Annotated in this window: 91 protein-coding genes and 2 tRNA genes (2 of these 93 only partly in view); 52 read left to right on the top strand and 41 right to left on the bottom strand. The window is 44.2% G+C overall.

Features of this window, described 5'->3' with window-relative positions; all coding sequences use genetic code 11:
* The 4 genes from ACYX4N_RS15105 to ACYX4N_RS15120 all read right to left on the bottom strand — a co-directional run.
* A protein-coding gene (locus ACYX4N_RS15105; protein ID WP_476054600.1) for an EAL domain-containing protein crosses the window boundary here: on the bottom strand, positions 1-206 show its start. The gene continues 1,864 nt to the left of window position 1, outside the view; only the first 206 of its 2,070 coding nucleotides appear in the window; its start codon is at positions 204-206; the stop codon falls past the left edge of the window.
* A gap of 163 nt (positions 207-369) precedes the next feature.
* Positions 370-813, bottom strand: a complete 444-nt coding sequence (locus ACYX4N_RS15110) for a tellurite resistance TerB family protein (RefSeq protein ID WP_476054601.1) — start codon at positions 811-813, stop codon at positions 370-372.
* 176 nt (positions 814-989) lie between these two features.
* Positions 990-2,666, bottom strand: coding sequence for a SpoIIE family protein phosphatase (locus ACYX4N_RS15115; protein ID WP_476054602.1), 1,677 nt, complete (start codon positions 2,664-2,666; stop codon positions 990-992).
* A gap of 20 nt (positions 2,667-2,686) precedes the next feature.
* Positions 2,687-2,992, bottom strand: coding sequence for an STAS domain-containing protein (locus ACYX4N_RS15120; RefSeq protein WP_179982820.1), 306 nt, complete (start codon positions 2,990-2,992; stop codon positions 2,687-2,689).
* Between the two features lie 170 nt (positions 2,993-3,162).
* On the opposite strand from ACYX4N_RS15120, the gene yciH reads away from it, so the two are divergent.
* The 3 genes from yciH (at position 3,163) to pheA (ending at position 5,845) form a co-directional block, all read left to right on the top strand.
* Positions 3,163-3,495: a stress response translation initiation inhibitor YciH gene (gene yciH, locus ACYX4N_RS15125; RefSeq protein WP_476054603.1), complete on the top strand. Its 333-nt coding sequence runs from the start codon at positions 3,163-3,165 to the stop codon at positions 3,493-3,495.
* A 60-nt stretch (positions 3,496-3,555) separates the two neighbouring features.
* Entirely contained in the window at positions 3,556-4,356 is an 801-nt protein-coding gene (locus ACYX4N_RS15130) for a response regulator (RefSeq protein ID WP_118489812.1), read from the top strand.
* Positions 4,357-4,663: 307 nt separating this feature from the next.
* The gene (gene pheA, locus ACYX4N_RS15135) at positions 4,664-5,845 is read left to right on the top strand and encodes a prephenate dehydratase (protein WP_476054604.1); all 1,182 of its coding nucleotides are present in this window, start codon (positions 4,664-4,666) and stop codon (positions 5,843-5,845) included.
* A 48-nt stretch (positions 5,846-5,893) separates the two neighbouring features.
* Here the strand turns inward: pheA and tyrA are convergent, their stop codons facing one another.
* The 3 genes from tyrA to ACYX4N_RS15150 all read right to left on the bottom strand — a co-directional run bounded on the left by tyrA (position 5,894) and on the right by ACYX4N_RS15150 (position 8,617).
* The gene (gene tyrA, locus ACYX4N_RS15140) at positions 5,894-7,048 is read right to left on the bottom strand and encodes a bifunctional chorismate mutase/prephenate dehydrogenase (protein WP_474854319.1); all 1,155 of its coding nucleotides are present in this window, start codon (positions 7,046-7,048) and stop codon (positions 5,894-5,896) included.
* 75 nt (positions 7,049-7,123) lie between these two features.
* Positions 7,124-8,212, bottom strand: a complete 1,089-nt coding sequence (locus ACYX4N_RS15145) for a 3-deoxy-7-phosphoheptulonate synthase (RefSeq protein ID WP_474807907.1) — start codon at positions 8,210-8,212, stop codon at positions 7,124-7,126.
* A 258-nt stretch (positions 8,213-8,470) separates the two neighbouring features.
* Entirely contained in the window at positions 8,471-8,617 is a 147-nt protein-coding gene (locus ACYX4N_RS15150) for a hypothetical protein (RefSeq protein WP_476054605.1), read from the bottom strand.
* 244 nt (positions 8,618-8,861) lie between these two features.
* Between ACYX4N_RS15150 and ACYX4N_RS15155 the strand changes: the two genes are divergently transcribed.
* Positions 8,862-9,578, top strand: a complete 717-nt coding sequence (locus ACYX4N_RS15155; RefSeq protein ID WP_476054606.1) for an enoyl-CoA hydratase/isomerase family protein — start codon at positions 8,862-8,864, stop codon at positions 9,576-9,578.
* 88 nt (positions 9,579-9,666) lie between these two features.
* Here the strand turns inward: ACYX4N_RS15155 and ACYX4N_RS15160 are convergent, their stop codons facing one another.
* The 6 genes from ACYX4N_RS15160 to ACYX4N_RS15185 all read right to left on the bottom strand — a co-directional run bounded on the left by ACYX4N_RS15160 (position 9,667) and on the right by ACYX4N_RS15185 (position 13,272).
* Positions 9,667-10,317, bottom strand: coding sequence for a trimeric intracellular cation channel family protein (locus ACYX4N_RS15160; protein ID WP_474807912.1), 651 nt, complete (start codon positions 10,315-10,317; stop codon positions 9,667-9,669).
* A gap of 129 nt (positions 10,318-10,446) precedes the next feature.
* Positions 10,447-10,806 (bottom strand): 50S ribosomal protein L19, encoded by a 360-nt coding sequence (gene rplS, locus ACYX4N_RS15165; RefSeq protein ID WP_024015986.1) that lies wholly within the window; start codon positions 10,804-10,806, stop codon positions 10,447-10,449.
* 18 nt (positions 10,807-10,824) lie between these two features.
* Positions 10,825-11,586: a tRNA (guanosine(37)-N1)-methyltransferase TrmD gene (trmD, locus tag ACYX4N_RS15170; RefSeq protein WP_334057805.1), complete on the bottom strand. Its 762-nt coding sequence runs from the start codon at positions 11,584-11,586 to the stop codon at positions 10,825-10,827.
* Positions 11,587-12,108, bottom strand: a complete 522-nt coding sequence (rimM, locus tag ACYX4N_RS15175) for a ribosome maturation factor RimM (RefSeq protein ID WP_179982811.1) — start codon at positions 12,106-12,108, stop codon at positions 11,587-11,589. It lies immediately after the preceding gene.
* A 23-nt stretch (positions 12,109-12,131) separates the two neighbouring features.
* Positions 12,132-12,383 carry a 30S ribosomal protein S16 gene (gene rpsP / locus ACYX4N_RS15180; RefSeq protein ID WP_105931878.1) on the bottom strand — a complete coding sequence of 84 codons (252 nt, stop codon included), beginning with the start codon at positions 12,381-12,383 and terminating at the stop codon, positions 12,132-12,134.
* 214 nt (positions 12,384-12,597) lie between these two features.
* Complete coding sequence (locus ACYX4N_RS15185; protein ID WP_476056457.1) at positions 12,598-13,272, bottom strand: DsbA family protein; 675 nt, start codon at positions 13,270-13,272, stop codon at positions 12,598-12,600.
* A 260-nt stretch (positions 13,273-13,532) separates the two neighbouring features.
* On the opposite strand from ACYX4N_RS15185, the gene ACYX4N_RS15190 reads away from it, so the two are divergent.
* From ACYX4N_RS15190 to ACYX4N_RS15200, 3 genes are all read left to right on the top strand, one after another.
* On the top strand, positions 13,533-15,347 hold the full coding sequence (locus ACYX4N_RS15190; protein ID WP_476054607.1) for an ABC transporter transmembrane domain-containing protein: 1,815 nt from the start codon (positions 13,533-13,535) through the stop codon (positions 15,345-15,347).
* A gap of 142 nt (positions 15,348-15,489) precedes the next feature.
* Positions 15,490-16,548 carry an efflux RND transporter periplasmic adaptor subunit gene (locus tag ACYX4N_RS15195; protein ID WP_476054608.1) on the top strand — a complete coding sequence of 353 codons (1,059 nt, stop codon included), beginning with the start codon at positions 15,490-15,492 and terminating at the stop codon, positions 16,546-16,548.
* Positions 16,541-19,657, top strand: a complete 3,117-nt coding sequence (locus tag ACYX4N_RS15200; protein ID WP_476054609.1) for an efflux RND transporter permease subunit — start codon at positions 16,541-16,543, stop codon at positions 19,655-19,657. Before ACYX4N_RS15195 ends, ACYX4N_RS15200 begins: the two co-directional genes overlap by 8 nt.
* Before the next feature lie 511 nt (positions 19,658-20,168).
* Here the strand turns inward: ACYX4N_RS15200 and ACYX4N_RS15205 are convergent.
* The 5 genes from ACYX4N_RS15205 to ACYX4N_RS15225 form a co-directional block, all read right to left on the bottom strand.
* Positions 20,169-21,260, bottom strand: a complete 1,092-nt coding sequence (locus ACYX4N_RS15205) for an alpha/beta hydrolase (protein WP_476054610.1) — start codon at positions 21,258-21,260, stop codon at positions 20,169-20,171.
* Between the two features lie 34 nt (positions 21,261-21,294).
* A complete protein-coding gene (locus tag ACYX4N_RS15210) occupies positions 21,295-21,687 on the bottom strand; it encodes a TerB family tellurite resistance protein (protein WP_025254566.1) in 393 nt (130 codons plus the stop codon).
* A 462-nt stretch (positions 21,688-22,149) separates the two neighbouring features.
* On the bottom strand, positions 22,150-23,367 hold the full coding sequence (locus ACYX4N_RS15215; RefSeq protein ID WP_474807924.1) for a phosphoenolpyruvate carboxylase: 1,218 nt from the start codon (positions 23,365-23,367) through the stop codon (positions 22,150-22,152).
* Complete coding sequence (locus ACYX4N_RS15220; RefSeq protein ID WP_014978725.1) at positions 23,364-23,999, bottom strand: condensin complex protein MksE; 636 nt, start codon at positions 23,997-23,999, stop codon at positions 23,364-23,366. Before ACYX4N_RS15220 ends, ACYX4N_RS15215 begins: the two co-directional genes overlap by 4 nt.
* Complete coding sequence (locus ACYX4N_RS15225) at positions 23,996-27,718, bottom strand: ATP-binding protein (RefSeq protein ID WP_476054611.1); 3,723 nt, start codon at positions 27,716-27,718, stop codon at positions 23,996-23,998. The genes ACYX4N_RS15220 and ACYX4N_RS15225 overlap by 4 nt, the downstream gene beginning before the upstream one ends.
* Before the next feature lie 350 nt (positions 27,719-28,068).
* On the opposite strand from ACYX4N_RS15225, the gene ACYX4N_RS15230 reads away from it, so the two are divergent.
* Positions 28,069-29,082 carry a heparin lyase I family protein gene (locus ACYX4N_RS15230; RefSeq protein WP_476054612.1) on the top strand — a complete coding sequence of 338 codons (1,014 nt, stop codon included), beginning with the start codon at positions 28,069-28,071 and terminating at the stop codon, positions 29,080-29,082.
* A gap of 199 nt (positions 29,083-29,281) precedes the next feature.
* On the opposite strand, the gene ACYX4N_RS15235 is transcribed toward ACYX4N_RS15230, so the two are convergent.
* Together ACYX4N_RS15235 and ffh are read right to left on the bottom strand one after the other, a co-directional pair.
* Entirely contained in the window at positions 29,282-31,339 is a 2,058-nt protein-coding gene (locus tag ACYX4N_RS15235) for a hypothetical protein (protein WP_476054613.1), read from the bottom strand.
* A 184-nt stretch (positions 31,340-31,523) separates the two neighbouring features.
* Complete coding sequence (gene ffh, locus ACYX4N_RS15240) at positions 31,524-32,963, bottom strand: signal recognition particle protein (protein ID WP_269916103.1); 1,440 nt, start codon at positions 32,961-32,963, stop codon at positions 31,524-31,526.
* Positions 32,964-33,260: 297 nt separating this feature from the next.
* Here ffh and ACYX4N_RS15245 point away from each other — a divergent pair, with 297 nt between their 5' ends.
* Entirely contained in the window at positions 33,261-34,052 is a 792-nt protein-coding gene (locus ACYX4N_RS15245; protein ID WP_476054614.1) for a cytochrome C assembly family protein, read from the top strand.
* A gap of 163 nt (positions 34,053-34,215) precedes the next feature.
* Complete coding sequence (locus ACYX4N_RS15250; RefSeq protein ID WP_118489833.1) at positions 34,216-35,511, top strand: HlyC/CorC family transporter; 1,296 nt, start codon at positions 34,216-34,218, stop codon at positions 35,509-35,511.
* Positions 35,512-35,547: 36 nt separating this feature from the next.
* On the opposite strand, the gene ACYX4N_RS15255 is transcribed toward ACYX4N_RS15250, so the two are convergent.
* Together ACYX4N_RS15255 and sixA are read right to left on the bottom strand one after the other, a co-directional pair.
* A complete protein-coding gene (locus tag ACYX4N_RS15255; protein WP_118489834.1) occupies positions 35,548-35,742 on the bottom strand; it encodes a hypothetical protein in 195 nt (64 codons plus the stop codon).
* Between the two features lie 121 nt (positions 35,743-35,863).
* On the bottom strand, positions 35,864-36,379 hold the full coding sequence (gene sixA, locus ACYX4N_RS15260) for a phosphohistidine phosphatase SixA (RefSeq protein WP_476054615.1): 516 nt from the start codon (positions 36,377-36,379) through the stop codon (positions 35,864-35,866).
* Between the two features lie 171 nt (positions 36,380-36,550).
* Between sixA and ACYX4N_RS15265 the strand changes: the two genes are divergently transcribed.
* From ACYX4N_RS15265 to ACYX4N_RS15275, 3 genes are all read left to right on the top strand, one after another.
* Complete coding sequence (locus ACYX4N_RS15265) at positions 36,551-39,298, top strand: insulinase family protein (RefSeq protein ID WP_476054616.1); 2,748 nt, start codon at positions 36,551-36,553, stop codon at positions 39,296-39,298.
* A 397-nt stretch (positions 39,299-39,695) separates the two neighbouring features.
* The gene (locus ACYX4N_RS15270; protein WP_476054617.1) at positions 39,696-44,252 is read left to right on the top strand and encodes an EAL domain-containing protein; all 4,557 of its coding nucleotides are present in this window, start codon (positions 39,696-39,698) and stop codon (positions 44,250-44,252) included.
* Between the two features lie 299 nt (positions 44,253-44,551).
* Entirely contained in the window at positions 44,552-44,716 is a 165-nt protein-coding gene (locus ACYX4N_RS15275; RefSeq protein WP_476054618.1) for a hypothetical protein, read from the top strand.
* A 100-nt stretch (positions 44,717-44,816) separates the two neighbouring features.
* Here ACYX4N_RS15275 and ACYX4N_RS15280 read toward each other — a convergent pair whose 3' ends face one another.
* From ACYX4N_RS15280 to fadI, 3 genes are all read right to left on the bottom strand, one after another.
* On the bottom strand, positions 44,817-45,014 hold the full coding sequence (locus ACYX4N_RS15280) for a hypothetical protein (protein ID WP_474854286.1): 198 nt from the start codon (positions 45,012-45,014) through the stop codon (positions 44,817-44,819).
* Positions 45,015-45,221: 207 nt separating this feature from the next.
* The gene (gene fadJ / locus ACYX4N_RS15285) at positions 45,222-47,363 is read right to left on the bottom strand and encodes a fatty acid oxidation complex subunit alpha FadJ (protein ID WP_476054619.1); all 2,142 of its coding nucleotides are present in this window, start codon (positions 47,361-47,363) and stop codon (positions 45,222-45,224) included.
* 19 nt (positions 47,364-47,382) lie between these two features.
* A complete protein-coding gene (gene fadI, locus ACYX4N_RS15290) occupies positions 47,383-48,693 on the bottom strand; it encodes an acetyl-CoA C-acyltransferase FadI (RefSeq protein ID WP_476054620.1) in 1,311 nt (436 codons plus the stop codon).
* 472 nt (positions 48,694-49,165) lie between these two features.
* Here fadI and ACYX4N_RS15295 point away from each other — a divergent pair, with 472 nt between their 5' ends.
* From ACYX4N_RS15295 to ACYX4N_RS15375, 17 genes are all read left to right on the top strand, one after another.
* A complete protein-coding gene (locus tag ACYX4N_RS15295; RefSeq protein ID WP_474807947.1) occupies positions 49,166-50,122 on the top strand; it encodes an AAA family ATPase in 957 nt (318 codons plus the stop codon).
* Positions 50,123-50,125: 3 nt separating this feature from the next.
* On the top strand, positions 50,126-51,100 hold the full coding sequence (locus ACYX4N_RS15300; protein ID WP_476054621.1) for a DUF58 domain-containing protein: 975 nt from the start codon (positions 50,126-50,128) through the stop codon (positions 51,098-51,100).
* Positions 51,100-51,720, top strand: coding sequence for a DUF4381 domain-containing protein (locus tag ACYX4N_RS15305; RefSeq protein ID WP_476054622.1), 621 nt, complete (start codon positions 51,100-51,102; stop codon positions 51,718-51,720). The genes ACYX4N_RS15300 and ACYX4N_RS15305 overlap by 1 nt, the downstream gene beginning before the upstream one ends.
* Positions 51,713-52,789, top strand: a complete 1,077-nt coding sequence (locus tag ACYX4N_RS15310) for a vWA domain-containing protein (RefSeq protein WP_476054623.1) — start codon at positions 51,713-51,715, stop codon at positions 52,787-52,789. The genes ACYX4N_RS15305 and ACYX4N_RS15310 overlap by 8 nt, the downstream gene beginning before the upstream one ends.
* Positions 52,789-54,837, top strand: a complete 2,049-nt coding sequence (locus tag ACYX4N_RS15315; RefSeq protein WP_476054624.1) for a vWA domain-containing protein — start codon at positions 52,789-52,791, stop codon at positions 54,835-54,837. The genes ACYX4N_RS15310 and ACYX4N_RS15315 overlap by 1 nt, the downstream gene beginning before the upstream one ends.
* Positions 54,838-56,637 (top strand): BatD family protein, encoded by a 1,800-nt coding sequence (locus ACYX4N_RS15320; RefSeq protein ID WP_476054625.1) that lies wholly within the window; start codon positions 54,838-54,840, stop codon positions 56,635-56,637.
* A gap of 204 nt (positions 56,638-56,841) precedes the next feature.
* Complete coding sequence (locus ACYX4N_RS15325; protein ID WP_476054626.1) at positions 56,842-58,695, top strand: DUF885 domain-containing protein; 1,854 nt, start codon at positions 56,842-56,844, stop codon at positions 58,693-58,695.
* 116 nt (positions 58,696-58,811) lie between these two features.
* Positions 58,812-59,369 (top strand): sigma-70 family RNA polymerase sigma factor, encoded by a 558-nt coding sequence (locus ACYX4N_RS15330; RefSeq protein ID WP_118489846.1) that lies wholly within the window; start codon positions 58,812-58,814, stop codon positions 59,367-59,369.
* Positions 59,362-60,066, top strand: a complete 705-nt coding sequence (locus tag ACYX4N_RS15335; protein WP_476054627.1) for a DUF3379 family protein — start codon at positions 59,362-59,364, stop codon at positions 60,064-60,066. Before ACYX4N_RS15330 ends, ACYX4N_RS15335 begins: the two co-directional genes overlap by 8 nt.
* Positions 60,067-60,261: 195 nt before the next feature.
* Positions 60,262-62,223, top strand: coding sequence for a GGDEF domain-containing protein (locus ACYX4N_RS15340; protein WP_476054628.1), 1,962 nt, complete (start codon positions 60,262-60,264; stop codon positions 62,221-62,223).
* A 117-nt stretch (positions 62,224-62,340) separates the two neighbouring features.
* Positions 62,341-63,846: a sodium/proline symporter PutP gene (gene putP / locus ACYX4N_RS15345; RefSeq protein WP_476054629.1), complete on the top strand. Its 1,506-nt coding sequence runs from the start codon at positions 62,341-62,343 to the stop codon at positions 63,844-63,846.
* Positions 63,847-64,098: 252 nt separating this feature from the next.
* Positions 64,099-65,013, top strand: a complete 915-nt coding sequence (gene cysD / locus ACYX4N_RS15350; RefSeq protein ID WP_474854263.1) for a sulfate adenylyltransferase subunit CysD — start codon at positions 64,099-64,101, stop codon at positions 65,011-65,013.
* On the top strand, positions 65,013-65,609 hold the full coding sequence (gene cysC / locus ACYX4N_RS15355) for an adenylyl-sulfate kinase (protein WP_474807967.1): 597 nt from the start codon (positions 65,013-65,015) through the stop codon (positions 65,607-65,609). The genes cysD and cysC overlap by 1 nt, the downstream gene beginning before the upstream one ends.
* Positions 65,609-66,400: a 3'(2'),5'-bisphosphate nucleotidase CysQ gene (gene cysQ, locus ACYX4N_RS15360; RefSeq protein ID WP_476054630.1), complete on the top strand. Its 792-nt coding sequence runs from the start codon at positions 65,609-65,611 to the stop codon at positions 66,398-66,400. Before cysC ends, cysQ begins: the two co-directional genes overlap by 1 nt.
* A gap of 1 nt (position 66,401) precedes the next feature.
* Complete coding sequence (gene cysN / locus ACYX4N_RS15365) at positions 66,402-67,817, top strand: sulfate adenylyltransferase subunit CysN (protein WP_476054631.1); 1,416 nt, start codon at positions 66,402-66,404, stop codon at positions 67,815-67,817.
* A gap of 16 nt (positions 67,818-67,833) precedes the next feature.
* Complete coding sequence (locus ACYX4N_RS15370) at positions 67,834-69,558, top strand: SLC13 family permease (protein WP_476054632.1); 1,725 nt, start codon at positions 67,834-67,836, stop codon at positions 69,556-69,558.
* Between the two features lie 274 nt (positions 69,559-69,832).
* Positions 69,833-70,537, top strand: a complete 705-nt coding sequence (locus ACYX4N_RS15375) for a YIP1 family protein (protein ID WP_476054633.1) — start codon at positions 69,833-69,835, stop codon at positions 70,535-70,537.
* A 150-nt stretch (positions 70,538-70,687) separates the two neighbouring features.
* Here the strand turns inward: ACYX4N_RS15375 and ACYX4N_RS15380 are convergent, their stop codons facing one another.
* Positions 70,688-71,641 carry a DUF3025 domain-containing protein gene (locus tag ACYX4N_RS15380; protein WP_476054634.1) on the bottom strand — a complete coding sequence of 318 codons (954 nt, stop codon included), beginning with the start codon at positions 71,639-71,641 and terminating at the stop codon, positions 70,688-70,690.
* Positions 71,642-71,711: 70 nt separating this feature from the next.
* Between ACYX4N_RS15380 and ACYX4N_RS15385 the strand changes: the two genes are divergently transcribed.
* Together ACYX4N_RS15385 and asnB are read left to right on the top strand one after the other, a co-directional pair.
* Entirely contained in the window at positions 71,712-73,379 is a 1,668-nt protein-coding gene (locus ACYX4N_RS15385) for a M28 family metallopeptidase (RefSeq protein ID WP_476054635.1), read from the top strand.
* A 398-nt stretch (positions 73,380-73,777) separates the two neighbouring features.
* Positions 73,778-75,448, top strand: a complete 1,671-nt coding sequence (gene asnB / locus ACYX4N_RS15390; RefSeq protein WP_118489858.1) for an asparagine synthase B — start codon at positions 73,778-73,780, stop codon at positions 75,446-75,448.
* Between the two features lie 314 nt (positions 75,449-75,762).
* Here the strand turns inward: asnB and ACYX4N_RS15395 are convergent, their stop codons facing one another.
* Positions 75,763-76,671, bottom strand: a complete 909-nt coding sequence (locus ACYX4N_RS15395) for a type 2 periplasmic-binding domain-containing protein (RefSeq protein ID WP_476054636.1) — start codon at positions 76,669-76,671, stop codon at positions 75,763-75,765.
* A 100-nt stretch (positions 76,672-76,771) separates the two neighbouring features.
* Positions 76,772-77,446 carry a 7-carboxy-7-deazaguanine synthase QueE gene (gene queE, locus ACYX4N_RS15400; protein WP_476056458.1) on the bottom strand — a complete coding sequence of 225 codons (675 nt, stop codon included), beginning with the start codon at positions 77,444-77,446 and terminating at the stop codon, positions 76,772-76,774.
* A 94-nt stretch (positions 77,447-77,540) separates the two neighbouring features.
* Between queE and queC the strand changes: the two genes are divergently transcribed.
* A complete protein-coding gene (gene queC, locus ACYX4N_RS15405; RefSeq protein ID WP_334057735.1) occupies positions 77,541-78,197 on the top strand; it encodes a 7-cyano-7-deazaguanine synthase QueC in 657 nt (218 codons plus the stop codon).
* Between the two features lie 109 nt (positions 78,198-78,306).
* Here queC and ACYX4N_RS15410 read toward each other — a convergent pair whose 3' ends face one another.
* The 3 genes from ACYX4N_RS15410 to ACYX4N_RS15420 all read right to left on the bottom strand — a co-directional run bounded on the left by ACYX4N_RS15410 (position 78,307) and on the right by ACYX4N_RS15420 (position 83,064).
* Positions 78,307-79,233, bottom strand: coding sequence for a LysR family transcriptional regulator (locus tag ACYX4N_RS15410; RefSeq protein WP_118489862.1), 927 nt, complete (start codon positions 79,231-79,233; stop codon positions 78,307-78,309).
* A gap of 336 nt (positions 79,234-79,569) precedes the next feature.
* Positions 79,570-81,585: an excinuclease ABC subunit UvrB gene (gene uvrB, locus ACYX4N_RS15415; RefSeq protein ID WP_476054637.1), complete on the bottom strand. Its 2,016-nt coding sequence runs from the start codon at positions 81,583-81,585 to the stop codon at positions 79,570-79,572.
* Between the two features lie 96 nt (positions 81,586-81,681).
* Positions 81,682-83,064, bottom strand: coding sequence for an MATE family efflux transporter (locus tag ACYX4N_RS15420; protein WP_476054638.1), 1,383 nt, complete (start codon positions 83,062-83,064; stop codon positions 81,682-81,684).
* Positions 83,065-84,062: 998 nt separating this feature from the next.
* Between ACYX4N_RS15420 and ACYX4N_RS15425 the strand changes: the two genes are divergently transcribed.
* The 9 genes from ACYX4N_RS15425 (at position 84,063) to ACYX4N_RS15465 (ending at position 91,833) form a co-directional block, all read left to right on the top strand.
* Positions 84,063-84,139 (top strand) — tRNA-Asn (locus ACYX4N_RS15425).
* Between the two features lie 27 nt (positions 84,140-84,166).
* Positions 84,167-84,243, top strand: a tRNA-Asn gene (locus tag ACYX4N_RS15430).
* 193 nt (positions 84,244-84,436) lie between these two features.
* Positions 84,437-85,018, top strand: coding sequence for an electron transport complex subunit RsxA (rsxA, locus tag ACYX4N_RS15435; RefSeq protein ID WP_179982770.1), 582 nt, complete (start codon positions 84,437-84,439; stop codon positions 85,016-85,018).
* A complete protein-coding gene (gene rsxB, locus ACYX4N_RS15440; RefSeq protein WP_476054639.1) occupies positions 85,018-85,599 on the top strand; it encodes an electron transport complex subunit RsxB in 582 nt (193 codons plus the stop codon). The genes rsxA and rsxB overlap by 1 nt, the downstream gene beginning before the upstream one ends.
* Positions 85,600-85,604: 5 nt before the next feature.
* A complete protein-coding gene (gene rsxC, locus ACYX4N_RS15445; protein ID WP_476056459.1) occupies positions 85,605-88,358 on the top strand; it encodes an electron transport complex subunit RsxC in 2,754 nt (917 codons plus the stop codon).
* Positions 88,355-89,440, top strand: coding sequence for an electron transport complex subunit RsxD (rsxD, locus tag ACYX4N_RS15450; RefSeq protein WP_476054640.1), 1,086 nt, complete (start codon positions 88,355-88,357; stop codon positions 89,438-89,440). The genes rsxC and rsxD overlap by 4 nt, the downstream gene beginning before the upstream one ends.
* Positions 89,440-90,294 (top strand): RnfABCDGE type electron transport complex subunit G, encoded by an 855-nt coding sequence (locus ACYX4N_RS15455; protein ID WP_476054641.1) that lies wholly within the window; start codon positions 89,440-89,442, stop codon positions 90,292-90,294. The genes rsxD and ACYX4N_RS15455 overlap by 1 nt, the downstream gene beginning before the upstream one ends.
* Before the next feature lies 1 nt (position 90,295).
* Entirely contained in the window at positions 90,296-90,988 is a 693-nt protein-coding gene (locus ACYX4N_RS15460; RefSeq protein WP_474854240.1) for an electron transport complex subunit E, read from the top strand.
* 122 nt (positions 90,989-91,110) lie between these two features.
* Positions 91,111-91,833, top strand: coding sequence for an endonuclease III domain-containing protein (locus ACYX4N_RS15465; protein WP_476054642.1), 723 nt, complete (start codon positions 91,111-91,113; stop codon positions 91,831-91,833).
* Between the two features lie 68 nt (positions 91,834-91,901).
* On the opposite strand, the gene ACYX4N_RS15470 is transcribed toward ACYX4N_RS15465, so the two are convergent.
* Complete coding sequence (locus ACYX4N_RS15470; protein WP_476054643.1) at positions 91,902-92,708, bottom strand: putative periplasmic lipoprotein; 807 nt, start codon at positions 92,706-92,708, stop codon at positions 91,902-91,904.
* Positions 92,709-92,906: 198 nt separating this feature from the next.
* On the opposite strand from ACYX4N_RS15470, the gene ACYX4N_RS15475 reads away from it, so the two are divergent.
* Positions 92,907-94,325 carry a M20/M25/M40 family metallo-hydrolase gene (locus tag ACYX4N_RS15475; protein ID WP_476054644.1) on the top strand — a complete coding sequence of 473 codons (1,419 nt, stop codon included), beginning with the start codon at positions 92,907-92,909 and terminating at the stop codon, positions 94,323-94,325.
* 236 nt (positions 94,326-94,561) lie between these two features.
* On the opposite strand, the gene ACYX4N_RS15480 is transcribed toward ACYX4N_RS15475, so the two are convergent.
* Positions 94,562-94,741, bottom strand: a complete 180-nt coding sequence (locus ACYX4N_RS15480) for a hypothetical protein (protein ID WP_476054645.1) — start codon at positions 94,739-94,741, stop codon at positions 94,562-94,564.
* A 163-nt stretch (positions 94,742-94,904) separates the two neighbouring features.
* Entirely contained in the window at positions 94,905-95,117 is a 213-nt protein-coding gene (gene cspE, locus ACYX4N_RS15485; RefSeq protein WP_025254517.1) for a transcription antiterminator/RNA stability regulator CspE, read from the bottom strand.
* A gap of 328 nt (positions 95,118-95,445) precedes the next feature.
* Here cspE and ACYX4N_RS15490 point away from each other — a divergent pair, with 328 nt between their 5' ends.
* The 3 genes from ACYX4N_RS15490 to glpQ all read left to right on the top strand — a co-directional run bounded on the left by ACYX4N_RS15490 (position 95,446) and on the right by glpQ (position 98,054).
* On the top strand, positions 95,446-96,156 hold the full coding sequence (locus ACYX4N_RS15490; RefSeq protein WP_476054646.1) for an SDR family oxidoreductase: 711 nt from the start codon (positions 95,446-95,448) through the stop codon (positions 96,154-96,156).
* 200 nt (positions 96,157-96,356) lie between these two features.
* Positions 96,357-96,752 carry a lactoylglutathione lyase gene (gene gloA, locus ACYX4N_RS15495; protein ID WP_179982761.1) on the top strand — a complete coding sequence of 132 codons (396 nt, stop codon included), beginning with the start codon at positions 96,357-96,359 and terminating at the stop codon, positions 96,750-96,752.
* A gap of 105 nt (positions 96,753-96,857) precedes the next feature.
* Entirely contained in the window at positions 96,858-98,054 is a 1,197-nt protein-coding gene (gene glpQ / locus ACYX4N_RS15500; RefSeq protein ID WP_476054647.1) for a glycerophosphodiester phosphodiesterase, read from the top strand.
* Positions 98,055-98,091: 37 nt separating this feature from the next.
* Here glpQ and ACYX4N_RS15505 read toward each other — a convergent pair whose 3' ends face one another.
* On the bottom strand, positions 98,092-98,964 hold the full coding sequence (locus tag ACYX4N_RS15505) for a flagellar protein MotY (RefSeq protein WP_118489874.1): 873 nt from the start codon (positions 98,962-98,964) through the stop codon (positions 98,092-98,094).
* Positions 98,965-99,304: 340 nt separating this feature from the next.
* On the opposite strand from ACYX4N_RS15505, the gene rnt reads away from it, so the two are divergent.
* Positions 99,305-99,940, top strand: a complete 636-nt coding sequence (rnt, locus tag ACYX4N_RS15510) for a ribonuclease T (protein WP_474854231.1) — start codon at positions 99,305-99,307, stop codon at positions 99,938-99,940.
* Positions 99,941-100,012: 72 nt separating this feature from the next.
* Here the strand turns inward: rnt and ACYX4N_RS15515 are convergent, their stop codons facing one another.
* The gene (locus ACYX4N_RS15515) at positions 100,013-100,618 is read right to left on the bottom strand and encodes a peroxiredoxin (RefSeq protein WP_474808007.1); all 606 of its coding nucleotides are present in this window, start codon (positions 100,616-100,618) and stop codon (positions 100,013-100,015) included.
* 285 nt (positions 100,619-100,903) lie between these two features.
* On the opposite strand from ACYX4N_RS15515, the gene ACYX4N_RS15520 reads away from it, so the two are divergent.
* Complete coding sequence (locus ACYX4N_RS15520) at positions 100,904-101,098, top strand: bacterioferritin-associated ferredoxin (RefSeq protein ID WP_179982758.1); 195 nt, start codon at positions 100,904-100,906, stop codon at positions 101,096-101,098.
* Between the two features lie 150 nt (positions 101,099-101,248).
* On the opposite strand, the gene ACYX4N_RS15525 is transcribed toward ACYX4N_RS15520, so the two are convergent.
* The 5 genes from ACYX4N_RS15525 to ACYX4N_RS15545 all read right to left on the bottom strand — a co-directional run bounded on the left by ACYX4N_RS15525 (position 101,249) and on the right by ACYX4N_RS15545 (position 109,458).
* A complete protein-coding gene (locus ACYX4N_RS15525; protein WP_476054648.1) occupies positions 101,249-104,320 on the bottom strand; it encodes a TonB-dependent receptor domain-containing protein in 3,072 nt (1,023 codons plus the stop codon).
* Positions 104,321-104,420: 100 nt separating this feature from the next.
* The gene (locus ACYX4N_RS15530) at positions 104,421-105,476 is read right to left on the bottom strand and encodes a FecR family protein (protein WP_476054649.1); all 1,056 of its coding nucleotides are present in this window, start codon (positions 105,474-105,476) and stop codon (positions 104,421-104,423) included.
* Position 105,477: 1 nt separating this feature from the next.
* Positions 105,478-106,038, bottom strand: coding sequence for an RNA polymerase sigma factor (locus ACYX4N_RS15535; protein WP_474831674.1), 561 nt, complete (start codon positions 106,036-106,038; stop codon positions 105,478-105,480).
* Between the two features lie 165 nt (positions 106,039-106,203).
* On the bottom strand, positions 106,204-108,774 hold the full coding sequence (locus ACYX4N_RS15540; RefSeq protein WP_476054650.1) for a TonB-dependent receptor plug domain-containing protein: 2,571 nt from the start codon (positions 108,772-108,774) through the stop codon (positions 106,204-106,206).
* A 333-nt stretch (positions 108,775-109,107) separates the two neighbouring features.
* Positions 109,108-109,458, bottom strand: coding sequence for a Grx4 family monothiol glutaredoxin (locus tag ACYX4N_RS15545; RefSeq protein ID WP_136780857.1), 351 nt, complete (start codon positions 109,456-109,458; stop codon positions 109,108-109,110).
* 349 nt (positions 109,459-109,807) lie between these two features.
* Between ACYX4N_RS15545 and sodB the strand changes: the two genes are divergently transcribed.
* The 4 genes from sodB to ACYX4N_RS15565 form a co-directional block, all read left to right on the top strand.
* Positions 109,808-110,389 carry a superoxide dismutase [Fe] gene (gene sodB / locus ACYX4N_RS15550; RefSeq protein WP_025254504.1) on the top strand — a complete coding sequence of 194 codons (582 nt, stop codon included), beginning with the start codon at positions 109,808-109,810 and terminating at the stop codon, positions 110,387-110,389.
* Positions 110,390-110,631: 242 nt separating this feature from the next.
* Positions 110,632-112,554, top strand: a complete 1,923-nt coding sequence (locus ACYX4N_RS15555) for a PrkA family serine protein kinase (protein WP_476054651.1) — start codon at positions 110,632-110,634, stop codon at positions 112,552-112,554.
* Between the two features lie 102 nt (positions 112,555-112,656).
* On the top strand, positions 112,657-113,943 hold the full coding sequence (locus tag ACYX4N_RS15560; protein ID WP_476054652.1) for a YeaH/YhbH family protein: 1,287 nt from the start codon (positions 112,657-112,659) through the stop codon (positions 113,941-113,943).
* Position 113,944: 1 nt separating this feature from the next.
* On the top strand, positions 113,945-115,343 hold the 5' portion of the coding sequence (locus ACYX4N_RS15565) for a SpoVR family protein (RefSeq protein ID WP_476054653.1). Its footprint extends 149 nt past the window's final position; the window shows 1,399 of its 1,548 coding nt (coding positions 1-1,399); the start codon lies at positions 113,945-113,947; the stop codon falls past the right edge of the window.

Raw genomic sequence — 115,343 nt, forward strand, 5'->3', positions numbered from 1 at the left:
AGTAGAGCGTTGTTACCAGGATTTCTTTCCATCATCACTGATAGTTGTAGCGCAAGAGTATTACTTAAAGCGGCGGTGTTGTTTTTAACAACCTCAATTACAGTTTCGCTATTATCTGATTTATTAACCATAGCGATTGAGATGGACAAAACTGCCGAGGATAAGGCAACAGCAAACCCAATGGAGACTTTCAATGTTTTCAACACAAGTGTGTCCTTGCTTACTACTTTGATTAAAGCGGTACATGCAAGGATAACAATCCCCTTAACACAGCCACTTTTTTATTATTCTAGCTGCAATAGTATGTCACGGACTCAAGAATTAAAAATGGATTTTTAAAGGTATTGATTTCAATGCACTAGACATTAATTATTTTGTACCTTCAACGACTTCGAGCTTTGTTTTGATGAACTGGCTGTGAGGGACATACAATAAATCGGCGATTTGTCGTATTGTACTTTCTTCCAGCGGCGCTAGGGAATTATCGGCGTACGCGATAACCCAAAGGCTTTTAATTACACTAACTTTCTCCTCCGCGGAATAATGATTATTAAGAACCTGAGTAAAGTGAACAAGGTCCACTGCATCATCCGCTGTTTGGTGCCCTCGCTGCAGCAAAAGCTCCATTGCCTCATCATCGACATTTACCAGACGTTTAAGCTGTTTTTCATATGCTTCCTTTTCCGTATCGGTCACCTGATTATCTGCATTGACCAATTCGCTAAGTAAGGCAGCGGTGGCAAGTTCGATGGTATAGGCAGGTTCCGCTTTTTTGTGTGACTCTTCAAAGAGTTTAAGAAATGATTTCAGCATAAGCCCTCAGGTTTATAGTTATGGCAACACAGTTTTTACTAAATGAAACTGAGTATTTAGCTAATTCATACTAAGTGAAAGGAGATTTCGATTAGTTGCTGTATTCTTTAGATAACTCTAGGGGGAGGCTATATAAACCACGCTAACAATACTAAAAGCGTATAACTAGCCATAGGCTAATTTCGGGTACTTAGCAGACAGAGAACTTTGCTTCCGTTATTTTCAAACCATACTCTTTCGCAAAGGGCATTGATAAGGGGAATGCCTCGACCGTAACACTCGTCATTAGATGAACGTGTTCCTGCTAAATGATTTTTATCTTCCCATTGGAACCCTTGCCCACTGTCCTCAACCGAGATCAGCACTTCACCTTTCATGGGTAAGGACTCTACTCTGATGATAATGTGCCCATGTTCCAACACTTTTAATGACGCTTCGCGTTTTTCGTAATACTGTTGAAAGCCCCCGCTATCACGCTTCAGTTTTGAATTTAAGTTTAGGATACCGTGCTCAAGTGCATTATTGAATAATTCGGATAAAACCGTGTACACAATGGATCGAATACCTTGAATCCCCTCACATTGTCCGGTTAATTGCAGTACACGAGGCAGAACATCGGGTTCCTTAAGATGTTTTGCCTCAAGAACAACTTCATGTACTGAGGGAAAACTACTTTCGACTTGGCTTTGTACTGGCATCTTTATTGGTTTTGAAGTAAATACAACCAAGGTCACATCATCATGAAATGTAGATGTCGTAAAGTGTGCTTTGGCTCGGTCAAATAAAGACTTTGCCTTGATAGCGCCGTTCTCCGTCATTTGTTCTTTTATTATCTCGACTAACCCTTCTTCTAACAACATATCACCATTGCCGTTGGCAATTTCTATAAGCCCGTCGCTGCATACAACTAATTGCTCGTTATGCCCCAAGTTGATCGTGTCAGTATCCGTATTTAGTTCATGTTCTTCCAAAATACCCAAGGCCATATGGCGAGAAGAAAACTTACGCAACGCCATATTTGTTTTAGCGGGAATAATCACTGCAGGCATCCCGCCCTGCCATAAGTTTATACGATTCCCTTGAGCATTAATTTCACCAATCACTGCCGCCATAAACATGTCACTGGGTAAAAACCTGATGAGTATTTGATTTAGTTCACTCACTATTTCAGAAACAGATACGCCTTGCTGACTGAACTCTTGAAACGCACGTGTTACAGGCAGTGCGCCAATGGCCGAGGCAAGACCATGACCGGTAAAGTCTCCCACGATGAAATAAATACCACCGCTTGGGCTTGCCTCACACAGAAACAAGTCTCCGTTAAAGGTTTCAGCAGGTTTGAGGAAACAGTCGAAGTGAGCCTGCACTTCCGGGCGATTAACAATAGCATGACTGAATATGTGTTCTACGATGGAGTGTTCGCGCGCCACCCGTTGGTTGAAAAGTCGTAGCGTTTTGTTTTGTTCTTCAACGTATTCACTGAGCGCGCGTATTTTTAAATGCGCTCGAATTTTTGCTATTAAAATATGACGGTCGAAAGGTTTAGTTGCAAAATCATTGCCTCCTACTTCCAAACAGCGTACTAAACTGTCTTTATCTTCTAAAGCCGTGATAAAAAGAATGGGAAGATAAGGGCCTTTTGCGAGTTGTCGAATTTTAGGCGCAACATCGAAGCCTGACAGACCAGGCATAACCACATCAAGCAGCACGAGATCTGGCTGCTCCTCAATAAACTTTTCAATCGCCTCTACGCCATTAACGGCTTCTACGCATTTTTTATAGCCTGCGTTGTAAAGCATGTTAGTCAATAAAGTACGGTTGATTGCCTCATCATCAACAATAAGGATTTTCAAAAGAGGGTCCTTTCTACAGGCTATTTAATGTCGAACTTCTTATCGAACCGAGATATTTTGAGGATCTTAGCCACTTGGGGTCTGGCATTTTCAATACTGTACGTAAGCGTTCTTTCGGCTAGCGTTTTTTGCATATTCAACAACATGCCTAAGGCTGAGCTATCCATATACTCTGTACGAGACAGGTCAACAGTGATATGACTCACATCATTGTTAAGCTCACTGTAGGCGTTTCTAAAGTCTTCTACTTTGCTGAAGTCGAACTTTGTACCCACATCTATAACTAATACTTTCCCTTGATTCTGATAGCTTGACGTTATTTCCATATGCTTTCCTTAAAATGTCAGCAGAAATGCTTCAATACATGCTTTTATCTTTGCTATCCTTATTCTAGTTGAACTTTTATACATCGCCATCGAAGGCTAATTAAACTTTCGTATGATTACACTTTGTTTAGTGTATTAAAGATGGTTTTACAGGATTTATTGAGGTATTTATGCAAGATTGGCAAGACGCTCTTTTGGTTTACAGCACACAGAGCGGCAAAATAAAGCCTGAGCAAAAAGCTGAGCAACGGTCAGTGTCTACTGACGGCGTAGTTCGTATTCATCGAGAAACAAAAGGTCGCAAAGGGAAAGGCGTGTCATTAATTAAAGGGCTGGATCTTCCTTCTGAAGAATTAAAGAAATTAGGCTCAGAATTAAAAAAGAAATGCGGTTGCGGTGGAGCAGTGAAAGAAGGAGTCATTGAGGTTCAAACCGATGACAGAGAAAAACTGCGATCGCTACTTACCGATAAAGGGTACAAAGTTAAGCTTGCTGGTGGTTAGCGATAAAAACTACCGGTTCGCTCTCACTTTTTCATAAACATATAACAAAAAGAGTCTGAAATGGAAAAGCTGTCAATTTCTGATTTACATATTATTTTGGTTGAGCCTTCTGATACACAACGAAAAATTATTACTACGTTGCTGTTAAAGGAAAACGTTAAGGAAATTGACCCAGTCAGTACCCTTTCCGAAGCCCGTTCTGCGGTTAAAGCTCATGGCGCCGATTTAATTGTAAGTGCGATGTACTATGAAGATGGAACCGCACTAGAACTTCTTAAATTCATCAAAGAAGATGATGAATTTAAGAGTATTCCATTTATGCTGGTATCTAGTGAAAACCGATTGAGCAAGTTAGAAGAGTTTAAACAAGCAGGTGTTGCCGCTATCCTTCCCAAACCGTTTGAGCCACTTCACTTGTCTCGTGCGCTAAATGCTAGCCTTGACCTTATAAACCACGATGAATTAGAGCTCGATTTATTCGACGTACACGATGTTCGAGTGCTGCTAGTTGATGACAGCAAGCTTGCAAGGAATCACATTAGACGCGTGCTTGAAGGAATGGGGCTACAGCGAATTCAAGAGGCAGAAAATGGTGCCGCAGCACTTACTTTGATAAAAGACCAAGCTTTCGATCTCGTTGTGACTGACTACAACATGCCAGAAATGGATGGTCGAGAGTTGTCTGAGTTCATTCGTTTTAACCCAGAAACTACCCACATTCCTATTATTATGGTGACGTCTGAATCGGCAGATAGCGCACACATGGCAAACATCCAGCAAACTGGAGTCAATGCGTTATGCGACAAGCCGTTTGAGCCAAATGAAGTGCGCCAAATGCTCTCTGCACTTCTAGGTAACTAGCTTTCACTGAAGCTTATAAAAGCTATGGCCGCATGTCACAAAAGGTTAGCGATTTGCGGCAAACTTATTTTTAGCCCTTTTTCAAGTCCCTCATATCAAAAACAACTATACATTTCGTAAAAATGAGTTGACACAAATAGGGCTTCAACATACATTCATGGTTATGAAACAGAATATAAAGCACGTAGCATTTTTCTTTTTTGCGTTTACATCCTTTAATTAGGGAGGCGCAGCTACATGCATGAAAACCTCCCTTTAGGGAGGTTTTTTTTTAGCAACATTTTTACACGACTCACACGGGAACCCTATGTCAGACAATGCACTAGATACTGTTAGAGAGCGCATTACCGCTTTAGACAGTGAATTACTTACACTACTCTCGGAACGCAGAAAATTAACCAACGAAGTTGCTGAGACGAAAATAAAGCATCATATCCCTGTGAGAGATCAAAAGCGTGAAGAACAGCTATTAGTTCGCCTAATAAAAGAAGGGCAAGATATCGGCTTAGACCCTCATTATGTAACACAGATTTTTCATGTCATTATCGAAGACTCTGTTTTAAATCAACAAGCTATGCTTGCAGAGCGCGCTAACCCTGGCAGCACCCTGCCATTGAACCGCGTGGCGTTTTTAGGCGATAAGGGCTCTTATTCATACTTAGCTACGCAGAAGTATTTCTCGCGTAGACCTGGCGAATTGCTTGAAATTGGCTGTCAAAGCTTCGCTGAAATTGTTCACAAAGTTGAAAGCACAGAAGCCGATTACGCAGTTTTGCCTATAGAAAATACAACATCAGGCAGTATCAATGAAGTGTACGACCAGCTGCAGCATACTCAGCTAAGTATTATTGGCGAGCTTACTCATCCAATTCGCCATACCCTGTTGGTGGGAACTAACACCAGTATAGATAAGATTAAAACGCTTTATGCGCATCCTCAGGTATTCACTCAATGCAGCCACTTCTTAGCAGAACTCGGCAACGTTGAAGTAAAAACTATGGACAGCACAAGCTCGGCTATGTTGACAGTTAGCGAACTTCAGCGCGACGACGTAGCGGCTATTGGAAGTGAAGCAGGCGGAAATCTTTACGGCCTTATGGCAATTAAAAGTAATTTGGCCAACCAAAAAGAAAACCACAGTCGCTTTATCGTTGTGGCACGTAATCCGGTTGTGGTGCCTTTACAGGTACCGGCTAAAACTACGCTTGTTATGTCTACCGTTCAAAAGCCGGGAGCGCTGGTTGAAGCACTGCTCGTGCTTCGAGAAAACAGCATAAATATGACTAAGCTCGAGTCTCGCCCAATGCCTGGTAACCCGTGGGAAGAAATGTTTTACATTGATGTGGAAGGCAACGTAGAAGACGGCCCCGTACAAAATGCCCTGGATGCATTGCGAGGTATTACGCGCTACATCAAAGTGCTGGGATGTTACCCAAGTGAGGAAATTAGCCCAACTAAAGTGGCAGCGGCAAGCGTATTGACAAACTAATGCAAAAAAGGCGAGCTCATTGCTCGCCTTCTCATTCATTCTTTTAGTTTACTTATCTCTTAGAAGTTGACCATCATCAGCCTTCAATAACATTTGTTTGCTATCTACTAAGCACTTCTTCGCATAATCTCCAAACCATGCTCCAACTTTCATAAACTGCTCGACAAACCCTTTTTTGTCTCCGTTTTCAAGTAACGATAAGGCGATACCAAAGCGCTCGTAAAAACGACGTAGCAGTGCAAAGTTGTCAGGGTTGTTAAAGATGATATCAGCATAGAGCTGCGGGGACTGGGCAAACAGTCTTCCAACCATTGCTAGCTCTAACCGATAAATAGGTGAGCTAAACATGGTCAGGGATTCAAGGTTAGGATCTTCACCTTTCAAATGTTGCCCGTATACAAAGGTGTTGAAGTGGCGCATGACCTGAATATACGCCATAGCTTGATCGTGCTCTTGTGCGCTCGAGTCGTGAACTGTGGCACCCCAAATTCGCATTTGTTCAATCAGCCAACTGTACTTGTCGCTGTCACGACCATCACACACTACGACTACCTGCTTAATCATGCCTGGCGCATCTGGGCCAAACATAGGGTGTAACCCAACGACAGGGCCACTGTGTACGGCAAGCATCGCCTCTAAAGGCTTAGCTTTAATACTGGTTATATCTGCGAGCACACAATCTTTTGGTAGCATAGTTAGCTTGCTGATCACGGCTTCTGTTAAGTTTATAGGTACAGCTACGACGACCAATGAAGCATAACTTAACAAAGATGCTGCCCTACCACTTTCCCAGTCGTCTTTTTCCACAACTGAAACATTGTAGTTACTTCGTTCGAACAAGCTCACAAACACACGACCAAGCGCCCCTGCTCCACCTATGACAACAACGTTGTCGACATCAGGTTTCACACAGCGGTATTTGTTGTTCTGCGTATGGTAAGACTCTCGCATTACGCGGCGTAAAAGGTCTTCAGTAAGTTCGGGAGAAACCCCTAGCGCTTCAGCCTGAGCGCGGCGAGACGCGATCAAAGCTTTCTCGCGCTCTGGCACGTAAACAGGCATGCCTGCTTCAGCCTTGATCTGGCCTACTTGGGTTGTGATTTGATTGCGTTTAGCAAGTAATTCGACAAGCTGGGAATCCAGCTCGTCGATACCTTCACGCAGCGTATCTAACTGTTTTAAGTGCTGCGATAAATCGGCCATTCTGTCTTATCCTTGGAGCAAATGGCACGGGGCTTGTGGGCAATAATTATATTGCCCATTAGGCGTCACTTCTTATTAGGCCACCGTGCGCTTATTTTGGCGTAAGGGTAACACAGTTATTAATTTATCTCTGGTTTGAGAGATTAAGTTTTCTGTTGTTTCCCAATCGATACAACCGTCTGTAATTGAAACTCCGTAGTCTAGTTCTTCGGGTTTCTTACCTTCCGCTTTTTGGTTACCGGGCTTCAAATGACTTTCCAGCATAACGCCAATGATAGACTGATTACCTTCTAGAATTTGATTTACCACGTTCTGCGCAACTAACGGCTGGCGGCGGTAATCTTTAGAAGAATTTGCATGGCTGCAATCAACCACTAACCCCGCAGTCAATCCAGCATCCTGAAGCTCGATTTCGCATTCTGATACACATACCGAATCGTAATTCGGCTGCTTACCGCCGCGCAAAATGATATGCCCGTCAGGGTTACCACTGGTGCCGATAATGCTTACCTGCCCTTGCTTGTTAATTCCCATAAAACGGTGACCTGACGCCGCTGATTTCAGCGCGTTAATTGCAATATCAAGGCTACCATCTGTACCATTTTTAAAGCCCACTGGCATAGACAGACCACTGGCCATTTCGCGGTGAGTTTGTGATTCAGAAGTACGCGCACCAATAGCAGACCAACTAAATAGCTCAGCAAGGTATTGAGGGCTTATTGGATCTAGTGCTTCTGTAGCAACAGGCAATTCCAGCTCAGCTAACCAAATTAGAAGCTCTCTCGCTTTGCGAAGACCGGTTTCAATATCAAACGTACCATCAATATGAGGGTCATTAATTAAACCTTTCCAACCCGTTGTAGTGCGCGGCTTTTCAAAGTACACACGCATAACGATAAACAGCGTGTCTTTGCATGACTCATGAAGCTCTTTAAGCTTAAGTGCATACTCTTTGGCTGCTTCGATGTCGTGTATGGAGCATGGACCACACACTACGAGTAATCGGTGGTCGCGGCGATGAATAATATCTGAAACAATCTTTCTAGACTCAGAAATGGCCGCTAACGCTTTGTCTGATACAGGCAATTCAGCACTAAGCGCTTCTGGGGTAATAAGTACGTCTTCTGTACTTACGTGAACATTATTTACGGTGTCCTTGATCATGGGAGTTCTCTTACTCTCTTAACTACAAATAAAAACGGAAAATTAAACGCCAAAAGAGTGTGCAATCTGCATGTAAACTTTATTGTACAACCAGCTTTTTCTATATTTCTTTAACGTCATTGACTTTTTAACAACTTAAGATTAGTAACGCAAGCAATAACGAATAATACTTTAATCTAGGGTAGATTCGAAGCAAATGAGCATGACTAAATGGCAATGCACCACATTTAAAGCTCAAATTTTAATCGGCAGTGAGGTTTAATCCTTTTTACTTTGCTTTCCTAAATTGTAGGCGTCACTCATAAGTACTTCACCAGCCATCGCACTCGATAATACTGCTATTACAAATAACATCTCTCTGGCATTCTCAATACCACTTAAAAAGCTCCAAGCAGCAAACATCACACCGATAATCCCAATTGAGTGGCAATAAATTTAAAATATATTTTCTTCACTTTTGATCCCCGAAGAAGCTAAGCAAGCTTGTGTTACTGATGCACATCTCCGTGCACCTTAAATCTGTGTATCTTAAATTTATGTATTTTAAATTTATTTATCTCAGGTTATTAACGGGCATAAATAAGCTAAATTTCTCATTTATTGGCTAGGTTTTGTATGATTGCCACAAAGAAATAATAACGAGAATATAATGCAAAATATAACCATCACCTATACCGGCGACGTAGCTACATTAACCATGAAAAATGGTGAAAACCGCCATAACCCTGTATTTGCAAAAGAGATGCTTTCAGCTTTAGGTGCTATTAAAAGCAATGAAAGCTGTAAAGCACTGGTGATCACATCAAACGATGAGAAATGCTTTAGCTTAGGCATCGATACCGATTGGCTGATGCCGGCTATGAAAGCGGGTCGCACAGAAGAAATAAAGCAGTTCATGCATGAGATGGACGATGTCTTTAAAACCCTGCTCCTCTACCCGCTTCCTGTTATCGCTGCCATCAATGGTCACGCCTTTGGCAATGGAGCAATTTTGGCGTGTGCTTGCGACTTTAGATTCATGCGCTCAGACAAAGGCTTCTTCTGTTTCCCTGAAGTAGACTTGTCTATTCCTTTTTTACCGGGAATGATTGAGTTTGTTAAAAAGGCGATGCCTTATTATCGGTTTAACGAAATGAAGCTTTCTGGAAGACGGGTTTCTGGTAAAGAGTTAGAGAAAGATCATGTAATAGAGAAGGCATATGATACACAGGAAAGCTTGCTGGAAGGTGCATTGAACTACGCAAAAACCTTTGATAAAAAGCGAGGTATATTTGGTGAGCACAAAAAACGACTGCACAAACATATTATTCACACTATAGACAGCGAAAATAAGCCACTTATTGAGGCGCTTTCTCTTATGGCTTAATTGTCTTTGAGGACGGGTATTACATTTAACAGGGCTATGTAAGCCAAGAGGTTAACATAGCCTTACGCAGTAATTTTTTTATATAAACTCATTTATCGTTAGTGTTTTTTTCTGAAAGCTTCGACGTCCTTTTTCTGAACAAGTCTACATTCACTCCCCAATGAAGTGATGCTATCCGCAGTAAAACGGTTACGCCAACTGAGCCTAAAATACACCAAATATAGGGGATATCTACTGCAAATAGCGCAGCATACGTCAGCCCCCCCGCAAAACAGGCGCTCGCATAGACATCTCCACGCATAACATAAGGCACTTCTCTGCACACCACGTCCCTCATCAAGCCACCAAAGATGCCTGTGGTCATTCCCATGGTTAAAGCGACAATCATCCCTGTACCGCTAATTAAGGCTTTTTCGATACCTATTACGTTAAATATAGCGAGCCCTATGGTATCAATCAGAATGAAGTAGAAATTTGAAGGGGATGGAAAATATCGTATCAATATCACAGTTACGAAGATCGCACTGTAAGTTGCTAGAATGTATTCGGAGGCTTCTACCCAGAATATCGGCTTTCCCAAAAGTAAGTCTCTTAGCGTACCTCCGCCAAGCGCCGTCATAACGCCCACTACCACTATTCCAAAACCGTTAATATTTTTCTCGTGTCCTAGCAGTGCACCTGATATGGCGAAGAAGGCAACACCCATAATGCCTAGCACAATAAAATATTCGGAAGTCATTCTACACTCTATTAAAAAACCTTAATGTATGTAATGGATAGAACAGGAAAAAGATCGAAATTCAGGCACAAAAAAGCCCGCTTGAAGCGGGCTTTTTCGAAGTTAACAATAACGCAAGGATTAGTAATCTTAGTTAAGCTTCTCTTTGATACGTGCAGATTTACCTGAACGCTCACGTAGATAGTAAAGCTTAGCACGACGAACCGCACCGCGACGTTTAACTTCAATTGAAGAAACTGCCGGGCTGTGTGTTTGGAACACACGCTCAACGCCTTCGCCGCTAGAAATTTTACGCACGGTAAAAGACGAGTGCAGACCACGGTTACGCTTAGCGATAACAACACCTTCATATGCCTGAAGACGCTCTTTGTCACCTTCGGTAACGCGAACTTTAACAACTACTGTGTCACCTGGACCAAACGCAGGAACATCAGTCTTTAGCTGTGCTTCTTCGATTTTTTTGATGATATCTTGACTGACTTTGCTCATCATATCCTCTCGTCCTAGTTAACTGTCATCTTGCTGCAGTTGCGCTTGGAATAATTCAAGCAAACGCTGCTGCTCCTCAGTCAGAGCTAGGTGATTTAACAATTCAGGGCGACGCTGCCAGGTTCTACCTAATGATTGCATCAATCGCCACTGCCTAATTTTTTCATGGTCCCCACTTAACAACACATCAGGTACCTTTTGACCATCGAGTATTTCGGGCCGCGTATAGTGCGGACAATCCAAAAGACCGTCAGTGAAAGAATCTTCAACTGCTGAAGCTTTATGCCCCAACACGCCAGGAACTAATCGAGCAACCGCGTCCATAAGGACCATTGCTGGCAGTTCACCGCCGCTTAGCACGTAATCACCAATAGAGACTTCTTCATCTACATGGCTTTCAATTACTCGCTCGTCGATGCCTTCATATCGGCCGCAAATTAAAATTGTGCGGTCAATGTTAGCAAGGCGCTGTACGCCTGCTTGGTCAAGGGGTTTCCCTTGTGGTGATAAGTAGATCACCTTACTTTTTTCGCCACCCACTTTCTTGGCGGCTTGTATCGCGTCAGTTAGCGGTTTTACCATCATCAGCATACCGGGGCCGCCTCCGTAGGGGCGATCGTCTACTGTACGATGGCGATCATGTGTAAAGTCACGGGGGTTGAAGGTGTCAACCGATACCGTTCCAGACTTAACAGCTCGTCCTATCACACCCTGTTGGGTAAAAGGGGCAAACATATCTGGAAACAGGCTAACAACGCCAAACCACTTTTCCGGTGTCACTTAAAACCCCGGGTCCCAGTCAACTTTAATGACCTTCGCTTCTTTATCCACCTCTTGTACGACTTCGTCGAACACAAAAGGTAATAGTCTTTCTTTTTGACCAAAAGCATCGCCTACATTCGCTTTAACGTGGATCACGTCGTTAGCACCTGTATTAAACACTTCTTTCACCACACCCAAGTCGTAACCTTGCGTTGTTACCACTTTCATGCCGGTGAGCTCACGCCAATAAACCCCTTCGTCGCCTAAATCAGGCAGCTGTGAAGCATTTATGTTGATATCCAAGTTTTTGATGCGCTCGGCATCATCTCGACTATCAACGCCCACAATTTTTGCAACGAGGCTTTTACCGTGCGGTCGCCACTGGTCAATTTGGTATTCTTTTTCTTCGCCAAGAAACCATGGCGTGTACTCGAAAATACCTTCTGGCGTTTCTGTATAGCTGTTGATTTTGACCCAACCTTTAACACCGTACGGTGCGCCAATTTTGCCAACAATCACTTTGTCAGACGCTAGACTCATCTATACCACCAGTTAATAACAGCTTACGCTGCAGATTTTTTCGCTTCTTTTACCAAGCTAGAAACGCGATCTGATAAGCTCGCGCCTACGCCAACCCAGTAATCTACACGCTCTAGATCTACGCGAAGACGTTCCGCTTGACCTTGTGCAGTTGGGTTGAAGAAACCGATGTTTTCAATGAAACGACCGTTTCTTGCACGACGGCTATCAGCCACCACTAGTTGATAAAATGGACGCTTTTTCGCGCCACCACGCTGTAAACGAATAGTAACCATAAATGCCTCAAACTCGTTGTAGCGTTACCGTTAACTTAAGCCTTCATTCAGCGACTAAAAATTAGACGCCAATTGGAAGGCCGCCGAATTATACGGATATCACCGTTCAATGCAAGTAAAAGTCTTGTTTAACTTATAATATTTTGTTGGTAATACGCGTTTAGAACAATGCAAAGAAGACACCGTTTAAACCTATCCCATTTTTAAACGACGGTTATAGATGGCGCAAGGTTACACTTGCGTCATTATAGTCGTAGGGAACGTTTTGCCACTGTGCGTTTTTAAGCTCTTGCAACTCTGTCTCTTTTGCCTCGGCAGGTTTGCCGGATTTGAGTATTAAACTGGGGAAACCTTGGGCGCCGATACTACGAGCCATACGCATTTCTTCGTTAAGTTTCTCAACAGTACTTTCACTATTAAGATCTAACTCAAAACGCTTAGCATCAAGCCCTATTTCTTCAGCAAATGCTATCAAGGTATCAAAATCCGAGGGGTTTCTTGCGTTCAAGTAGTACCCTTCTTGAATTGCCTTGATCATTGCTTTCTCTACTATTTTTGCTTCATCACTATCTTTAGCCTGCGCTTTAGCCGCAATAACTGCTCGACACGAAGGATAGGTCGAACGACGAGGCTGACACTTTGTCCAAAAATCATAGTTGAATTGTGTTCCAAGCACACGATCTTGAATAGTTTGCCAATAGCCTGCAATAGTAAGTTTCATTTGTTCCGGCATAGGTAAATCACTATCCGGTGCGAGCCCGCCAAGCAAGTAGACAACCTCAATGTCACTGGGCAAGTCACTTTGTATTTTTTCCCAAGTGGGAACAAACGCCCAGCACCAGCTGCACATGGGGTCGTGCACGTAATATAAAGTTCGCTTCTCTTCCATCATTGTCACCTTTGCTGGCCGCTGTCTAACGAAAACACTTAATTTTTCACGCAAGTTAACGCTACAAATATTTAGCTTTATTAATTTACTGCGTTAATTGTTTAATACTTCACTCAATTCTCATCCCAGCGTAAATACTGCCGCTGTAGTCGCATTGGTTACGTCCAATGTACACGCTTTACCGTATAATCCAATCATCAATGTCAAATGGCGCTCTAGAGACAGCGCTATAAAGAAGTAACGCACGCATCGAGGTAATTTTGACGACACCGCTACCAACCGTATCAACAAAGCAAGTCTTAAAGTGGATTGGCTCACATTTACTTCAATATAAAACAAGAGTTGTAGGCGCTGTCATCGCCCTTTTTACCGCAGCTATCGCATGGCTTTTACTTGGACAAGGCATTAAGTACGCGATAGATAGCGGCTTTATCGAAAACGCTGCCGACACCTTAAACAAAGCTACGGTTATGGTACTTGCCATAACTATCATCGCCTGTTTAGCAACTTATGCGCGCTTTTACTTAATGACTTGGCTTGGCGAACGGGTTAGCGCAGATATTCGAAACCAGGTATATGCGCATCTTCTCTCGCTTCCGCCGTCATTTTTCGCAGAACTTCGAACAGGAGAAGTAATATCTCGATTTACCAGCGATACGACAATCATCCAGACTGTGGTGGGAATGAGTTTGTCGATGACCCTTCGCTCGGTCGTGACTTTTGTTGGTGCACTGGCCCTTATGACCTTTTCCAGTCCCCTTCTTACCTTCTGTGTAATTGTTGCAGTACCCGCGGTGCTGGTTCCTATCAAAGTACTGGCGCCTCAAGTACGCCGTTATGCCAAAGAAAGCCAGGACAAAGTGGCAGATTTGGGTGCACGAATTGATGAAAGTTTACATGAAATTATGACCGTACAGGCCTATACCGCTGAAAATGCTGAGCGCCTGCACTTTTCTAGAAAAGTTGAGCTTGCCATGGATGTAGCCAAAAAGCGTATCCATTACCGTTCATTACTGATTGGCTGCATTATGTGTATCAGCATGACAGCTATTATTTTTATTGCCTGGGTAGGCGCAAGGCAAGTACTTGACGGAACTATGACAGTAGGCGAGCTTTCTGCCTTTCTTTTCTATGCCGTTATGGCCGGTGGCAGTGTGGCTACCATTAGTGAAGTCATAGGCGAAGTACAGCGTGGTGTGGGGGCGAGCGAGCGTTTATACGAACTGTTTACTACTGAGTCAGCTATTAAACCTGTATCAGATGAGGTAAACAAAATTACCGAGCCTAAGCACACAGTAGAATCTAACGTCAAAGAGGTTGAAAATAAGGTTTCAATTTCCAAGGCTGCCCCTCGAATTCAGTTGGACAAAGTTTCCTTTGCATATCCAGATAGTAAACCTTTGTTTGATAACTTGGACATTGATATAAAAGCTGGAGAACGCCTTGCTTTAGTTGGCGCGAGTGGCGCAGGTAAAACCACCCTCTTTCAATTGCTAATGCGTTTTTACGACCCAAGTAGCGGGCAAATTCTGTTTAACGGGATGCCTATTAATAAAATGCCCGTTAATGTACTGAGGCAGCATATTGCGATTGTCACTCAAGAGCCCGTAGTATTTGCAGATACCGTAATGGAGAACATTCGTTACGGCAGCCCTGAAGCCTCCGATGAAGCCGTTGTAAATGCGGCAAAGCAAGCCTTTGCTCACGAATTTATTGATAGCCTTGATGAACGTTATAGCACCCAGTTAGGCGAAAGGGGCGTGAAGCTTTCTGGTGGGCAAAAACAGCGTATTGCTATAGCGCGCGCTATTTTAGCCGACCGACCAATTTTACTGCTCGATGAAGCGACGAGCGCGCTTGATGCTATGAGTGAGCGTATGGTTCAGCAAGCGATAGATAGACTAATGGTAGGCAAAACGAGCATTGTCATTGCCCATCGTTTAGCCACGGTACAGCATGCAGACCGTATTCTGGTCATGGATAAAGGTCAGGTTGTAGGAAGTGGCAATCACGCTACTTTGATGAAAAGCGATACCCTGTACAGGGAATACGCTGAACTGCAATTGCTTAGCTGAACCGCCTGTGTTGCTATACGGTACAAACAATTAGGTTAACCAATCGGCTATTAAACATCCGTTTTGGTCATACAAAAATAAAGGGTTTACCGCTCTCTAGAGCGACGAGCAGAGTAAACTTAACTAACGCTACGGGTTTAAAATGAAATATTCAGTCTATGATGCATTTAAGACATGGACACGTCTTTGTGCTCTTTTTTTAGTGATGTTACCAACTGCGAACGCGCAGTTTATGGGAGATAGACAAGCGAAGCTTGTTGTGACCAAGCCCATTCAATTTATGAACGAAACACGAAAAGTAGAAGCTGTTGGCAGTGCTGAAGCCGTGCGCTCTATTGTGTTATATCCTGCCGTTTCTGATGAAGTAACAGAAATCAACTTCGTACCGGGCCAATCGGTGGAGAAAGGTAAGGTACTGGTTCGCCTTGACGATAGACGACAACAAACTGCATTAAAGCGCGCTAAGCTTACTCTAGAAGACGCCCAGCGCACGGTAGAGCGCTTAGCCTCAAGCTATAAGCAAGGTGCAGTGCCCGTTAGCGAACTAGACCTAGCACGCACTCAGCGTGATCTTGCTGAGGTCGCATTAGAAGAAGCGAAAGCAGATTTAGAAGACAGGCATATTGTCGCGCCTTTTGACGGCATTGTTGGAATTACTGACGTAGAGGTAGGCGATCGGATTAACGAACAAACGGTTATCACCACGCTCGATAATAGAAGCAAGCTTTTTATCAATTTCAAAGCCCCTGAAGCCGCCCTTCCTGTTTTGCTCAATGCGCCGAACGTCACACTTGAACCTTGGAGCGATAAAGAACAACTGGTGAAAGCCGAAATAGCGCAGGTCGATTCTCGTATTAATGAAGCTGACCGCACCCTTCGTGCTCGCGCACTTTTAGATAACTCATCTGATAAATTCCGTCCGGGTATGAGTTTTAGAGTTAACTTAAGCATTGAAGGTGATCGCTACGCTGCCGTGCCTGAAGCCGCGTTACTGTGGGGAGCAACCGGTGCGTATATTTGGCTTGCTGAAGACGGGAAAGCCAAACGTGTGGATGTAAGTGTCCATCAGCGTTTAAGAGGAACTATTCTAGTATCTGGCAATATTAAAGAAGGCGACGCATTAATTTCAGAAGGCGTACAGCGCTTACGTACAGGCCAAGAAATTACTACTGAATTGGCCGGAGGGCCTCAAGGTGAGTGATCCAAATCTATCGTCTACAGTTAGTGATCTTCCCTCACTCTCAATAAGACGCCCAGTTTTAATTGTTGTTCTCAATCTGCTTATTGCCATTGCAGGCCTTGCCGCTTTAAGCGGACTTGAGGTTCGAGAACTCCCCGATGTTGATACCCCTCGCGTTACGGTTACAGCGCAATTTCCCGGCGCTTCCCCTGAAACCGTGGATGCGGAAGTTACTGGCCGACTGGAAGGTGCAGTTGCCCGCGTTAGCGGTGTGAAAAACATATACGCGCAAAGCGAAGAAAACTCTGCCCGCGTACGTGTAGAGTTTCGCCCTGGCGTCAACTTAGAAGATGCCGCCAATGAAGTGCGTGAATCTGTAAGTCGCGTACAGCGTCAACTTCCTGAGGACGTAGAGCAAGTGGCAATCATTCGCGCAGACAGCGATGCTCAAGCGGTAGTTAGCCTTGCTATCTCCAGTGATACCCTGGATATGGAAACACTCACCGAGCGCGTCGATACAGACGTAGCGCCTTTGTTTCTCAGCATTCCCGGTGTTGCGGATGTTACCCTAAACGGCGATAGAGAACGTGTCTTGCGCGTATCCGTTGACCCGCTTCGCCTTACCAGCTTTAGTCTTTCCATGAGTGATATAGCCGACGCCCTATCGCTCGCGCCTTTTGATGTTCCCGCAGGCAGTATACAGTCGGCAGAACAGGCGCTTATTGTGCGAGCTGATGCAACGTCAGTCTCGGCAGAAGATGTTGGCAATATTGTTGTAAGTGGTGATATTCGCATTAATGATGTCGCCAGTGTTTACTTTGGCCCCGCCGATACCACCAGCGTGGTTCGCTTAGACGGCACACCTGTTATCGGTGTAGGTGTCATTCGACAAGCTAGCTCTAATACCATAGAAATTTCTGATGAAGTGCTCGCCATGGTCAAAGACCTAGACAAGCGCTTTACCGATATGAACATCACGGTAACGGCAGACGACGCGGAGTTTATTAGAGATTCTGTGAAAGAAGTTGTGATATCGCTTAGCCTTACCGTCGCTTTAGTGGTGGTGACGTTACTGGTATTTATTGGTTCATGGCGCGCGACAATTGTTCCGGCGCTTTCTATTCCTGTATCGCTAGCGGGTGCCTTGGCAATTATTTGGGGCATGGGGTTTTCAATTAATATCCTTACCCTGCTCGCCCTTGTTTTAGCCACGGGTATGATTGTGGACGATGCGATTGTTGTTTCTGAAAATATTCAGCGTCGCAGAAGTATGGGGTTAGGTGCTCGTGCTGCTGCCGTAATCGGCACACGTGAAGTATTTTTTGCCGTAGTGGCAACCACCGCAGTACTTGCCTCTGTATTTATTCCCATTGCATTCCTTCCTTCAACCGCTGGGCGTTTGTTTAGAGAGTTTGGAGGGGTATTAGCAGGCGCTGTTGTTATCTCCTCTTTTGTTGCACTTTCCTTGGTACCTGCGCTTACCGCACGCCTAAAAGTAAAAGAAACAAAAAGCGATGGCTTGTTTAGTAAAACCTTTGGACGCTTTGGTAATGCGTGCCTTGGTGTATATCAAGCTTCACTGCTAAAAGCCCTTAAGTATGGCTGGGTAGTGGGCATACTTAGCCTAGCCGCTGGCGGTGGCGCTTATATATTGTCACAAAATATCGATAATGAGCTTTTGCCAAGCGAAGACAGAGGCACAATTCGGATATTTGCCCGCGGCCCTGATGGCGCTGGGCTGAACTTTATGGATAGACAAGCAGAAAAAATGGAAGAGCTGCTGCTTCCTTATGTTGAAAACGGCACCATAGATTCGATTTACACGGTAGTTGGCTCATGGGATCCGAACATTGTATTTATTACCGCACCGCTTAAGCATTGGGATGAACGTGACAAATCACTTCAAGATGTCGTCAACGAAATTCGTCCTAAGCTTCAGCAGATACCTGGTGCACCTGGAAACGCTTTTGGAGGCAATAGCCTTAACTTGCGCGGTCAAGGTGGCGGTTTGGAGATTGCGCTTACCGGTGATACCTATGAAAACATATTTCTAGCAGCGCAAAACTTTTCCCGTCAGCTTGAAGAAAAGCTGCCTGAGCTTGGCAGACCCAGAATAAGCTACGACCCTACCCAACCACAAATGCGCGTTAATATAGACCGCCGTCGTGCAGAGGAGCTGGGCGTGCCGCTTACCGACATCGCCAGTACGCTGCGCGCTGCCGTTAATGGCGATGACATTGCCGATTTGAACGTCGGCGATCAGGCCATTCCTATTATGCTGCAAACTAATAATCGCAGTACGCTAGACCCGTCAGAGCTTACCAGCCTGTATGTAAAAAGCGTTGATGGAAATTTAGTACCGCTTTCTAGTGTGGCATTTATTAGCGAAGAAGGCGTTGCTGCTGAACTAGAACGTCAAGCCCAGCGACGAGCAATAAAAGTAGAAATGGAGTTACCAGAAGATGTGGCACTTAGTGAAGTAGTAGATCAAATACGCACGCTAGCACTTGATACTTTGCCCGATGGCATCGGATTGGTCTTTTTAGGTGAAGCACAAACCTTTGAAGAAACGTCCAAACAGGTCGCGCTTACCTATATTTTAGCGTTTGTCATCGTTTTGCTTGTGCTAGCGGCACAGTTTGAAAGTGTGAATAGCGCCGTTGTTGTTATGCTTACCGTGCCCTTTGGTATTGCAGCTGCGGTCTACGCGCTGTTTTTAACCGGCACTAGTATTAACATATACTCGCAAATCGGACTAGTTATGTTAATTGGCCTACTTGCCAAAAATGCCATTCTACTGATTGAGTTTGCCGACCAGCTTCGCGATAAAGGGTTTGATATCTATGACGCTATTGTTGAGGCTGGCAAGGTGCGTTTACGCCCCATTATGATGACCTTGGTATCTACAATTCTAGGTGGCCTGCCGTTGATACTATCAACAGGAGCAGGTGCTGAAGCACGCAATGCGATTGGTTGGGTGGTGTTTGGCGGACTAGGTATTGCAGTGGTATTTACTCTTTACCTTACGCCTGTACTTTACCTAGCACTAGCACGCTTTACCAAACCTCGTGCAGATGAAAGCGCTAAGCTTGAAAGAGAGATGGAAGAAGCGAACGCACAGCACTCTTAGAAGGTTCCCGCTTAGGTAGGCGCAGTGCCTATTTAAGCGGTGCGTAATGTTTGCACCATGTTTACGTACTTGAGTTGTATTTAAACCCTTTTCAAACCGATAATAAATAGTCGCTTTGCCAGTCAGGGAGCGTTAAGAAATAAAAGAGACACCTCAGCCACGGGCGTAGTAACAAACACAATTGTTATTACGCATTGGCTTAGGCGTTTTTAGTTGAAATACTGCAGAAATACGAAAGACAAATAAATCGCGTTATGAGGACTAAACTTCTTACTAGGTCTTACAAAAAGCTTTAACTTTAGTCTTGCCTGTAAAGGCCAGAAGCTGATCTACCATCCTCTCGAAGTAAGGGTTATACGTGAGCCTTGCATACACTCTTTCTTCTTTATCACTGCTAAGCCTGTTGTTTTCGACCTCTGGTTCAAATCCCCAAGGTCCATACCATACTTCTTCCCCTGCTTTGCAGCGCGCTTCAGCATCACTCCCTTGGCCGTTGTCACAAATGCGAAACCTACTTTTCCGTTCCATACAAGGAGTTATGCTCAGAAAAAAGTGTACTCATATGAGAAGCCGCACTAATTCGCTTCTCGGGTAAGTTCATGGTTTGCATGATGAGTGTATTATCAGGCACTTCAGGTTTCTTCTCTCCCTGCCACAATAGACACTTACGCGGATGAATGAAATTATCTCTAAATTGTTCAGCAATATTTTTGGTATCAACCACGCTGTCTTTTTCGGCCACCACCATTAGCACAGGAAGGTTCAAAGTTCGCTTTCCTTCTGATTGAGAAAACAACTCTTGAAGCACGTTTACGCTTTCCTGATAGGCAGCGAATCCGGGCATAGCGGTGGAATTATAACGGCTGGGGTTATCTTCCTCTTCTACATTAGGCCAAGGAAACAATGAATCAATATAAGGCGCCAAGCGCGACACAAAAAAGCGTGACTTAAAGGCTGGTGAAAAATGCATTAGCCCCCTAATATCAAACTCTTCAGCCATAGAAAAACTTGCAATAGTGGTTAAATTTGCCCCCGTTGAGAAGCCCCCAATGTAGAGGTTATCTACTTCTTCAGAGAACAGCTTTATGTGATGATTGGTTTCAGCCTGCCACTGTTCATAGTTAACGTTTAGCATGTCCCCTGGCTTTGAGCCATGCCCAGGTAGCAAGATGGTTCTTACATGTATGCCTTCATCACACAAGGCGTTTGCCACATCGCGAAAGAAATAAGGTGAATCGCCAAGGCCATGAACCAATAACACTCCGATGGCGCGGTATTGTGTGCCACATTCAAAAGGCATGTTCATGGCAATTTCTTGCGTTTTGTTGTCGGATATAAATGCCCTGTGCTTTAAAAGGTAGCCCTCAACGTCTTTTAAATAATCGTCGAAGGGTTGCACACCGACTGGGAACGCTTGGGTACTTGCCTTAAATTGAGACGCGCTGACTTGAGACGCACTTACTTGAGAGCTGGGGGATGAATAGCACCCGCTCAACACGAACAACGAGAAAGAAGCAGCACATAAATATGCTGCTTTCATTGAGTGTTCTTGTATTTCTGGACGCACTTTGGAGCGCGTTAGCTGGCGCAACTTTTTTCGCATTAGTTAGAAAGACACCTACGATGCTTTAAAGCAATTATTGCAATGTATCTTTGCCTGAAACTAATGCCTTGGCGAGTAATTTATGAGTAAGTAATGATAGAAGCTCGGTTTCTTCTTCACTTCGCTCACCATCTACACCGGTAATCGCCATAGCCACCTCTAACGTTTTGTCTGCGTCAAACGATAGGTCATTTTTGAGGCTTTTTAAAAAAGTGACAGTATCGCCGGTGTCGATGGCCTTTCGGGCTTGATAAATAGTGTCGTTTAGAAATGCTTCGCGACAGATTGGGCTTTGCCAATCTAACGATTCAACCATAGCATTCAGGTAGTCTTGTTCAGTCAATGTTACCATTCCATCGACTTGATAAAGTAAAACTGAAAGCTTGATAAGGGCTTGGTTAAAACTTTGTTGTTCTGATAATTGCATAACTCTCTTCCTCTTCGTACTGTACGCAGCAGTACCACAACATGCTCTGCATCCTAGCAGTAGCGAAAATTTTCTGTGCCTACATCGAGCTATTAAACATCGAAAGCATTAAAGCGCTTATTGACTGCTTTTAAGACCTGCCAACCTTTACTTTGGTTCCAAAGGCTACAGGACTAACAATGTAGACCGCTCGATTGACGGTAACATTACGCAGCGATGAAGCTTTTAGTTCACGATGTTAAATAAGTGTAAACACTTATTGCATTATAGGACTTTTTTGGCAGGTTCCAAGTGGTAGTCATCGCAAAATACGAAGGGCTTTTGTGGAGTATTGAATTGAACGAATATTGAAGTTGTCTTTGATTCTCTGCAAATCACAGCTAAACAAAAAGTCTGGCACGCTCTTGATTTGCGAAGGCCAGACTTAATTCGACGAGATTTAGGTGCGCACAAAATTCGGCATCAACGCAGGCCCAACGTGATGTCATTTATATAGAAGTTACCTGTATAGATTTTATCGTTATTACCATGAGATTCTAATGCAAAAAACTGCTTATCTTCATCGTTTAGGGCTTGATACCCACCAATTACCTGATAAATCCATACCTCAGGGTCAAAGTCTAAAGCGTGCTCTTCAAAATAATTCAGTGCCGTTTTAGGCTGGCCTGAATCAATCACCTCACAGAAATAGGCTTCAACTGCCTGCTGAAGGGGATCTTTTTCTAGCGACAGAGTGGATTGCTCGGTCACATCAATGTCAACAGGCTTAGTATCTTCGTGCTGAGACTGGCGTTTGTGTACATGAGTCAACGACGACACAATACTTTGATAATCAGCTTCATGCTCAACGTTATTCACATCAGGCGCTGCGTTGGCAATAATCGAATCTGATTGATTAAACAATACTGGCACATTGGTTAGATTAGCATAGTTACCCGGCGCGAAATCAGGCTGCTGCTCCATGTGTAGCAAAAACCCTTTAAGTAACCGTGTACGACCTTGAAACTCTCTAAACCGGCCTAATAGGTCTAATAAACGCGCTTGTACTACAGATAGCTCTTGTGCGGCTTTAGAAAAGCGCTGCTGGAGTGATACTACCAATAAATGGCGTAGCTCGCGGTTAGACCCAGCCAGTTCACTTAATTCATCGAAGCGGAAACACTCAAGCTGAGCGAGCAAATCCGTTACCTGCCCCTGCGCTAGCTCGTTTTCGCGAATTTTAGCTTCAACCGACGACACATAACCGAATTCATTGTTAATACGGCCGAACATCACACGTACACTGTTACTTAGTGATTCAGAAAGCTGATAGACGTGTTCTGTTAAATCCCCCATGTGGGCTGCTGCTTCATTATATTTATTGTAGTGAAGCGCTTCTTTATAATGCTCGGTTAACGTTTTAAGACTAGCCAGCGACGCACCGATATTCGCATTAATTGTACGGTTACGTTCGTCTTGCAAGCTTCCTTCTAGAAGCGTTCTTACCGCGCTCTTTAAGCGCAATTCACTTTGCGCTTCGGGACGCCATAAGACGCCCAATTGAACGAGCTGCTCCAATACCTTTGGGCTGTGGTCGCGCTCTTTCACTGAACCATTAACATACGCCTGCATAATAAGGTCGCTGTGACGCCCCAGTGCATTTAATAGTTTGGTCCCCGCTTGAATTAAAACCTGGCTCATATCAAGCTACCTTGCGAAATAGCGGCCTCCGCCTGCTCAGACAAACTCAGCGCTTCGGTTTCGTCGATAAAGCGCAGCATTTCGTAAAGGTGTTCTATCTTACCTGTGCCCAAATAGATTTGTTTATCCGGGTTAGGTTTAATCAGGTAACCCATTTCTGTTAAGCGTTTAAAAACCTGCTTTAGCTGTCCATCTAAGTTCACGCTGGTAGAGCCGAACATACGATAGCGCGAAATTTTCTCTAGTTGCTCTGCATAGGCCGGCGTGTCTTCAATAGTTGTTTGCAGCTCGTTCAAACGAATAGCGCTGCCCATGGTTATTGGCATGTCAGATTCATTTGCTTGTTGAACTAGTAATAACCACTCTACCAAAGGCACTAGATTAGACGCTGTATCTTGAAACTGCTGGGTTAGTACTTTACGTTCGTTTTCACCTATGGTGAGAAAGCTAGCAAAGAAAACATCACCTTCTGCGGTAGTTGAGAGTGTGCGGTTCAGCAATGCTAAGTGAGGCTCTAGCTGTGCAGCGTTATCTCTTGATTTAAGAAAACGCCACGCCTCTTCATCGGTCACCTGACAAATAAACGCGCCTTGTAAAAGTGCACTTAGTACACGGCCTTGTTCTGTCATCATGCTGAAGTCTCCTTGCCTGCTACTTCACTGTTCTTTTCAGCTTCTTTTTTTAGTTTTATGCGTGCGCCTATCGAACTTGCTTTCGGTTGAACTACCTGCAATTGGCGAGTTACTTTATCTATCAAGTAGCGGTTTTCGAATAGCGTCAATACTTCCGATTCTGGATTCGGGAATGCACCCACTACACTAATGTTATTGTTTTGACACGCTTCAAAGATTTTCTTCACGTTGTTTTGGTGAAGTGTACCTAATTCATCAATAGGCCAATGCACGGTGGCGTCGGCATCGCCGCGCAGCAGACGGGTAAAGGCAAGTAAAAATTTACACAGAATAAGGTAGGCCATACCGTGGCTTGACGATTCGTTAAGCTGGCGGTCGGTACGGATAACAAGGTCGCTGTTCCCTTCACGCAGGTGAAGCTCGATATCAAGTAGCTTGCTGATACCGCCGGTAAGCGCCGCACGACCAAGAATATCCAATACTCGACGCATACTTTGCCCGTATTCTTCTTCCGGTAGCTCGTTTGCTCCCTCTTCCATCCAGTGTTCGTAAAGCTTTCTAAATTGCTCAAGTTCTGGCCAAAATTCGAGTTCGCTAATACGTGAACGAATTTTAACGGCCGAGTCTGATACACCATCAAGGGAAAGATCGCCGTCTACCTCTTGGGTAATGCGGCGGCTTTGCGACACAATGCGTTTATCGATATCGGCAAGAACAAAATAGTATTGCGAAAGATCAGCACCGAATATACGGCCTTGTTCACGTAAGCCTTGCAGCTTTTGCGGAACAATCACGTTCAGAAGCTGTGCAAGGTGCGACACCATGCGGCGGTGATCAAAGCTCTTCACGCCGTGGGCGTTCAGCGTAGCGCACTCTTCACGGGCGCGCTCCCAGGTGTCGGATAAACCTGTACCTGCTTGCGCTGCTATAAGCTGATCAAACCTTTCTACATAAGCTCGTACATCGCTCAATAAGTTTTCACGTTCCTGAAGCTGGCTTTGTACTTCTGAGATACGTTGACCAATACTGACATCGTCATGCTTAATTTCAGCCGTTTCATCACCAGCCTGAAGCGTAAGCTTGGCAAGTGATTTACTTAAGGTTTTAACCTGTTCTAGGTGCTCACTGGCAGTTTTAAGCGTAGTTTCAAGCTGCCCATGCTGTTCTTGAAGCTGTTCGCGATTAGCTTTATAGGTAGCTTGTTTGCTGGCTAAATTACGCTCAGATTCGCCCAGTAACTTGCGCGACTTAGACAAACCTTCTTGCCATACCACTTTTTGCTTGGTAAACACGTTAGTGTACCAACGTTCATAGTCGGCTACTTTATGACGGTGGGTTTCAGTGCGCGTAATGTCTTCTTTAAGCTTATTGATTTGCTTTTTAAGCTGACCTATTTCATCAACATCCACACCGCGATTGCTCAATTCGCTTTCCAGCCAATCCTGCATATCTTTTCGGTCTTGAGCAGCACTGTCCTTCGCTTTTCGCATATCGCTATCAAGCTGAGAAATCCGCGCTTCACTATCAGCGATGAGCTGCTGCCAATGGAACTTGTGCTCAGTTTCGGCTTCACGCTGCTGATCTTTGATTTCGTCTCGGCTAAGCTCAAACTGAGCTTTTGCTTGCTTTTGAGACTGCTGATTCGCTTCAAGCTTAGTTTTGGCTTTTTGCTTACGTGCAGAAAGCGCCTGCTGATATTCGCTAAGTACCGTATCGCGGTCTTGCTGTGCACGTTTACGGCTGGCTTCGGCACTTTTAACGGCGTTGTCTTTTTGGGTAACCACAAGCTCGGCGTTGCGCACGTCTTCGTTGGCTTTCGCTAGGCGCTGCTCACATTCGTTTTGGGCGGCTAGAGCAGCGGCCTGACGAATTTCAGCTTCTTGCAATTGCTGCTTAAGGGCTTGCTCGGTAAAGGCATAGTCTGGGGTGTCAAGTTCAGTAAGTGCTAACTTAACGCCCATAAAGGTATCGCTGGCATCTTGTGCATCCTTTGCCATAGCAGGCGCTAAATCAGTGCGTTCTAGTAGCTCAGGGCGAACAACTTTACCTAAGGATAACTCCCAGTCATCGACGTTGGCGCGCAAGAACTCAAGTAGCGAGCCTTCGCCAGGGTAAAGAAGCGCATTAATTTTGTTAACCGCTTTTTCTTCTTGTTGAAAGGCGTTGCGTGCTTTATCTAACGCATTTGAACATTCTTTACGAAACTCAACTGATTTGCTGTGCGCCTGCTGCGCTTGTCGCAGTTCACCGCGCGCTGCATCTTCATTGATAGATGCTTCTTTAATGGCCGCATCAAGAATATCGAGTTGAGATTGTTCAAACTCGTTGTAGCCTGCATTACTCAATGAAGCTTTCAGTTCAGCTTCCGCGACTTTTAGCTCATTTAAACTATTTTGGTAGTCGTTCTGAAGCGCACTTAGCTGACTATTGTAGTCGCTCTGAATGCGGCTTAACGCCTCACGCTCGCTCTGCTGCTGCTCAGCTTTATTTTCTGCGGCTTCTTGGCGTGCGGCTGACATTTCTTCTAGAGTAATTGACAGCTTTTCACCTAGCTCAGCCAAGCGCTTGTTGTAGGCCGACTCAATATCTTGGTGTTTTTCAGTAAGCAGTACATAGCGACTATCGGCCATGGCTTTTTCATTTTGCCACTGCGACAAATTTGCGACGTCTTCTTTAAGCTGCTCAATATTTTCGTCTTGCCACTTATCGAATTCACGCTCTACCGTATCAAGTTCACTGGTGAACTTCTCAACATCAGCGCGAGCAGAAGAAATTACCTGGTTTAGGTGATCACGGGTATCACCCCACTCGCTGTCCGTTTGTTTGCGCTGGAAGCTATTCTCATCCAATTCATTTTTCGTTGTTTCAACGCGCGCAGCCAAGTAGGTCTTATCAAGCTCGAAGCTATGCTTAAGGTTAGCAAGCACTTGCTCAGTGCTCGTTAGCGCCATGTCCGCTTGCTCGAGTTTAGAAAACTCAGGACGAATTTTGTCGAATTGTTTAATTAAGTGACATTCTTTAATCCAGTCATCAACCCGATGGCGGCTAAGGCCTGAAGTAGGCGGCGTAACCCCATCCTCTTCTAAAATAGCGGCAATCATGGCTTTAATGGTTTCCATCTTGCCTTCTTTAGAGTGCACCGCTTTAGCCAGTTTCTCGATGTGGCGCATGTGTTTCGACGGTTCGCAAAGGCTGAAGATTTTGGCGTAGCCTAATAGCTCACGGGCATTGTTACTCTGGTTAAGCACACCGTGGTCGTTTTGAATGATGGCGCGGAAGTCTTTGGTATTAAGTAAGCTGGTTACCAATATGTTGTTGCGCTTCATGGCACGTGCAAGCTCGGCGCTGCTTACACTGGCGTGTTTGCCGTTCTTTTGCTCTATTAAATAATCACTGATTTCAAATGGCTTACCGATTAAACGATAATTGACGCCGGTTCCGTTTGAGCTTAATACAGCTTGGCATAGGTCGCCTTCAGCGCGTGTATATTCATAGATAATAAAGCTAGATAAACGCGGTAAGTACCAGCGTTCAAAGCTGTCACGGGTTGCTGGTACCACACGACTAGGGTATTCGCCGTAAAACACGGGTATAAGTCGCTGAAGCGTGGTTTTACCCGACGCATTGGTACCACAAATATTGGTGTGTCCATCAAGCTTTAGTTCGACTACGCCTGGTAAATGCGTGTCGATAAGAATAATACGTTTTAAGCCTGCCATAGTGTTCCTGTATCAATAACTCTGCTGTGTGAATCCTCACACAGCACAAAATTGTGCCTGCTTTGATATACAAAAAAGCGGTATATCGAATAGAAGCCGCGCACATGCGCACGATGTAGCCCGTCAGTGTATTATGAATTCACGAATTTGCACAGATGCGCAATGATTTGTTGGTTACAAAGCACGCTATGGCGCAAGAATCATTTGATGTTTCTCTTTATCGAGGTTTGCGCCGCTTCGAATTAAAAATAAAATTTCAATAATTTTTCTAACTAGATTAACTTTTGCACTTGCTGGTTAACCAATTTTAAAACATCTTATTAACCAATAATAAACATTTGGTAAAAACCGTGTCTACAAACAACGAAAACGCCCTACAAGAAACCCTAAAAGTACTTTTCTACTTCTTTTTAATTGCATTGGTGATAACAGCGGTATCGGCCTGTGGAAGTAGCTCTATGAGTGATACAACTTCTCAACCTGTGGCTGTACCTGATTCTCAAGGTGGTGGAGAAACGCCCACTGAAGAGCAAGCAGAGTTTACCCTAAAGTCTGAAATCATGTTGAGCGCCACGGGCGCTGCCAGCGCTAGCGAAACCTACGCATCAATAGAAAGCGTGTTTGGAGAAGGCAGCATAGAAGCCCCCGACTTATTCGCTGGTGACCATACTTCTACGCCGCATATTTTAGAGGAAACCGATAGCGTTGTAGGCCCCCACTTTGTGTTTTTAGCCCACCGAGATGAGGACTTCAACAAAGGTGTTCAGTCGGACCGTCAGCGCAACGAAATAAAAACCTATGACAAAAGCGATGTCGAAGTACTCGGGTTTGAAGGAGAAACCATGCAGTTTGAATGGTATTTCTATGTTGACAGCGATATGTCTTTAACGAGCAGGTTTAGCCACTTCTTTCAGCTTAAAGCGCGAAATGACAGTGAAGACAACAGTAACGGTAACGACGATCAGCCCGTCATTACCCTTTCTGCTGTTGAAAAAGACAGCTCAGGCAAAGAACTACAAGTAAGACACAGTGTAGGGTTTAACTCTGACGGTTCTCGCACCAGTGATGTTTATTTAGTTCGAGCAAACTGGAGCGATATCGCCGATGAGTGGGTTAAGGTATTTGTGCAAGCAACCTTTGCCGAAGAAGGCGACTTCATCTTGCAAATAACCCGCGTTCGTGACGACGCGACTATAGTCGACATTAACGAAACAGATATCGATATGTGGCGAGGTGTATCTGACGAGGACTTTATCCGCCCTAAGTGGGGTATCTACCGCTCTACCGCTGAAATAGATAAATTACGCCAGCAAGAAGAACGAGTGAAGTTTGCTGACTTCGTTATTAGAAAAGGTACGCTTTGATTTGCAATTGAAGCTACTCAATCGATGTTTTCACTTTAAGGGATACTGGGAGTAGTCGAAAGACGTTTTTAAAGGTTCTTTTAAAAAAGGCGATAAGCAATACTCAGGTTCACTTACCGCACTCATTTAGTTTTGACAGTGTGTTTTTAAACTATCACGTTGGAAAGCGCTATTATGCGCCTTCCAACCACTACCTTACCTATTTAACAGCTAGTACATTCACAGACTCTGGCGCGGGGTACATCATGCTGAAAGTCGGCGCAATGTCACCCGAGGCTGAATTTAAAATGTTGTCGAAGCGTAGGATCATACCGTTTGATTTTTCTGCTACGTAAACATGACCGTTGCTGAGCATCAGATCCACTGGGTTACCCAACATCGAACTCGGGCCCGCAATATTAACCGATACATCGGTTAAACCATCTGCGTTGCCAGCACCAGGAATAACGTAAATTTTGCCGTCTGTTGCATCTGCAGCGCTACCAACGTCAGAAATAACAAGGCTATCGCTTTGGCTATCGTAGTCTATACCATGGATGTTCGTTGGCGCCTCAAATGCAGCACCGTCGCTTGCGGGTACGATTAATCTATCTTCACCTGTAATTACGGTCTCACCACTTTGCAGTCTGCGCATTACTTCTTCAAAAACTGCCACAGAACCGTTGGTTAATGCTAAATACGCGCTGTCAGTCGATGGGTCGTAATCCACATCCCAAGGACGTCCACCATCAGTGGCTTCGAGCGTTAATAGAGGCGCGACATTACCCGATGCACATGGCGAAAATACTCTTACAGCAGGCGTGTTTTCATTAACATCAGCCACAAATACCACACCGGCTTCAGAAGCAATGTCTAACCCTTTCGGTGCAATCAATCCGGTTTCGCCACCCATAATCATGTGGTCGTAGCTATCGCTGTACGTCATCCCATTGCGCATAGTTTTCAAGCGATTGATTACCAGTAAGCCGCCTGTTGATGTATCCACATCATCAAAAGTGATAACACCGTCACCACTTGCCGTAAACGCGGCACTTTCAATGCTCATACCTGCGTTAAAAGCGCTCAGGTCACTGGTTAATGTAGCGCTGTATTGGGCAACCTCACCTATTGTAGCCCCTTCGGTTGAAGGATTACTTGATACCGAAAGCCCCATAATAGGCATAGTCGTTATCCCGTCGTCCGAAGCGTCTTTCATTTCATCTAATTCTTTGAATTCAGCTAAAGACTCCGGCTTCACCGATGGCGTTGATAACGTCGGTGCAATATCACCGCTCTCTCCGTTGAAAATATTTGAGAAAACCAGAATGGCGTCGTTTGATTTTTCCGCCACGCGAAGATCAGACCCGGTTAGGATAATGTCTACTGGGTTACCAAGCTGGGTCGATGCTCCGCCTATTACTCTGGTTGGTACGACAGCCCCGTCTGCTGAAGAAACATTTTCAATTACAAATATTTGACCGTCGTCGGCCACAGAAGCATCGCCCACATCTGATAGCACAATACGGTTAGATTTAGGCTCGTACACAATGCCGTGCAAATTAACCGAAATTTGATTTCCATCGGTGTCCGAAGGAACAACTGAACGCATCACAGTAGGCGCAAAATTTGAACTTGCCACATTGTCGTACACCGCTAGCGTGCCGTCGGTAAGTGCAACGAATAACCTATCGCTTTGCTCGTCGTAGGCTAAATCCCATGGTTTTGCAGATACCATTATCTCAGCAATAGGTGCAACGTCCCCTGCTGCTTGACTACCAAACACGCTTATTTTTTGACCGTTGAAGTCTGCCACCATCACTAGGCCAGCATTTTCAGCAAAAGCTATACCTTTAGGGTTGACTAAACCGGTAGCTGCACCCGTTATCTCGTGCCCTTTATTCATCATGTAATCAGTCTGTGTATCAAAATTACACTGCGCTCTTAAAAGCGGTAAGTCACTGTCGCCCGCTTGAATAAGAGAACCTTTATTGGTGAAGACAATGCCTTCATTAGCGCCAGTGGTTACCGTACTTAGCGCGCTAGCGTTTTGGTCGACAGCCGTTACCGTATTGCGATTATCATCGCCATTATTGGCAACAAGGAAAGTAGCTGCAGCAAAGCCGGGTGTACCGTCTTGGCCTGGTGCGCCATCGACGCCATCAGCACCATCCAAACCGTCGGTCCCGTCGTCACCATCACAGGCGCTTAAGGCAAAAACCATAGCCGTTGCTAATAATGATAATTTCATTTTTTGCTGCGAAGTTTTATTGAATTCCATCTTCATCTCCATACTTGTTGTTTTTGAAGAGACGCTGTCAACCGCGAATCTGTGCGATAGATACTGCTCACGTCCTGTTCAACAAGCCAAACGAGCCACATTTGATATTGGATGCAACAAAAATAAAAAAACCTCAACGCATTGCTGCTGTTGAGGTTTTTGGTAGTGTTAGAACTATAGCGAATTAGCGTGGTGGGAAGCCGCCGCCCCCGCCGAAGCCGCCACCGCCAAATCCACCTGGGCCGCCCGGACCGCCAGGGCCTCCAAAGCCGCCCCCCCCCGGGGGCATCATGCCTTTCATCTGGCGCATCATTTTCTTCATGCCGCCGCCAGACATCTTCTTCATCATTTTCTGCATTTGCGTAAACTGTTTAAGCAAACGGTTTACGTCTTGAATTTGGGTTCCAGAGCCTGCTGCGATACGACGTTTGCGTGAACCTTTGATCATATCAGGGCGCGCACGCTCAGCCGGTGTCATTGAATTGATGATGGCTTCCATTTGATTGAACTGCTTGTCGTTCGCCTGATCTTTAATTTTATCAGACATACCGCCCATGCCAGGCAGCTTATCAAGCATACCCATCATGCCGCCCATGTTTTTCATTTGCTCAAGCTGATCTTTAAAATCTTGCAGATCGAAGCCTTTACCTTTCTGTACCTTTTTGGCCAGCTTTTCGGCTTTTGACTTATCAACTTTACGCTCAACCTCTTCGATAAGGCTAAGTACGTCACCCATGCCCAAGATACGAGACGCAACACGCTCAGGGTGGAAAGGCTCAAGTGCATCAACCTTCTCACCCATACCGATAAACTTGATTGGCTTACCGGTAATGTGACGAACCGACAGCGCAGCACCACCTCTTGCGTCACCGTCCGCTTTGGTAAGGATTACACCGGTAAGCGGAAGCGCATCGTTAAAGGCTTTTGCCGTATTCGCAGCATCTTGCCCCGTCATGGCGTCAACCACAAACAGGGTCTCGATAGGCTTAACGGCAGCGTGAAGCTCTTTAATTTCGTCCATCATGTCGTTGTCGACGTGCAAACGACCTGCGGTATCCACTAGTAGTACATCAAAGAAGTTCTTCTTAGCTTCGACAATGGCATCGTTAACGATATCAATCGGCTTTTGTAAAATCGTTGACGGATGGAAAGCAACATTCACTTCACCAGCAAGGGTTTCAAGCTGCTTGATAGCGGCGGGACGGTATACGTCGGCACTCACTACCATAACTTTCTTTTTCTCGCGCTCTGTTAAGTATTTGGCAAGTTTACCTACAGAGGTGGTTTTACCCGCACCTTGTAGACCAGCCATTAGCACAACAGCAGGAGGCTGAGTTGCTAGGTTCAGCTTTTCGTTCGCCTCACCCATTACAGACTCTAGTTCAGACTGAACGATTTTAATGAATACTTGGCCAGGTTTAAGACTCTTGGTCACTTCTGTGCCAACAGCACGCTCTTTTACCTGTGCAACAAACGACTTTACCACTGGAAGCGCTACGTCGGCTTCAAGGAGTGCCATTCGCACTTCGCGTAGCGTTTCTTTAATATTGTCTTCAGTAAGACGCCCTTTACCGCTGACATTTCGTAATGTCTGGCCTAAGCGTTCTGATAAATTCTCAAACATAGTATGAAACTTCTTTTTATTTCAGACGTAATGCCCGCATTGTAACGTAAAAGCGAACGGTAACGTACCCACAATTGCGGTTAAATTTTTAAACTTTTTCGCTAAGGGCTGTCGAACTTTGATGTATAAATTTCGAATTGAACATAAGTAAAAATTAACTATTCATGACCCTATACCCACACTAAAAGTGGGTGTGAAACAAACAAAATCAAGGAGATGGTTGAATTTACTTGCAAGTTGCAGTATCAATACCGACTCAGTCGGTGAAGACATCACCTACCTATTACAGGACGCATCATGAACACCCTTTTCGCCATTTCTGCTGCTTTACTCTACGCGTTGGCTGCGGCAGTGCTAATTGGCAAATTCGTACATCAAGATGGCCCAAACAAACGTTTAGGTCTATCTATCGCTAGTGTAGGGGCAATCGCACATATCGCGTTTCTTACCAGCGCCATTATGGTAGCGCCAGGTCAGGATATGAGTGTAACCAATGTACTTTCATTAGTGTCATGGATAATCACTATCTCCATGCTCATTTTCGCCCGCTCTATTCCAAATTTGATATTACTTCCCGTCGTATTCGGCTTTGCTAGCCTCACGGTGCTTGCTTCACAGTTTATCCCCGTGTCGTACATCATGCATATTGAACTGCAGCCCGGCTTAGTGATTCATATTAGCCTATCCTTGTTTGCATACTGTACTTTGGTCATTGCGTTTTTGTATGCACTTCAAATGTCTTACATCACCTATAGGCTAAAACAGAAAGGTGCCGCGCTGCTCCATTCATCGCTGCCCCCTCTAATGCTGGTAGAGAACATCTTGTTTAAGCTATTACTTGCGGGCACTTGTTTATTGACTGTTTCGCTTATTAGCGGATTTGTTTTTTTAGAGGATATGTTTAATAAGACCTATGCGCACAAAACGGTGCTTTCCGCTGCTGCGCTTGTAATTTTTCTTATTCTTCTGATAGGCCAAAAATTAAGAGGTTGGCGAGGACGCCAAGTCATTGTGATGACGGTATTGGGTGTCACGTTGTTATCTCTTGCTTATTTTGGTAGCAAGTTAGTACGCGAGTTCCTTCTTTAAATAAATATGTTTATAGCCGCCGAATCTATCAACCACATTGCTAGGCGGCTCACTCTTTACGCTAAACTTTCTAAGTATTTAGGTTGATATCAACAATTTCCCCTTGAAACTCCCCCCTCAAATCAATACATTTGAAGCCTTAGTTTGTATAGGAAAACCTTAATTGGACGACATATCAACGAGTACGCTGTTTATCGCGCTCGGCGTACTCATATTACTATCTGCGTATTTCTCTAGTTCAGAAACAGGCATGATGTCGATAAACCGCTATCGACTTAAGCACTTGCAGGGAGAAGGCAACCGCTCAGCTATGCGTGTTGCTAAGCTTCTAGAACGACCAGACCGCCTAATCGGCCTCATCCTAATCGGTAACAACCTTGTTAACATTGCGGCTTCTTCACTTGCCACCATACTCTGTATTCGCCTATTTGGTGACTATTGGGGGCTGTTCGCCGCTACCTTTGGCCTAACGTTAGTTCTACTTATTTTTGCAGAAGTCACCCCTAAGACCTTGGCAGCACTTTATCCTGAAAAGATAGCCTTCCCTAGTTCTATTATTCTGCTTCCATTACTCACCCTACTTTACCCTTTTGTCGCAGCTATCAACGGTATAACTAACGGCATTCTTGCACTGCTAAAAATTAGCCCGGCAAATGGCAATGATGACTCATTGAGTAGAGAAGAATTGAGAACCGTAGTGTTTGAAGCTGGCGCTATGATCCCTAAACGTCACCAAGACATGTTGGTTAGCATTCTGGATTTAGAAAGCGTCACTGCCGAAGATATCATGGTGCCTCGCGCTGAAATTTTTGCCATAGATATCAATGACGACTGGAAGAAAATTCAAAAAGCCTTGACCCATGCTCAGCACACCCGAGTGTTGTTATATCGCGATAGTGTCGATGACGCGGTAGGTTTTGTACACGTACGCGATGCTCTGCGGCTTTTATCAAAAGATCAGTTTACCAAATCGAGCCTGCTTCGCGCAGTACGGGAAATTTACTACACCCCTGAATCTACGCCACTGCATACGCTAATGTATAAGTTTCAAGCAGAGAAAGAGCGCATCGCCTTAGTGGTAGACGAATATGGCGATATCATGGGCCTAGTAACCCTGGAAGATATTTTAGAAGAAATTATCGGTGACTTTACCACCAGTATGGTTCCCGACCACAGTAAAGAAGCCCACGTACAGCAAGATGGCTCGGTACTGGTCGACGGTAGTGCTAACGTGCGTGAATTAAACCGCGAAATGGACTGGAAATTACCAACCGAAGGACCGAAAACCCTTAACGGGCTATTGCTCGAGTATCTTGAAGATATTCCGGAAAACAAAGTCAGTGTACGTTTGGCAGGTTACCCACTTGAAATTGTGGATATTTCAGAAAGCATGATAAAAACCGTCAGAATTATGCCGGAATATTATGTTGCACCGAACGAGTCAAACAATGACCACTAAGCAACGGGGTGGTTATTGCTACTTTGACCTTATCTGCTAGCCTTTTGTTTCGTCAGCGAGACGCTGTGCACGATTCGCCAGCGCTCTTGCTTTCGCAGCAGCGACTTTATCTGATAGTTCAGATAACCTGGCAATAATATCCTGCGTCTCCTCATCTTCACGTAAATCAGCCTCCGCCATATGCGACTGCAATGAACGCTTAAGGAGCTCAGGAATAGATTTGCTGTCCATTTCCCAACCCTTCAATAGAATAAACTTTGACACTCTCAAAAAGGCTATCGACCGGATAGGGATATACTTAACAATTATTTGTTCAATTTTTATTAATTAACATGAGAATGAATGGACAGGGTTAGAGATCTTGATAGTGCGTAACTAAGGTGCCCTTGTGCTCATTCAAAGAGTACTTGATTACCGCAATTGACGCTGTAGAAAACAAGCTGGTGGTGTAGGACTGGCAAAGTTCATCAACCAAATAGCTAACTAGTGGCATATGACTAACGACAAGCACCTTGTTAATAGACTTTTTAGAGTTGACTGCTGCGTGAAGCAAGCCGTCGATATAATCACTTACCAATCGTGGCGAGCCTTCTGGCACAATATCTTCATTACTTTCTACTTTACCCGCCACCACATCTAACGACACCATATCAAAAGTTTGTTTTGCTCTGCGGTAAGGGCTAACAAGTGCTAAATCAACAACGCCTTCGGTGCAGTACTGATCTTTTAGCCATAGTGCAGCGGTCTTGGCTTGTTCTCGGCCAACTGGCGTGAGCTGTCTACTTTTGTCATCGAGTCGAGGTGCTTCTGCTTCACCGTGACGCATAATGAAAAGATAAATGTCGTCGTTGCTACTTTGACCTGACATAACATTGCGCATAGTATTAATGAAAGTACGCTAACGATATCAGAGAGCTGAATCTACGCCTAGCGCAAAACCGTGAATAATGGCAATTTTCGACTATTATTTAATGTTTTGTGAAGATTATCTTAATAGATGCTCCAGCAGTAAGGTGCTTTTGACCATATATGAGAAAATGTGAATAACACGATCAACTTAGAAAACGCGCACCACATAACTTTGCCTAACGGCCTACGTGTTATGCTGTGTCATACGCCCGAGGCAAATGAGTCTTTTGTTTCTATGGCAGTGCGAGCAGGACACTTTTACGACCCCCACGATTGTCAGGGGTTAGCCCACCTTTTAGAACACATGCTTTTCATGGGGAGCCGGCACTTACCTAAACCTAATGCGATAAATGGCTTTATTGAACAGCATGGGGGCACCATAAACGCTTGGACTGGCACCGAATACGCAAACTATCATTTTAATTGTAGTGGGGACGCAATTGCGCAAACCTTACCTGCTTTTGCCGACATGCTTAGGCAACCTTTGTTCGAGGAAGAATCGCTTACCAACGAAATAAAGAACATTCATGCGGAATTTGAGTTTAAGAAAAAAGACGACCTTCGTCGCCTTTACCAAATTCACAAAGAAACCTGTAATCCAGAGCACCCTTTCGCTAAGTTCTCAGTGGGTAACAGCGATACCTTTTCTCAACATGAATGCGTTGCGCTGAAACAACAACTCAAAACACTTCACCATACTTATTACTGCGCCAAAAACATGTGCCTGTGTATTGCCAGCACCATGCCTTTACCTCAACTTGAAGCATTAGTGCATCAATGTTTTGCCAGTATGCCGTCAGGACAGTTAGCGTCAGATGACTGGCCAGCCCTTTACACCAAAAATGAATTGGGTATACAAATAAACATACATCCGCTTCAGTCGGCAAAGCGGATGATAGTGACATTCGCCCTACCCGCTTTACAAAATGATTATGTAACAAAGCCGCTGAATTACATTAGCCATTTAATTGGCGATGAGGGCGAAGGTAGTTTGCTTGCCTATCTTAAAGAAAAGGACTGGGCGCTTAACCTTATTGCAGGTTCGGGTATTGAGGGAGACAAATTTAAAGACTTCAACGTGAGTTTCCAGCTTACCCAAAACGGGTTGGAAAACAAAAACCGTGTACTGGAAGCACTATTTAGTTACATCTCAATAATTCGAGAAGCATCCCATGAAGATTGGCGCTTCCACGAAAAGTCAAAGTTAAATACTTTAGCCCTAGAGTACGAAGAAAGTATTAAGCCTCTTAGTCTGGTAACCGAATACGCACAGCACCAGTTTATTTTTGGGCCAGACGAAATAGGTAAACTGCGCTCTACCATAGGCAGCTATGATAAAGGCGTTATTGAACATGCTTTATCCTTTTTCACCCCAGATAACATCCGCCTGAAAGTTATTTCTGAAGACGTGAAAACCACACAAGTTTGTGCGTTCTACGAAGCCGAATACAGTGTAGAGAACATTGATCCTAAGTTACTGCAGGAACTTGGGTCACCAAAGGCGATTAGTGAATTGCAGCTTCCTCCACCCAACCCTTATTTAGCAAGCGAATACAGCCTTATATTACCTGAGACTGGCTTTAATATTCCTAATAAATTGTTGGACAATGGTGGTTATCGCTTTTGGTTTGCCCAAGACCAGCAGTTCCATAGCCCTAAAGGCGATATTTATATCTCTTTTGACGCCGCAAAATTTTCTGACTCTTTACTGGCGGTTGCTGCGAAACGCATTTGGCTGGGCGCATTAAATGATTACCTGCAGGCGAAATATTACAGAGCCGAAATAGCAGGCCTGCATTATCGTATATACGGACATCAGGCTGGGTTTACGCTTCACACTCGAGGCTTCACTAATCAACAAACTTTATTAGCCAACCAGCTTCTTGCGGCCGTACTTGATTTCATACCTGATGAGAAAGCCTTTGAACACCACAAAGCACTGCAAATTCAGAGTCTTCACAATTCGCTATTAAATAAGCCCACCAACCGATTATTTTCAAGATTGAGCGTGCTTATCCAGCGCAACACCCAAGCCCCAGTAGAGCTGTTAGATGTAATAGATAGTATCACCTATGAGCAAATGCTTAACTTCAGAAAACGTGCTTTTGAACATTATTTCATTGAAGCATTTATGCACGGGAACTGGTCTAGCGAAGAGGCAAAAGTATTTTCAAAGGCGCTTCAAGAACAGTGTCCTAATGCTGGTGGCGGCCCACTTTCACGAGCGGTGTCTAAACTGCCTGTGGGGGGAACGCTTTACCATGAGGTACTTTGTAACCACGATGACTCGGCGGTAGTACTCTATCTTCAAGCTCCCTCCCCGGGCTTTACCGATACGGCACTTTGCATGATTTTAGAGCAAATGCTGGCCGCGCCATTTTTCAATGCATTAAGAACAGAACAGCAATTAGGCTATATCGTAGGCACCGGCTATGTTCCGCACAACCAGCATCCCGGCATGGCGTTCTATATTCAAAGCCCGCAATGTAGCCCAAAACATTTGCTAGATGCTATGACAGAATTCTTGTTTCAGCAGCTAAATGAAATTGAGTTTTATCGCTTCTACTGGCCAACTATTCAGCAAAATCTAATAAAACAGCTAGAGGAACGAGACCTAACACTTTCTATGAAATCTCAGCGACTATGGGTGAGCTTGGGTACCCAAGACTTAGGGTTTAATAGAAACGTAAAACTAGCAGAGCGAGTTAAAGCACTGAGCTTTGAAGAAATTCAAGATTTTGCGCATCAACTTGCCAAGCGTGAACGCTGTGGAGAACTTGTGCTGTTTTCCAAAGGAAAGTTCGAAGCTATTCCAACCCAAGAGAAGCGTACAATAAACAGTATTTCCCACTTCAAACAAGAAATACCGTACTATTAAGCACGGTTTTCAATTATCACACTGTTAAACACTTTCAACTACTCTGCTTTTTGTTTAAGGACCATCTTATGCATTAGTTTAGCGCTAACTTCATTGCTTTTTCTTAAATAACGCGGTTAACCTCTCCACAATATCCCCTTTATTGTCAACACCTTATAGAAAACACATACTCACCAGCGATTTAAAAAAGATATAAACGTCAAGTTTTTGACCGAGGTGTCGATAAATAGACGCTGAATTTATCTGAGGTTGCTCAATAAGTAACCCATCATCCCTGCAAACCTTAAAAAGTGCTTGTGGAGACTCAGTTAATTCGGCATATTTATTATTCTGGTCGTTAGGGATGCTGCCAGTAAAAATAAAAAAATAATAAATGGCGTATGCCAAAGGTGTATAGGTGCGCTCAACCCTAATTTATTCAATGCTGCTTCTTTTGTTGGCTTTGTCAGGAATTTACTCTAATCCTGCAAAGGCGATAGAAGTTTCTGATCTTCATTTCACAGAGTTAAATAAGCAACACGGCCTATCAGACACCGCGGTTTTAGATATTGTGGAAGATGACATGGGCTTTATTTGGCTGGCAACGTCAAATGGCCTTAATCGCTATTCAGGTTATGACGTAAAGCAATACCACCCATCAGATGTCGATCCCAATTCCTTACCCTCTGGTTACATTCAAACACTATTTGTCGATTCTGAAGGGCAACTGTGGGTTGGAACGCATTCAGGATTAGCGCTTTATCAGCCAGAGACAGACAACTTTAAAGTCTTCAATAAAGACAACTCTGTAATAAAGACAGACTTAATCACGGCAATTTCAGAAGCGAAAAATGGTGACATCCTCTTTGCAGACCGTAAATTTCTTTACCGCTATTCAAAACCAAACTCACAAATAAGCGTTTTCACTCAAGTCTTTAAAGAAGAAAGCTTTATAAAAGTGATTTTCGAAGAGGCTAATCGTATATGGGTTGGTTCTAACCAATTTGGAGCTGCCATAATAGACTCTGAAACGTTGGAAGTTCACAACGCAAGCAAAGTCAATCCTTGGGGGATTTCTTTAGATATACGCGCGCTTCACGATATTGCCGTGATTAACGGTAATTATTGGTTAGCGACAAATGGGGGCCTTATCGTTTTAGCTTCTAACGGCCGTATTTTAAAGCGCATTAAAAGCGATGACTTGGGAGTCACCGAAGAAGTTAATTCTTTTTCAATCTCTGTTGTTGGCAAAGATATTTGGGTGGGTACTTATATTGGACTGTTTTTATTGTCAGATGCTGCTGAAAGCTCTATATCGGCTGATTATCGACCTGATTATTTGCATTTAAATTCAGATATCTATAGTTCTACTGGCATTCCATCGGCAATCGTGTTTCGAGTAATTGAGGACCGTACGGGCGTGGTCTGGGCCGCAACTTTTCACCGCGGCGCTTTCAAGTATCACCCAGAATATGCCAGCGTACATTTTCAACCAGTTTACAACTCCGAGCGCCACAGCGACGATAATTATTCTACCATTTGGGCTTTTGCAGAAAACAGCAACAAAGCACTTTACCTTGTTTCACAGCAAAAAGGGTTAGGAAAAATATCTCGCGAAACGGGGAGTGTCTCGTTTTTCGACTTTTTTGAAGAGATGGACCCTGCCGTACACTACTGGGATATCGAAATTGATAGTCAGGATAATATTTGGATCGCGTCATCTGTTGGCTTGCTCGTGTTTAAAGACACAGTGGATGGCCTAACGTTAGTGCATGAGTATTTCAAAGGCTCATTTATCGACCATATTTTTAAAAGCAACTCAGCAATTTGGCTTCAGGTATTAGATGGACGTGTTTTATCTATAAACACTAACTCCAGTTCAGAGCAGGTACAAAACAACAAAGTAATAAAAGGGGTTGTTACTGACCAAACCAAGAATATTTTAGCGATCTATGAGGATAACGATAATAACATTTGGTTTAGAGCCGGTGAAAGGTTAGTTATCTATTCAGTTAAAGAAGATAAAGTCATTAGAGTTCTGGACTCATCCAACGGCATAAACTCTTTGGTGTATGGCGTACATGAAACTCCTTCGGGTCTATGGTTAACCACGCGCTCAGATGGTGTTATCCAGCTAGATAAAAAAAGTTTCGCCCTACTGAATAAGCAAAAGAGGGATAACCAAAGCGGGTTTATAACCTCAACGACTGCGATAGAAAATAGCATCTGGTATTCAGATGCTAAAGGTGTCCATAAAGTTCACTTACCCACGCTAAGAGAGGCTGATAGCATTCCCAACGCTCAGTTAGAATTCAACTCACTTGGCGAAGGTGCTGTTATAGCGACTTCTGATAAAACGATTTATTTTGGGGGTAATAAAGGCTTTGTTAAAATTTCTAAGCAGGCAATTGGTGAGAATGACCATGTTGAGCGAACACTTCCTCCACAATTGTATCAAATAAGTGTATTTGGCTCGTTGGCAAAAGCTAGGCAACAACAGAATGAAAATGAAAAAGCCTCCAGCTACCTATCTTTAAAAGAAAATGTTACCTATGAAAAGCAACTTGCTTTAAAGCACGACGAAACCCGCTTTAGTATTTCGTTTGGGCTTGTTAATCCGGTTTATCCAGACCAAGTAACCTATCGTTATAAGCTTACCGGTTTTGAAAGCGACTGGATTTACGTGGACAAAGAACGTACTGCTCAGTTCAACAATATTTCTTTTGGTAACTATACATTTTCCGTACAAGCTAAAGAGCCGGGTAAAGCGTGGTCTGAGAGCAGAAATTTAAAAATAACCATAGAGCGACCTCCTTGGCTTCACACCGTAGCCCTTGTTTTCTATGGTTTAGTAGCATTGGCTATTTTTGCCTTCATTTTACGACAATACCAAATAAGAAAAGCAAACCAGCTTGCCATAAAAGAGTCGGAAGAGCGTTTAAAGCTAACCCTATGGAGTTCAGGCGATGAGTTATGGGACTGGGATGTGTATCGAGGTCAGGTATATCGTGCAAACACATGGGGTACGTTAGATTTTCCTCAAGATGATATTCGTACTACTGGCGCCTACGATGCCAATATTCACCCCAACGATATTACTCGGGTTAAATCTGCGCTCAGAGCACATTTAGAAGGCAACAGTGACTTTTACGAACTGGCCTATCGCGCTAAGACATTTAAAAACCAGTGGATTTGGATACTGGATCGCGGAAAAGTAGTAGAGCGCGACCACAACGAGCAGCCGGTGCGAATGACTGGCACGCTCAAAAACATTCACCACTTAAAAGAAGCTGAAGAGCAACTCAACCTGTTTAAGCGCTCGATTGAGAACATATCAGAAGGGGTATTTATTACCAATACCCAATTCAAGTTTATTAGTGTTAATAATGCATATTGCAGCTATACCGGTGAAACGCGTGACCAGGCCCTTGCCAGCTTTATGCATTTTCATTTATACCCAGATGCCTTTACCGAGGAAATTAAGAAAACCCTCAAGTCTAAAGGCAACTGGTCTGGTGAAGTAGAGAGCGTACGAGTAAACGGCGAGCGCTACGAAATGGAGCTAAATATTGATGCCGTACATGATGAAGACGGCAAAATCAGTCACTTTGTCGGGGTGTTCAGCGACATTACGTCTCGTAAGAGTACTGAAAAAGAGCTTTTAAAACTTGCCAATGTTGATCCGTTGACCGAGCTCCCTAACCGTTCGTTCTTCCAAGCAAGTCATCAGAACTTAGTCCGTAAATCCAGCGCCCACTCCTTGCTTTGCTTGGATATGGATAACTTTAAAAAGATTAACGACTCGTTGGGCCATCAAACCGGCGACATTTTAATTAAACAAATTGCTAAACGGCTACAGCGTATTACCGGCAAAAATGCCACTTGTTATCGTTTAGGTGGTGACGAGTTTAGTATTTTAATGGAAGATAACGCCGATATTCATACGGTGACCCATTATGCACAAAGCTTATTAGATACCTTGTCGCGCCCCTTTATTATCAATAAACAAGAGTTTGTGCTAGGCGCGAGTATTGGTATCGCCTTTTACCCTGACGATGGTGAATCCCCTCAGGAGATGCTGAAAAACGCAGATACGGCCATGTATTTTGCCAAAAATAACGGCGGCAACAGCTATCAGTTCTTCAGTGGTGAAATGAATCAAAACGCGGTTAGGCAGCTGCAAATTGAAAATTTGATCCGTCAAGGTATTAAAGACGACCTGTTCACCGTGTATTACCAACCTAAAGTGGATATAGCCTCTGGTAAATTAGTCAGCATGGAAGCCCTGGTGCGATTTGAACACCCGCAAAAAGGCATAGTAAGTCCGGGGCAATTTATTCCATTAGCAGAGCAGACCGGCCAAATAATTGAAATTGGCGAGCAGGTACTACGCAAGGCCTGTGCGGATACTAAACGCTGGGTTAAGCAAGGTTTGTTTAGCGGGCGTGTTGCCGTCAATATTTCGGCAAAACAGTTCGAACTGCCAGATTTAGACGATAGAATAAATAGAATTTTAAGCGATGTCGGTCTGTCACCACTGCATCTTGAGTGTGAAATTACCGAAGGTACGCTGATGGAAAGCCCAGAAAACGGCCTGCAAATGATGACGCGACTACGCGAGCGGGGCATTCACTTAGCACTAGATGATTTCGGTACCGGCTATTCATCGCTCGCGTACTTAAAACGCTTCCCTTTAAATACCTTAAAAATCGATAAAGCCTTTATTGATGATATTGCAAAGAGCAATGTAGACCGACATATGGCTGCGGCCATAATCAACATTGCCCACAACTTAGGCCTTAAAGTTGTAGCAGAAGGTGTAGAAGAAGAGTCTCAACTAGAGATACTGCGTCGTTACGACTGCGAGATGTTACAGGGTTTCCTATACAGCCGCCCTTTAAATGCAGAACGTTTTGAAAAGCTGCTTACAGAAAATCAAAAGCTGCATACGCTTTTAGGTAATAGACAGTTCTAAAAGGCACTGCTACTTTATAAGAGGAGTTAATTGTCCCTTTAGCTCCGCTAAAACGGCAAGCTGAGGCAAAGTCCTTCCCTTTAAACCTTCGTATATTAGACTTTAGTGTCATTATAATGGCACTAGTGTTCCCTCTTTTATCAAAATAACATTTAACATAGAACAAGCAATTGATTTTGAAGAATTAAATTTAATATCAGACATGTTGGCACGTAACTAGCAATGTCTTACGTGCCGGTAACAAATATAAAAAATCGGCTTTGTTTGTTCGTTCAAAATAATAATCAGAGGAAATCAACATGTTAAAAGAGTACGCAGTTGCACTAGTACTTTCTACCGCTACCCCAGTTGCTGCCGACAATCAAGAAGGCGCCAAGCAGGCTCCTGAGTCGCAAAAAGAAACCACTACTCAGCCAGAGTACGTAAAGCCTAGAACAGGTGGCGGCTATGGCGTAGGCTTATAATTTGAAGCTGAAACGATTTTCAAAAAAAGAGAGTGCGTACTCTCTTTTTTTATATCTGCAAGATCAACACAGCGTTAAGCTAATGACGTAATTGCTAACCCTACGCTGCGATATAAAGATTATTAAACCCTACCGCGTTGCGCCAATGCATGTGGCGAGAGATGGAGAACATAGGTAATAAGATTGGACCTAGTACGAAGCCTGCTATTGCCCACTTCTTCGCGTTCATTCCCCATTTAAATGCTTCTACATAAAAATATAGAGAAAAGATAACGCCTAGTATTACGAGTGAAATCACACTACCTCCAGCTGTTTTACCTAATAATGCGAAGTCTCTTGTTTCTATCAATTATTTGAGTTAACCCACTGATAATCGACGCCAACAATTTGACATGTTTATTTTTTAACCACGCGAATTCTACTCAAAATAGAACAATAAACCAGCAAAAATAAACGCTGGACATAAAAAAACCGGGCTAAGCCCGGCTTTTAACATTTTATAAACTTATTCGTAAAATTTATGATCGTTTTCTGCCATTTTGACTAACACATCGGCAGGTGCAAATTTATCACCTACGGCGGTAGCATAATGGTTTAAACGAGCAACTACGTGCTTAATTCCCAGAGTGTCCATATAGCGGAATGGGCCGCCTAAAAATGGAGGGAAACCAATACCAAAGATAGCGCCAATGTCACCGTCGCGGGCATTACGGACAACGCCTTCATCAAGACAGCGTGCAGCTTCATTTAGCATCATAAGCACGCAACGTTCAGCAACTTCTTTTTCGCTTAGCTTGGCAGATGGTGATAGCCCAAGTAATTCGTAGATTGACTCATCCACTTCTTTACCTGGCTTCTTACCCTCGTAAGAATAAAACCCTTTCTGGTTCTTCTTACCTTTTCTGCCGTCTGCAAGTACCTTGTCAAAAGCGCTTGGCGCGGTGAAACGCTCGCCGAACGCCTCTACAAGGAATGGAATAATCTTAGTACCAACATCAATGCCCACTTCATCAAGCAGTTTCACAGGTCCCACAGGGAAGCCGAACTTAACCAAAGACTTGTCGATATGTTCAATTGGCTCACCATCAAGAATAAGGTTTGCCGCTTCGTTCATATAAGGGGCCAAAATACGGTTTACGTAGAAGCCCGCACCATCCTTGACAACTACCGGCGTTTTGCCTTGCTTCTTAGCAAATTCTACCGTTGATGAAATGACTTGGTCAGACGTTTTGTCGTGAGCAATAACTTCAGCCAATGGCATTTTGTCTACAGGCGAAAAGTAATGAAGACCAATTACGTTTTCAGGGCGTGCCGCTTTTGCTGCAATTTGGGTAATTGGAATAGACGAAGTATTAGATGCGAAGATCGTGCTTTCTTTGCAGTTCTCTTCAATATCCGCCACCATCTTCTGCTTAAGATCTAAGTCTTCAAATACAGCTTCAACCACGATATCCGCGTCTTGGTAGCCGCTGTAATCCAGTGTACCGGTAAGAAGCGCTAACTGCTTCTGCATTTCGCTGTTACGCATGAAACGCTTCTTCACCTTTTTGTTTAGGATGTCATAGCTGTATTTCATTGCGTTCGCGATGCCATCGGCACGTACGTCTTTGATACGCACAGGCACACCGGCTTTAGTTGAGGTTACGTAAGCGATACCACCGCCCATCAAACCGCCACCAAGCACACCGACTTTCTTCATTTTTTCAGGTTTAACACCTTCAACGCCGTTTTCTTTCTTCATTTCTGTTGTAGCAAAGAAAATCTGACGAAGTTGGAAAGATTCTGGCGTCATCACTAGCTTACCAAAGGCTTCTGCTTCGGCTCTAAGCCCCGCTTTCATGCCTTCGTTCATGCCTGTCTCAATTACGTCAATGATGTAACCTGGCGCAGGGTAATTACCTTTGGTTTTAGCAAACGTTGCTTCACGGGCCTTTTTGAACATCATGTTGCGGCCAGGGCCCGTTTTTTCTAGCATTTTGTCCATAGCGCTTTTTTGCGGCGCTTCACGTTCTGGCTTGCGTTTAAGGGCAAACTGCTCTGCCACTTTCAAAAGTACGCTATGCGGAACAACTTCATCAACAATGCCGTATTTTTTAGCTTGCTTGGCACGTGCAGGTGAGCCAGTTAGCATCATTTTCATTGCTTGCTGAATGCCTATTAGGCGAGGAAGACGCTGAGTACCGCCACTGCCTGGCAATAGCCCAAGCTGCACTTCAGGTAGACCTACCTGAGTACTAGATGAATCGGTACATACGCGATAGTGACACGCAAGCGCAAGCTCTAAACCACCACCTAACGCAGGGCCGTGAATCGCTGCAACGAATGTAGCCTTCATGTTTTCGATTCTATCGAAAATAGCTTGTCCACCGGCTGCTATAGTCGTTGCATCCTCAGCAGTTTTACACGCCGCTAGCATGGTAATATCAGCGCCAGCAACAAAAGAACTTGGCTTACCGCTCGTTAATACAACGCCTTTAATGCTGCTATCGCGCTCGATATCGTCAAGCATGGCTGATATTTCATCACCAAACTCAGCTTTAAGCGTATTCATGCTCTCGCCAGGTACGTCCATACTAAGAATAGCAACGCCATTATCTTGCTTAGTTAGCGTAAATGCGCCTGATGTTGGCTGAACTTCATTTGTCATTTCTTGTTCCTGACTCATATTATTCTGTCTCCACGATCATTGCGGCACCAAGACCACCCGCAGCACATGCAGTCAGTAGTCCTGTACCACCGCCACGGCGATTTAGTTCGTTAAGCATTTGCGTAATCATACGTGTACCGGTTGCAGCAAACGGGTGACCATAGGCAATTGAACTACCCATTACGTTAAACTTGTCCATGTCAATTTCGCCAGTAGCTTTATCGCGGCCTAGTTTCTCTTTGGCGAACTTGTCACTTGCGAACATCTTAACGTTAGCCAAGGTTTGCGCAGCAAAAGCTTCGTGCATTTCAATTAGCGTTAAGTCATTTAGCGTCATTCCCGCACGGTCTAGTGCGATAGGTGTCGCGTACGACGGCCCCATTAGCATGTCTTCCCACACGTCGATTGCCGAGAATGCGTAGCTTTTGATGTAGCCTAACGGTGTATAGCCTAATTCTTTGGCTCGGCTTTCTGTCATCATGATCACAGCAGACGCACCGTCTGTTAGCGGTGTTGCGTTCGCAGCAGTTACTGAGCCGTACTTCTTATCAAACACTGGGCGAAGTTTCGCGTAGCCTTCAAGCTTTGAATCGAAACGTACGTTGTTATCGCGCTCAAGCGCGCCTTTGTAAGGTTCTGCATAAGCAGTCATGACTTCGCTAGACAGTTTACCTGCTTCCCAGCTTTCAGCCGCTAGGCTGTGCGAGCGATGTGCAAGCTTGTCTTGCTCTTCACGAGAAATTTGGTGTGTTTTCGCCATTTGCTCTGCCGTTTGCCCCATCGACAAACCGGTAGAATATTCAGCTACTGCTGGCGGAACAGGTGCTAAGTCTTTTAAGCCTAAACGCTTAAAGATGTTTAGCTTTTGACCCAGAGTTTTAGTTTTCTGCAAATCTACCAAAGCACGTGCAAGGTTCTTAGACACGCCGATAGGTGATACTGATGTTGAATCTGCACCACCTGCGATACCCACCTGGACCGTACCAGCCATCATGCTTTCGGCGATGTTGACCGTAGACTGAAAACTCGTGGCACAAGCGCGAGATACGCTATAAGCATCTGTGTGAATGTTCATGCCTGTACCAAGTACGATTTCACGTGCAATATTTGGCGCCTCAGGCATTTGTACTACCTGACCGTAAACTACTTGGTCAACCCATTCTTTTTGAACACCATGGCGAACGAGTAGTTCGTTTACGACCATTTTACCTAAATCAACAGCCGGTACGCCGTGGAAATATGTAGCCATTTTCGCAAACGGAGTACGCAACCCCGCGACAATGGCGATGCGATCACCCTCTCGGGTAGTAACTGATTGTTTTGTTGCCATAATGCACCTAAATTGATGACCGACTTCATGATTAGCTCGTTGCTATAAAGTGGTCTGACCTGTAATAAACCTGATTTTTACAAACAATGAACAAAATAGCAAATAATGCAGAGCTAAGGGCAATATAAATGAAACTAAAGTTTACCTGAGCTGTTCAAATCACCGGCAAAACTTCCACTTGCCTTCTATAAATACACTCTGATGGCCCAAGTAACTTGTTATTGCCCTCCCAAATATCGCATTTTTATTACTATTTAACGACTTGAAGAAAGATAGAATGAACCTTATATCGAAATTAAAGTCTGTTTTGTGTCATTCTGGCTAAGGTAAAGAGTGGTTAAGGTAAAGTGTGACTAGCGTAGAGTTAATTAATTCACTTTTTACTAAGGCGATCACTTTTTAATAAATTAGTTAACCCAATGGTCCAACTGACACTTCCTGATAACGAGAACTCAAACGGAAATTTTGCATTATGGCAGCAGCGCAATTTCAACAGTTACACGCTTATTTAGACCAGCAGATTATTGGTCAGAGTGCGTTAACCAAAAGTCTTCTAATCGCTCTTTTGGCCGATGGCCACCTTCTAGTAGAAGGCCCACCAGGACTTGCAAAGACACGTGCAATAAATGCATTAGCTAACGGTATTGACGGTGATTTCCATCGTGTACAGTTCACGCCAGACCTTTTACCGGCCGACTTAACCGGAACAGACATATATCGCCCCGAGACCGGCGAGTTTGTTTTTCAAAAAGGGCCCCTTTTTCATAACCTAGTGTTAGCTGACGAAATTAACCGTGCTCCAGCCAAAGTGCAATCTGCGCTGCTCGAAGCTATGGCTGAACGCCAAATTACCGTGGGCAGTAAAACTTATCCCCTGCCCCCGCTATTTTTAGTTATGGCAACGCAAAACCCATTAGAGCAAGAAGGAACGTATCCGCTACCTGAAGCGCAGCTTGACCGTTTCTTAATGCACGTGGACATAGATTATCCAGGTGCAGAGACTGAATTAGAAATACTGCGTTTAACTCGAGGCGAAGCGCTTTCAGAGCCGCCTATTACACCGCCTACGCTAACTCAGGATGATATTTTTACATCTCGCAAAGAAGCCTTGTCCTTATACATGGCACCAGAGCTAGAGCAATACTTGGTACAACTAATTATGGCGACCCGTCAGCCAGCTAATTTTGATGCAGAATTAGGCCAGTGGATAGCGATGGGAACAAGTCCTCGCGCCACCATTAGCTTAGACCGCTGTGCACGCGCCCACGCTTGGCTAAGCGGTAGAGATTTTGTCGGCCCTGACGACATTCAAGCCGTGGTTCATAACGTACTTCGCCATCGTATTATCTTGTCTTATCAAGCTGAGGCAGAAGGTATAACGATTAACGACGTACTCGATAAGATTGTTGCTACTGTCGCAGTTCCTTAAGCTATGGTGAATGTACAAGCGCAGCTGAGTAAGCTGCAATGTAACGGTGTCTCGCTGTCTAGTGCAGAGTTACTTCGCTACCAGCAGTTGGCCAAGCTCTTTAGCTTGACGCCAAAACGCATGCCACAAGCTAAACTTGCTGGGAGTTATTTGACTAAGCACAAAGGCCGAGGTATGGAGTTTGACGAGGCCCGTCACTACCAACCCGGTGACGATATTCGCGCTATTGATTGGCGCGTTACCGCGCGCACGGGCAAAACCCACACCAAAGTATATCGGGAAGAGCGGGAGCGCCCGGTTTTTCTTTTCTGTGATTATCTGCCTTCAATGGCCTTTGGTACGCAGCTGCTTACCAAAGCCGTTCAGGCCGCGCATGTATCGTCATTGATTAGCTGGTCTGCTGCGGCACGCGGCGATAAGGTTGGCGCATTGGTATTTAACCAACAACAGCACAAAGAAATTAAGCCCCTTACTCGCAAAAAAGCCGTACTTCACGTTTGTCATGAGCTTATGGCATTACATGAACAAAGCACACAATCTAAAGCTGACAAAGCAAAAGACGAACAAGCTTTTGCTGATGCTTGTGCCCGCGCAAGACGTTTAGCTAGGCCAGGAAGCTTAGTTTATTTGGTATCAGATTTTCAGCACTTAAGTACCCAGGCTATTCAGCATTTAAGTCACTTAACGCGCCATTGTGAAGTAAGGGCTATCGTGATCCATGACCCGATAGAGCATGCGTTGCCACAAACCAATTCACTGCAAACCGTTAGCGTTTCAGATGGTCACAATCAACAGCGCTGGGTATTAGGTGACAATACCGAACAACAGCAATATTTAAAATGGCGAAATGAACACAACAGCGCAATTTACGATACGTTGCGCAAAATTAACATCGCCAGATTCAGTGTGAGTGCCGGCCTTCCGTTAGATGAACAGCTTCAAAGCATGCAACAAGAACAACGGTTGGAGCTTAATTAATGCAAAGCAATAATCTTTCAACCCATTTTTTATCAAACCTTTTACCAAAGTCAGTACAATCGATGCCACCTGCACATCAAATGCCGGCAGCGCCTCAGCAGCAAGACCCCCTCGCCCAGCTGCGCGATATACGCGTGCCCAATGAGGTCAGTATTTGGCCATTAGATTGGGGTTGGTGGGTACTTATCGTCGTGGTTTTATTAGTGTTATTTGGTCTCTATAAAGCTATTTCAGCTCATGTACGGCATAACAAGCCTCGTAAACAAGCATTAGCATTGCTCGAATCAGTTTCAGCACAACAAAGTAATTGGCCGGTAGCCCTAAACTCTATTTTGAAGCGCACCGCTATAAGCTATTACTCTACTCAACAGGTTGCTGGGCTATACGGCAAACAATGGCAAGCGTTCTTAACATCTGCGCTAAAAAGTCCTGATAACAAACTTGAAAGTGACTTAGCATTATTGATAAGCAATGTTTACCAAGCTAACCCTAACCCAGGTGACTTTGAAACCTGCAAAGGGGCGGTAAAAAGTTGGCTTTTGAAAGCGAAGCTCCCGAAAAATAAGCGGACGGTGAATGGCCTTTCCTCTGAAAATGTAAAGGAGCCGCATCATGCTTAATTTTGCTTGGTGGTGGGTCTTCTTCGTACTCCCCCTGCCTATTATCGTACGCCTTCTTTCTAAAAAAGCCCAAGACATGCCTATGGCCGCGCTGCGGGTTCCCAGCTTGCGACCTGGTGATGTGTCAGAGCAAGCCCAGTTGAAACAAACCAAAATACCGCTAATAGCAAGTAGCTTAATATGGATACTACTGGTAACAGCTGCCGCACGCCCTCAATGGTTAGGTGAACCTGTTAGCATACCGAATGAAGGCCGAGAAATGATGTTGGCGGTAGACTTATCTGGCAGCATGAAGATAGACGACATGCAGCTAAATGGAAGACAAGTTAACCGTTTAACCATGACAAAATCAGTGGTGTATGACTTTATTCAGCGCCGCGTGGGCGATAGAATCGGGCTAATTTTATTTGCCGATACCGCATATGTTCAGGCGCCGCTAACCTATGACAGAGACACCGTTTCCACGCTTCTCAGTGAAGCTGTGATTGGCTTAGTTGGAGAACAAACTGCCATAGGTGATGCCATTGGTTTAGCAGTGAAGCGCTTTGACGAACGAGAAGAATCTAATAACGTATTAATTCTTCTTACCGACGGACAAAACACCGCAGGAAATATTACGCCTGAGCAAGCTAAAGAATTGGCTATAAGCAAAGGTGTGAAGGTTTACACTATTGGCGTGGGCGCCGACAAAATGCTGATCCAAAGCTTTTTCGGCAGCCGACAGATAAACCCGTCGCAAGAACTTGATGAAGGCATGTTAACTGATATTGCTACCGCTACCGGCGGCCAATACTTTAGGGCGAGAAATGCCCAAGAGCTTCAGGCAATTTATCAACAGCTTGATGCACTTGAGCCTATCGAAGGCGAAACTAGGAAAATGCGTCCACTGAGCGCGCTGTTTTACTACCCTCTAGCGGCTGCAATTTTATTGTCGGCGCTTTGGGTTTTCCTCACTATTTCGATTTCTTCATTTCGTTGGTTCGTACAAAAGCGGAATAACACGTCAACGCAACAGCTAAATTCGGCTAATGCAGCACAAGTAACTCAAACAAATAGGGAGACGAAATAATGAATTTCGACTTCTTAAACCAATTTCATTTTTTACGCCCCGAATGGTTTATCGCGCTCGTTCCTTTGATGCTGCTTGTGCTTTTAATTAGAAAAACCACGGCTAAACAATCTGGCTGGCAATCGGTTATCCCTTCTCACCTTTATCAACATATGGTGATTGGAAAGACAGAAATGGGTGTAAAGCCGCCAATGTGGATGCTGGCGTTTGTGTGGGTAATAAGTGTTACAGCACTCGCCGGCCCAACGTGGGAACGCCTGCCTCAGCCGGTTTATCAACTAAAAATGGGGCACGTTATCGTAATAGACATGTCGCTCTCGATGCGTGCGACTGATATGACACCAGACAGACTGACAAGGGCTAAATACAAAGCCATAGACTTAGTTAACGCCATCGGCGAGGGTGAAATGGGCTTAGTTGCTTATGCAGGCGATGCGTTCGTTATAAGCCCATTAACCGAAGATGCAGGGAATATTACGACGCTAATACCCAGTCTTTCACCCGAGATAATGCCCGTCCCCGGAAGCGACCCGTTACTGGGTATTGAAAGTGCTGCTGAACTGTTAACAAATGCGGGTTATAACACAGGCATGATCTATTGGATTACTGACGGTATAGAGTTGGAGCAGCAAAAAGAACTTCAAGAATATGTGGCATCTGTCCCTTTTACGGTAAATGCACTTACCGTTGGCACAAGTGAAGGCGCGCCTATTAGGCAGCAAAGCGGTGAACTATTAAAAGACTTCACCGGCAGCATCGTTATACCCAAGCTAAATGAAAGCGCGGTGAAAGGCGTAGTAAAAACGAGCGGCGGTCGCTTTGAATCCTTTACTTCTAACGACAGTGACATTGATGCTCTCGCTGCGGTATCGCTGCTAGATAAAGGCAGCAGTGAAGAGGATGAAGAAGAAAGTAATTTACAGGGAGATCAGTGGAAAGAAGTTGGCCCTTATTTATTGCTACTACTTCTGCCATTTGCGGCCTTTGCGTTTAAACGCGGATTAGTATTTATCGTATTGGTTGGCCTGCTAAGCCCTTCAATAGTTAAAAACGCCCATGCTGCACAAAATATAGGTACGTCTCAAGGCGCTCAATCTATTCCAAGCACGAAACTGTCGGAAGAGCCTGCGCCAGTAACGACAAATAGACCTGATCCGCTTGCATGGTGGCAAAAGCCATTTATGAATGATGATCAGGAAGCTTTGAATAAATACCAAAGAGGTAAATACAAAGACGCCGTTAGCCAATTCAATAGCGAAGCGTGGAAGGCATCATCCCTTTTTAAGTCAGGTGACTATGAAGGTGCTTTAAATGCTTACAAAAATATTCCGGGCGCTGAAAGCCTCTTTAATCAGGGCAATGCATTGGCCAAACTCGGAAAGCTTGAAGAAGCGCTCGAGAAATACGAGCAGGCTTTAGGCGAGGCACCTGAGTTTGAAGACGCGAAAATTAATAAAAAAATTGTTGAGGATTTACTGAAACAGCAGCAACAAGAGCAAGACCAGAATCAAAGCGAAAATGGTGATGATGGCGAACAAAGTGACTCGCAAGATAATGACCAGAAGCAATCAGGAGATCAGAACAATCAGGAGGGTTCGAATGATCAGAATGGCCAGCAAGACAATACTGAAGGACAACAGTCTGACCAAAACCAAGAGCAGCGCTCTGATGACGAACAACAAAATGGCGGAGATAACTCGGCGCAGCCTGATGATACTGAGATGAATAATCAAAACGAGTCATCAGACTCTCAGCAGCAAAATGCGGAACAAGAACAGTCTGAGCAAGGTGATAGTGCACAGCAAGAAAACACTCAGCAAGCTAGTGCTCAAGCGCAAGAAGACGAACAAAAAGCACAGCGGGAAGCGCAGGCAATGCAAGGTCAAGAAGCCGAGCTTACCGATGCAGAAAAAGAAGAACTACAGCGAATGGAAGGTTTAATGCGTCGCGTGCCAGACGACCCAGCATTCTTACTAAAACGAAAAATGCAATTAGAAGCACAAAAACGTCAGCGTCAACGTATGCCTTCAAACCGGAGTGATTGGTAGATGAGAGCCTTATTACAATCTACAGGAATAATTTTTTTACTAACCTTACTTATTAGCGCGGCTGCCTATGCCGATGTAAATTCAGTTGAAGCAACCATCGACCGAAATCCGGTTATGCTTGATGAAGCTATTCGTTTAACCATTACCGCCGATGGAAGCGCCGACAGAGACGCATTTGACAGCTCTCCCCTATTAAAAGACTTTGTAGTGGGCAGGACATCGGTAAGTAGCCAAACGTCTATCGTCAATTTCGACACCAAACGCACTACGGTTTGGACCACCACGTTATTCCCTCGAAAAGAAGGTACCTTCACAATTCCTTCATTAACTATTGAAGGGAAATCAACAAAGCCTATTCAAGTTGAAGTTATTCCTGTTCAAGAACAAAGCAACGTGGCCCGCGACTATTTTGTTACTACAGATATCGACTTGAACGAGGCCTATTTAAACCAACAACTGCTGTACACTGTTAAGCTTTTTCTCTCTAGCAATATTGAGCGGGGCAGCTTGCAAGCACCAGAAATGCAAAATGCGGAAATTACTCAGCTAGGTGAAGATAAACAGTATACCGATATAGTAAACGGCAGACGGTATCAGATTATTGAGCGTCAATTTGCCGTTGTCCCTCAAGCTTCAGGAGAGTTCACGCTAAGGGGCCCCATCTTTACCGGTGAAGTTATGGCGGCTAATACTAACCAGCGTTTTGGCTTCTTTAATCGTACCCAGCAAATTAATCGTGTTGGTCCTGATATTACGGTAAACATTAAGCCTATCCCTCAAGGAATTGACTATCCTTGGCTGCCTTCTGAAATGGTTCGCGTTGACGAAGAGTGGCCGCAAGGAGATAACTTTGTCGCAGGCGAACCGGTAACACGCATAGTTACGCTAACCGCATTGGGCGTAGTAGAAGAACAGCTTCCTGATATTCCTGAGTTTTATCCGCCGAACTTTAAGTTATATCCTGATCAATCAAATACAACGACTGTTGAAAAAGACCAGAGCTTGATTTCACAGCGCCAAACGTCTTTGGCAATTATTCCAACACAGTCCGGCGACTTTGTTTTACCTGAAATTACTATTCCTTGGTTTAATACGCTTACTCAAAAGACTGAGTATGCCACAATTCCTGCTCGCTCTATTACGGTAGTACCGGCGACTGGCAGCAACAACCAGAAAAACGCCAGTGCCCCATCAACAAGTACTGCGGCGGTAAACGACGCACAAAGTGATTTACCGTCAGCAGCAGTTAAGCCCGACCTCGATTCGGGTAAGGAAAGCAAACCGCCTAATAGCAATGCCGATAACGCTAGTATTAGTGAAAAAACACAGTTTGATTGGATTGTGAGCAGTGTACTACTTGCACTTTTGCTGGTCGCGCTTATCGGGTGGCTATTTACCTATAGAAAACTTAAACAAGCTCAGTTCATCGGAAATGCTCACGGCCCTAAACAGCGCCTAATTCCTACAGCGGAGTTTGATGAGAAAGCCCAATATCAAAAACTGATGGCAGTGATAAAAGCAAAAGATACCAGCTCAGTAACACTCACTCTTAAGCAATGGATAAACGCACTAACTGCCGGGAAAGCGCAACTTTCACAGTTTGAAGGAATTAACACCGCTGTGAATGAGCTTTACGCACTACGCTTCTCGGCTAGTCAAACTGATAAACGTGCTCAATCGGAACAAGTATCTAAGACGTTGGAAAAACTTACCGATGAAATAAAGCGCGCTCGCAGCAAATGGCAGCAAACAGGTGCAAAGAACCGCCACACGCTATCTAACTTGTATCCTGCTTCATAAAACGCATTTCATTTGCTAATACACGGAAACCTGCGTAATTAAAGCCCTTGTATAGAGCTGAACGGCAGCCGCAAGGGTTTTGAACGCATTATCTGTAGTTAATATTCAGCACAAGTCTCGGTCTTTAGTGCCCTTTGAGAGGCTCAAAAATCCGAACCGCTTGTAGCCTATAAAAATAATCAATTAAACGCGACGGGGAATAGAATGAAGAAAACACTACTAAAGCTAACGCCAATTGCGTTGGCAGTTACCACATTAGCTGCTTGCTCTCCAGCAAGTGAAACCGCGCAAACAGCGCCAGAGCCGATTAAAACCGAACAGCCTGCTGGACAGTCTGAGTCTGAACGCCTTAATGCATTTTTTGAGCGTACTTTCGAAGAAGACCTTAAGCGCTCTCCCCTATTCCAAAGTTACCTCGGAAAAAAGTGGGATTATGACAAGTGGGATGACATTAGTGATGAAGAAGCCGATGCTCGTGTAGCTATCGCCAAAAACCGTTTAGAGAAACTTAACAGTTTCGACACCAGCAAGTTAAGCGAACAAAAAAAATTAAGCTTGCGCCTTTATAAGCTTGGCATTGAACGTGATTTAGCTAACGACGAATTTAGACACCACCGCTACATTGTGCATCAGTTCCGCGCTGCGCATACCCAAGTGCCCAGCTTTCTTATCAATATTCACAGTGTAAAAAGCAAAGAAGATGCTCAGGCATATATTGGTCGTTTAGACAATGTACGCACCTACTTTGACCAAGTTATCGAACAGATGAAAGTTCGTGAAAAAGCCGGCGTATTCCCACCGGCATGGGCTTATGACCAAATGATTGATGCGTCGAAAAACGTGATTACCGGCGCACCATTTGATTCAAGCGAAACACCGTCGACTATCTGGGAAGACTTTCAAAACAAAGTAAACAACCTTGATATTACAGAAGCTGAAAAAACTACGTTGCTAGGTGAAGCAAAGGCCGCTTTGGTAACGTCAGTCATGCCGTCGTACGAAAAGTTAATTGAAGAACTAGCCCACCAGCGTGAAGTAACCCCTGAAGGCGATGGTGTATGGCGCTTACCTAACGGCGATAAGTGGTATCAAAATCGCCTTAACTGGTTTACTACTACTGACCTTACTGCTGATGAAGTTCATCAAATTGGCCTAGATAATGTAAAGCGCATACACAACGCCATGCGCGACATTATGAAACAGGTAAAATTTGAGGGTACGCTGCAAGAGTTTTTTGTTTTCATGCGTGAAGACGAACAATTCTATTTACCTTCAACAGATGAAGGCAGACAGCAATACCTTCATATGGCGAAAACTGCCATAGATGACATGCGAGAAGCTATTCCTGAATATTTTGGAATTCTCCCAGAAGCGCCAATGATCGTTAAACGCGTCGAAGCATTCCGCGAACAGTCTGCGGGCAAAGCGTTTTATCAAAGCCCAGCGCAAGACGGCAGCCGCCCAGGTATTTATTATGCAAACCTGTACGATATGAAAGCGATGCCGACGTATCAGCTAGAGGCGCTGGCATATCACGAGGGCATTCCCGGTCACCACATGCAGCGTGCCATTGCACAAGAGCTTGAAGGCGTGCCGCAATTTCAAAAGTTCTTGAGCTTTACTGCGTACACAGAAGGCTGGGGTCTATATACCGAAGAACTTGCCAAAGACATGGGCTTTTATGAAGACCCTTATTCTAATTTCGGCCGCCTAGCCATGGAACTATGGCGCGCATGTCGTCTTGTTGTGGATACGGGTATTCATGCGAAAAAGTGGACCCGTGAAGAGGCTGTAGATTACCTCATTGAAAATACGCCAAACCCTGAGTATGACGCGCAAAAAGCCATTGAGCGCTACATAGCTATGCCAGGTCAGGCTACCGCCTATATGATTGGCAAACTAAAAATCATGGAGCTTAGAGCGCATGCTCAAGCTGAACTTGGTGACAAGTTTGACTGGAAAGGCTTCCATGACGAGGTGCTAAAATACGGTCCAGTACCACTTTCTATACTAGAAGAAAACATCAACGCTTGGATAGCCACTCAAAAAGGTGCTTAGCATTCCTTAATAGGTGCTCTGATCACTGGAATTAAAATAAAAACGCGCCTTTCGGCTAACGAAATGGCGCGTTTTTTGTGCCATAGTGAAAATTCTTTAAGTTTTTGGATTTTTTTATGTTTGGGCGAAATAAATCCGACAGTGGTCAGGTCTTATCGGGTATGAAAGCAAAACACCAAAGATATGAAGCACTGGTAAAGGCATTCCACGCCGACATTTACCGCTATGCATTCTGGCTTATTAAAGACCAGAGCATTGCTGAAGATGTTGTACAGGAAACGTTTCTACGTGCGTGGCGATCGTTAGACGCCCTAAATGATGAAAAGGCGGCAAAGTCATGGTTAATAACCATTCTTCGTCGTGAGAATGCCCGCAGGTTCGAGCGCAAGCAATTCGACACGGTAGATATTGACGATTGTCATATACAAGATGACACCCAACATGCAGACGGCGACCTGAAAGACAGAGAGCTTCAGCGACTGTTAGGTGGGCTTAGTGTGGAATACCGCGAACCCTTGATCCTTCAATTGATTTTCGGGTTCAGTGGTGAAGAGATTGCCAACCAGTTAGGGCTTAATAAAAACACAGTAATGACGCGTTTATTTAGAGCGAGAAACCAGCTGAAAGAGGCATTAGAGAAACAAAATGAACAGAGAGGTCGTATAAATGGATGAGTTAGAATTTAGGCGTCGAATCTACGCCGATCCAGAAACGACTGACAGTGATGTTGTAGAAGCAGCGAAAGCGGATGAAAGCAAACGCAATTTCTGGAATGAACAAAAGCAGTTAGATAAGCAATTAAAGCAAGCTTTAAAAGTCGATGTGCCAGAAGACCTTGCTAGCAAGCTCATTTGGCAACAGTCGACTGACGAGTTCAATCGCTACAAACGCAGAAGTCGTTGGTATTTGGCGATGGCCGCATCCGTTGCTTTCACTATTGGTATCGGACTTACCATGTGGTACCACCAACCGCTTAGTATTGGTGGTCAAGCGCTAGCGCATATGCAGTACGCCGAAATGGAAACTGCACATTCGCTACTTCCAGCTGATTTGAATATGGTAAATGCAAAACTAGCCAGCTTTGGCGGTAGCTTTAGTGAGATGCTTGATGGTGTTGAAGTGGTGAACTATTGTCACTTAAGTACGGTGAGAAGCCTGCACCTTATCCTTGATACGCCACAAGGGAAAATGTCGGTATTTGTTGTGCCTGAGCGCGGTGATATCACTGTACCTAGCGAATTTTCTGACGACCAGTACCACGGCGAAAGCATCAAAATGAGACACGCCAATGTCATGATAGTGGGCGACAAAGGTGCTGACCTGAGTAAAATGAAAAAAGCCGTATCTGAAAGGATTCAATTTTCGGCCTAGAAAAAAGCTTGCTCCTTGTTCCAAAAAAGTGCTGAATTTATGCACTTCCCTTCATCGGCCCACTGTGGCCGATTTTTTTTACCTAAATTTAAGGTGAAAATACGTTCAATAAAACTTATACTTTAGGATTAAAACAATCGTTTTAATTTTCAGCAAACATTTCAGCTTATCCGCAGTATAGAGGTAGCAAATTCAATGGCCGCTTGGTGTCGTTTTACAAGGGGGAAGTTTTGTCTACTTTTCATCATTTTCTTCAGTCACTCGCTTCATGCACAGTTAGACACTAATTCTGAGAAGTTGAGGCTTAAAAAGTTAGATGCTTATAGTCGGTTAGCAGCAGTAACTATCTATAACTGGAATAATCAATCTGATATTGATAATGACCAGATAAAAGCCAAAATTGAAGACTTACAAATTCAATCTGATGACAGTAGTGAAGGCATCATCTTTAGACATTTATTGGCTACGGGGACAGCTAACGAAACGGAAGGCCCTCGAGTTCCAATATACGTTAAGTCACCTTTGCTTGAGAACCATTGGAACGAGCTAAAGTCGCTCAATCCAGATTTGTACGCTGCCGCAAGGGCGTATTATATCTATGCCAGAGCAGTTAACGACTTTGACCGTTCTTCACTGCGAATCAATGTTACAGTGCCTTCGCTCAAACGTCTAAAGCGTGAAGTTTTGGAAACAGGTAGCAAATCAGCAACCGCGATAGCTAGTGTGTGGCTGTCAATGGAACTTACGCTAGCTAACCCCATTCAGGCAATCAATGAATTGGAGTACGCACTCCCCCATCTACCCGCCCGCTCCTCTACGCTTACTTTGGAAAATTCATTAGATAGCGATACTGCCCATGAATGGCTTCGCATCGCTTTTACTGAGTTATCGGTACCAAGTCGAGCTTATTTTCACTCTATGAAGATAGTAAAAGAGAGCACTCGACGTGACGATATTGTAGCGTGGGCATATTATACTGCGATTGATGCCTTGCTACTTCAAGCTAAATACGAGGAAGCTTTATCTATCTCGGAAAAAGCTATTAATTTTGTAAAAAATAGAAATTCAAAAGCCGATATGTTTTTAATTCTTTATCAAAAATTGAGAACACTCGTGATGGGATTTAGAGTAACCCATAATAGTCAGATACGCTCTATTGTAAGTGAGATGGATGCTATAAGCGCCCTTCGGTTTGAAACTGATTTAAAAGAACTTGTTTACCTCTATCAGTCTTATAAAGCCATTGTTGAAAATAACGAAAGCCAACTCGCTTTGACAGTTACAAAGTACGAAAACTCCGTGCTTGAAAGCGCGTCGTCAAGCGAATTTAAGAGCCAATACCTTCTACGTAAAGAACTCGAACTTACAAGAATTTATGATACTGCAGGCAATTACGAAAAAGCCTATGAGCATTCAAAAGCGTACAACCAACTTCTCTTCGAGAAGAACACCGAGCAATTTCAGTTTTCTTCGCCTGCCTTCTCAAATAGCATCGAGAAGGATATTGAGCTTGTCCATTATAGACAAAAAGAAATCAACGCCCTGCGAGACGAAAAAGAAGGGCTATCCACCGATAAAGAAGCAATGAAAACGACTATTTTTGCGCTCATTGTCACTATTCTTCTTATACTTGCTTTGTGGCTTTGGATTTCTAAACGACAAAGTGACTTACTCGCGGAACGAGACTCTCTTACTGGCGCCCTCACTCGTCGCGCGATGTTGAATAGCCTTAAGAAGTCACTTAAAGGTGACAATACATCGTGTATAGCCCTGCTTGATGTTGATAATTTTAAAAAGATTAACGATAGATATGGCCACACCGTAGGCGACGAAGTGCTAACTACACTCACTCGAATCATCAAAAATAGGATTAGAAAATCAGATAAGCTTTGCCGATATGGTGGTGAAGAGTTTTTGATCTACTTCTCTAACTCGGATGAACAATCGGCAAAGCGTATACTCGATGAGTTAAATGTGGCGCTTTCTCAAAAAAAAAACTGGACGCATACCAATAAGAAGTTTTCAGTTAGCTTTTCTTCTGGGCTGCTGAATGTCCGCGGAGAAACCAATTTGGATACTATTATTAAAGCCTGTGATGAGCTTCTCTACAAAGCAAAAAGATCCGGGCGCGCGCGAGTAGAATCTTTCGCGTATTAAAATTTTTGCCAAACTTTATTTACCTGTAGCCGTATATAAAACAAGCAAGGTCGCCGACTGACGTAGAGACTCTAAGTCATAGGTGTTAGCATGAAATAAAAAACATAGGGAATTTATATGGCTACTGGCACGATAATCTCGTTGGGTTTGTATTTTGTTGTAATGTTGGGAATAGGCCTTTTCGCCTATCGGCAAACAGACACCAACGTAGAAGGCTATATGCTTGGCGGCCGCCAATTAGGCCCCGCTGTAACTGCACTTTCAGCAGGCGCATCAGATATGAGTGGCTGGATGCTCATGGGTTTACCTGGTGCTATGTACGTATCAGGCTTATCTGCAGGCTGGATTGCTGTCGGGTTAGTTTTAGGTGCACTCGCAAATTATATGTTGGTCGCTCCGCGCCTTCGCGTTTACACCGAAGTGGCTAACAACTCCATTACCCTCCCCGACTATTTTGAGAACCGTTTTGCCGATAACACGCGTTTATTGCGCGTTATAGCCTCTGTAGTTATCGTTGTCTTCTTCACGCTGTATACCTCTTCTGGTGTTGTCGCTGGTGGGAAGCTTTTTGAAACATCCTTTGGCTTAACTTATGAGACCGGCTTATACGTTACTGCTGGTGTTGTCGTTGCCTACACCCTCGTAGGTGGGTTTATGGCAGTAAGCATGACCGATTTCGTGCAAGGCTGCATAATGTTCGTATCACTCATTATGGTACCTGCTGTGGTCATCAGTGAGCTTGGCGGAATTGGGGCTTCAATTAACGCACTAGATACCATTAACCCTGCTTTATTTGATGCATTCATGGATGCCTCTACTAACGAAGCATTAAGCGTAATCGGTATTGTTTCACTGATGTCATGGGGTCTAGGCTACTTCGGTCAGCCACATATTATCGTTCGTTTCATGGCTATCCGTTCGGTAAAAGATATTCCTACCGCTAGAAACATCGGCATGAGTTGGATGATTGTTTCTATCATCGGCGCGCTAATGACGGGTTTATTTGGGTTGGCTTATATTACCGGTAACGGCAATGACATTGACCCAGAAACAGTATTTATCTACCTTTCTCAAATTTTATTCCATCCGCTTATTGGAGGCTTCTTACTCGCTGCGATCCTAGCGGCTATCATGAGTACCATTTCGTCTCAGCTACTAGTAACGTCTAGTTCACTTACCAGCGACTTTTACCAAGCCTTCCTTCGCAGAGATGCATCTGATGGTGAGTTAGTAATAGCGGGTCGTGTAAGCGTTGTAGCCGTCGCACTCGTGGCTATCTACCTGGCTTATGACAGAGACAGCACTATATTGACCTTAGTGAGTAACGCATGGGCTGGCTTTGGTGCAGCATTTGGCCCGCTAGTACTGTTTAGCTTATTTAAACGTGAAATGACCCGCCGCGCGGCATTGGGGGGCATGATAGTTGGTGCTATGACCGTACTACTGTGGATTTATCTTCCGATAGAAATTGGTGGACAAAAGCTTGGGGCATGGATGTACGAAATTGTACCCGGGTTCATTTTGTCGAGCTTAACCATAATGATTTTGAGTAAATCAGGTACACCAAGAGAAGGCGTGCTAGACACATTCGATGCATTCCAGACCAAGCTGAATGAAAAGTAATTAAAAATAACGCGTAAATAAGAGTAAAAGTAAAGCCCTGTTTAGTTTTCTAAGCAGGGCCTTATCTTTTTCTACCCCTGCAAAATAGGGCCTTATGCTTCAATTGTATGACAGTTTTATTTATTGGAATAAGATTGCTATTTTAAATAGCAAAATCGCATACTACTTTTGAATTTAAATGTGTTATCGTTCTATGCAGAAAAATAACCCGCTTATAACTTTTTTATATATAACATAAATTCGGACTTCAAAATGACTGCTAGTATCCCGTCTGTAACGCATTTGAAACAACTCGAAGCCGAGAGTATTCAAATTTTCCGTGAGGTAGCTGCTGAGTTTGAAAACCCAGTAATGCTTTACTCTGTAGGAAAAGACTCTTCAGTGCTGCTTCACCTTGCCCGTAAAGCGTTCGCGCCAGGCAAAATTCCTTTTCCACTTCTACACGTAGACACCACGTGGAAGTTTGGCGAAATGATCAAATTCCGCGACGAGCAAGCAAAGAAACACGGTTTTGATTTGCTTGTCCACATTAATGAAGAAGGTGTTGAAGCTGGCGTTGGTCCATTTAGCCACGGCTCATCGAAACACACTGATATCATGAAGACTCAAGCGCTTAAGCAAGCGTTAAACAAATATAAGTTTGACGCAGCGTTTGGTGGTGCACGACGCGACGAAGAAAAATCTCGTGCTAAAGAGCGCGTTTACTCTTTCCGCGACAGCAACCACCGCTGGGACCCTAAAAACCAGCGCCCAGAGCTTTGGAATATCTATAACTCACAAGTTAACAAAGGCGAAAGCATTCGTGTTTTCCCAATGTCTAACTGGACTGAGCTAGATATCTGGCAATACATCTACCTAGAAAACATTGATATTCCACAACTGTACCTTTCTAAGCCTCGTCCTGTGGTAGAGCGTGATGGCGTGCTTATCATGGTTGATGACGACCGTATGCCGCTTGAAGAAGGTGAAGTTCCAGAAATGCGCTCTGTACGTTTCCGTACTCTTGGCTGTTATCCATTGACCGGTGCAGTAGAGTCAGAAGCAGCAACCCTACCTGAAGTTATTCAAGAAATGCTGCTTACCAAGACGTCTGAACGTCAAGGCCGAGTTATCGACCATGACAGCGCAGGTTCTATGGAGAAGAAGAAAATGGAAGGGTACTTCTAATGGCCACAGACAACGTTGTTTGGCACAAACACGAAGTCAACAAAACCACTCGCTCTGAAAAGCTAGGTCAAACGCCCCGTGTATTTTGGCTTACGGGTTTAAGTGGTTCTGGTAAATCAACATTAGCCAACTTGCTTGAGAAAAAGCTTCACGAGCAAAACAAGCACACCTACCTGCTTGATGGCGATAACGTACGTCACGGCTTATGCGGCGACTTGGGTTTTAGCGACAAAGATCGCGTTGAAAATATTCGCCGCATCAGTGAAGTTGCGAAGCTATTCGTTGACGCAGGTACTCTCGTGCTTACCGCTTTCATCTCTCCGTTTAAGGCAGACCGCGATTACTGCCGTAGCCTAATGGATGACGGTGAATTTGTGGAAGTGTTTGTTGATACGCCACTTGAAGTGTGTGAAAAGCGCGATCCGAAAGGGCTATACAAGAAAGCGCGCAGCGGTGAGATCAAGGACTTCACGGGCATAGATTCAGCCTATGAAGCACCTGAATCACCAGAAGTGCACCTAACCTATCAGGATGAACCGGCAGAGCAAACCGCTGAGCGTTTATATGCTCTGCTACAAGAAAAGGGATTGGTGTAATGACACAGCCTTTAAATACCCTTGCACGAAAAGTGCTAACTATTGCCAAAGAAGCTGGCGATAAAATTATGGCGATTTATGAAAAAGACTTCGCCATTTATGAAAAGCAAGACACCAGCCCGCTAACCGAAGCTGACCTTGCCGCCCATAACGTTATTGTAAAGGCCCTTGAAACGGAATCTGATCTGCCTATTTTGTCTGAAGAGTCAGCTGATATTTCGTGGGACGAACGCAAAACATGGTCGTCATACTGGTTGGTAGACCCACTAGACGGCACCAAAGAGTTTATTAAGAAAAACGGCGAATTTACGGTAAACATTGCACTTATCGAAAATGGCAAACCGACTATGGGTGTGGTTTACGCGCCTGCGCTAAACAAGAGCTATGTCGGTATTGTAGGTGAAGGTGCATGGACCGAAGTAGATGGTGAATTCACTGCCATTTCTGCGCGTAAGCACGATGGTGCAGAAGTGTGGAAAGTGGTGGGCAGTCGTTCTCACCAAAGTCCTGAAATTCAAAATTTATTGGCACAGCTTGAAGGTGAAACAGAGCTTGTGGCGATGGGTAGTTCACTGAAGCTTTGCTTGGTGGCAGAGGGCGAGGCACATCTTTACCCTCGTTTGGGCCCAACATCTGAATGGGATACAGGCGCAGCACATGCAGTTGCATTAGCTGCTGGAGCAAATGTAACTGTTCTAGATCCAGAAAACCCATTAGATGACAACGCCGACGCTCTTACCTATAACCAAAAAGAGTCTGTGTTAAACCCCTTTTTCCTTGTGAGCGCATAACATGAACAACGAAAACGAATTATTAAGACAGGACGTTCTGTCTTACCTTGAGCAACACGAAAAGAAAGACATGCTACGTTTCCTTACCTGCGGTAGCGTAGACGACGGTAAGAGTACCCTTATTGGTCGCTTACTTCACGATTCAAAAATGATCTATGAAGACCAGCTTGCTGCCATTACAAAAGACAGTAAAAAAGTAGGTACTACGGGTGAGAAAGTTGACCTTGCCCTTCTTGTAGACGGCCTTCAGTCTGAACGTGAACAAGGTATTACCATTGACGTAGCATACCGCTACTTCTCTACCGACAAGCGTAAATTTATTATCGCTGATACCCCAGGGCATGAGCAGTACACCCGCAACATGGTAACAGGCGCATCTACCTGCGACCTTGCAATTATTCTTGTTGATGCCCGTGGCGGCGTTAAGGTGCAAACCAAGCGTCACTCATTCCTAGTTTCACTTCTAGGTATTAAGCACGTTATTGTTGCAATCAACAAAATGGACTTAATGGACTATTCAGAAGAAGTCTATAAGCAGATTCAAGAAGATTACCTGAAGTTTGCTGAACAGCTTGATATCCCAGACATTCAGTTTGTTCCTATTTCAGCACTTGAAGGCGATAACGTTGTAGGTATCAGTGAGAAAACACCTTGGTTTGACGGCACGCCACTAATGGAAATGCTAGAAAATATTGAAATTGGTGAAGATGACAATCAAGAAGATTTCCGCTTCCCTGTACAGTATGTTAACCGCCCTAACCTAGACTTCCGTGGCTTTGCTGGTACGGTAGTATCAGGCCAGGTCGCACCAGGCGATGAAGTGACGGCACTTCCTTCTGGCAAGAAGTCAAAAGTTAAGCAAGTAGTTACATTTGAAGGTGATCAAGAACGCGCTTATGTACCTCAAGCAGTAACGCTAACGCTAGAAGATGAAATTGACATCTCTCGTGGCGATATGATTGTAAAATCAGACAACTTGCCACTGCTTAACACGCAATTTAAAACTCACCTTGTGTGGATGTCTGAAGAGCCGCTAATGCCAAACAAGCAATACTTGTTTAAGTTCGCGACTAAATCAACACCAGGGGTAGTTGCTCATATCGATAATCAAATTGATGTGAACACGCTGGAAGAAACAGATGCCATGCATCTAAATCTTAACGAGATTGGTGTAGTAGACGTTAAGTTTACTCAGCCTGTTGCCTGTGACCCGTACAAGCGCAATCGTCCTACAGGTTCATTCATTGTTATCGACCGTTTAACCAATGGTACGGTAGGTGCAGGTATGATCATCGACGAAATAGCGGGTGATGCACAGCATACTTCGCCTAACTTCTCTGAGTTTGAACTTGAATTCAATGCATTAGTTCGCAAGCACTTCCCGCATTGGAACTCTGTGGATATCAGTAAACTATAAGCAGGACTGGAGCAATATGGATGTGACCCAGTTCATCGTACTGGCAATTTTTGTCAGTACGATATGCGCGCTGATTTTTACCAGTCAGCGCCCTTCCACTGTGTTTTCTGGCGCAGTGTTAGCTTTACTGGTTACCCAGCAGTTATCTCTTGATGACATCTTGCTAAATTTAACAAACAAGGGCCTAATCACCCTTGTTTTGTTGCTTTTAGTAAGCAGTGCTATTGATAAAACCGCGTTAATAAAACGCATTGGTAGAAAACTTGTTAGTGCTAACTTTACGCAGTCTTACTGGCGTCTGTTTTCACTCACTTTTGTGTCTTCAGCACTACTCAATAACACCGCTATTGTGGCAAGCCTTATTGGCCCTATAAAACAGAACCAATATCACCCCGCTTCCCGATTACTGATCCCGCTTTCCTACGCCGCAATACTCGGTGGCACGGTGACTTTAATTGGTACCTCAACCAACCTTATTGTAGATAGCTTTCTACAAGAGCACGGGCACCCTGGCTTCAATTTTTTTGACTTCACTCTGTATGGCTCCATTGCTGGGTTAAGCTGTGGCCTTCTCATGTTCATGTTATTACCTTTGCTGCCCAATATCGGCAACAAAAACAATAACTATCATGAGTATATGGTTGAAGCAGAAGTCGAAGCAGGTTCAGAACTCATTGGCAAAACCGTGGAGCAAAACCACTTACGTAATCTGCCTGAGCTCTTTTTAGTAGAAGTGGTGCGCAATGGCAACCTAATCTCGCCTGTTGGGCCTGACCTGGTTATTCTGGAAAACGACAAGCTGATCTTCTCTGGCAACGTCCAAAAGCTAGATAACTTAAGCCATATAAAAGGCTTAAGCATGTTCGCAGAAACCGATGGGGTATTGCGTGAAAGCTTAACTGAAGTTGTGGTGGCAAACCGCGCTCAAATAATTGGGCAAACCATTAAAAATCTTGGTTTTAGAGCTCTGTTTGATGCCGCCGTTGTGGCAATTCGTCGCGATGGAGAGCAACTATCAGGAAAGTTAGGAGAAATAAAGCTTCAAGCCGGTGACTTTTTGTTGTTAGCGACAGGTCCTGACTTTGCGACTCGTCAAAACTTGAACAAGAACTTTTTCATTTTGTCTGAGCAAAAAATTGCCCGTCCTTTGACCAATAAGCAAGAGTGGATCACGCTTGGCGGTTTCCTTACCACGGTGTTATTGGCCGCGACTAATGTCATCTCATTGGCTATCGGTTTACTGTTCTTAGCTGCTGTGCTTATCGGCGTTAGGGTTACGTCAAACGGCGAAATGAAGCGAAACCTGCCGCTAAACTTGATTGTTGTAATAGTCGGTGCGCTAAGTTTAGCCACTGCGCTTGAAAACTCTGGGGTCATAACCACTACAACCGAAGCGCTCATGCCTCTTTTGGCGGGCACTGATTGGTTTGTGGCGCTCGTGGTTATCTACTTGCTAACCTTACTTTTAACTGAGTTCGTTACCAACAATGCAGCTGCGGCATTAATGTTCCCGTTTGCTTATGGGCTAGTGCAAATTATCGGCGCACCGCTAATGCCATTTGCTTTAGCCGTTGCCTTTGCGGCAAGCGCGAGCTTTATATCGCCATTTGGCTACCAAACCAACCTCTTGGTTTACAATGCTGCCAACTACAAATTTGCGCATTTTATAAAGATAGGGTTACCTATATCTGTAATGTACAGCACAATAGTGCTAACGCTGCTGAATATAACTTATCTATAGATTGTTTATGGTTTACTACCATAGAAAACAAAAGGGAAGCCTAGCTTCCCTCTTTACTGCTCTTTAACCGAGTGTGCGCGCTACAATTAACTAACTTTATTCATTTTCCCTTACAAAAAATGACTCTTTATCAGAATCTTGTGCTGTACATAATGTGTGCCCGCCAGTAATCTTTATACCCAAACTTATCCACGTGTTAACGAACAATAATTTACAATCATTGTTTTACACAGAATCTGAACAGCAAATAAAAACTAAGAAAAAGGAGCAAAGGATGCACACTGTGACGAATCCTTTCCAAGCGTGTAATGATATATTTTTTAAACCGAATGGCGTCTTCAAAGCGGTTGGCGAGCACAACAACTGGAGCTGGATGCCGTTTATCTTGGTAATGGCTATTACCCTGGTATCACAATATCTCTATGTAAACTTTGTCGATATTGAGTGGTTTGCAGAAATGAACATTGCCGCACAAGGAGATATGAGCCCGGCTGAAGAAGAACAGATGAAGGCTTTCTTTACCAGAGATGCGCTGCTTTGGTCTTCTATTATCGGTGCTTTTTTCATTCCTATTATCGTTAACGCTGTTTATGCCGTATACGTAAACCTTATGACTCGTTCAGACGATAGCCATGTCTTCGGTTTCACAGATTGGTACGGTTTTGCGTGGTGGCTTTCAATGCCTTACGTACTTACCGGTTTAGTTGGCGTTGCACTGCTATTGTTCACCGGAGACCATCAGGTGTCACCATCAATCTTATCACCAGCGTCTCTGGCCTTCATTGCAAGTATCCCTATGGATTCACCCTGGTATGCTTTCGGGCAAGCTTTACGACTAGAGCTTTTTTGGGGAATTTATTTGGCCACGGTAGGCATCTCTCAATGGACGTCTTTTCCTCTTAAGAAAGCGGCACTCATTGCAAGCGCTCCGTATGTGGCTATCTACGGCATTTGGTTGATTGCTTTAGCGCTATTCTAAAAAAATCTCTTTCAATAGCCCGCTTTCCATTTGGCTATTTGTTGTTGCTGCCCCGATAAAACTGGGGCAGCGACAAGCTCCTACCTAAAATTTAAATCTTCGAAGCTCAATTTAAAAAACGCGGTACACAAGTCAACGTGCCCAAGCCCTTTAAGGCCATAAAGGTAGCTGAATTGTCGGCTTACTTCCCTCCCGTAGCGGTCTAAAATAGTCTTTATTCTGATAAAACGTTTCATCTTGTTGACTGTGCCACAAAGGAACACCAAGCAAAGGCAATGGCTTTAAAAGCGGTGTTTTTTCAAAATAATTTAACGCTTTGATGCGTGCTGTCATCGCATCGTCTAACAGCAAGCGCTGCTGCCATTTATTGAGACGGCTAAAACCATGTGGTACAGCTACTGCTAACCACTTGCCCGTAAGGCCTATAAATGGGTTTAGCATCATTTCTAAATTCGCGTGTCCGAAGATAAAAGGGCTGACCTGTGTGTGCCACAGTGACCGTTTTGCCATAAAAACACGCTCCCACTGATGGGACGCTAATTCCGCTAAAAACGTTTCAAGGGCGTCACGATCACATGGCGCACCTTGCATGGCCTTATCTGTTGTTCCGCTATATGAGTCAGTAAGTGTTGCTGTGCGCTTTGGCTTGTTTAAAGCAGTGTTCTCGAGTGCTTCAATGGCAAGTACTACCCCACACTCATCGAAGTGAGTAATGCGGTTGCGGCGCGCCGTTCTGGGGTTTACACCATACGCATTGATATCTTTGATATGCAACTCATTTAGTAACGATTTTGTTTTAGGAAACTGCAGCCAAATAAGTGCATTAAACAAGTCGTGCCAGCTTTGTTCCCGTGTAGGAACTACACCGTCTTCACTAATAATGGTTTCGTAATATCGTTGTTCATCGTTTGAAAACTGGCTTTGCCCTTTGAACTGAGGCCCCTGCCAATGCTCACAATACCGTGTCGTCAATTCATTTAGCTGGTCAGGTGCAGGGAATTCGGTATTACTTAGCAAGCCAACCTCTTCAAGAAGCGCCGTAACCGGTTTACTGGCGTGTTTTAGTAAGTAGTCTTTACAGAAGGGGATTGAGTTTGATTGCATATCAACTATTGGTTCGCTTTGGGGTTTTCTCTATACTGGACGCGTATTGTAGAGCAAACAGAGACTAACAATGAAAAAAATGTTTTTGCCGTTGCTTGTACCTACCCTTCTAGGCGTAAGTGCTTGCACTCCTAACAACGACAGCACCTCAACAAACGAATCAGCGCAGAAGACTATGCCTGCGGCTACTAACTTCGACAGCGTTTACAGCAGTATTTCTGATGCTGACATTCGCGAGCCGCTAAAAGTTTTGTCTTCTGATGAGTTTGAAGGTCGTTTACCAACGACTGAAGGTGAAAAGAAAACCATTGATTACTTGGTCAGTGAATTTACTAAAGCTGGGCTTAAGCCGGGTAATGGCGATAGCTTCCTTCAAAAAGTAGCGCTTATGGAGATCACTGCTGATCCAGATATGACCATGACAATAGGCGACAATACCTTTGCCTACAAAGAGCAAATGGTAGCCTCTTCAAAGCGCGAGCAAAACTCGGTATCTCTTGAAGACTCTGAACTGGTGTTCGTTGGTTATGGCGTAAATGCGCCAGAATACGACTGGAACGATTACGAAGGGTTAGATGTTGAGGGCAAAACCGTGGTTATGCTAATTAACGACCCAGGTTTTGAAAACCCAGAAAGCGGGAAGTTTCAAGGCACTACCATGACCTATTATGGCCGTTGGAGCTACAAGTATGAAGAAGCGAGCCGTCAAGGGGCAGCGGGTGCCATTATTGTTCACGAAACCGCGCCAGCGTCCTACGGCTGGTCTGTTGTTGCAAACAGCTGGAGTGGTCCGCAGTACGGTTTAGTGAGTGCCGATAAAGGCGCGAGCCGCGTTGCCGTTGAAGGCTGGCTGACGTTAGATGCAGCGAAAAAAGTGTTTGCCGATGCCGGCCTTGATTTTGACACAGAGAAAGCTAACGCGATGCAGGGTCCATATAGCAAAGCAATGGATATTAAAGCGTCAGTTACCGTGAAAAACACGTTCGAAAAGTCAGAAAGCAACAATGTTATCGCCACATTACCGGGTACCGAGTTTCCTGATGAGCATATTATCTACACGGCACATTGGGATCATCTAGGTAAAGATGAAAGCAAAGAAGGCGACCAAATCTATAACGGCGCACACGATAATGCCACGGGTACTGCAGCTATGCTTGCAATGGCTAAAGCCTATTCAGAACTTACGCCTGCACCTAAGCGTTCAGTGTCGTTTTTAGTAGTGACGGCTGAAGAGCAAGGGCTATTGGGCAGTAAATTCTATGCCAGCAATCCTGTTATTCCTATTGAAAATACCGTTGCGAACATCAATATGGACGCAATGAATGTGCTTGGTAAAACCAAAAACGTGGCGGTTGTGGGCATGGGTAAATCAGAAATGGAAGACTACCTTGAAGCCGCTGCAGCTAAGCAAGGTCGAACACTTACCCAAGAAGACCGACCTGAAGCCGGTTACTACTACCGTTCTGACCACTTCAGCTTCGCTAAACAAGGTGTACCGGCACTTTATGCAGAGGGCGGCAATGAGCCAGCAGATGAAGAAACGGCTAAATATAGAAAACGTATGAACGTTATTGTTACTGGCTGCTATCACCAAGTGTGCGACCAGTATCGTGACGACTGGGATTTAAGCGGCATTGTGCAAGATACGCAAATGCTGTTTGATGTAGGTGTAGGCGTTGCAAATGCTGACGCTTGGCCTAAATGGAATGAAGCAAGTGAGTTTCAGCGCAAGAATTAATATCCGCTCTGACTCCTAAGCGTTAAAATGCTTAGTTATGCAGTAAAACTAAAAGGGCCTTTTTATAGGTCCTTTTTTAATTCTCTTTCCTAAAGCATTGGTTCAAGCGGCTTCGAATTGCTATTTTTGACTATTCAGTAAACTCATGCGCTATTTAGTTGACATAATAATTATGCACTCTAAATAGGATAAAAATGTTAATAAACGGCTGTTTTGAGATAAAAGGAATAAGAATTTCCATTTTCTCATCATAATGTACTTGCAATTTCCTGTCAGACTGGCACATTCAAGGCACGCGAAAAAAGAATAAAAACAATCCTTCGCTCACTCGTACGCGAGTACCGACAGAAAAAACTTCTATTATTTTTTTCAACAAGTGAACAGAGAGAATCCGTTATATGTGTGGTATTTTCGGTATCCTTGATATCAAAACCGATGTGTCTGAACTCAGAACCCAAGCCCTCGATTTATCAAAACTATTGCGCCACCGTGGCCCTGACTGGTCGGGTATCTGGAATAATGACAATACCATTCTTTGTCACGAAAGACTGGCGATTGTCGACGTAGATACAGGGGCACAGCCTCTTATCAGCCAAAACGATAAGCAAATCCTTGCTGTTAACGGTGAGATTTATAACCATAAGCAGCTAGCCGCTGACTTAGATGAGCCGTATCCATTTAAAACCCGTTCAGATTGTGAAGTTATCCTTCCGCTTTTTCAGCAAAAAGGCATCGACTTTATTGATGACCTAGAAGGCATGTTCGCGTTTATTCTTTACGATGAAGAACAAGACGCTTACCTGATTGCCCGTGACCATATTGGTATTATTCCGCTTTATACGGGCTATGACGAACACGGTAACTTTTATGTTTCATCAGAAATGAAAGCACTAGCGGGCGTATGTAAGACAATTAGTGAATTCCCTCCAGGTCATTACCTGTGGAGTAAAGAAGGAAAAATCACTAAGTACTATAAACGCGATTGGATGGAATACGACAACGTAAAAGACAACACAAGCGATTTAGACGAGCTTCGTGTAGCGTTTGAGAAAGCGGTGAAGTCACACATGATGTCTGACGTGCCTTACGCAGTTCTGTTGTCTGGTGGTCTAGACTCATCACTGGTTTCTGCTGTGGCTGCACAGTACGTAGCCAAACGTGTTGAAGATGAAGACAAGACTGACGCGTGGTGGCCACGCCTACACAGTTTTGCTGTAGGTCTTGAAGGCGCTCCTGACCTTAAGGCAGCGAAGAAAGTGGCGGATATGATTGGTACCGTTCACCATGAAATCCATTTCACCATTCAAGAAGGTTTAGATGCCATCCGTGATGTTATCTTCCATCTTGAGACCTACGATACAACCACTATCCGCGCCGCTACCCCTATGTATCTTATGACCCGCAAAATTAAAGCAATGGGCATAAAGATGGTGCTTTCGGGTGAAGGCTCTGATGAAATCTTTGGTGGCTATCTGTATTTCCATAAGGCGCCAAATGCCAAAGAGTTCCACGAAGAAACGGTACGTAAGCTGGACCGTCTTCACATGTTTGACTGTGCTCGCGCCAACAAAGCCACATCAGCATGGGGTGTTGAAGCACGTGTTCCTTTCTTAGATAAGAACTTTATTGACGTAGCCATGCGCTTAAACCCACAAGACAAAATGTGTCTTGACGGAAAAATGGAGAAATGGATCCTTCGTAAAGCATTTGATAACGGCGAAACCCTTCCCGCGGAAGTATTGTGGCGTCAAAAAGAGCAATTTGGTGACGGTGTAGGTTATTCGTGGATTGACTCAATTCGCGATTTCGTTGAAAACGAAGTAACTGACCAGCAACTTGCAACAGCGGAGTTCCGCTTCCCAGTTAACACACCAGACACCAAAGAAGGCTATTACTATCGCACTATTTTCGAGAGCTATTTCCCTCAAGAAAGTGCCGCTCGCTGCGTACCTGGCGGTAAGTCAATCGCCTGTAGTACTGCAGAAGCTCTTGAATGGGACGAGAGCTTTAAGAACAATGCCGACCCATCTGGTCGCTCAATGAAAGATGTTCACGCTGGCGAGTCGTAATAGACGAAACGAAGCAAAGATATGTATAAAACGCAGCTTAGGCTGCGTTTTTTATTTCTGTTTTAATTTATACCAGTCCGCATAGATAATTACCCTCTCAGCGAGAGTTAAAATGTTAGTAATCACGGCTTGTTACCGCAGGTATAGTGGTTCTACATCAAGGTGACACAACAAAGAGTACGTACATTTGAAACTCGCCCTTCGGGAAGGTCTGGCAAGCTTCCTAGCTTCATTCTGGGAATTTGAAAGGGAACAGCCATTCCTGCATTCCCACGCTTTGCTAGGAAACTTGCCAGCGCCTTCTGAGAGGGCACCTATCTATGCGGATTGGCATTAGTCGCTTTTAACGTAGGTTTATACCAGAGTGCAGAATTAGTGAGAGGCGTTTCAATGGGAAGCAACGGATTTTCCAAAGTGAAAATTTTGCGCTCACTAACGTCTAGAGACTCTAAGATAGGCGCATAAGTAGACGCAAATAGGGCGTCAAATGAACCGTCTTCTATAGCTCTATTTAGGCCAGTCTGAATGAGGTTTTCTAATGTTTTATTATTCCCATTAACGAAGTAATACATGGCTGTCGGGTAATAAAGCGCCATTGAAGGTTCAAGGTAGAGGTTAGAGCGACGGCCTTCTTCCTCGAGTTCTGCGCTCACTTCCATCACAGAACGAGGAAAAAAGTCTCCTTTGCCCTGTTTAATCATGTCATACGCTTCACGAAATTCAGGCACGGTGAAGACGTTGAACCCGTTAGCTTGCAAAATCTTAGTATCTGGCCACTCTTCTCCTTGGATAGGAACAAGTTTACGCATATCGTTCAACGACAATACATAATCAAACTTCGACTTCTTATCTTCGTTAATAACAAAAACGCGAAAGCCAATAAGCCCTTTGGCGATAGGTATTCGAATAGGGGTCAGTTCTTTTTCACGCTGGTTATCTGTCATGCTCCACACAACGTTCACTTCTCTATTCTCACGAAGCTGGCGCATAGCTTTACTCGTCAGCAATATGCGATCCGAAGGACGGAGCTCGTAATTGACACCGGTTTTATCGAGAGCAAGTTTAAGTAAAGCGATAGGATATTGAGCTCGAGCGTCAGAGTCGTCGATAGGACGGGGATAGGTAATCGTCCACGTAGCGCCATCAGCCATTGGAACGATAACCAAAAGACATATAGAAACCGCTGCCGCAACAGCTTTTTTAAGCGAGTTGAAGCTGTTCATTTTCTTTATGCCCAAGTTGAATTAAAGAGTGAGTTAAAGAGTGAGCTGAGTACTCTTGATCGCGTTTTATTCTTTTAAAAGGCAGATATGTATTAAACATTTATTCAATGCCAATGTATTTGTGTGTTTGTAAAGATAGCCGCCAGTTGCGCTCAATACAAGTCCGCACAGCCAGTTCAGTTGCTCTCTTCTGCTGGCTAATTGGTTGTAAACAAACCTGTTTTCCTTCCAGCGATGATACGCTGCTCAGCAGCGCATCAAGTTCATCAATATGCTTTTGCATAGCAATAGGATGCTTAATTTCGTTTGCTCTTTCTAAAGCACTGACTAAAACGTCGTATCCGCCTTTCATATTTATTTTAGGTGAAACAGTTACGTAAGTGCGCTCATCACAGAGCACTTCAAAGGTACCGCTGGTCTCAATTTGTGTGGTATACCCGTTATCGTGTAGCAGGGTTGTCAACGGACGTAAATCATACATACAAGGTTCCCCCCCCGTGATGACCACGTGTTTTGCCACGTATCCTTGTTTACTAAATTCGGCCAGCAAGGCGTCTTCGCTCGAGATGAAATAGCTTTCTGACTCTTCGCCTTTGGTTATCACAGCCTGAGGCGAAACACTTAAATCAGGTTTAATTTCCCACGTATGTTTAGTATCACACCATGGGCAGCCTACAGGGCAGCCCTGCAGGCGAACAAAGATAGAAGGAATACCTGTGTGAGCACCTTCACCTTGGATAGTTTCAAACATCTCATTGATGTTTAATGTGGACATTACAGACAAATTGACACCCTTTAACGATTGTATGTTGGGATTTTACCAAGGATCACATAAAATTCGGGGATAATTTCCTAAATCTTCTAAAACTATGTCAGAAAATGTTGTTGTTATCTATTCAGGAGGCATGGACTCTTTCACAGTACTGCACAAAGCACTGAAGGCAGGCAAAAAAGTTCACGCATTAAGCTTTAACTACGGACAGCGTCACAAAAAAGAACTCGACTATGCGGCGAACGTGTGTAAATCACTTAATGTGCCACATAAAATTGTCGATATTAGCGCTATTAACACACTTATTGGTGGCTCTGCCCTAACGTCAGATATCGACGTACCTGAAGGTCACTATGAAGAACCAAGCATGAAACAAACGGTAGTGCCTAACCGTAACATGATATTACTGTCTTTGGCGGTTGGCTATGCTGTAAGTTTGGACGCCAATGAAGTCTATTACGGTGCACACTCAGGCGATCACGCCATTTACCCCGACTGCCGACCAGAATTCGTGCATAAGATGAATGACGTATGTGGTATTGCAAACTATACCCCAGTTACCATTATGACGCCTTATATCGACGACAGCAAAACAGCTATTTTGACTGACGGGTTGTCGATGGGTTTGGATTACGGGCAAACATGGACGTGCTACAACGGCAGAGAAAAAGCCTGCGGGAAATGCGGTGCATGTGAAGAGCGTTTAGAAGCTTTTAAGGAAAACAACGCTACCGACCCATTAGAGTACGAATAAGTACTGCTCATACAAATAAACAGACTCAATAAAAAACACCTCTTGTTCCCTGCGTATTTATGAACGCTTTAGGACAAGAGGTGTTTTTATATTAGCTGTATTGATGAAACTACTTCTGGCTTTCAGAAATAAAATAACTTAACTCTTTAATGCAGTGGCGTAATACCGGGTTTAACCGCGTGTTTTTACCATTCATCACAAATAGCTCGTGGCTAAAGTTAAAAAGACTCCCTTGAGCAATAGGCACAAGTCCTAACGCCGCCCCCTGCTCTTTTGCCATATAATCAGGTAACAAACCGATATATTCGCCCGTCATAATTGCGGACATCGCAGCGTCAAAAGAATCAGAAAAGGTTTGTATAGATAGCCTTGTCTCATCTTCAATGTAGTTAGCTGATGACAGGCCAGCAATGCCAATGGCAGGATAATCACCAATCTTCACATTTTCTGGCAATTCAGTATCGCGATACTTTGCCAACGGATGGGTTGGCGCACAATATAGACGCCCTTCAGTTTCAATCCCCACAGGGTGAAAAGTCACTGATTCAGGTTTTACCATGTCATAGGTTGAAACCACAAGGTGACACTCACCTGATAACGCAACATGTTCTACTTCGTTATATAAACGAGTTTGGATATTCACGTGGATATCATCAAACTTCTTCATTGTACTTTTAACTGCTTTACTTACAGCCATGTGCATTGAAAGTGGGAGGCCTGCCATTAACACTAGAGTGATATGACCAGAATAATCATCGTGTAGCGATTTTAGATTAAAAACAAAGTTATCGAAGGCATTGAAGATGCGCTTGGTTTCTTGAAAAACCACCTCACCTTCTTTTGTCATTTGAAAACCACCACGACCACGATGACATAGCACCAAATCCAAACGCTCTTCGAGCTTTTTAATGGCGGCACTGATATTTGGACGTTGCATACGCAACACGGGTTCAGCCGCAGTAAATCCGTTGCAGCTTGCTACAGCATAAAACACACGCAGTAGCTTGATATCTGACTCCTGAAGACGATTAAGCATGTTAGCACCTGTTTTTAGGTATAGTTATAGATACTCTAATGAGAACTATATGTAACTAATCGTGCTATTACAACGACATTTTGCTGCTTTTCGTCTCATTTAATAATAAAAAAACAACTTCTCTGTTTCGTAAATAGTTATCTACAGGAATATTTTTACATAAGTAAAAAGAACTAAGCAAAGGTGAAGAGCAAATAGAGATCTGTTATTCAGATTTATACGAAACATGTGTTTAGGAGGCTTTATGGCAATTTTTAACTCACGATTTGAATAAAAAATGCCTGCGCAAGTAAAGCGCCCCCAATAAGTACTGAGGGCATTGACTGGGTAAAATGCTTAAGAAAGCGCAACTACCTGTTTTCTAAGTGATTCAATATCGTCACGAAGTGACGCCGCTTTTTCGAACTCAAGCTCCCGAGCATATTCGAACATCTGTTTTTCCAGTTCGGTGATTTGATCCATTAACTCAGTTGCACTTGCTGTCTTCTGTTGCTTTTTCTTTTCTTCAACCTTGCGCAGTCTTACCTTACCAGAAGCAGGATGTGCACTATCACCCAAGTCCATTATATCGGTAATAGGCTTATTGAGTCGCATTGGTGTAATGCCGTTTGCCTCGTTATGTGCCATTTGCTTTTCACGACGACGGTCCGTTTCGTCTATCGCTTTTTTCATAGATTTGGTTATGCTGTCACCATATAAAATGGCTTTACCATTCACGTGTCGCGCAGCTCTACCAATGGTTTGAATAAGCGAACGCTCAGCGCGCAAAAAGCCTTCTTTATCTGCATCTAAGATAGCCACCAGCGACACTTCAGGCATGTCTAAACCTTCACGCAACAGGTTGATACCGACCAAGACATCAAATTTCCCCAATCGTAAATCACGGATAATTTCAATTCGCTCTACGGTATCAATATCCGAATGTAGATAGCGCACCTTAACGCCGTGCTCGTTTAAGTACTCGCTTAAGTCTTCGGCCATACGCTTTGTTAAGGTAGTAATAAGCACACGTTCGTCAAGCTCTACCCGCTTTTGAATTTCAGACAGAACATCATCGACTTGAGTTGCAACAGGGCGCACTTCAATAACCGGATCTAAGAGCCCAGTGGGCCGTACCACTTGCTCGACTACCTCGCCGTCAGTTTTCTTCAACTCATAGTCACCCGGCGTTGCAGAAACATAAATGGTTTGAGGACAAATTTGCTCAAATTCTTCAAACTTAAGCGGACGATTGTCTAACGCAGATGGCAATCTGAAACCAAACTCCACTAGCGTTTCTTTTCTAGAGCGATCCCCACGGTACATAGCCCCTACTTGGGAAACCGTAACATGAGACTCATCGATAAACATCAAGCCATCTGCCGGAAAATAATCTAATAAAGTTGGAGGCGGCTCGCCCGGCGCTCGTCCCGACAAGTAGCGGGAATAGTTTTCAATACCCGAACAGTATCCAAGTTCCATCATCATTTCGATATCAAACTGGGTACGTTGTGAGATGCGTTGCTCTTCAATAAGCTTATTCGTTTCTTGAAGCTGCTTTTTGCGCTCGCCCAATTCATCCTTTATATGCTCAATAGCATTCAGAATTTTCTCTCGCGGGGTTACATAGTGCGTTTTTGGGAAAACCGTCGCGCGAATAACAGACTTATCCACTGCGCCCGTTAACGGGTCGAACAGACTTATCTTATCTATTTCATCGTCAAACAGCTCAACCCGTACGGCTTGCTTTTCAGAGTCGGCGGGGAAGATATCAATGACATCGCCACGCACGCGAAATGTACCCCGTTCAAAGGCCAAATCGTTACGCTTGTACTGCAGTTCTGCAAGGCGACGTAAGATATCGCGCTGGTCCATAGTGTCGCCCTGTCGAAGGTGCAACAGCATTTTCATATAGGATTCAGGATCACCCAAGCCATAAATAGCCGACACACTGGCCACTATCACTACGTCCCGGCGCTCCATCAGTGCCTTGGTAGCTGATAATCGCATTTGTTCGATGTGATCATTTATAGACGCGTCTTTTTCGATAAAGGTATCGGTACTAGGAACGTAGGCTTCTGGCTGGTAGTAATCGTAATAGGAGACAAAGTACTCTACGGCGTTATTGGGGAAAAACTCTTTCATTTCACCGTAAAGTTGAGCCGCCAGTGTTTTGTTGTGTGCCAAAATAAGTGTTGGTCGCTGCACTTCTTTAATCACGTTAGCCATGGTAAAGGTTTTACCTGACCCCGTAACACCCAGCAGTGTCTGGCCAGCCAAACCACTTTCCAAGCCATCCACCAAAGCTTCTATTGCTTTTGGCTGGTCGCCTGCTGGCTTGTATTTAGAATGAAGCTCAAACCCTCTACTCATTTACTTAACCTTTTCTTTAGCTTACTGCTTAACATTTTGCTCTCGGTCAAACTACTTAACATTACAAACACACAACCTTGGTTGGCCACTATGGTATTAGCTGCGCTCAGATGTTTTTTTATCTGATTCAAACTGAGTAATCGCACGTTTGAAAACAACAAATGAAACACACGCCATTGCAATATTGGCAATGACAGTACCGGCAAATAACCCTTTCAGTTCAAATAGAAAACTACCGGCAACGCTTATTGGTACGAAGAAAATAAATAAGCGGATGACACTTAATACTAATGCCGTCATGGGGCGGTGCATTGCGTTCAACGATGAATTAGTCAGAATGATAATGCCTTGCATGCCATAACCCAGAGGTACAATCATCAAAAATAGCTGTATTAATACGCTTACCTCTGCTTCATGGGCAAAAGCAACGGCTATCCAGCTAGACATTGCCCACATAAGAAGAAAAATGCCGAACTGCCAAACAAGAACAAACTTCAAAGTAAGCGAATATGCTTTTTTAACCCGCTCTACCTGCCCTGCCCCTACATTTTGGCTGATAAATGGAGGCAGCGTCATAGATAGCGCTAGAACGACAATACTAGCAATAGACTCCATTCTATTACCTACCCCCCAAGCTGCCACTGCTTCGGCGCCGTAACCAGCAACTACAGCTGTCATCACACCACCTGCAATTGGGGTTAACATATTTGCCCCTGCCGCAGGCAGCCCTATTTTGAGAATCTCCCGGCTGCTGTCACGGAGCTCGGTGATTGTTAGAAGTCGAGGTAACATCAACTTTCGACGTACAGATAAAATATAAAGTATCCATATGGCACCAACTATCCACGCGATAAAGGTAGCCAGCGCCGCACCTTTTATTCCCATTGCGGGAATAGGCCCAAGTCCGAATATAAAAATAGGGTCAAGCAACGCATTTAAACCGCCCCCAGCTGCCATCACTATGCTAGGCGTCCGCGTGTCACCACATGCGCGTAGTACACTATTGCCCACCATAGGCATAGCTAAAAAGATGCTCGACAAATACCATAGCCCCATATAGTCAGATATATATGGCATTAAGTTATCTGTGGCATTAAGCAGTTTAAATACAGGCTCTATGGTAAAAAAGCCAATCATTGCTAATGTTCCTACCAGCAAAACAGACAGCATTAGCGAACCTGTAGCATAGTGTTGGGACTTGGTTATTTCCTTACTACCCTGCAACTTTCCTATAATTGCCGAGGTTCCTATACCTAAACCAATGTTCAAACTGATTACTGTAAAAGTTACTGGAAAGGTAAAACTGATAGCAGCTAGTGGATCTGTGCCCAACAAGCTGACGAAAAAGGTATCGATAAGCCCAAAGCTCATCATCATTACCATTCCTAATATCATAGGAATAGTCATACGCTTTAACGTAGTACCTATATCTCCTCCCAATAAGTCGGAAGTACGTTGTTTAGCGTTACTTTTTATCACTAGATCTCCGGCTGAATGAATTCTCCTCATTAATTGCACGCTAGTGTAAAACGGTGAACGCTATTTAGCCATGCTGTTTCGATAAACAAAGCAAAGAGCAAGAGGGAGAGAAGAAATATGGTGTTTTTAATGAAAATGCATGCGTTCTACGAATTTGTTCGCTATTCGCTAAAAGCACTACTTTGTCGATAATTGTACGCGATAAATGTGTCAGTAAGTCCGTGACAGTTTAGTTTCTATTCTATTTCACTTTTAATATAGTCACTTCTGAAGTTCGTTCACGTTAAGTTTTCACTGCTTAACGCTTGAAAGAACAACAAAAATGTTAATAGATTGTAAGAACCTGAGAAATAACATGGATTTTGTTGGATAGCATTTAGTCATTCGTTGAATTAACACACAAGCTACTTTTTGTTCAACCGATCAATTTAGATCGAAGGTTGCGATCACAAAAACAGTGCTAACCCTTTGTAGTATATAGAATATCACCCCACATCCAGGCCTATTCAATCGGATCAATTAATACCTGATCTTACAAAAGCAGTAGGCGAATCTAAGCTATCAACATAGTTATCCACAGATTTAGTGGATAACTACCGCCAGACCATATTCGGCGGGATTTCGTGCTCGATTAATTTCTCATCACGTAAGTGATGACTAACCTTTTAATCCTCAGGTACAGGTTACAGATTTATTAAAGGCTGTACATAATAACAGTATGGAAGCAATTTTTTATTCTTTTTAGTTATATTACTTACCTATACTGAGATATATAGCGAAAAAGAAAAAATCATTTTCTTTAATAGCTAAAAGCACACTTGTTTATATGTTAATAAGCAACATGTGCACTTATTAACCATCACTTTCGCTACATTGACGACAAAATGAGCATTAAAGCTGTAAAAAGCTATTTTTTGCGCAGTCAGCATAAATATTTCATTTATGTTGTTGACAGTTCCTAAGTACGTCTTTAATATTCGCCCCCGTTGAAGCACAGGTCCCCCTTAGCTCAGTTGGTTAGAGCGACGGACTGTTAATCCGCAGGTCCCCCGTTCGAGTCGGGGAGGGGGAGCCAACTTCAGCAAACAACTTAGGTGTCGATTCCCCCTTAGCTCAGTTGGTTAGAGCGACGGACTGTTAATCCGCAGGTCCCCCGTTCGAGTCGGGGAGGGGGAGCCACTTAGTTGGCTCTTAATCGCCTCACCCACTTCATTCTATTTTAATTCCTAAAACAACGCGTTTAGACATTAAATAACCCTAATTCAATCAAGTTGTTAAACCCGTTCTAAAAAGGGATAATAGACCTAATCTGTTTTTCTTTTTAATTCGCGGGCATTGTCCGTCAAGATTCCTCGAAGGAATTGCGTTATTCATGACTGAATTTTTACTGCTATTGATTGGTACAGTACTGGTTAACAACTTTGTGTTGGTTAAGTTTCTCGGTTTATGTCCGTTTATGGGTGTATCTGGAAAACTGGAAACCGCCATGGGCATGTCTATGGCCACCACATTTGTACTCACCCTTGCCTCGGCTTCAAGTTACCTGGTTGAAACCTATTTACTTGCGCCTTTAGGTATTGGCTATCTCAGAACCCTAGCCTTCATCCTTGTTATTGCGGTGGTTGTTCAGTTCACAGAAATGGTCGTGAACAAAACAAGTCCTACCTTGTATAGACTGTTAGGTATATTTCTTCCTCTTATCACAACCAACTGTGCGGTTCTTGGTGTAGCGTTGTTAAACCTTACGGAGCAGCATAATTTCATGCAGAGCCTTATTTATGGATTCGGGGCTGCAGTAGGTTTCTCCTTGGTATTAGTGTTATTTGCAGCCATGCGTGAGCGCTTAGCCGCTGCTGACGTACCTGTCTCATTCAAGGGTGCATCAATTGCCATGATTACCGCAGGCCTTATGTCCCTCGCATTTATGGGATTCAGTGGGTTGGTGAAGGTGTAATGTCGATGTCTACTACGATCATACTTGCTGTCATTGCAATTGGCGCTCTTGCCCTTATTTTTGGCCTAGTCTTGGGCTATGCGAGCATTCGCTTTAAAGTAGAGGGCGACCCCCTTGTCGAGCAAATCGACGCCGTGTTACCACAAACCCAATGCGGCCAATGTGGTTATCCAGGTTGTAAACCTTATGCTGAAGCTATTGCAGATGGCGATGACATTAATAAATGTCCTCCAGGCGGTGAAGCAACAATTAAAAAACTTGCAGACTTAATGGGGGTTGAACCCAAACCCCTTGACGCAGCACACGGCGAAGAAGACGTCAAAAAAGTTGCTTTCATTCGAGAAGATGAGTGCATCGGCTGCACCAAATGTATCCAAGCCTGCCCTGTCGATGCCATATTAGGTGCCGCAAAACACATGCATACCGTTATTACTGATGAGTGTACAGGATGTGACTTATGTGTTGACCCCTGCCCTGTCGACTGCATTGACATGGTGCCAATCGTTCAAACTACTTCTACATGGAAGTGGGATTTCGAATCATCACCTAAAGGTGATATCCCTATCAAAATGGTATCGTAATTGTGATGTATCCAAGTTTTGATTCAATTATAGAAGCGCTTGAAGCGGGGAAGCTGTACTCATTTCCAGGTGGTGTGCATCCTGACGATAAAAAATCACTTTCTAATACGTCGGTAATTAAAAAGCCATCATTGCCTGAGTTATTGATAGTACCATTGCGCCAGCACATTGGTTCAGACGGCATATGCTGCGTAGAAGTTGGCGATACCGTGTTAAAAGGCCAAATTCTTTCGCAAAGCTCCTCGCCTTTTTCGGTACCTGTACACGCTCCCACCTCTGGAGAAGTCGTTGCAATAGCGCCGCATGTTGTTGCTCATCCTAGCGGCTTAACCGAAATGTGTATATCAATACGCCCGGATGGTAAAGATACATGGGGCGACCTGTCGCCCATCGCTAACTACAGCGAGATTGATAAAAACAAACTTATTGAAGCTATCTGCCAAGCTGGTATTTCTGGAATGGGGGGCGCAGGCTTCCCTACCCATATCAAAACCTCAACGTCTAAGCCTGTTGAGTTTCTCATCCTAAACGGGATTGAGTGTGAACCTTATATCACATCTGATGACCGATTAATGCGTGAGCACGCATGGCAAATACGCCAGGGTTTAGACATTCTGACTCACCTTATCGAACCTAAGGCAATTATTGTTGCGGTTGAAGACAACAAACCCGAAGCGTTCGAGGCACTCAATATTGCCTGTCAGGATAAGAAAGACTACCGCGTGGTTAGCGTTGAAACTAAATATCCTGCTGGCGGTGAAAAGCAGCTAATTCAAGTTGTCACTGGCCGAGAAGTGCCAAGAAATGGTTTGCCTGCCGATGTAGGCGTGATGATGTTTAACGTAGGAACCTGCTATGCCATTGCAGACGCTATTTTGCATGGTAAGCCGCTTATAGAGCGTATTGTTACTGTAACCGGCGAAGCAGTTAAATCCCCTAGCAATTTCAGAGCGCTATTAGGTACACCAGTCTCTCATTTGTTAGAAGAAGCAAGTTACAACCCGAAAAAACAGAAAGCGCCCAAAGTCATTATGGGCGGCCCTATGATGGGCTTCACCTTATCAGACGCAACTATTCCTGTGGTAAAAACCACAAACTGTTTATTGGTCCCGGCCAAAAAAGAGCTTGTAGATGATAATGCAGAACGCCCGTGTATACGCTGTAGCGCGTGCGCCGATGCTTGCCCGGCATCACTGCTCCCACAACAAATTTTTTGGCACGCTAAAGCAAAAGAATACGACAAAGCCGAAGAATACGACCTTTTCGACTGTATAGAGTGCGGCGCATGCGCTTACGTTTGCCCCAGCGAGATTCCGCTAGTGCATTACTATCGCCAGGCGAAATCTGAGATACGCATTCAGCGCGATGAAAAGAACAAGGCTGAAAAGGCCAAGCAGCGTTTTGAAGCGCGTAAAGAGCGTTTAGAGCGTGAAAAGCTGGAGCGAGAAGCAAAGCATAGAAAAGCAAAAGAGGCGCGGTTAGCCGCAAATAAAGCCAAAGAACAAAATGCTGCAGCTGTAGATAATGCAAATAACTCGGCTGACGCTACCGCAACGGGAGCAAAGGATAAAGTAGCGGCGGCGCTTGCACGGGCGAAAGCGAAAAAAGCGGCAATGCAGGCCAAGGCTAAAGACGAAAATACGCCAGTAAACGCTGACGAGCCTAACCCAGCGGCAGACGATAAAAAAGCTCAGGTAGCCGCTGCTATCGCCAGAGCGAAAGCGAAGAAAGCAGCCCAGGCTGGCCAGCATTCAGATGCGTCAATAGAAAACCAAGCAGGTTCTCAAGTCGAAAAAAATGCTGCTCTTTCAAATTCTGAGACATCAAATTCTGAGCCTTCAAAGACTGAAACTAACGCAGACCTATCAGTTGAGGAAAAGAAAAAAGCGCGAATCGCAGCGGCTGTTGCTAAAGCAAAAGCGCAAAAAGCCGCAAGAAATGACGCAAGTGGCCAATCTGAGCAGGCTACGCCCACTCAATTTGGCGAGCAGCAAGACAATCAGTCTAAAGAACCGCTAGGTGAAACAGACGCTAAGGATGAAAAGAAGGCTAGGATAGCTGCTGCCGTTGCTAAAGCGAAAGCCAAAAAGGCCGCGTCGCAAAAAGCACAAGCATCTAGCCCTGTTAGTGAAGCTGACACAGACAGCCAAGACGTTAGCTTGCAAAAAGAAGCGGATCCTCAAAGTGTCAACGGCCAAGATGATGGTGCTCAGGATAACAAGGCTTTAAATTCATCTAGCAACTTGAGCGAAGCGGAACAGAAAAAGGCCCGCATTGCTGCCGCCGTGGCAAAAGCAAAAGCCAAAAAAGCGGCCAAACAGGAAGGGAATCTAGAGGACAATATAGAAGGCGAGCAAGTAGATGCTAGCAACAGTGACCTCAGCATAGAGACAGCTTCAGCGCAAAATGCGCAGGATGTAACCAGCACGCCTAATGAGAATACTAACGACGCTCCATCTAAAAGTGACGCCGACGAGAAAAAAGCGCGTATAGCAGCCGCAGTGGCAAAGGCCAAAGCAAAAAAGCTTGCTCAGAGCACAAATGACGATTTAGCAGCCTCACAAGATACTGCTGAACAAGAAAGTCACAAGGAAAATGAACAGAGCGAGCCGCCTAGTGAAGCAGAACAAGTAGCAAGCATGCAATCAACTTCTCAAACCACCACTGCTCAAGATGAAAAAAAAGCACGTATAGCGGCAGCCATTGCAAAAGCTAAAGCCAAAAAAGCGGCGGCTGAACAAGAGAAAGAATCAGAATGAAGTTAAGTTTATCGAGTTCACCACACCAACGGGTTAAACGCGATACCGGACAGGTCATGCGCATGGTCATTTACGCCATGATCCCAGGCATGATAGCCCAATCTATTTTTTTTGGTTGGGGCATGCTTATTCAAGCGGTCATTGCAGTAGTAAGTGCACTGGTTATTGAAGGGGTTATTTTATTTTTAAGAAAGCGCCCTGTAGAACGCACGCTTACTGATTACAGCGCAGTTTTAACCGGCTTGTTAATTGCGATTAGTATTCCACCTACTCTGCCGTGGTGGATGACGGTCATTGGGGTATTTTTTGCGATCGCGGTTGCTAAACAAGTCTATGGCGGACTTGGTTTCAATATTTTTAACCCCGCAATGATAGCCTACGTGGTTTTGCTTATTTCATTCCCGGCAGCCATGAGCCTATGGCTTCCCCCTGCAACCCATGCTGGGGTTACGCCAAGCTTCCTTGACTCGCTGTCATTGATATTTACAGGCTTCACTACCAGCGGCTACGATGTTACTCAGCTTAAAACTATTGCCGACGGTGTAACCATGGCTACACCGCTAGACACGTTAAAAACTGACTTAACGCAAGGTGTGACATACTCAGAGTCTTTAGCTAAACCAATTTTCGATGGCGGCATATTCAACGCCGCTGGTGCAGGATGGGGTATGGTTAGCCTTGCCTATTTACTTGGCGGTCTTTACCTTTGGAAAACCCGTGTTATTAGCTGGCACATCCCAGGTGGCATGTTGCTGAGCGTATTTGTTTGTGCATTACTGCTTCATTTAGTTAACGCCGATTACTATGCTTCACCGCTATTCCACCTGTTTAATGGGGCAGTGATGGTAGGCGCTTTCTTTATCGCAACCGATCCGGTTTCCGCGTCAACAACCCCAAAAGGCCGAATTATATTTGGAGCTGCCATTGGTTTTTGGGTAGTTATAATACGTACATTTGGTGGTTACCCCGATGCAGTGGCGTTTGCGGTGATCATTATGAATATGGCGGTACCGCTTATTGACTATTACACCCGCCCTCGCGTTTACGGTAAAAATGTGGGCAAAGGCCGAGGTAAGCAGTAATGATGAAAGAAAGCTTGGCCAAAAACGGCCTTATGTTAGGTGCGTTTGCCGTTGTCACCACAGCGTTGATAGCGTTAACCTTTTTCGGCACCCAAGACAAAATTGAGCAACAAAAGCAGCAAAAGCTTCTAAGCGTACTTAATGAAGTTGTGCCTAGTGAATTCCACGACAATGCCCTGTACGCCAACTGCACAGAAGTCAACGCCCCCGAACTGGGCATCAAAAAAGCCCATAAGGTATACCGTGCCACGCTAAACGGCCAACCTAGCGCGCTTGTGCTGGAAGCCACCGCTCCAGATGGTTATAGCGGTGATATAGATATTGTTGTCGGTGTAAAAGTAGATACACATATTGGCACCGATAAACAACAGAGTATGAAAAGCGACTCCAGTAGCGGTGAGAGTGAAAACCTCAATACCTCTGCCCTACCGCTAACCGATATGGTTGAGCTCGACGGGAGTGCTTCCGAAATGAATACGCCTGAAATAAAAACGACCAATATGAGAGTGCTTGGCGTACGCGTTATCGAACACAAAGAAACCCCTGGGCTTGGTGATAAAATTGAGCTTGCAGTGAGCAACTGGATCACAACCTTCAGCGGCAAGTCTTTCTCACCAGACAATTTAGCCCCATGGCAAGTCAAAAAAGATGGCGGCGAATTTGACCAATTCACAGGCGCTACTATAACACCAAGAGCGGTAGTCACAGCCGTACGTGAGGCTTTACTTTACGCTCAGGCTAACCAAAGCGCGCTATTCTCCGCTCCCAACACCTGTGCAATAACAGATTCGGTTGAAACAATAGATGCCCTTAATGTGGATGAAACCCAACCTCATAGTGTAGAGGAGTTATAACGTGACTGACTTTCGCGACCTGTCCTTGCAAGGACTTTGGAAGAACAATCCTGCGTTAGTACAGCTGTTAGGATTGTGCCCCCTACTAGCCGTTACCGCTACCTTCATTAATGGTTTAGGACTTGGCCTTGCTACCATGTTGGTTTTAATTGGCAGTAACATTACCGTTTCACTCGTTCGAAACGTGGTAAGAAACGAGATTCGCATCCCTGTTTTCGTTATGATTATTGCAGCATTTGTAACCATTGTTCAGCTTTTAATGAATGCCTATACCTACGACCTTTACTTGGCGTTAGGTATTTTCATTCCACTGATTGTAACTAACTGCGCCATCATAGGTCGCGCTGAGGCCTTTGCATCGAAAAACGGGCCCCTTGCGTCCGCATACGATGGGTTCATGATGGGCTTAGGATTTACCACTGTGTTGGTGGTACTAGGCGGCATGCGAGAAATACTGGGTGCGGGTACGTTATTAGCGGGTGCAGATAGGCTATTTGGGCCCATTGCTGCGAATTGGACTATTACACTGTTCAACACAGAAAACCCATTTCTACTTGCGATATTACCGCCGGGTGCGTTTTTAGGCATGGGACTTCTTATTGCTATTAAAAACAGCGTAGATGCCAAGTTAGCAGCTAAGCAAACATCGCCTGCGGTGAAAGCTGAGCGCGTGCGTGTTACTGCAGAGAGTTAAATCATACTGTAATTATTAGTGTGGCTTGACGGAGTAAGCGAAAACTTCAGCAGATGGCGCAAACGTTTTAACTTAAAAAATTTACACCTTGTTTAGCGACCATATTAAAAAAGTATATAGAAATGAATGATGTAGTTAAGCCGGCAAAGCCACTTTCTAAGCAGGAAAAAGTAAAAGAAATAATGCGAATTTTGGATGACCTTTATCCAGAAATTCCTATCTTTTTAGATCACAAAGACCCATATACGTTACTCATTGCGGTTCTATTATCGGCCCAATGTACCGACGAGCGCGTTAATCAAATTACGCCAAAGTTATTCGCTCGCGCGGATAATCCCTACGACATGGTGTTGATGAGTATTGAAGAAATACAAGACATTATCCGCCCTTGTGGATTATCGCCTATGAAATCGAAAGGCATTTGGCATTTGTCCGATATGATCATTAAACAACACAATGGTGAAGTTCCAGCGAACTTTGAAGCGCTGGAGGCCATGCCTGCTGTTGGCCACAAAACAGCCGCGGTGGTTATGTCTCAAGGGTTTGGTATTCCTGCTTTCCCGGTAGATACTCATATTCATCGTTTATTGTACCGCTGGGGTCTATCGAATGGAAAAAGCGTAGAGCAAACAGAACGCGATGCAAAACGCCTGTTCCCTAAAGAAAGATGGAACGACCTCCATCTGCAGATTATCTTGTACGGCAGAGAATACTGCCCCGCTCGCGGCTTTGATCTAAATAAGTGTACTATTACCCGTGAATTCGGTAGAAAAAGTTTTATAAACGAAGTGCTAAAAGAGCAAGAGAAAAAGCAAAAATTGGCGCTTAAGAAGAAGCGTAAATAGAACTTAAGGCGAGCCCTTACGAATCAAACAAGGAGTCTATAGACTCCTTGTTTATATAGTCGACAACCTTAATCTTGAGGGCTAAATTGGCGAAAAGCATAAGCTCTCGATGAGGCCTCTGATGCTATGACAATACCATTTCTCTCAATAATTGAGTTCTGATACTCAAAGGGAAATACGCCATAAGCAAGAAGCCCTTCATAATCGAAATCTTCAAAGCATACCTCTGCTTTAATCTTAATATTGAAAAGCGAACTGATCCCGCTAATTGGCTCAACAGAGCCTGAGTATATGCAACCATTAGTATCTGAACCGCTGATCATCCCTTCGTTATCGATAGCAAACGAACGAGTGTAAGCACCATCAGACCAAGAACTTGCATAATTGCCAGCAATATCGATAAATGAAACATCCTCGGTAGCGCTGACTTTGTTGGCAGAGAAGTCAAATGTGAGACCCGATACTGTCGCTGAGCCTTCTAAACTGTCACCATTCGCTGTGAACTGCATTGTGCCATGCTTAGTCATGCCTTCTCCTGGATACAGCATGGTATCGTCAGAAGTAAAGGTATCTTCGCTTATGTCGCCGTGAGCAATAAGCGTGTCTCGCGAGGCCTGCGAAAATACAATAGTCTTACCCTCAGAGGAGACCGCAATAACAACCTCTTCTTGCCCATCTTCAGCTGTTGAAGTTTGCCCAAACCATACGCCTAGTACTGAATTTGGCCTTACTACACTGTCATTATCATTTAAGCTACCGCCACAACCAACAAGCAAAAATGCACAAAGCAATGAACCGAAACAAGCCTTATCGTTGATAAAGCCAGAGAAGGTTAATGTGCTATGTTTGAAATAAGTATAGAGTGACATTTTCAAATTTACTTTCCTTGTTATTTTTTTCCTTTTCAAAAGGTAACATTATTTTTGACAACCAAGTAGACCTGCTTTGCGATTAACTTACGGCTTCGGCTTGTGGTTTACCTCGAAAGCACATCTCAATTTGGCTATGATAAGTACGTCATATTTTTGCTCACGCAAATAAATAAAAATATAAAAATAATCCACGGAGAACACATGTCCCGATTGAATAATATCGCTAGGAATCTAGCGTTTGGTGCATTAGTAAGTGCATGCAGTTTCGGTGTTTTTGCTGAAACTTCCCCCATTACTGACGAGCAAAAGAAAAATGCCGAGACGCTAATTCAAAAAGCGCTGAAAAGTGACTTAGGCTATAGCATCGTAGAATCACTCACTACAGAGATAGGCCCACGCCTTGGCGGTTCAGAAGCAGAAAAGCGCGCCAGAAACTGGGGCGTTAAGGTAGGAGAGCGCCTTGGGTTTGATAAAGTGAGTATTGAAGAGTTTATCATGCCCTTCTGGGACAGGGGTCACTTACATATTTCACTTACTGCGCCATACATGCAGCCCCTTTACGGTACCGCGTTAGGTGGAGCGGCTCCTTCAGAGAGCGAGATCAACGCTGACATCGTGTATTTCAGGGATATTCACGCGCTAACCGCAGTTAAAGACGGCGCGCTGAAAGGCAAAATTGCGTTTGTCGATGGCGACGCCATGGTAAAAAGCCAAACGGGTGCAGGCTATGGTCAAGCGAATCAGCGTCGCCGTATTGGTTGGCAACATGCACAACGCGGTGGTGCTGAAGCTTTAGTTGTACGTTCGGTAGGCTCAGACTCTCATCGCTTCCCTCACTCTGGCATGATGAGCTCAGACGGTGATGAGTGGGCCGATATCCCAGTAGTTGCTATTTCTAACCCCGACGCCGATCACTTACGACGCCTACACAATTTAGGCAAGCCACTGTCGTTATCGCTCCATTCTGAGTCAAAGTGGAAAGGCGAAGTAAATAGCGGCAACGTAATACTAGATTTAGTAGGAAGTGAAAAGCCTGAAGAGATTGTGCTCATTGGTGGTCACTTAGATAGCTGGGACCTCGGCACTGGCGCTGTAGATGACGGTGCGGGCGTTGCTATTACCACAGCGGCAGCCGCATTAATTGCATCACTGCCTGAACGCCCTAAACGCACCATTCGTGTAGTTATGTTTGGCGCTGAAGAAGTGGGCTTGTTAGGCGCGTTTGCTTATGCAAAACAGCATGAAAAGAACCTTGCTAACCACGTACTTGCTACAGAGTCTGATTTTGGTGCGCAAACAATTTGGCAACTTGTGTCGAATGTGAACCCTGAAGCAACAGTACTGGTAGATGAAATCGCAAAAATCCTGTCCCCGCTAGGTATAATTCGCGGTGGTTCAGACGTTGCTGGTGGCGGCCCCGATATTATACCGCTAGCAGCGAAAGGCGTACCGACTATCCGGTTGAACCAAAACGGACGAGATTATTTCGATCTTCATCACACGCCTGATGACACATTGGATAAAATTAACCCTGATGAACTGGCGCAAAACATTGCAGCTTATGCAGCAAGCATATATCTGTTAGCAGATTCAGACGTCGACTTAAAAGCCAAACAATAACCACAGGTTATTTCTATAATGACGTTGGTTAGTACACACCCGTACTAGCCAATGCTTTTCTTGTAACAACACACCTTTATTTACAGCGCTTAATACATACGACGCAGTTGCACGACTGAACACGCAAGACCTATAACCTTTTAGCTTTTTAGCATCATTACTGACTATACAGCGATAAAGTCTCTTAAGCGCTTGTTATTAAGCACGAAAGCATAGAATGGGTAGTTAGAACTTAATTAGCTCTCTTGAATAAGCTGATCAATAAATCGCTTTGCTTCTTGTCTTGATGATAACTGAACATGTCGATAGGTATTCGCATGTTTAAAGGCAACAGCAGTTTTATTTATAGAGATATTTGAAATTAACGCACCTGGAATAAGGCTGTTAAGGGTAGAGATAGAGTTTTGAAATTGCATATTAAATACTTCTTTATTGATATTGTTTGTTTTGAATTCCTCGCAGGTTGGGTAAAGAAATCTAAAAACGAAAATTAGGCTCTTTCACATTTTTCGTGGAAAAGAGCCCATCTTTGCGGGTTACTTCAGATAAGGGAAATAACCCTAAGCTGGCTTACAGGTCTTAAAGAACTGTTACGTTAGCAGCTTGTGGGCCTTTTTGGCCTTGTTCAACTTCAAAGCTAACCGCTTGACCTTCAGCAAGAGTCTTGAAGCCGTCAGAAGTGATTGAACGGAAGTGTACGAATACGTCTTTGCCACCAGCTTCAGGAGTAATGAAACCGAAACCTTTTTCTTCGTTAAACCACTTAACTGTACCGTTTACAGAATTAGACATAATAATAACCTTTTAAAAAATTGATGTAATGGTGGAAGCCACCGAATAGCAATAGACATAACTAAGCTAGTAAAGCAGTTGTATATCTATCTAGCACTTCAATTTGAAGGTATAAAGAAAGGTACAGCGCAGTATTAGGTAAAGCATAAAACATATCTAGAGCGAGCGAGACAGTACAGGTAATTAGCCGCCATGTCCAATTATTTCGGGATTATTTTTTAAGCATTGCAACGCGAGCTTATCATTTGGGCCCACAATGAATACGTATGTTTGTATAACGCCAATAGCGGCTAAGTTAATCTTATTCTTTTTTCGCTAGGTTTTAATTATGACAGACATGTACTCATTATCGGGTAAAACCGCCATCGTGACAGGTGGCGGCAAGGGACTGGGTAAAACTATTACTCACTTTCTATTAGATGCAGGAATGAAAGTAGCTATCTGTGGACGCAACAAAGAAACGATAAACGAGACAGTTGAACAATTAGATGCGCTATTCCCCGGTAAAGTCATTGGGACAAAATGTGATGTATCAAAAAGTGATGAAGTAGCAAGTTTCGTAAAAGAAGTTAAAAATGCATTTGGCGAACTTCACGTTCTTATCAATAACAGTGGTTTTGGTAAAGAAACGCTCATCTGGGAAACCAGTGAAGACGATTGGGATGAAGTGATGGATACCAATGTAAAAGGTTCCTTCCTTATGTGTAAGCAAGTGGTGCCCCATATGATTGAAAATCGAGAAGGTTACATTATTAATATTGCCTCTCAGGCGGCACTAAATGGATATGCCAATGCAGGCGTTTATTGCGCTTCGAAATTCGCATTGGTGGGATTTGGTAAAGCTCTTCAAGAGGAAGTGCGACCTTATGGCATTCACGTTCACTCGCTCAACCCTGCGCTAATTCAGTCACAGAAAACAGGATCAGAGAAAGTAGACAAGGGTTTGATTCAAAACGAAGACTTAGGAAAAATAGTGGTTTATCTGTTAAGCCAACCACGTAGACTTAAAATTGATAATATCGGCATGTGGGGTTTTTAATACGTTTAAGTGGAATTGTAAAACTGTCTTAAAGCGTTAACATTTTTCCATTATCATGGTGTGTCGTTTGCGTTGACCAACGAAAGTACTATGCGGGGATCTGTGTAGCTAGAGTTCTGGATACATGTGGCAACTGCAAACGCGCACATACAATGCAGTGTACCATCGGGTAATTCTGATGGTTCAAATAGGAAATAGTTATGCGAATGCTTCACACCATGCTTCGAGTTGAAAACTTAGAGGCGTCACTTCACTTTTACACCTCATTGATGGGCATGCGCCTTCTTCGGCAATCAGAAAACAAAGAGTATGAGTACACCCTCGCTTTTGTAGGATATGGAGAAGAGACCGATAGCACCGTGTTAGAGCTTACTTATAACTGGGGTGACAACACCTACGATAAGGGTAACGCGTACGGCCACATCGCCATTGAAGTAGACGACATCTATCAGTTTTGTGAAAACTTAGAAGCAAATGGCGCTGAGGTGTATCGTAAACCTGGCCCCGTAAAAGGTGGCTCTACCGTCATCGCTTTTGTTCGCGATCCAGATGGGTATGCCATAGAACTTATTCAAAATAAGTCTATTTCACTATAGCGCGACGTCGCCAATATCTTTTAAGCGCTTGTAACATAAGCTTTCTGTGAAATGTACGGCATAAGTAAGAAGGCGATAAAAGTAAACACATGGAGTGGCAGTCACATGCTAGGTAACCGCTTATTATTTTCTTTAAACCAGGTAAGCAAGGGTATAGCGGGTTCGTCGAACCAGCTCAAGCTGAGATTAAAGGGCAATGCTAGGTTGCGCAATAGATACACGACTAGATTGGCATCGTTACTACCTGCTTTGGTGGTGCTATTTACAGGTGCCCTTGCCTCTGAGAGTGCGTTTGCGGCTGGTGCTACGAATAGTAAAACCTCGCAAGCTGAAGCAGAACATACCGTTAGTGAAAGACTGCACTTTAGCGTTATCGCTCACCGTGGTGCTTCTGGCTATTTGCCGGAACACACCCTTGAAGCAGCCACGCTAGCGTTCTCGCTGCGTCCTGACTTTATAGAGCAGGATGTTGTTATCACCAAAGATGACATTCCGGTGGTACTACACGACATTCACTTAGAGACAGTCACTAATGTAGAAGATATTTTTCCAGCACGTCACCGAAAGGACGGACGCTATTACGCCCGTGACTTCACCCTCGAAGAGCTTCGAGCATTGCGGGTACATGAGCGTGCCAACAGTGATGACAAACAAGTTTTTAAAAGTAGGTACCGCGGCTCCCAGGCTAATTTCAAAGTGGCCACGTTAAGTGAACACTTTGAGCTAATCAGCGAACTTAATCGCCAATTCGGCACGTCTGTAGGCGTATACCCAGAAGTAAAGTCCCCTGCTTTTCACATTGCTGAAGGTATTGATGCCAGTAAGATGGTTATCGACACATTAAAAAACTACGGGTTTGCGGGAGAAAACGGCAATAGTTACCTGCAGTGCTTTGACTTTAACGAGGTCAAACGCATTCGTGAAACGCTTGGCTTTAAGGGCAAAGTAGTTATGCTGATTGGCGAGAACGATTGGGGCGAGAGCGACACCGACTACGATTGGCTGCGTACACAAGATGGCATGAAGCAAGTCGCGAAGTATGCAAACGGCATAGGCCCTTGGTTAGGCCATTTAATGGATACCCAGGCTATGGCTAAAGGGAAAGTAGAAGCAGCAAGCTGGGTTAAGTACGCTCACGATAATGAACTTACCATTCACCCCTACACTTATCGTCAGGATGCGCTTCCAGCGGGCATGTCTGGAGAACAAATTTTAGATGTATTGCAAAAAGAAATTCGAGCTGACGGCGTTTTTACCGACCATTTAGTGCCTGTATTAACTTGGCGAGACAAAACAAATTAACGCAAGTTAAACGGGTTTAAGGCGCTTTAGCAAGCGCCTATGACTTGGATAGTCGTACCACTACGCGCCTGTTTTGCGCGCGGCTTTCTCGCGTATCGTTTGGCGCGATATGACGTTTTTCACCGTGGCCTGTTAGCTGGATCCTATCTTCAGGTACACCTAGCGTAGTTAAATAACTTTTTACTTCATTAGCCCGTCGAATAGACAATTGTTCGTTGTTGTAACGGCCACCGTAACTGTCTGTGTATCCATCGAGAAGCACAAGCTCCAATTCGCTGTCTTCTTTTAAATATTCGCCAATCATAGTTAAACGCTTTTGCGAATACTTAGTAAGTTCTGTGCTGTTGTTCTGATAAGACAGCACTGTGTAGGCTATGTCATCAAAACTAAAGGGAAGCAAGTTCGACACGCACTTAACAAAGTCGCGATACACACCTGAGAAGTTGCTTGCGTTTAATGCCACACTCACCTGGTCGTATTTGTTGTACCAATCTTGGTAGTAAATCGTAGGCCAAAAGCCTTTCTCTAACTCAGATAGCATGGTCCATGCAGCATCTTGCGGCAAGTCGCCGTTATATTGCTTGCGAATAGACATATCCGCGATGGTCTTTGGCGCCACACCCGGCATCCACTTTGGCGGAACAGAGTAGACCGCAGCCACATCAAACTTGTTTGGCAGCATGTACATATCTAATTCAAATTCCATGTTGAGCTGCTTCGACGCAGAACTCGTGAACATGGCTTCGCCGTAGCCAGGAAGTTCGTGGTTAAGCGTACACTGCAGCCGCGTGTCAGTATCAATACGCCAGTTGGAGCTTTCTATGGTTGCAGAATATTGCCGCATGGCAGCATGGGACGACAGCGACCCCACCATCCCCAATAAAGCGATATATTTTAATTTCGACACCATTTCGACACCATAACGAAAGTCAGACTAACACAGGTGTAGGCTTTTCATACGCCCACCAATATTTAAGAGCCATAAATTGTACCCATTCGTTTTAAGCCGCGAATTGAGTGTTTTAAAAATCCATGGTTAATATGATTATCGTCCAAAGTGTAGAAAAGTTTAGCGCTTAATACCATTAACGTTTCGTACTATTAGCGCGTCCCATCTTCGCTACTTTCAAATTGAAACTGGCAACTCGAAGATATCCTTGCGATAATTCTTTTCGCTAATAAGTTTCGCAGGTAGGTTTGCATAAAAAGCGACCAACCAGTTTCTGCAATCTAGTCTTACAAGAGTGTTTATGTCTGCCAACCCGCCCCTTCTTTCCCAGCGCTTTCGAGGTTATTTCCCTGTTGTTATCGACGTTGAAACGGCCGGATTTAATGCAGGCACTGACGCCTTATTAGAGTTAGCAGCGGTTACGGTGAAAATGGATGAAGACGGTATACTGCATCCAGACCAAACCTTTCACTACCATATAGATCCGTTCGAGGGCGCTAACCTTGAGCCCGCGGCGTTAGAATTTAATGGCATTGATCCAAATTGCGCATTACGAGGTGCTATTGAGGAAAGCGAAGCCATGAAGGATTTATGTAAAGGTATTCGCAAAGCACAGAAAAATGCAGACTGTCAGCGTTCTGTTATCGTTGCTCATAACGCAACGTTTGACCAAAGCTTCGTTAATGCTGCGATTGAGCGCTGCAATATAAAGCGCACGCCCTTTCATCCATTTGTTTCCTTCGATACCACCAGCCTAGCGGGCCTTGCTCTTGGTCAAACTGTGCTGGTAAAGGCATGCCGGGCTGCGGGTATATCGTTTGACCAAAATGAAGCGCATAGCGCCCTTTACGATGCACAGAAAACCACCGAGCTATTTTGCTATATGGTAAATCGCTATAAGGCCTTAGGTGGCTGGCCAGTAGAAAATCAAGAATAGTTTATTTAGATAAACGCCATAAACAAAAACAGCGCCAAAAGGCGCTGTTTTATTATCTTTGAACAGGTTAGCTTATAGCTTGTCTGCTTCTTCAGATAGGTATTTAGCTACACCTTCAGGTGATGCATCCATACCTGATTTACCTTCGGTCCAACCTGCTGGGCAAACTTCGCCATGCTCTTCGTGGAACGCTAGTGCATCAACCATGCGAAGCATTTCGTCAACGTTACGACCAAGTGGAAGATCGTTTACTACCTGGTGACGTACCATACCTTCTGCATCAATTAGGAATGAACCGCGGAAAGCAACACCATCTTCAGGGTGCTCAACATCGTATGCTTGGCAGATGTCGTGTTTTACGTCAGCAACAAGAGTGTATTTAACCGGACCAATACCACCTTGATTTACTGGGGTATTTCTCCACGCATTGTGTGAAAATTGAGAGTCGATTGAAACACCAATTACTTCAACACCGCGCTTTTTAAACTCGTCATAACGCTTGTCGAAAGCGATAAGCTCTGACGGGCATACAAAAGTAAAATCTAGCGGGTAGAAGAATACAACCGCTTTTTTACCCTTGATTGCTTCACTTAGTGTGAAAGAATCTACGATTTCACCGCTACCAAGTACCGCTGCAGCAGTAAAATCAGGCGCAGGACGGCCAACTAATACACTCATGAGTCTCTCCATTTATATTTGGATTGTAATAATAGAAGTGATTACATTGCGTAAACACTTTGATAGAAAATTTCCTTCCCAGAAAATAGGTACGAATACGGAAATAACAATGTTAAACAATGAGTTTTTTTACTGCTCGTACCAATAATGCTCGTCCACATAAATAATTATCTAGACATTACCCAGTCATTACCAAATTGTGGTTTATTAAACTTGCCATTATCTGCTTGCCAAAACAAAGAATAACAATTATTATCATTTACAGATTCATTTGGAGTACGTTTAATGTTTGTTTGCATGTGCTATGGGGTAACAGATAAAAGCATTCGCGCGGCGGTTGAAGAAAACGGCGTGGGAAATGTACGTGAGTTACGCCAACATTTAGAGCTAGGCTCACAGTGCGGTAAGTGCATCAATATGGCGCAACAAATTATCGATCAAACTATCATTGATGAGTCGCTTTTCAAAGACGTTGGCTAATATTAAAGTCCAAGGCTATCAAGGCTAAATATCGCAGTCTTATTTCCGAACACGCTTACCCTATCTATTGAAGTTAACGCTTTATTCATCTTAAAACGCTCGGTTTAGCTCCCTCACCTTTTCTTGATTAAGCTTCGTCAGTACTTTCAGCTAATTAAAGCGATACTCGACACCTGCATAGTAAAACGCGCCGTTAATACCGCCCGGAGATGTTGGTGGATAAAGGGCCCCCACTTCCCCTTTAAAGGGGTTTTCATCTGGCAACGCATCAAACAAGTTCTGCGCTCCAAAAGTAAGTTGAGTATCAGGCAAAACCTTCCAAGCGAGTTGAGCATCGAAAGTGGTTAGCGCACTGCCGTAAATATCCAAGCCTGCCGAAGCATCTAGATGATCTTCATAAAATTTACCGTAGTAGTTTAAACGCCAAGTGAAGGCCCATTCACCTTTTGACTGTTCTAAGGTAATGCTCCCTCGATGAGCAGGGAGATTGTCTTCTAACATACGTATTCGAGCCTCGGTTAAATTGGGCAGAAGCGTTGTTTCCCCATCGCTTAACACCGGATACAGAGATACACGCTCAACTTGTGTGTCTGTCCAGTTGTAGGCAACCAACACAGAGTTTGACCAGTCACTTAACGCAAAATTGTAGTTTACAACTAAATCGATACCCTGGGTTTTAGTATCAAAATCATTAGTAAAATACTTAGCGGAGTTATATCGGGCCGCATCAAAACGCCCTTGCGCAACAAGCGCATTAACGTCATCCTCGGTTAAAGGAATGGCCGATGTGGTACTGATGCGATCGGTAAGGCGAATATTAAAATAGTCAAGGGTAGCAAAGAAGTTGTCACTCGCTTGCATAACCAAGCCCAAGCTAAAGTTTACTGACTCTTCAGGCGTCAGCGGCGTGGCTCCAAGCTGCAGCGAGATAAGGTCGGTTGGCGGCAAGGTTGCTTGGTCTTCCAAGCCGTTAAGGCCATAGGCAGTAGTTACGTTTATAACATTGCTTTGTCCCACAGTGGGTGCTTTGAACCCCGTATTTACAGAACCTCGTAGTGCAAACATCTCGTTAAGTGTATAGCGCGTACTTAGCTTTCCATCAAATGTTGACCCGAAATCACTGAAATGCTCTACTCGCGTTGCTAAACCAAACTCCCAATCTTCAGTCGCGTAAAATTCCAAGTCGGCATACACAGCCCAATTGCTGCGACTCCAGTGACCAGCAGACTGAGGTTGATAACCAGGAAAACCGTTAGAGCCTATTGAGAAGCCTTCACTTAAGCCTATCGGGGGTTCTAAAGCGAAAGGGCCAGCGATATACGAGGCTTCATCTCCCGCTTTTTGAAAATACGTCTCTTTTCTCCATTCAACGCCAGCAGCAATGCTCACCGGATCGTCAAAAATAGTCTGGATCAGTTTAGTAAAGTCTAGGTTTAGCGTGCGTTCTACTTGCGATACCCCGCCTGGCGAAAAGGTCGTTGGGCTTTGCGGGCCAAGCGAAGGATTGACCGTATTTGATATGGTGTACTCAATATCGCTATAGCCCAAGGTGGCACTGATATCCATCGCCCACCCGTAAGACAATTCTTGCTTTATGCCCATTGCAATAGATGCATCGGTAATCGTTCCACCGAACCGAGGAGTAAAACCACCGGGGAACCACTCATTGAAGGCAAAGCAGTTTGTTCCAAGTGCTGTCGTGTTATCTGCAATAAGTTGGTAGCTAGGATCTTCTAGTACGTTATCATTCGATAAGGAAATTGAAGGGCACGCTATGCCGCTGTTTAGTCCATCCAAATCAGCAACAATAAGACGGCTTTCACCGGTATTTGGATCGGTTCGGCTAAAAACACCTTCGCGAGTTTGCGGGTTTCGAAAATAAAACCCTCCGTTTATTTCTCTTCTCGCGGCGGTCGCAAAACTATAAAAATAGGAGGTTGCCGAAAGATCAGCACCAGTATTGAGTGCGAGCTTAATATCCTCACTAACATCAAGAGCGCCCCAAATTTGAGATGGCGAGGCAATAAAGCTATTTCCCTGTTCTAATAACCCTTGGGCATCATCTCGCTGCACCGAGCGCGATGTGCCGTTTTGCTGTCGGTATTCTAAAGTGGCGTTAAAAAATCCCGATTCTCCTAACGCAAAGCCTTTATTAAGCTGTATTTGAAGCAGTTCGCCATCACCCTCACTGTACCCTCCAACTTTAAGCGCAACGCTCCCACCCTCACGGTCATCTTTTAGCACAAAATTGATCACGCCAGCGATAGCATCTGAGCCATACTGGGCAGAGGCCCCGTCTCGCAGTACTTCCACTTGTTTTAACGCATAAGCAGGTATAACGGATATATCGGGACCTTGAGCACCATCTGATAAACCTCCACCTAAAAATGTGATAACGGCTGAGCGATGTCTCCGCTTGCCATTTAACAACAACAGAGTGTGATCTGACGACATACCTCTTAAATTAGCAGGCCTCACCAAGCTACTTGCATCATTGATAGGCTGGTCGTTCACGTTTAGTGAAGGTACCATAACGCTTAGCATGGAAAGGACGTCGCTATTGCCCTGTGAACTTAGTTTATCTGCTCCAATAACATCAAGAGGCACTGCCGAGTCGACAGCGCTTCGAGGCGCGTTACGAGAGCCAACGATAGCAATTTTTTCAAGCCCGTTTGCCCCCTCGTCATCTGACTGTTCATTATCATCAGGCTGTTTACTTTGCGCTGTTAGCGATGCACGAGAACGAATACTCAACGCCCCATTCTCATCGGCTACCACCGCTAATTCCGTTCCCTCAAGTAATTGAGCCAATGCTTCACTCAAGGTAAAGGTTCCCTTAAGCGCATTGGTCGTTACTTTCTTCGCCAAATCAAAAGGAAACAAAAGGGTAGTGTTGGCTTGTTTAGCTAATTCAGTTAAGGCTTCGTTAGCGTTCTGTGCTGGAATAGAGAAACTAAAAGCATCGGGCGCTGATGCCGGAAGAGTTTTAGAAGGTTGAGGATTTTTGAGAGTCGAACCGCTCTCGTCTTGCGCGTAAAGTGACGGTGTTACGAATAAAAATAAACATACACTCGAGGCAATATGTAAGGGCGCTGCAAGCGCAAAGTGAGAAAACCACGCCGTTGTTTTGTGCGAAGCGCAACCAGCCGAACACGCAAGGGCATGCAGCTTCTCTATTGCCTTTTTCGTTTGCCTGCTTATCGCTAAATTGCCGTAATGCAAGATATATGGTCGATGTACTTATTATTTTAATTATATTGTCACATTAAATAAATTGATGCCAATGGGGAATAGCCAATAGCACCTATCTATCAAACATTAATTAACCTTTCGCTAGCTTAAGCTCAATACTGGTTTCTGTAACTTTCTCATAGGTAATATTAAAGCTGCTTTCTAGTGCAGACAACAAGCCGTCTATGTCGCCCACTTTGAAATAGCCCGCTACTCTGCGCTTACGTAAACTATTGTCAGAAATGTGAAAACGAACTGGCGTATAACGCCCAATTTCTAGTAGCACCGACTCAAGGGGCTCGCCTTTAAAAACTATCATACCCTGCTGCCATGCTAAATCATCATCAATCTCATCTTGCGACATGCTTTCTCGGGTTTCTACTTTGCCCAAAACAGTCGCTTTCTCCCCTGCAAACATTAGCAAACCTTCCTCTGTAACAGGACGCTTACCAAAAAGTGATTCATTTGAAGATGATGCTTTAAAGCGGTCTTTAACTAATACTTTGCCATCGGTAACAACAAGTTCAAATGCGTTGTCGTCAACATACTGCATATTAAACGCGGTACCTACTGCAGTTACAGTATTGTTTCCAGCGGTAACTGAAAATGGACGGGTTTTATCATGAGCCACTTCAAAATGAGCTTCGCCTTTTAAAAGTACAATATTGCGTGCACTTGATGTGAAATCTACCGTTACTAAAGAGTTGGTGTTTAGATGAAGCTGCGAACCATCGGATAAGGTTACATTTTTCTGTTCGCCGACACCCGTCTGAACTTTTTGGCTAACAGCAGCAAATTCAGGCGTGCTATTTAACCATGTGCGGTGAACAATGACGCCAATCGCGATTGCCATGACTAAGAAAGTGGCAGCAATGCCCCATACAGCGTTTTTCGGTAGGGCGCGCTTTTTGGCAGTGTGCCTTGCTGTTGGTTGTGGGAATAACCCACTTAATTCATTAAGCACCGACATATCATCCCACAAGCTTGCGGCATCTAATAGAGCTTGGCGATGGGCATTACTCTCTGCCAACCAGGTGTCTAACTCTACCTTTTCGTCACTTTTTAAACCGCGATCGAGACGGCTCACCCAGAGGCACGCTTGCTCTTGGATATCTTCTTTGCTTGAAAACTGGCGAATATTATTCATGTTAACTACTGCTTATGTCCTGAGTCGCGGTAGCAGTGGCACGGGGAGATGCACTGTCATTTGAAAGCTCGGCTAAATACCTAGAGCACATCATTAAACCTTTGGCGACATGCTTTTCTACGGTGCTTTCGCTTAGCCCCACAAGCTCTGCAATCTCTTTTTGTCGCATGCCATATACTTTTTTAAGTAAAAATACGCGTTTTACATCAGCAGACAGCGTGTCTGTCGCTCGGCAAAAATGAATAAAGCGCTCTTTACTCTCTACGTTTTTTTCTAAACTGTGCCCCACTAGTTCGTAAGGCAAAATATCCATGTCATCTAGCTGCTGCTTGTTTTTATTTTCTGCTTTTGCAACATGGTTCAACGCTAAATTACGCGCTGTTTTGAGCATGTATGTTCGCTCATATTGTATTTCTTGTTTTAATTCTGCTTCGTAGCTTTTTATGAAAGCTTCTTGCACGATATCTTCAATGTCGTCGGCGCCAACAATAGAACCTACCGCGCGCATTAACTTCGAGCGGTATTTTAAAAAGGTTTCAGCTACTGTCGACTTTCTTGTCATAATAATAAAAGTTGTGTGTTTCGAATTGCTTACAATGGCATCAATAATGCCTGTTTCTTCATGACTTTTCACGTAAATGATGTTCAATATAGAAAATAAAAGGGGAGCTAACGCTCCCCTCCACGTCGAAACAATTGTGAAAGTTGTTTTCGCTAGTATTAGCGATTAGAACGTGTAAACACCTCTTAGATAATAGAAGCCACCGTTAATACCGATTGGTGAGGTAGTTGGATACAACGAACCTGCTATACCGGCATACTGTGTATTCTCATCTGGGTATTCATCAAAGGCGTTTTTCGCGCCTACTGTTACAGTAAACTCTTCAGTGAAGTTATAAGCCACTTCTAAGTCCACAGTAAACTCTGAACCTACTTTATCAATAGGTAATGCAGAATCTAAGTGATCTTCAAAGATGCTACCGTAATAGTTCAAGCGTGCAAGGAAGCGCCAGTCACCGTTGGTGTGATTCGCTGTTGCACTGTAGCGCACTGCTGGAAGGTTGTCTTCTAGCATGCGAATACGGAAGTCAGAGATATTCTCTGACGCGCGGTCTACTTCTGTCGATGTCCAGTTGTAAGCAAGTGAGAACTTAGTTTCACCGCCCATCATTTCCATTGCGTAGTTCGCTACAACGTCTACACCTTCTGTTGTTGTATCGAAGTCATTCGTAAAGAAACTGATCTCTTGGAAGCTAGACGCATCATTAATACCTTGCGCAAGCAGGGCTGCGATATCATCGTCAGTTAACTCAATACCAGAAGCGGTACTAATACGGTCAGTCAATTCAATGTTGTAGTAGTCAGCAGTAATGAATAAACCATTTTCAAAGTCTGCTACCACACCAAATGTAATGCTCTCTGACTCTTCAGGCGTCAGCTGTTCGCCGCCTTTAAGCTGAGATACCGGATCCGTTGGCGGTAACGTTGCGCGGTCAATAAGTTGACCACCGGTACCGAACGCTGTGGTTACGTTACGAACGTTACTTTGACCAAGCGTAGGTGCTTTAAAGCCTGTTGAGAATGCACCGCGGAACGCAATGTTCTCAAGCGCTTGCCAGCGGAACGCAATTTTACCTTTCGTAGTATCGCCAAAATCAGAGAAGTCTTCGTAACGTAGCGCACCGGCTAGCATGAAGTTTTCAGTGATATAGGCTTCTGCATCAATGTAAAGCGCGATGTTGTTGCGGGACACACGACCTTGGCTATTGGCCGCCAAGCCAGGGAAACCATTTGAGCCAATGCCAAAGCCTTGTGTCGCCAGCGAACCTATTTCATAAGAGGCAGTATCACCTGCAACGCTCTCATAACTTTCGTTGCGGTATTGGAAACCAGTCGCTACGAATAGCGGCTCATACAAACCAACATCGAAAGGTTTTGTAAAATCAATATCAAGTGTTTGCTCAGACTGCGTGTAACGACCTGGGCTGAATGACGTTGGCGTGTCTGGACCAAGCGACGGGTTGATAGTGTTACTAATAGCAAAATCAACTTCGTTTTGGCCAAGGTTCAAACTTACGTCATAGGTAATATCGTTGTCTAACTCGCCTTTAGTACCAAAGACAAGAGACATATCCGTTACCGTACCGCCAAAGCGAGGAGTGAAACCACCTGGAAGTATTTCGTTAAACGCGAAGCAATCTGGATTGTTTAATACCTGATTGATATAGGTAGGGTTTTCAAGGACGTTGTCACCAACCACGATATCAGTTGGGCAATTACCTGACATATCGCCAGTTAAATCACCAACAAGAAGTAGCTGCTCACCGTCTTCATTTGTACCACCATCGTTTACACCACCTCTGTTGTGTGGGTTACGATAATAGAATCCACCTTCAACTTCACGCTCGGCGAAGTTGCCAAATATATAGGCTTCTGAGGTGTCAGAAAGCTCAATACCTGCGTTAGCGAAAAGCTTGATGTCATGCTTAATTTCAGGCGAACCCCAAATTTGTGCAGGATCTGCCACAAAGGTATTGCCCGCCGCAATAAGCGCTGCCGCATCGTCACGCTGGATGCTACGCGAAGTATCATCAGCAGTGCGGTACTCTGCAGAAAGGTTGATAAAGCCTTTGTCAGATAATGGTAAACCCACGTTACCTGACAGCTGGATCATGTCGCCATCGCCTTCGTAGTAAGAGCCATAGCGGGCTTCAAATGTACCGCCTTCCGACGCGTCATTCAGTACGAAGTTAATTACACCGGCAATAGCATCTGAGCCGTATTGCGCCGCTGCACCGTCACGAAGTACTTCCACCTGCTTAAGTGCCGCTGCTGGAATCACTGAAATATCAGGGCCTTGTGCACCGTCTGATAGACCGCCACCTAGGAAAGTGATAACCGCAGAACGGTGACGACGCTTTCCGTTTACAAGTACAAGCGTGTGGTCCGATGCCATACCGCGAAGGTTTGCAGGGCGTACTAGCGTCGATGCATCGTTGATTGGCTGGTCGTTAACGTTAAAAGACGGAACAACGGTTTGCATCATAGATACCATATCTGTGGCACCCTGCTGCTTGAACTCTTCGTCAGAAATAATATCAATTGGAACCGCTGAGTCTGCTACAGAGCGAGGCGCTGCGCGTGAACCAACGACGGCGATTTGTTCATAATCTTCAGCTTTCGCACTCTCTTCTGCTTCTTGCGCATAAACAGGTGCTGTAGCCATTACTGAAAACGCCGCAGATGCAGCTAATACGCCGCGCACGTTTTTAGTCAATAAAGACAAGGATGTATTCATGGTGGTTTCCCGGATTTTCTCTAAAACACTTTCAGCGTTATTCACACAATAAAAAAGTATTTCGAGAGGTTGTTGTTTTATACCTTCAACACTGACTCATTTGCGGCCAGCTGCATGTTTTATAGAACGCAAGATATTAAAAAACAAACCTTTTCCGACAAAATAAAAATATTTTTTCAAACCATAGAGGATCTCTATTTCTGACCTGTCTATATAGTTTTTACGGGAATGAAAGTGAGAAGTTTTTGGCGGTTTTTAATGAAAAAAGCTGGCATAAAGCCAGCTTTTTAATCGATATTTAAAATATCAGAAATCTGCTACAAATCGACAGATTTACTCTTCTTCTTTGTATTTTTCAGCTGTCTCTTTGATAAGCGGCTGAAGTTCGTTTTGTTGGAACATTTCGATAATAATATCGCAACCACCAACAAGCTCACCTTCTACCCATAGCTGTGGGAATGTAGGCCAGTTCGCGTATTTAGGTAGTTCAGCACGAATATCAGGGTTTTGTAGAATATCTACATAAGCAAATGGTTCGCCACATGACATCAACGCTTGTGATGCTTGTGAAGAAAAGCCACAGCTAGGTAGTTTAGGAGAACCTTTCATATACAACAAAATTGGGTTTTCTTCGATTTGCTGCTTGATTCTATCTAGCGTTGATTGATTTTCAGTATTATCCATTTGATTCCTCTGAGCACAAAAGTGTATTCCCTCTAAGATGGGAATGCATGTATGATTTATCAAGGCGAAGGGTATCATAAAATCCCTTTTAATTACCCATTACTGAATTGATCTTTTAGTACGCTCTATCCCTATCTACCTGTATATCTACCAACGCTAGATTTCCACAAAATAGATTTTGAAAAAAAATTCACAATTTTGTCATTGAGTTATAAGACTTTATCCCCACATTTGGGATATGCTTTAGCGTCTAAAGTGATATAGTCGGCTAAGCGTTGACTGGCACTTATTGAACAGGCGAAGATAAGTGTGCTTTAGACTACAATACTAAACCAACATGGAGACCGTCATGGCTTTTGAACTACCAGCATTACCATATGAACAAAATGCACTAGAACCGCATATTTCTGCTGAAACGCTTGAGTACCACTATGGCAAGCACCACGCTACTTATGTAACTAAGCTTAACGGCCTAGTTGAAGGTACTGACATGGAAAACAAAAGCCTAGAAGAAATCATTAAATCTTCTGAAGGCGGTGTTTTCAATAACGCAGCGCAAGTTTGGAACCACACGTTCTACTGGCACTGCCTTAGCCCGAATGGCGGCGGCGAGCCTACTGGCGCACTAGCTGACGCGATTAACGCCAAATGGGGTTCATTTGCAGACTTCCAAGCAGCGTTTAACGACAAAGCAGTTAACAACTTCGGCTCTAGCTGGACTTGGCTAGTTAAAACTGCAGACGGTAGCCTAGATATCGTTAACACTAGCAACGCTGAAACACCTATTTCTGGCGATGACCTAACACCAGTACTTACTGTCGACCTTTGGGAACACGCTTACTACATCGACTACCGCAACGCGCGTCCTAAGTACCTAGAAAATTTCTGGGCACTGGTTAACTGGGAATTCGCAAGCAAAAACTTTGCGTAAGCCTTACGCCGTTTTGTAGTGCACACTGTGTGCTACACAGCGTTGAAAAAAACAAATGAAAAGCCCCGCTCTACAGCGGGGCTTTTGTTTATGTGAAAAGCTTCATTAAGAGACACTAAATTCTTATAAAAGTTGCATTTTTCATTAGACGAAAAGATTAAAAACTATACACAATAATTACTATCCTTTTCTCAAATACCTACTAAGCTGAAATTACGGGGTTCCGTATTTAAGGGGTATTCATGGGTATTTTTGAACACTATCAAAGTCGCTATGAAGAGCGAAAACAGGAAGAGTTCACCATTGGGGAGTTCCTTGAAATTTGTAAGGAAGATCAAAGTGCTTACGCAAACGCTGCAGAACGTTTGTTACAAGCCATCGGTGAGCCAGAACTAATCGACACTGCCAACGACCCGGCTCTAAGCCGCATTTTCTCCAACCGCGTCATTTCTCGTTATCCAGCTTTTTCAGAATTCTATGGCATGGAAGAAGCCATTGAACAAATTGTCTCTTACCTCAAGCATGCCGCACAAGGTCTTGAAGAGAAGAAACAAATACTTTATTTACTCGGCCCAGTGGGCGGCGGTAAATCGTCACTGGCTGAAAGACTTAAAGAGCTAATGCAGCATGTGCCTATTTACATGCTTAAAGGCTCACCAGTGAATGATCATCCATTCTGTCTATTCGATGTCAAAGAAGATGGCGACATATTAGAAAAAGATTATGGCATTCCTAAGCGCTATCTAAAAACTATTATGTCACCGTGGGCTCGCAAACGCCTTCATGAGTTCAATGGTGATATTACCCAGTTCAAAGTGGTTCGGGTTTATCCATCGGTGCTTGACCAGGTGGGCATAGCTAAAACCGAACCGGGAGATGAGAATAACCAGGATATTTCAGCTCTTGTGGGTAAGGTTGATATTCGCCGCCTAGAACAATATGCACAGAATGACCCAGACGCTTACAGTTATTCAGGGTCCCTGTGTAAAGCCAACCAAGGCTTAATGGAATTTGTAGAGATGTTCAAAGCACCGATTAAGGTGCTGCATCCCCTATTAACTGCTACACAAGAGGGTAACTACAACCCGACAGAGGGCTTCTCTGCGCTTCCCTTCGATGGATTAATACTGGCACACTCAAACGAATCTGAGTGGCAATCGTTTAGAAACAATAAAAACAACGAAGCGTTTTTAGACCGTGTTTATATTGTTAAAGTCCCTTACTGCTTAAGAGTAAGCGAAGAAATTCGCATTTATAAAAAATTACTCGATAGCAGTGAACTTAGTGGCGCTCCCTGTGCACCAGACACTTTGGAATGCTTAGCACAGTTTACCGTGCTATCCCGTTTAAAAGAGCCTGAAAACTCTAGCATGTTTTCAAAGATGCGGGTCTATGACGGAGAAAGCTTAAAAGACACCGACCCGAAAGCGAAGTCTTATCAGGAGTACAGAGATTACGCAGGTGTCGACGAGGGCATGGAGGGGTTATCCACCCGCTTTGCATTTAAGATCCTCTCTCGCGTGTTTAACTTCGATCATCAAGAAGTGGCAGCGAATCCAGTTCATTTATTCTACGTATTGGAACGTCAGATTGAGCGGGAACAGTTCCCTCAAGAAACCGCTGATAAGTATTTGGAGTTTTTAAAAGGCTACCTGATTCCCCGCTATGTGGAGTTCATAGGCAAAGAAATTCAAACCGCTTATTTAGAGTCATACTCTGAATACGGGCAAAACCTATTTGACCGCTATGTGACTTATGCTGATTTCTGGATCCAAGACCAAGAGTATCGCGACCCAGAAACCGGGCAGCTGTTTGACAGAGCATCGCTTAATGCTGAGTTAGAAAAAACAGAGAAGCCCGCTGGGATTAGCAACCCGAAAGACTTCCGTAACGAAATCGTTAACTTTGTTTTGAGAGCCCGTGCAAATAACGGCGGCAAAAATCCAGCATGGACAAGTTATGAGAAGCTTCGCACCGTCATTGAGAAGAAGATGTTCTCTAACACGGAAGATTTACTGCCCGTTATTTCTTTTAACACCAAAGGCTCAGCAGAAGAGCAGAAAAAGCACGACGACTTTGTAAATCGTATGACCGAAAAAGGCTATACGCAAAAACAAGTTCGCTTGCTTTGTGAATGGTACCTACGCGTACGAAAAGCGTCATAGCCTAAAGGCTAGAAGCTTCTAGAACGTAATTGGTACTAAAGCGTGCGCTAAGCGCGCTTTAGTACCGGTATTTGTAGTTCACAACAACTCAAGCAGGTGTGTATGGCGCATTTCATAGACCGAAGGTTAAACAGCAAAGGTAAGAGTACGGTAAACCGCCAGCGCTTTATCAAGCGTTACAAGCAGCAAATAAAGCGTGCTGTATCTGATGCTGTGGGAAAACGTTCTGTTACCGACTTAGATTCTGGCGAGCAAATTAGCATTCCAGCCAAAGATATTTCTGAACCTATTTTTCATACAGGACGAGGTGGCAGTAGAGATATTGTCCACCCCGGCAACGACCAATTCACTGCAGGAGATAAAATTGACAGACCGCCAGGTGGCGGCGGTAAAGGCGCAGGTGAAGGCGACGCTAGCAACGAGGGTGAAGGGCAAGACGAGTTCGTATTTTCAATATCCAAAGACGAATATTTAGACTTACTATTTGAAGATTTAGCGCTTCCAAATTTAAAGAAAAATCAGTTCGACAAAGTCACCCAATTCGAAACCTACCGCGCAGGTTATCAGACCGACGGCGTACCGAGTAACCTTGATATTGTTCGCTCGCTCAAAGGTTCTGTAGCAAGGCGTATTGCCCTAAGTGGAAGTGATAGAAAGAAACTCAAAGAGCTTGAAGAAACACTGGTACTGCTTGTAGAAGACAAGCATGACAATACGCTGGCTATTAATGCACTAAAAGAAGAAATTGAAGCACTTAAAGCCAAAATAGCTCGAGTGCCTTTTATCGACACGTTTGATTTACGCTTTAAAAACTACGACAAGCGCCCGCTTCCTTCAAGTAAAGCGGTGATGTTTTGTTTAATGGATGTGTCTGGCTCTATGGACCAAGCCACTAAAGAAATGGCAAAACGCTTCTATATTTTGCTTTATCTATTTTTAAGTCGCACTTACGAAAACGTAGACGTGGTATACATTCGCCATCACACTCAGGCTAAAGAAGTAGACGAGCAGGAGTTTTTCTATTCTCAAGAAACTGGCGGCACTATTGTTTCAAGTGCCTTGAAACTAATGGATGAAGTAGTGCGTGAGCGCTATAGCGATGGAGACTGGAATATCTATGCAGCACAGGCGTCTGACGGCGATAACTGGGCTGACGATTCGCCACAATGCCGCGATTTGCTTACCACTAAACTGCTGCCGGCCACCCGCTATTATGCCTATATAGAAATAACAGAAAGGCAACATCAAAGCTTGTGGCGTGAATACGAGAAAGTCGCCGCCACTCACGATAATTTTGTATGTAAGCACATACAAACCCAGGCCGACATCTATCCTGTGTTCAGAGAGCTATTCAAACGCTCTGAGCAAGATGCGCAGCAAGGAGCCTAATATGACAACCGACGCTATCGCAACAGAAAACAGCAAGGCTAAATCATCAAAACGACATTTGCTAAGCGATGGGCCCGACTGGACATTTCCGCTTATCGAAGAGTACGAGCAGCACATCGATCGCATCGCTAAAAAGTTCAAGCTAGACACCTACCCTAATCAAATTGAAGTCATTACCGCAGAGCAAATGATGGATGCCTACGCCAGCATAGGTATGCCGCTTAATTACACGCACTGGAGCTTTGGCAAAAAGTTTATTCAAACCGAGCAACAATATCGTCGCGGGCAAATGGGCTTGGCTTACGAAATTGTTATTAACTCTGACCCCTGCATTGCGTATTTAATGGAAGAGAACACCATTACCATGCAAGCGCTGGTGATGGCCCATGCCTGCTACGGGCACAATTCGTTTTTCAAAGGTAATTACTTATTTAAAACCTGGACCGATGCCAGCTCTATCATCGACTACCTGGTATTTGCTAAAAACTACATTGCCAAATGCGAACAGAAGTACGGCTATGACGAGGTCGAAAACATGCTCGACTCATGCCACGCGCTTATGAATTATGGCGTTGACCGATACAAACGCCCGCAGAAGATTTCGCTACAAGAAGAAAAAAACAGGCAGGAAGAGCGGGAAGCCTACCTTCAATCGCAAGTGAATGAGCTTTGGCGCACCTTGCCCGATAGCCCGCACAGCAAGCACAAAGAAAAAATTCGTTTTCCACAAGAGCCCCAGGAAAATCTGCTCTATTTTATTGAGAAAAACGCTCCATTACTTGAACCCTGGCAGCGGGAGATTGTGCGTATTGTACGCAAAGTCTCACAGTATTTTTATCCGCAGAAACAAACCCAAGTGATGAACGAAGGGTGGGCTTGTTTCTGGCATTACCATATTCTCAATGAAATGTATGACGAGGGCTTAGTTAGCGACCGCTTTATGATGGAGTTCTTGCACAGTCATTCAAGTGTAGTGATGCAGCCTGAATACAACAGCCCTTATTATTCTGGCATAAACCCGTATGCTCTTGGCTTTTCCATGTTCATGGATATTAAGCGGGTATGTCAGTCGCCTACTGAGGAAGACTTTAAATATTTGCCAAGTATTGCGGGTAAGGACTGGCTGGAAACCGTGCATTTCGCTATGCAAAACTTTAAAGACGAGAGCTTTATCAGTCAGTTTTTATCGCCAAAAGTGATTCGAGATTTTAAATTATTCGCCCTTGAAGATGATACCGCTAACCCCTTTATCGCAGTCAGTGCTATCCACGATGAACGGGGTTACCAAATTATTAAAGAAAAGCTTTCTGCTCAATACAATTTGAGTAACTTAGAGCCCAACATTCAAGTACACAACGTTGATGTGCGTGGGGACCGGTCATTGACTCTGCGCTATATTC

It is taken from the genome of Alteromonas sp. ABH4_452, assembly GCF_056311825.1.

What these genes read in the sequence shown, in the direction of transcription:
- queE (WP_476056458.1), bottom strand. Translation starts at nt 77,446, where the DNA reads ATGTCCACATTAAACATCAATGAGATGTTTGAAACTATCCAAGGTGAA.
- ACYX4N_RS15195 (WP_476054608.1), top strand. Translation starts at nt 15,490, where the DNA reads ATGAAATATTCAGTCTATGATGCATTTAAGACATGGACACGTCTTTGT.
- fadI (WP_476054620.1), bottom strand. Translation starts at nt 48,693, where the DNA reads ATGGCAACAAAACAATCAGTTACTACCCGAGAGGGTGATCGCATCGCC.
- ACYX4N_RS15295 (WP_474807947.1), top strand. Translation starts at nt 49,166, where the DNA reads ATGGCAGCAGCGCAATTTCAACAGTTACACGCTTATTTAGACCAGCAG.
- queC (WP_334057735.1), top strand. Translation starts at nt 77,541, where the DNA reads ATGTCAGAAAATGTTGTTGTTATCTATTCAGGAGGCATGGACTCTTTC.
- ACYX4N_RS15305 (WP_476054622.1), top strand. Translation starts at nt 51,100, where the DNA reads ATGCAAAGCAATAATCTTTCAACCCATTTTTTATCAAACCTTTTACCA.
- ACYX4N_RS15225 (WP_476054611.1), bottom strand. Translation starts at nt 27,718, where the DNA reads ATGGCAGGCTTAAAACGTATTATTCTTATCGACACGCATTTACCAGGC.
- ACYX4N_RS15330 (WP_118489846.1), top strand. Translation starts at nt 58,812, where the DNA reads ATGTTTGGGCGAAATAAATCCGACAGTGGTCAGGTCTTATCGGGTATG.
- ACYX4N_RS15480 (WP_476054645.1), bottom strand. Translation starts at nt 94,741, where the DNA reads ATGCAATTTCAAAACTCTATCTCTACCCTTAACAGCCTTATTCCAGGT.
- cysD (WP_474854263.1), top strand. Translation starts at nt 64,099, where the DNA reads ATGACTGCTAGTATCCCGTCTGTAACGCATTTGAAACAACTCGAAGCC.
- ACYX4N_RS15530 (WP_476054649.1), bottom strand. Translation starts at nt 105,476, where the DNA reads ATGAATAATATTCGCCAGTTTTCAAGCAAAGAAGATATCCAAGAGCAA.
- ACYX4N_RS15310 (WP_476054623.1), top strand. Translation starts at nt 51,713, where the DNA reads ATGCTTAATTTTGCTTGGTGGTGGGTCTTCTTCGTACTCCCCCTGCCT.
- ACYX4N_RS15545 (WP_136780857.1), bottom strand. Translation starts at nt 109,458, where the DNA reads ATGGATAATACTGAAAATCAATCAACGCTAGATAGAATCAAGCAGCAA.
- ACYX4N_RS15210 (WP_025254566.1), bottom strand. Translation starts at nt 21,687, where the DNA reads ATGCAATTATCAGAACAACAAAGTTTTAACCAAGCCCTTATCAAGCTT.
- rpsP (WP_105931878.1), bottom strand. Translation starts at nt 12,383, where the DNA reads ATGGTTACTATTCGTTTACAGCGTGGTGGCGCGAAAAAGCGTCCATTT.
- uvrB (WP_476054637.1), bottom strand. Translation starts at nt 81,585, where the DNA reads ATGAGTAGAGGGTTTGAGCTTCATTCTAAATACAAGCCAGCAGGCGAC.
- ACYX4N_RS15245 (WP_476054614.1), top strand. Translation starts at nt 33,261, where the DNA reads ATGAACACCCTTTTCGCCATTTCTGCTGCTTTACTCTACGCGTTGGCT.
- ACYX4N_RS15375 (WP_476054633.1), top strand. Translation starts at nt 69,833, where the DNA reads ATGCACACTGTGACGAATCCTTTCCAAGCGTGTAATGATATATTTTTT.
- rnt (WP_474854231.1), top strand. Translation starts at nt 99,305, where the DNA reads ATGTCTGCCAACCCGCCCCTTCTTTCCCAGCGCTTTCGAGGTTATTTC.
- ACYX4N_RS15490 (WP_476054646.1), top strand. Translation starts at nt 95,446, where the DNA reads ATGACAGACATGTACTCATTATCGGGTAAAACCGCCATCGTGACAGGT.
- ACYX4N_RS15315 (WP_476054624.1), top strand. Translation starts at nt 52,789, where the DNA reads ATGAATTTCGACTTCTTAAACCAATTTCATTTTTTACGCCCCGAATGG.
- ACYX4N_RS15325 (WP_476054626.1), top strand. Translation starts at nt 56,842, where the DNA reads ATGAAGAAAACACTACTAAAGCTAACGCCAATTGCGTTGGCAGTTACC.
- ACYX4N_RS15385 (WP_476054635.1), top strand. Translation starts at nt 71,712, where the DNA reads ATGAAAAAAATGTTTTTGCCGTTGCTTGTACCTACCCTTCTAGGCGTA.
- rsxA (WP_179982770.1), top strand. Translation starts at nt 84,437, where the DNA reads ATGACTGAATTTTTACTGCTATTGATTGGTACAGTACTGGTTAACAAC.
- sodB (WP_025254504.1), top strand. Translation starts at nt 109,808, where the DNA reads ATGGCTTTTGAACTACCAGCATTACCATATGAACAAAATGCACTAGAA.
- ACYX4N_RS15130 (WP_118489812.1), top strand. Translation starts at nt 3,556, where the DNA reads ATGGAAAAGCTGTCAATTTCTGATTTACATATTATTTTGGTTGAGCCT.
- ACYX4N_RS15515 (WP_474808007.1), bottom strand. Translation starts at nt 100,618, where the DNA reads ATGAGTGTATTAGTTGGCCGTCCTGCGCCTGATTTTACTGCTGCAGCG.
- ACYX4N_RS15535 (WP_474831674.1), bottom strand. Translation starts at nt 106,038, where the DNA reads ATGACAAGAAAGTCGACAGTAGCTGAAACCTTTTTAAAATACCGCTCG.
- ACYX4N_RS15540 (WP_476054650.1), bottom strand. Translation starts at nt 108,774, where the DNA reads ATGAATACATCCTTGTCTTTATTGACTAAAAACGTGCGCGGCGTATTA.
- ACYX4N_RS15465 (WP_476054642.1), top strand. Translation starts at nt 91,111, where the DNA reads ATGAATGATGTAGTTAAGCCGGCAAAGCCACTTTCTAAGCAGGAAAAA.
- ACYX4N_RS15145 (WP_474807907.1), bottom strand. Translation starts at nt 8,212, where the DNA reads ATGATCAAGGACACCGTAAATAATGTTCACGTAAGTACAGAAGACGTA.
- gloA (WP_179982761.1), top strand. Translation starts at nt 96,357, where the DNA reads ATGCGAATGCTTCACACCATGCTTCGAGTTGAAAACTTAGAGGCGTCA.
- ACYX4N_RS15275 (WP_476054618.1), top strand. Translation starts at nt 44,552, where the DNA reads ATGTTAAAAGAGTACGCAGTTGCACTAGTACTTTCTACCGCTACCCCA.
- rsxB (WP_476054639.1), top strand. Translation starts at nt 85,018, where the DNA reads ATGTCGATGTCTACTACGATCATACTTGCTGTCATTGCAATTGGCGCT.
- ACYX4N_RS15300 (WP_476054621.1), top strand. Translation starts at nt 50,126, where the DNA reads ATGGTGAATGTACAAGCGCAGCTGAGTAAGCTGCAATGTAACGGTGTC.
- ACYX4N_RS15110 (WP_476054601.1), bottom strand. Translation starts at nt 813, where the DNA reads ATGCTGAAATCATTTCTTAAACTCTTTGAAGAGTCACACAAAAAAGCG.
- rplS (WP_024015986.1), bottom strand. Translation starts at nt 10,806, where the DNA reads ATGAGCAAAGTCAGTCAAGATATCATCAAAAAAATCGAAGAAGCACAG.
- ACYX4N_RS15455 (WP_476054641.1), top strand. Translation starts at nt 89,440, where the DNA reads ATGATGAAAGAAAGCTTGGCCAAAAACGGCCTTATGTTAGGTGCGTTT.
- ACYX4N_RS15160 (WP_474807912.1), bottom strand. Translation starts at nt 10,317, where the DNA reads ATGACTTCCGAATATTTTATTGTGCTAGGCATTATGGGTGTTGCCTTC.
- ACYX4N_RS15370 (WP_476054632.1), top strand. Translation starts at nt 67,834, where the DNA reads ATGGATGTGACCCAGTTCATCGTACTGGCAATTTTTGTCAGTACGATA.
- ACYX4N_RS15505 (WP_118489874.1), bottom strand. Translation starts at nt 98,964, where the DNA reads ATGGTGTCGAAATTAAAATATATCGCTTTATTGGGGATGGTGGGGTCG.
- tyrA (WP_474854319.1), bottom strand. Translation starts at nt 7,048, where the DNA reads ATGGCCGATTTATCGCAGCACTTAAAACAGTTAGATACGCTGCGTGAA.
- ACYX4N_RS15340 (WP_476054628.1), top strand. Translation starts at nt 60,262, where the DNA reads ATGGCCGCTTGGTGTCGTTTTACAAGGGGGAAGTTTTGTCTACTTTTC.
- asnB (WP_118489858.1), top strand. Translation starts at nt 73,778, where the DNA reads ATGTGTGGTATTTTCGGTATCCTTGATATCAAAACCGATGTGTCTGAA.
- yciH (WP_476054603.1), top strand. Translation starts at nt 3,163, where the DNA reads ATGCAAGATTGGCAAGACGCTCTTTTGGTTTACAGCACACAGAGCGGC.
- putP (WP_476054629.1), top strand. Translation starts at nt 62,341, where the DNA reads ATGGCTACTGGCACGATAATCTCGTTGGGTTTGTATTTTGTTGTAATG.
- rsxC (WP_476056459.1), top strand. Translation starts at nt 85,605, where the DNA reads ATGTATCCAAGTTTTGATTCAATTATAGAAGCGCTTGAAGCGGGGAAG.
- ACYX4N_RS15335 (WP_476054627.1), top strand. Translation starts at nt 59,362, where the DNA reads ATGGATGAGTTAGAATTTAGGCGTCGAATCTACGCCGATCCAGAAACG.
- ACYX4N_RS15380 (WP_476054634.1), bottom strand. Translation starts at nt 71,641, where the DNA reads ATGCAATCAAACTCAATCCCCTTCTGTAAAGACTACTTACTAAAACAC.
- ffh (WP_269916103.1), bottom strand. Translation starts at nt 32,963, where the DNA reads ATGTTTGAGAATTTATCAGAACGCTTAGGCCAGACATTACGAAATGTC.
- ACYX4N_RS15320 (WP_476054625.1), top strand. Translation starts at nt 54,838, where the DNA reads ATGAGAGCCTTATTACAATCTACAGGAATAATTTTTTTACTAACCTTA.
- ACYX4N_RS15555 (WP_476054651.1), top strand. Translation starts at nt 110,632, where the DNA reads ATGGGTATTTTTGAACACTATCAAAGTCGCTATGAAGAGCGAAAACAG.
- cysQ (WP_476054630.1), top strand. Translation starts at nt 65,609, where the DNA reads ATGACACAGCCTTTAAATACCCTTGCACGAAAAGTGCTAACTATTGCC.
- ACYX4N_RS15120 (WP_179982820.1), bottom strand. Translation starts at nt 2,992, where the DNA reads ATGGAAATAACGTCAAGCTATCAGAATCAAGGGAAAGTATTAGTTATA.
- sixA (WP_476054615.1), bottom strand. Translation starts at nt 36,379, where the DNA reads ATGTCAGGTCAAAGTAGCAACGACGACATTTATCTTTTCATTATGCGT.
- ACYX4N_RS15475 (WP_476054644.1), top strand. Translation starts at nt 92,907, where the DNA reads ATGTCCCGATTGAATAATATCGCTAGGAATCTAGCGTTTGGTGCATTA.
- fadJ (WP_476054619.1), bottom strand. Translation starts at nt 47,363, where the DNA reads ATGACAAATGAAGTTCAGCCAACATCAGGCGCATTTACGCTAACTAAG.
- pheA (WP_476054604.1), top strand. Translation starts at nt 4,664, where the DNA reads ATGTCAGACAATGCACTAGATACTGTTAGAGAGCGCATTACCGCTTTA.
- ACYX4N_RS15395 (WP_476054636.1), bottom strand. Translation starts at nt 76,671, where the DNA reads ATGAACAGCTTCAACTCGCTTAAAAAAGCTGTTGCGGCAGCGGTTTCT.
- ACYX4N_RS15185 (WP_476056457.1), bottom strand. Translation starts at nt 13,272, where the DNA reads ATGGAAGAGAAGCGAACTTTATATTACGTGCACGACCCCATGTGCAGC.
- ACYX4N_RS15255 (WP_118489834.1), bottom strand. Translation starts at nt 35,742, where the DNA reads ATGGACAGCAAATCTATTCCTGAGCTCCTTAAGCGTTCATTGCAGTCG.
- ACYX4N_RS15410 (WP_118489862.1), bottom strand. Translation starts at nt 79,233, where the DNA reads ATGCTTAATCGTCTTCAGGAGTCAGATATCAAGCTACTGCGTGTGTTT.
- cysN (WP_476054631.1), top strand. Translation starts at nt 66,402, where the DNA reads ATGAACAACGAAAACGAATTATTAAGACAGGACGTTCTGTCTTACCTT.
- rsxD (WP_476054640.1), top strand. Translation starts at nt 88,355, where the DNA reads ATGAAGTTAAGTTTATCGAGTTCACCACACCAACGGGTTAAACGCGAT.
- cysC (WP_474807967.1), top strand. Translation starts at nt 65,013, where the DNA reads ATGGCCACAGACAACGTTGTTTGGCACAAACACGAAGTCAACAAAACC.
- glpQ (WP_476054647.1), top strand. Translation starts at nt 96,858, where the DNA reads ATGCTAGGTAACCGCTTATTATTTTCTTTAAACCAGGTAAGCAAGGGT.
- ACYX4N_RS15215 (WP_474807924.1), bottom strand. Translation starts at nt 23,367, where the DNA reads ATGAGCCAGGTTTTAATTCAAGCGGGGACCAAACTATTAAATGCACTG.
- ACYX4N_RS15560 (WP_476054652.1), top strand. Translation starts at nt 112,657, where the DNA reads ATGGCGCATTTCATAGACCGAAGGTTAAACAGCAAAGGTAAGAGTACG.
- ACYX4N_RS15155 (WP_476054606.1), top strand. Translation starts at nt 8,862, where the DNA reads ATGCAAAATATAACCATCACCTATACCGGCGACGTAGCTACATTAACC.
- rimM (WP_179982811.1), bottom strand. Translation starts at nt 12,108, where the DNA reads ATGAGTCTAGCGTCTGACAAAGTGATTGTTGGCAAAATTGGCGCACCG.
- ACYX4N_RS15235 (WP_476054613.1), bottom strand. Translation starts at nt 31,339, where the DNA reads ATGGAATTCAATAAAACTTCGCAGCAAAAAATGAAATTATCATTATTA.
- cspE (WP_025254517.1), bottom strand. Translation starts at nt 95,117, where the DNA reads ATGTCTAATTCTGTAAACGGTACAGTTAAGTGGTTTAACGAAGAAAAA.
- ACYX4N_RS15205 (WP_476054610.1), bottom strand. Translation starts at nt 21,260, where the DNA reads ATGCGAAAAAAGTTGCGCCAGCTAACGCGCTCCAAAGTGCGTCCAGAA.
- ACYX4N_RS15520 (WP_179982758.1), top strand. Translation starts at nt 100,904, where the DNA reads ATGTTTGTTTGCATGTGCTATGGGGTAACAGATAAAAGCATTCGCGCG.
- ACYX4N_RS15220 (WP_014978725.1), bottom strand. Translation starts at nt 23,999, where the DNA reads ATGATGACAGAACAAGGCCGTGTACTAAGTGCACTTTTACAAGGCGCG.